The following is a 115343-nucleotide window of genomic DNA, read 5'->3' as shown; positions in this document are numbered from 1 at the left end:
CACGAGCGCGTTCGAGCCCTTGACGATCTGGTTCGACGAGCTGTCCACCAGCGTGGTGAAGACGATCGGACGGCGGCCGTCCTGCTCGGTCGCTTCATTGATCTTTTCGAGCGTCGCGTAGGCTTTATCCGTCGAGTCTACGAAGGGTACGCGAACCAGGCGGAATTTCTGGTCGAACTGGGAGAGGATCGAATGCGCGAAGGTTTCGGCAGTGATCCCGGTACCGTCGGAGACGATGAATACGGTGGGCGGCATCAGTGGAGCTGGGGAAGGTGAGTGGCAAAAACGTTCGAATCAAACATCGCGGCATCGGACTCGCTGCCCGGTGGCTGGCCGGAAAGCGCAGCGGCGTCGATGCGGCGCGCCGTGGCGTCACAACCGCGACCGGATCGCTATGGAGCCTCGCAAAGGCCCGTTGAGCGGTCTGGGGCGCAATTCTCGTCCGACTGCCACATTTCGGGAGTCGGCACGGTAGAATAGCGGCAACCTGTTGGATAAGCAATTGCGGGCGATCGGCGCCTAACTTACTGCGAACCGTCGGCCAACCCCGCGCTTTCGGCCGTCAACTCGAGGCTAACAGGGCGGATCGACCGGTAATTCGGGCCATTCGCCCGGTTTGCCGCGCAACTGGCGCGGCACGCCCGGTCGGCTGCAACGGCGTAGCGATTGCTTCTCCAACAGGTTGTGCAAGACACGAGTTAACGCTTCCAACGAGCGTCTCGTGATCGAGCCCACTTGCACAGCCGTGAATTTCTTTCACACTTAGGGGCTTGTATGACTAACGCAGTTACCGTCGCAAAGGACAAGGCGTATGTAGTTCCGTTCGAGCAGTTGCGGATGACCGATGTGGAGATTGTCGGTGGCAAGAACGCGTCGCTTGGCGAGATGATCAGTCAGCTCGCCGAAGCCGGCGTGCGAGTGCCGACCGGTTTCGCCACCACGGCGCTGGCTTTCCGCGACTTCCTGCAGCACAACAATCTGACCGAACGCATCGCCAAACGTCTCGAAACGCTCGACGTCGACGACGTGAAGGCGCTTGCCGAAGCGGGCAAGGAAATCCGTCAATGGATCATCGACGCGCCGCTGCAGCCGCAGCTCGAGGCCGACATCCGCGCAGGCTTCGACACGCTGCAAAAGAGCTCGCCTGAAGAGCTGTCGTTTGCCGTGCGTTCGTCGGCAACGGCGGAAGACTTGCCGGACGCTTCGTTCGCCGGCCAGCAGGAAAGCTACCTGAACGTGGTCGGCATCGACGATGTGCTCGATCGCATGAAGCACGTGTTCGCGTCGCTGTACAACGACCGCGCTATCTCCTATCGCGTCCACAAGGGCTTCACTCACGCTGAAGTCGCGTTGTCGGCGGGCGTGCAGCGCATGGTGCGCTCGGACGTTGGTGCCGCCGGCGTGATGTTTACGCTCGACACCGAATCGGGCTTCAAGGACGCGGTCTTCATCACGTCGAGCTATGGTCTCGGCGAAACCGTCGTGCAAGGCGCGGTGAATCCGGACGAGTTCTACGTCTTCAAGACCACGCTCGCGCAGGGCAAGTACCCGATCATCCGTCGCTCGATCGGCTCGAAGCTGATCAAGATGGAATTCACCAAGGCGGGCGAGCAAGGCCGCGTGAAGACCGTCGACGTCGCGCACGAGCAGCGCAACCGCTTCTCGATCACCGACCAGGACGTGATCGAACTGGCGAAGTACGCGGTCATCATCGAGAAGCACTACCAGCGTCCGATGGACATCGAGTGGGGCAAGGACGGCCGCGACGGCAAGATCTTCATCCTGCAGGCACGTCCCGAAACGGTGAAGAGCCAGGCCGGCGGCAAGGCCGAGCAGCGCTTCAAGCTGAAGGGCCAGTCGAACGTGCTGGCCTCTGGCCGCGCGATCGGTCAGAAGATCGGCGCGGGTCCGGTTCGCGTGATCCACGATCCGTCGGAAATGGACCGTGTGCAGCCGGGCGACGTGCTGGTCGCGGACATGACCGACCCGAACTGGGAACCGGTGATGAAGCGCGCGTCGGCGATCGTCACGAACCGCGGCGGCCGGACCTGTCATGCGGCCATCATCGCGCGTGAGCTGGGCGTGCCGGCGGTGGTCGGCTGCGGCGACGCGACCGACGTGCTGAAGGACGGCGCGCTGGTCACCGTGTCGTGCGCGGAAGGCGACGAAGGCAAGATCTACGACGGTCTGCTCGAAACCGAAATCACCGAAGTGCAGCGCGGCGAATTGCCGCCGATTCCGGTGAAGATCATGATGAACGTCGGCAACCCGCAACTGGCTTTCGACTTCTCGCAACTGCCGAACGCGGGCGTGGGTCTCGCGCGGCTTGAATTCATCATCAACAACAACATCGGCGTTCACCCGAAGGCGATTCTCGAGTACCCGAACGTCGATCCGGACCTGAAGAAGGCAGTGGAAAGCGTCGCTCGCGGTCACGCATCGCCGCGTGCGTTCTACGTCGACAAGCTGACCGAAGGTATCGCGACGATCGCCGCGGCGTTCTATCCGAAGCCCGTGATCGTGCGTATGTCGGACTTCAAGTCGAACGAGTACAAGAAGCTGATCGGCGGCTCGCGCTACGAGCCGGACGAGGAAAACCCGATGCTGGGCTTCCGCGGCGCATCGCGCTACATCGCCGAAGACTTCGCCGAAGCGTTCCAGATGGAATGCGTCGCGCTGAAGAAGGTGCGTGAAGAGATGGGCCTCGATAACGTCGAGATCATGGTGCCGTTCGTGCGTACGCTGAAGCAGGCGGAGCGCGTGGTGGGGCTGCTCGGGAAGTTCGGCCTGAAGCGCGGCGAAAAGGGCCTGCGCCTGATCATGATGTGCGAAGTGCCGTCGAACGCGATTCTCGCCGAAGAGTTCCTGCAATTCTTCGACGGTTTCTCGATCGGCTCGAACGACCTCACGCAGCTCACGCTGGGACTCGACCGCGACTCGGGCATGGAACTGCTGGCCGTCGATTTCGACGAACGCGATCCGGCGGTCAAGTTCATGCTCAAGCGCGCGATCGAAACCTGCCTGCGCCTGAACAAGTACGTCGGCATCTGCGGGCAGGGGCCGTCCGATCATCCGGACTTCGCGCAATGGCTGACGGACGAAGGCATTGCGTCGATCTCGCTGAACCCGGACACGATCATCGACACGTGGCAGCAGTTGGCGAAATCGAAGCAGTAACGCGTGCAGCATGCCGCTTTCGCGGCGGCATGCGCAATGTGAGGTGCGGCATGTCGGCGGCGAGCCAAATGCGCGTGAAAGCGCGCCGCATCCTCCCATAATCGCACCCGCTTCGTGCTATAAACACCCCGGTAGATCTGGGGTGTTCTGCTTTGTGGAGGTCGACGTGGCGCCAGGTGGATTGTTCTGGTGGGTCGGGGCGGGTGTGCTTATCGTGCTGGAGCTGATCAGCGGCACCTTCTATCTGTTGATGGTCGCGGTGGGCTTCGTGGCGGCCGCGCTTGCGCACGTTGCCGGTGCCGCCACCGACGTGCAGTTCGCGGTGGCCGCCGTGGTGGCGTTGGGGGCGGTCGTGCTGCTCAGGCGGTCGCGCTTTGGCCGCCGCAAGCGCGAGCGGGCGTCGCGTAATCCGGACGTCAATCTCGACATCGGCCAGACGCTGAGCGTGCCGGCATGGCACGAGCGCCGCGCGCGCGTCAATTATCGCGGCGCGGCGTGGGATGTCGAACTGGCCGCGGGCGAGCCCGAAGACGCGCGAGTCTACGAAATCACGGAACTGCGCGGCAGCTGCCTCGTCGTCGTCGCGAGCCGGCAGCCGAAGAGCGGCGCGCGCACCGCGTGAGCAAGGCCCAGGCACCCGCGTCATACGTACAACGAATCGAAAACCAGGGACCGGAGCGCAGATATGGATTCAACCATCGTCGGGGCGGTGCTGCTGATCATTGTGATCGTGCTGGCGTCACAGACCATCAAGATCGTGCCGCAGCAGCACGCGTGGGTGCTGGAGCGGCTCGGCCGTTATCACAGTACGCTGACGCCCGGCCTGAGCTTCGCGTTTCCGTTCGTCGACCGGATCGCATACAAGCACATCCTCAAGGAAATTCCGCTCGAAGTGCCGAGTCAGGTCTGTATCACGCGCGACAACACGCAGTTGCAGGTGGATGGCGTGCTGTACTTTCAGGTCACCGATCCGATGAAGGCGTCGTACGGGTCGAGCAACTTCGTGTTCGCGATCACGCAGTTGTCGCAAACCACGCTGCGTTCGGTGATCGGCAAGCTGGAACTCGACAAGACCTTCGAGGAGCGCGATTTCATCAACCACAGCATCGTGTCGTCGCTCGACGAGGCGGCGGCTAACTGGGGCGTGAAAGTGCTGCGCTACGAGATCAAGGACCTGACGCCGCCCAAGGAGATCCTGCACGCCATGCAGGCGCAGATCACCGCCGAGCGCGAAAAGCGCGCGCTGATCGCCGCGTCGGAAGGGCGCAAGCAGGAGCAGATCAATATCGCGTCCGGTGGTCGTGAGGCCGCGATCCAGAAGTCCGAAGGCGAGCGGCAGGCGGCGATCAATCAGGCGCAGGGTCAGGCGGCGGCGATCCTGGCGGTGGCCGAAGCCAACTCCCAGGCGATCCAGAAGATTGCCGCCGCGATCCAGTCGAACGGCGGAATGGAGGCGGTGAATCTTAAGGTGGCCGAACAATATGTGAACGCGTTCGGCAACCTGGCGAAGCAGGGCACCACGCTGATCGTGCCCGGCGACCTCGCGAACATGAGCTCGATGATCGCATCGGCGCTGACCATCGTGAACAAAGGCAAGGGCGCGACCGAGGCGCGATGAGCGCGTTGGCCCGTTGAAAAAAACCAATGGCCCGCGAACTACGCGGGCCATTTTCATTGAGCGCTGGTGACTGACGGGGAGCGTGCGGCCTTGTGCAACGTGGGCTCCGCGGCACGAGTTGCGCGGTCCGACTTACGCGGTCCGACTTACACGGGCCGACTTACCCGGGCCGACTTACGCGGTCCGACTTATGCGGTCCAACTTACACGGGCTGACTTGCACCGCCCCCACCAACGCGGCCCGACCTATCAGCATGCCACCGCGCAGTCCCGTCAAACCCGGCCAGACCCCTATGCCCTGGATCAGGTCGGCGAGCGCATCAGGCGCGCTTTCTCGCGTTCCCAATCGCGCTTCTTCTCGGTCTCGCGCTTGTCGTGCAGCTTCTTGCCCTTGGCGAGGCCGATCTCGCATTTGACGCGGCCGCCCTTGTAGTGGAAGTTCAGTGGCACGAGCGTGTAGCCGCGCTGCTCGACCTTGCCGATCAGCTTGCTGATCTGTTCGCTATGCAGCAGCAGCTTGCGCGTGCGGACCGGGTCGGGGTTGATGTGGGTCGAGGCTTCGGGCAGCGGGCTGATGTGCGTGCCGATCAGGAACAGTTCGTTATTGCGGATCACCACATAACCTTCCTTGATCTCGCCGCGCCCGGCGCGCAGCGCCTTGACCTCCCATCCTTCGAGCACGAGCCCCGCTTCATAGCGCTCTTCGATCGAGTAGTCGTAGAAGGCCTTTCTGTTGTCGATGATGCTCATGAATGGAAAGCGCCCAACTCGTTTAAAATCACGATTTTAGCAAAGCGGGGCAAGGAAAGCCCGCGGCGCTTGCCCACCCTTGCCGCGCGTTGTTCAATTTATGGCAGATGTCCAGAAAACCGTGTTGATCCGTCATTCGGCGGAACAGATGTTCGACCTCGTCACCGATGTCGCCGATTACCCCAATTTCCTGCCCTGGTGCGGCGGAGTCGAAATCCGCCGCCAGGACGAGACTGGCATGGAGGCGAAGATCGACATCAATTTCAAGGGCATCAAGCAGCATTTCGCGACACATAACAGCATGGAGCGGCCCACGCGCATCGACATGGAATTCGCGGACGGCCCGTTTCGCAAGTTCACCGGTTACTGGCGGTTCACGCCGCTGCGCGCGGATGCCTGCAAGATCGAATTCGCGTTGCACTATGAGTTCACCAACGTCATTCTCGAAAAGATCATTGGGCCGGTGTTCACTCACATCGCCAATACGTTCGTCGAATCGTTCGTCAAGCGCGCCGATCAGCGCTACGGTAAACCATGAGCGCACGCCTGTCGATTCAAGTGTGCTACGCGTCGCCTGACGGACAGACGCTGATTGCACTCGATTTGCCCGAGGGCACCACATTGCAGCAGGCGCTCGACGCGAGCGGCATCCTGCAGCGTCATCCGGACATCGATCTGGGCACCCAGAAGGTGGGCGTGTTCGGCAAGCTCAAGCCGCTCGATACGGTGCTCGCCGACCATGATCGTGTCGAGATTTACCGGCCGCTACTGGTGGACCCGAAGGTCTCGCGTCAACGCCGCGTCGAGAAGAGCCGCAAGGCGGGTTCGATCGAAGGGCGCCGCTGGCAGAATCGGGATTCGCGGTAGGCGAGTCGGGCGCGGGCGGGGCGTCGCTCGCGAGCCTTTGTGCGCAACGCGGCGTGTCACGCCTCCCTTCGCTTCGCCTCCCTTCGCTTCGCCTCCCTTCGCTTCGCCTCGTTTCGCTTCGCCTTGCCTCAAGGCGCCGAAACCTGCGGCTTATCCTTGATGCGCGTCGGGACCTCCGACGAATCATCGTCCGCATGCTGGCGCACCGACCAGCACACCCCCGCCACCAGCAGCAGGATCGCCGTCAGCTCCAGCGGCCGCGGCAGGCGCTGGTCGTAAATGAACGCGTAGAGCAGCGCGAACAGCGTCTCGAATACGATCATCTGGCCGGACAGCGTCAGCGGCAGCCGTTTCGAAGCGGCATTCCACAGCCCGTTGCCGAGCCACGACGCGCCGATCGCGAGGACGAGATTGAGCATCCAGAACGTGTGCCAGCGCGAGGCAGCCAGTTCCCCCTGCGGGCCGCCCGACGGCAACACTGCGATCACCAGCCACAGAGCCGCGCCGAGCGCGCCTGTCACCACGCCCCATAGCACCGACCACTCATTGCCGCTGAAATGCGTTTGCCGCTGCAGGTAGCGGGCGTTCTCGACCGCGAACCACGTCCAGCAGCCCAGCGCGCCGAGCGCGCAGGCGAGCCCGACGAGCTTGGTGGCGACGCTCACTGGCGTGCTGCCGGTCGCCGTGAACACGTCGATATTGATGCAGACGATGCCGGCCATCACCACTGCCAGCGGCCACGCGAGGCGGGCAAGCGGTACTGCGCCGCGGTCGCGGCGGCCGAGCAGCGTCACCGTGACCGGCAACACGCCGACGATCAGCGAGGCCGGCGCGATGCCGATCAGATGGACGGCTGCCGTCAGCAGCAGGTAATAGAGGAGGTTGCCCGCCAGCGCCAGCTTCACCAGCGCGCCGAGATCCTCGCGGGTCAGGCGTTTGGCGAGCGAGCGCGCGATCGGCAGCGCGGCGGCCAGCGAGACAATGCCGTACATGGTGTAGCGGCCGGCGCTGAGCAGCAGCGGCGAAAAGTCGGGCAGCACGCGCGGCACCAGAAAAACCATGCCCCACAAGGCCCCGGCCATTACTCCATATGCCACACCGCGCTGCATCGACTGCCCCTGCAAGAAAACTGGAATGGTGCGCAGGTTAGCCGTTCGGCGACGCTGGCGTCTTGTTCGATTCTGCATTCGGGCGGATTGCGGGTGATTTTTGCGGCTGGTCCGTGTTTGCCGGTTGGGCCAGCGCCGCATTGCCCCCGAACGCGCAAACGAAACCCGATCGAACCCGACGCGAACAGCCAAGCGAAATCGCGCGGCCAGAAGTCACGAAAAAAATCGCCGGAAATTCGCTAAGCTGCTGTTCGCGCAGTGAAAACCGGGGGTGTATCGCGTATAATTCGCTTTTGCGCCTATAGGATTTGCCATGCGTCTGATCCAAACAGCACTCACGTTCGATGACGTGCTCCTCGTCCCGGCCTTCTCCGATGTTCTGCCGCGCGACACCAGCCTCAAGACCCGGCTGACCCGCAACATCTCCCTGAATATGCCGCTCGTGTCCGCCGCCATGGACACCGTCACCGAAGCACGCCTCGCGATCGCGATGGCGCAAATGGGTGGCGTCGGCATCATCCACAAGAACCTCACGGCGGCCGAACAGGCGCGTGAAGTGGCCAAGGTCAAGCGTTTCGAGTCGGGCGTCGTGCGCGATCCGATCACGGTGCCGCCGCAGATGAAAGTGCGCGACGTGATCGCACTGTCGCAGCAACATGGCATTTCGGGCTTTCCGGTCGTCGAGGGCGCGCAGCTGATCGGTATCGTCACGAACCGCGACCTGCGCTTCGAAGAGCGTCTGGACGAGCCGGTGCGCACCATCATGACGCCGCGTGAGCGCCTCGTCACCGTCAAGGAAGGTACTCCGCTCGCCGAAGCCAAGGCGCTGATGCATAGCCACCGCCTCGAGCGCGTGCTGGTCACCAACGACGCATTCGAACTGCGCGGCCTGATGACCGTCAAGGACATCACCAAGCAGACCGAACACCCGGACGCCTGTAAAGACGAACACGGCAAGCTGCGCGCGGGTGCGGCGGTCGGCGTCGGCGCGGACAACGAGGAGCGCGTCGAGCTGCTGGTGCAGGCGGGCGTCGACGTGATCGTCGTCGATACCGCGCACGGCCACAGCATGGGCGTGCTCGAGCGCGTCAGGTGGGTCAAGCAGAACTTCCCGCATGTCGAGGTGATCGGCGGCAACATCGCTACCGCGGCGGCCGCCAGGGCGCTCGTCGAGTACGGCGCGGACGGCGTGAAAGTCGGTATCGGCCCGGGCTCGATCTGCACGACGCGGATCGTCGCCGGCGTGGGCGTGCCGCAGGTCACCGCGATCTCGAACGTGTCCGAAGCGCTCAAGGGCACTGGCGTGCCGGTGATCGCGGACGGCGGCGTGCGCTTCTCGGGCGACGTCAGCAAGGCGCTCGCGGCAGGTGCGAGCGCGGTGATGATGGGCAGCATGTTCGCCGGCACCGAGGAATCGCCGGGCGAGGTGTTCCTGTACCAGGGCCGCCAGTACAAGTCCTACCGCGGCATGGGTTCGGTCGGCGCGATGAAGGACGGCGCGGCGGACCGCTACTTCCAGGACAACTCCGCGAACATCGACAAGCTCGTGCCGGAAGGCATCGAAGGCCGCGTCGCCTACAAGGGTTCGGTCAACGCGATCCTGTTCCAGCTGATCGGCGGCGTGCGCGCCAGCATGGGCTACTGCGGCTGCCGCACGATCGCGGAGATGAACGACAAGGCCGAATTCGTGCAGATCACCGGCGCGGGCTTGCGCGAGTCGCACGTGCATGACGTGCAGATCACCAAGGAAGCGCCCAACTACCACGTGGACTAAACGCCCATGAAGCCATTGCTGCGCGTTGTACTGATGCTCGACGCCCTGGTGTTGCTGGCGTTCGGCCTGCTGTTCCTGCTGACGCCCTGGACTTCGTTGTACGACGCGCTGCAGTTGGCGCAAACCGAGCCGGCACTGGTCGGCCAGGTGTTTGGCGTGGCGCTCGTCGGGCTCGCGTGGCTGGCGTTGCACGCATCGTTCGATGGCGCGTTGACCACGAAGGTCGCCAAGGTCGTCGGTCACGTGCATTGGCTGACTGGCGTGCTGATGCTGGTCTGGCTGATCGGCCTGCGAACGCCGTTGCTTACCGGTTTCGGCCAGGTTGTCGCGGTGTCGACCGCGGTGGCGCTGGTGGTGATCGGTCTCGGCGGGGTGCGTTTGTCGGGGGCGGTGCGGCGGCGCGAGAAGGGGATCGTGGACAAGACTGCGGTCACGCGTGCCGACAGGCGGGCCGCCAAAGCGGCTGGGAAAGAGGCTGAGAAAGAGGCCGCCAGGCGGCGCGAGCTGGAGCGCGAGCCGCGCGTCACGGCGGGCTTTCCGGCCTATCACGCAGAGCCGGCGGTCGAACCCGTCATGCCGGCCGCACCGGCCACACGGCCTGTCAATCCCGCGAGCCCGGTCAGTCCCACGAGTCCCGTCACGCCCGCTGCAGCGGCGCCGCTTCGTCCGGCCGTCGACGAAGCCGGTCTGACGGAGTCCGAACGCGCTGCCCGCAACGCCGCCGCCGAAGCTGCCGGCGCGCCTCGGCCGCCGCTGCATGGCTGACGCGCCTCACGCCACGCCGTTTGTCGACCCGGGTTGTCGACACCGCTTATTGACGCCGCTTATTGACGTCGCTTACCGGCGTTGTTTGTCGACGTTGTTTGCCGGCGCTACCGGAGGTGGTTCGCGCATACAGCAGCCAGCTGCCCGCGGCGGCGCCCGCGCCAGCGCGCTGCATTGCTACGTTTCATGCTCGACCGTTCCCACGTGGACCGTTTTGAATTCAACGCCGTGCTTCGTGCGCGGCATTCCGTATCCGCTCACTTTTGATTCCGTCCGCTGCCATGCATGACAAGATCCTGATCCTCGACTTCGGTTCGCAAGTTACCCAACTGATTGCACGTCGCGTTCGCGAAGCCAACGTGTATTCGGAAATTCATCCATACGACGTCGATGCGTCGTTCATTCGCGACTTCGCGCCGAAGGGCGTGATTCTTTCCGGCGGCCCGAGCTCGGTCACCGAAACGGATACGCCGCGTGTGCCGCAAGCGGTGTTCGAACTCGGCGTGCCGGTGCTCGGCATCTGCTACGGCATGCAGGCGATGGCCGAGCAGATGGGCGGCAAGGTCGATATCGGCCATCTGCGCGAGTTCGGCTATGCCGAAGTGCGGGCGCGCAACCACACGAGCCTGCTCGAAGGCATCAGCGATTTCACCACGCCGGAAGGTCACGGCATGCTGAAGGTCTGGATGAGCCATGGCGACAAGGTCCTCGAAATGCCGCCGGGCTTCGCGCTGATGGCATCGACTGAATCGTGCCCGATTGCGGCGATGGCCGACGAAAAGCGCCATTTCTACGGTCTGCAATGGCATCCGGAAGTCACGCACACCGTGCAGGGCCGCGCGATGCTCGAGCGCTTCGTCCTGCAGATTTGCGGCGCGCGGCCCGACTGGGAAATGGGCCACTACATCGACGAAGCGGTTGCGAAAATTCGCGAGCAGGTCGGTAACGAGCACGTGATCCTGGGGCTGTCGGGCGGCGTGGATTCGTCGGTGGCGGCGGCGCTGCTGCATCGCGCGATCGGCGATCAGCTGACCTGCGTGTTCGTCGATCATGGCCTGTTGCGCCTGAACGAAGCCGAGCAGGTGATGGCGACCTTCGCGGATCACCTCGGCGTGAAAGTGATTCATGTCGACGCAAGCGACGTGTTCCTGCGCAAGCTGGCCGGCGTGACCGATCCTGAAGCGAAGCGCAAGATCATCGGCGCGGAATTCGTCGAGGTGTTCCAGACCGAAGCCGGCAAGCTGACCGATGCGAAGTGGCTCGCGCAAGGCACGATCTATCCGGACGTGATCGAATCGGCCGGCAAGGGCAAGAAAGCGACGCAGACCATCAAGAGCCATCACAACGTGGGCGGCCTGCCGGAGACGTTGAATCTGAAGTTGCTCGAACCGCTGCGCGAACTGTTCAAGGACGAAGTGCGCGAACTCGGCGTGAAGCTCGGTTTGCCGCCGGCGATGGTGTATCGCCATCCGTTCCCGGGGCCGGGCCTGGGCGTGCGGATTCTCGGTGAAGTCAGACGCGATTTCGCGGACCTGCTGCGTCGCGCGGACGCGATTTTCATCGAGACGCTGCGTACCTTTATCGACAAGGAAACCGGCAAGTCCTGGTACGACCTGACGAGCCAGGCGTTCGCGGTGTTCCTGCCGGTCAAGAGCGTCGGCGTGATGGGTGATGGCCGCACTTACGAGTACGTCGTCGCGCTGCGTGCGGTACAGACGCTGGACTTCATGACCGCGCACTGGGCGCACCTGCCGCACGAGCTGCTCGGGCATGTGTCGAACCGGATCATCAACGAAGTGCGCGGGATCAACCGGGTGGTGTATGACATCTCGGGGAAGCCGCCTGCGACGATCGAGTGGGAGTAATTCAGGATGCTCTGCAGCAGTCTGCAGAAATCTGGATTCTCTCGCTTTTTCCCACAAAATCAAGGGTTTATTGCCTAGTGCGGTCTAATGGGGACTGACAACAGCTGGGCGCTACCGACGGTATGTTTGACGGTATAGCATCTTGCTCTGCGGACGATCCAACGCGATACCGTCACGACGCGTGACGGTATCAGGTGACGGTATCAGTTCACGGAGCATTGCATGCTTACCGACCTCGAATTGCGGGCGCTCAAGCCGGCTGGCAGGATCTACAAGGTGGCCGACCAGCGCGGCCTGTGCGTTGCGGTCACGCTGTCGGGCGTGGCCAGCTTCCGCTTTGACTATCGCCTGAACGGCCGGCGCGAGACGCTGGTCATAGGCCGCTATGATCCCAGGCTCCCCGCGAAGGGCGTACGCGAGATGCACGAATTGAGCTTCGGTATGTCGCTCAGTCTCGCTGAAGCGAGGCTCCTTCTCGAACGGGCGCGCCGGGAGGTCGAGCGCACAACGTGTACCTCAGTCAGCAGGCCCTGGATATCCTCGTCGCCTTCAAGACGTGTTTCGGCGCAAGCTCGTACCTGCATCCTGGTCGTTACGAGACGGAATTGCCTATAAGTGCAGCCACCCTGAATCGCGTGATAGACAGCGCCGTGAAGCTTATTCGCGAGAACGAACCGGACTTCGAATCTTTCTCGGTGCATGACCTTCGGAGAACGGCTAGCACGCAGTTGCATGAAGCCGGGTTCAACAGCGACTGGATTGAAAAACGTCTGGCACACGAGCAACGCGGGGTGCGCGCGGTGTACAACAAGGCCGAATATGCTGAGCAGAGGCGGTCGATGCTACAGGCCTGGGCGGACATGCTTGAGGGGTGGATCGGAACGGATCCCGCGGCGGATGGCGCCGCTCACGTACGATCTGCCGCAGGTGGCCTCAGTCTAATTGCGTAGATGCCTTCGAGTGTTTTGGGGGTGGCTTCGCGGTGTCTTCGTCGTAACAGAGCGGAGACAAGATCGTCGGTCGCCGAATGATCGCGGAGAGTGCAGGACGAGAACAGTACTTTTATAGACGCTGCAAAGACCTCTATCGATTCGATTGCGCGGGTCTGGGCGCTGGCCCGGGTACGTGCAGGGAATACTTTGGCGAGGAGAAGAACTGACGGCAAGACTCGGGCAACGAAGGAACGACGGGCCGCGACGCGTAAACTTGCAACCCGGTATGCGTTAGTCTCGCGCCTATCGATACGGTGGCAACGCAACCTCAATATGCTCCGAGAGAATAAAGTCAGTCACGTTACTCGCTCCCTGACAAACACGAGAGGGACGGAACGTAGTGACCTCGCCGAACTGTTTGCTTCCGACGTCGAGGACGCTTTGCGCGGGCAAGTGGCTGAACTGGCACCCATGTTCGCGAGCGATGAGCGCGGCGGACGCGCCTGGCTTGAGCGTCGCCTCGACGACCTGCCGCTTGAACTCGACCAGGAAGTTTGGCCGCTTGGGTCGTTTACTATCCACTATTGTGTCCGCTATTTTTTGGCGGGCACTATAGTAGCCAAACTCAACGCCGAACTCGACACGGCGTTGAGGAGTTGAGGACTCGCCTACGATGAAGTGAAACCGGTGTTCAGATCATCGGCGAGCCCGAAGGCGAAGCGAGAATTGTTCGCGGTTTGCGGAATTCAGGCCAATTCTCAGATCGCAGGGACTGAGGCTGGATTGATGGTATTTGGTCCCCGGCAGGTTGGAACGGGCGATGCTCGACGAGCAGCCTTCGGCGTTGAAGTCGATGGGCTTGTCGATAGTACGCGCAGAATCGAGAACAAGTCGTGTAATTGATAGATGGGACATTCAGGATTTCGCTGTTGACAGCGTGACTGAAGTCTCTCCAGATGTTGACGGGACAGTGTGCCCGGCGAAGTCGATCACGCGTCGAGCACGAATCTGGCAGCGTTGGTCAGTTCGTATTGCTCGGCGGTCACAATGTACTCGGACAGCCGTGTATGCACGCTGATGTCGAGCGGTCGCACAAGCGCGCCGTCGCGCAGCAGTTCCGTCACGCCATATGACCATGCGAGCGCGACGCCTTTGCCGGCGCAGGCGGCTCGATAGGCGAGGTCGAAGTTGTTCACGCGGATCGAGCTGCGGTGCGGCTGCGGCGCGACGCCCGCGAGCGCGAACCAGTCGTCCCACGTGCTGCAGACGGACAGTCCCGCTTCGACGTCGATCAGCACTTCGTCGAGCAGATCATCGGCGCATGAAATTGGACGCGATTCGAGGTATTCGGGGCTGCAGACCGGAAAGATTTCTTCGTCGAACAGCTTGTACTTGATGAGCCCTGGCCAGTGGCCGTCGCCATAGCGGATCGCGAGGTCCACCGCTTCGCGGCGCGGGTCGAGCGGCTGGTCGCTCGCCAGCACGCGGATTTCGATGTCGGGGTGCAGTTCGCGAAAACCGATCATCGCCGGCATCAGCCAGAAGCTCGACATCGCGACGCTCGCCGCGATCGTCACGCTGGACGATTCGAGATTTTCGATCAATGCGACGGCGCGCCGGATCGACATCAGGCTCTGCGCGATCGCCTGCTGGAAGATCACGCCCGCCCTGGTCAGGTCGATCTCGCGATGGCGCCGGTTGAAGAGCGGCACACCGATACGCTCTTCCAGCACCTGGATCTGCCGGCTCACCGCGCCCTGCGACAGATGCAGCTCCTCTGCGGCCTTCGTGAAGCTCATGAGGCGCGCCGACGCTTCGAAGGCCGCGATCGTGTTGAGCGGCGGCAGGCGCTTCTTCGACTTTTGCACGGCCATGACGCCCCCACTCGCGATGGTTGACCTCGACGGTCTGCTGGTGTGATGTCCCGCGCACGGCCCGTCCGTTCGATTGCAAAAATGCTAGCCAAAAAGAAATGCTGGACCACTAGGGGATAGCCCGTAGTTATTCATCTCGCCTTGCCACGCCCCGCTGTGCTGGACCTCGGCGAAAGCCTTGCCAGACGGGCGCGTGCGGCGACAGGACCGGTTTGCATGCGAATTCGGATGCAATGCCGCAGAAATTGTGTCTTGTCGCGCCCTTTATGTCGGCATGAAATCCATCCCAGCGGTCCGCCGGTACCGCTGCGCCGCGCGAAGCGGCGGTGCGCCACGACAGATGGACGGAACCTTCCATGTTCGACGACACGAAGCTCAACGCATTGCTCGCCGCCTGTGTGCCAGGCCGCCCGTTGCCGCAGGCCTTTTACAAGGACGAAGACCTGTTCGCCGCGGACATGGCGCTGATCTGGGAGCAGCAGTGGCTGTTCGCCGGGCTGTCCTGCGAGATCAAGGGGCCGGGCGACTGGTTCACGGTGGCGATCGGCGAGACCTCGGTCGTCGTGATCCGCGACCGCGACGACACGATCCGCGCGTTCTTCAATACCTGTCGCCATCGCGGCTCGCGAATCTGCGCGGGCGAGCGCGGCACCGCGCGCCGGCTGACCTGCCCGTATCACCAGTGGACTTATGGCCTCGACGGCAAGCTGATGTTCGCGCGCAATATGGGCGAGACCTTCGATCCGTCGAAATACGGGTTGAAGCGCGTCGCGTGCGAAGTCGTCGCCGGCTACATCTTCATCAGCCTCGCGCAGGAGCCGCCGGACTTCTCCGCGTTCAGCGCGCGGGTCACGCCGTATCTCGCGCCGCACGGGCTCGAACATGCGAAGATCGCGTTCGAATCGACGATCGTCGAGAAGGGCAACTGGAAGCTCGTGCTCGAAAACAACCGCGAGTGCTACCACTGCACAGCCAACCATCCCGAACTGCTGCGCACGATTTTCGAGTACGACGGCCCGACCGATCCGCGCTACGGCAGCGATGGCGTCGTGTTCGCCGCGAAGACCGCGAGCGACGAAGCGCGCTGGGCGGCCGCCGGCCTGCCTTATGCACCCGTCGAGGAGGCGCCCGAATACCGCCTCGTGCGGGCCGCGATGGAACGGGGCGTGTCGTTCACGATGTCGGGCGAAGCGGCCAGCCGGCGCGTGATGGGGGCGCTGCCAGAGCAGGACGTCGGTTCGCTGCGTCTGCTGCGCTTTCCGAACACGTGGAATCACGCGCTCGGCGACCACGCCGTCGCGTTCCGTCTGCTGCCGCTCGGCCCACGCAAGACCCAGGTCACGACGCGCTGGCTCGTCCACGAAGAAGCGGTGGAAGGCGTCGACTACGACCTCGACACGCTGACCGAAGTGTGGAAAGCGACCAACGCGCAGGATCAGCGGCTCGTCGAAACCAACCAGCTCGGCATCAATTCGCTCGGCTACGAGCCGGGCGAGTATTCGCCGCTCGTCGAAAGCGGCGTGATGGCGTTCATCGCGTGGTACCTCGATGCGATGCGCGACGGTCTCGCCGCCACGCGCCGCACGCTGCCGATCCGGGTTGCGTGATGGCGGCCGCCGACCGCGAATTCGCGCCAGTGCGGTGCGTGTCGGTCGTGCGCGAAACGCACGACGTGAAGACCTTTACGTGGTGCTTCGAAGACGGACGGCGCTTCGAGCACGCCGCGGGTCAGCACGTGACGTTCGAGGTGCCGTTCGACGACGGTCCGCAGTTTCGCTGCTACACCGTGTCTTCGGTGCCGGGCGCCGACCGCGCGTCGTTTTCGATCACGGCCAGGCAGGCGCCTGAAGGACCGGTGTCCACGTGGCTGCATCGGCGTGCGACACCCGGCGCCGTGCTGCGCGCGGCGGGACCGTCGGGCACCTTCATCGCGCCGTCGGGACGCGAGCCGGTGCTACTGATCGCGGGCGGCGTTGGCATCACGCCGCTGATCGCGATGGCACGTCACTGGCGCGCGACGCTGCCCGACGTCGGACCGGACGCCGTGTTCGTGCAGTGCGTGCGCACGCCGGGCGACGTGCTGTTCCATGACGAACTGATCGGCTTCACGCGCGACTGGCCAGGCTTTCGCGTGCACGAAGTGATCTCCCGTGCGCCCGGCAGCGGGCGCCTCACTGCCGCGATGCTCGCGCGCCTCGCGCCGGATGTCGTGCAGCGCGATGTCTATTGCTGCGGGCCCGAGCCGTTCATGCGCGAAGTGAAGGCGCTGCTGCTGTCGATGGGACTCGCGCCCGACAAATATCACGAAGAAAGCTTCACGCTGCCGCTGCCCGCCGAACGGCCGCCGGCGGCCAGCGATGCAACGTTCCGCGTGCGCTATGCGCGCGCGGCGCGCGAAGGTCCCTGCGCGGCGGACGCCACGCTGCTCGATGCGGCGAAAGGCGCGGGTCTCGTGATACCAAGCGCGTGCCGGGCAGGCGTGTGCGGCACCTGCTGCGTGCGTCTGCTCGCGGGCACGGTCGACATGAGCGACGCCGGCGGCATCGACGAAGACGAGATCGCGGCGGGCTACGTGCTCGCGTGCTGCTCGCGGCCGACGTCGGATGTCGAGCTCGACGTTTGAGATTTCATTCGGCGCACGAACGCTGCATGAGAAATTGCATGACAGCCATTGCCGAAATTCGTTTGTGACGGTTTTTTGTGCTTCCCAGGATGCAGATAGTGCGGAGTGCAAACGAGCTTGGCGCTGCTAAAGGCGCACCAGGCAAACCCTGAACCACCGGCGTTGCATGCATCCATGAATGAACCTGTGAAGGAAACGAGATCGATGAAGAGTCATTGCCAGGTAGCGGTCATTGGCGGCGGCGTGGTCGGCGCCTCGGTGCTGTACCACCTGACCCGGTTCGGCTGGAAAGACGTCGTGCTGCTCGAGCGCAAGGTGCTCACCGCCGGGTCGACCTGGCATGCGGCCGCGGGCTTCCACGCGTTCAACGGCGATCCGAATATCGTGCGGCTGCAGGAATACACGATCTCGCTCTACAAGGAGATCCAGGAAATCGGCGATCAGGACGTGGGGCTGCACGTGCCAGGCGGCATCACGATCGCCGCGACGCCGGAGCGCTGGGAGTTCCTGCGCACGGAGGCCTCGCGGCACCGCTTCATGGGCCTCGAAACCGAACTGATCACGCCGGCGGAGATCGCCGCGAAGTGCCCGCTCGTCGACGTGAGCGACGTGAAGGGCGGCCTGTGGGCGCCGAACGAAGGCCACCTCGATCCGTACGGCTGCACGCAGGCTTATGCCCGCGCGGCACGCCGCCAGGGCGCCGAGATCTATCAGCACACCTGTGTCGAAGCGTTGCGGCAGTGCCCGGACGGCAGCTGGATCGTGACGACGGACAAGGGAGAAATCCACGCGGAGCACGTGGTCAACGCGGCTGGCCTGTGGGCGCGCGAAGTGGGTGCAATGGCCGGTGTGAAGCTGCCGCTGATTCCGATGGAGCACCACTACCTCGTGACGGAGGACATCCCCGAACTGGTCCAGCTCGGCCGGCAGATTCCGGTGATGGTCGATCTGGACGGCGAAATCTACCTGCGTCAGGAGCATCACGGCGTACTGTTCGGCGTGTACGAGCGCAGCTCGACGCCGTGGGCGCTCGGCGGCACGCCTTGGGAATACGGCGAGACCGATCTGCTGCCGCCGCGTCTCGAACGCATCGAGGAAGAGTTGATGCATGGTTTTCAGCGCTTCCCGAGCGTCGGCAACGCGGGCATCAAGCGGGTGGTCAACGGACCGTTCACGTTCACGCCCGACGGCAATCCGCTCGTCGGGCCGGTGCGCGGGCTGCGCAACTACTGGGCGGCGTGCGGCTGCATGGCGGGCTTCAGCCAGGGCGGCGGCGTGGGTCTCGCGCTCGCGCAATGGATGATCGAAGGGGAGCCGCACGACAACGTGTTCGGTATGGACGTCGCGCGCTTCCCGGATCTGACGCAGACCTACGTGACGGCGAAAGCGCAGGAGTTCTACGAACATCGCTTCTATCTCGCGCGGCCAAACGAGCAATGGCCCGCGGGCCGGCCGATGAAGACCACGCCGCTGTACGACCTCCAGAAAGAAGCTAACGCGGTATTCGGCGTGATGTATGGACTCGAATCGCCGATGTGGTTCGCGCCGCCCGGCACGCCAGCCGAAGAAACGCCGAGCTTTAGACGCTCGAACGCGTTCGAAACGGTCGCGCGGGAATGCCGCGCGGTGCGCGAGGCGGTGGGCGTGTTCGACGCGTGCGGCTATGCGAAGTACGAAGTGAGCGGGTCGGGTGCGGCCGCGTGGCTCGACCGCGTGTTCGCGAGCCGGCTGCCGGAGCTCGGACGGGCGCGTCTCGCGCCGCTGCTGTCGGAGAGCGGCCGCCTGAAGGGCGACCTGACACTGCTGCGCCTCGCGGAGGACCGCTTCCTGATTACCGGGTCGGGTTATCTGCAGGAATGGCATCAGCGCTGGTTCGGCGGCTTGCTGCCGGCGGACGGTTCGGTGCGCATCGACAATCGCAGCGATTCGCTCGCGATGCTGGTGGTCGCCGGTCCGCGCTCGCGCGAGTTGATGCGCGACCTGTTCGGCGCGGACAGCGCGGTGTCGACGCAGCGCTTCATGCAGGTCGTGCAGGGCGACGCGGACGTGGCGCCGGCGTGGGTCGCGCGGCTGTCGCTGTCGGGCGAGCTCGCCTATGAAATCTATGTCGACGCGCCGTATGTCCGCAGCGTGTACGCGAAGCTGCTGTCGTTGGGTGAAGCCTACGGCCTGCGTCCGTATGGCGTCTGGGCACTGCTGTCGCTGCGCATTGAGAAGGGCTTCGGCATCTGGTCGCGCGAGTTCGGGCCCGAGTACACGCCTTCGATGGCGGACCTCGAGCGCTTCATCGCGTACGACAAGGGTGACTTCATCGGCCGCGACGCGGCGCTCGCGCAACGCGGTGTGACGCCCGAGCAGTGTCTCGTGACCTTCGATGTCGACGCGCTCGATGCGGATGCGGCAGGCTTCGAACCGGTCTGGGTCGGCGATCAGGTCGCGGGCTACACGACCTCGGGCGCGTACGGACACAGCACCGGCAAGAGCCTCGCGATGGCCTACGTGAAATCGGCATGGCTGGAAGGCGGCGCGGACCATCCGTTCGAAATCCAGATTCTCGGCGAACGCCGCGCGGCGCGGCTGCTGCGCGAGCCGGCCTACGATCCAGCGGGCGCGCGGATGCGCATGTGAGGGACGAACTCATGAAGATACTGGTGGCAGTCAAGCGCGTCGTCGACGCGAACGTGAAGGTGCGGGTGAAAGCGGACGGCGGCGGCGTCGATGTCGCGAACGAGATCGCGGTGGAGGCTGCAGTACGTTTGAACGTTCGAGCGACCGATGTACGCCGGCAACGTGATCGCGACGGTGCGCGTCAATGACGGCGTGGTGGTCGGTACCGTGCGCACGTCGGCCTTCCCGGCGGTGCAGCAGACACAAGCCGCGGCCGAACGTGTGGCAGTCGAATGTGCCGTGCGCGCCGACACGACTACCGCGCGCTTCGTGCGCCGCGACACGACCGCGAGCGAGCGGCCGGATCTCGCGACGGCGCGGGTCGTCGTATCGGGCGGACGGGGCCTCGGTTCGGGAGACAACTACCAGCGCGTGCTGACTCCGCTGGCCGACCGGCTCGACGCAGCGCTCGGCGCATCGCGGGCGGCCGTCGACGCGGGCTTCGTGCCGAACGACTATCAGGTCGGCCAGACCGGCAAGATCGTCGCGCCCGATGTGTATGTCGCGGTTGGCATCTCCGGCGCGATCCAGCATCTCGCGGGCATGAAGGACGCACGCACGATCGTCGCGATCAATCAGGACCCGGAGGCGCCGATCTTCGGCGTCGCCGATGTCGGGCTCGTCGCCGATCTGTTCGACGCGGTGCCCGCGGTGGTGGCGGCACTTTGAACACGAAGGAACGCGCGTGCTTGCGCTACAGGGAGCAGGCGACGCGTGCACAGGATTCACGAAGCAGGCGGTACAGCAGCAGTTGCGCGAATCGGGGTATTGGAGCCAATCAACGAACGGAGTGGAGACATGTTCAAACGGTTTTTCCCGCACGCGCTGGCGCGTGCGCTCGTCGTGTGCGCGGTCGGTGCGCTGGGTGCGAACGCGCAGGCCGCGGATCTCGCACAGTCGTCGTGGTGCGCGGCCGGCAAGCCGGTGAAGTTTGCGGAGATGGGATGGGACAGCGCGAAGTTCATGACCGAGGTCATCCGCTACGTGCTCGAAAAGGGCTACGGCTGCAAGACCGAGCTGACGCCCGCCACCAACGCGATCGCACTGCAGGCGGTGTCGACGGGCGACCTCAACGTGATGGTCGAGTACTGGTCGGGCCGCACGCCGGCGTTCGAAACCGCGGCGCATGACGGCCGCGTGAAGATCGTTGGTTCGCTGGTGAACGGCGGCAGCGTCGAGGGCTATTACGTGCCCGACTACGTGATCAAGGGCGACCCCACGCGCGGCATCAAGCCGATCGCGCCGGACCTGAAGAGCGTGACGGACTTGCCGCACTACAAGGCGCTGTTCGCGGATCCGGAAGACCCGTCGCACGGCCGCCTGTACAACTGCCCGATCGGCTGGCAGTGCGAATCCGATACCGGGCAGAAGATGAAGGCCTACAAGCTCGACGCGTCCTACACCGATTTCCATCCGGGCTCCGGGCCCGCGCTCGACGCGGCGATCGAATCGGCCTTCACGCGCGGCAAGCCGATCCTGTTCTACTACTGGGAACCGTCGACGATTCTCGGCCGCTTTCACGCGGTCAAGCTCGACGAGCCGGCGTACAACGCGGCGTGCTGGAAGACCATCAACGGCAGCAAGGATGCGAACCCGTGCGGCTCGGCGTCGCCGCCCACCACGCTGCGCGTCGTCGTGTCGAACTCGGTGGCCGATAGCGACCCCGCGGTGCTGTCGCTGTTCGACAAGGTCCAGTTCCCGATCGGCGCGATCAACGCGACCCTCGCGCAGATGGCGAGCACGAAGCTTGCCTCGCGCGACGCGGCGGTCGATTATCTGAAGGCGCATCCGGCCATCGTCGCCGGCTGGGTACCGGATGCGGTCGCGCAGAAGGTGAAGGCCAGCCTGAAGTAACCAACGGATCGACGGCGCCGTCCGGCTACACCGGCGGCGCCGTCCACTGGAAAGGGTAGTGCAATGAACGGCATCTTCTATCCGCTGCACCTGGGTGACCCGATCAACCAGTTCTTCACGGGCGTGGTATCGCGTTACGGCGACGTGTTTCATCACGTCAGCGTGGTACTGCTGATGTACGCGCTGAATCCGGTCGAAGCGATGCTGAAAGCGGCGCCGCCGCTTGTCGTGATCGCGTTGATCGGCGCGATCGCATGGCTCGGCGGACGGCGCATCGGGCGCGCGTTGGTGCTGATGGCGCTCACCTATGTGATCGGTTGCCTCGGCCTGTGGGACAAGCTGATCTCGACCTGCGCGATCATGCTGACCGCGCTCGTGCTGACCACGGTCATCGGCGTACCGGTCGGCATCACGGTGTCGCGCAGCGCGTGGCTCGCGCGGGTCTGCAATCCGGTGCTCGACATGATGCAGACGCTGCCTTCGTTCGTCTATCTGATTCCGGTCGTGATGCTGTTCGGGCTCGGCCGCGTGCCGGCGATCTTCGCGACGATGATCTACGCGCTGCCGCCGCTCGTCAGGCTCACCGATCTCGGGCTGCGGCAGGTGCCGGCGGATGTCGTCGAGGCGTCGAAATCGTTCGGCGCGACGTCGTGGCAGCAGCTGATCGCGGTCGAACTGCCGCTTGCGCTGCCGTCGATCATGGCCGGCGTCAATCAGGCGGTGATGATGTCGCTCGCGATGGTCGTGATCGCGTCGATGATCGGCGCACGCGGCCTTGGCGAGGACGTGCTGTCCGGCATCAACAATCTCGACATGGGCCAGGGCGTCGTCGCAGGTGTCGCCATCGTCATTCTCGCGATCGTGTTCGATCGCATCACGCAGTCGTTCGGCGTGAGCCGGCGGCTGCGCCGACAAGCCCGGAGCGCATCGGTATGACACTCTCCATTCTGCGCGGCCTGCGCGGCCTGCGCGGCCTGCGCGCTTCGCTCGACGCCGGCGCGCGTGATCCGGCGGCCCGGCCGGCCTCCGATGCATCGCCCGTGGCGGGCGCCCGGCAGGACACCGGTGCCGGTTCCGCTGCTCCCGGCGCGCCGATTCTCGAACTGCGCCATCTGTACAAGGTGTTCGGCGGACATCGGCGTCAGGTCGAGTCGGCGCTGTCGCTCGCGAAACAAGGCGTGACGAAGGACGACATCCTGCAGCGCACCGGCTGCAACGTCGCGGTGCGCGACGTGTCGCTGTCGATCCGCGAGGGCGAGATCTTCGTCATCATGGGCCTGTCGGGCTCGGGCAAGTCGACGCTCGTGCGGCACTTCAACCGGCTGATCGAGCCGAACAGCGGCGAACTGCTGTTCCGCGGCACCGACGTGCTGCGTCTCGGCTCGCGGGCGCTGCGCGACATGCGGCGCAATCACATCGGCATGGTGTTCCAGAGCTTCGCGCTGCTGCCGCACAAGACCGTGCTCGAAAACGTCGTGTTCGGCCGCTGGGTGCGCGGCGATCCGAAAGCGGAATCCGATCGCGTGGCGCGCGAATGGATCAACGGGCGGCTCGGCCTGAAAGGCTACGAACAGCGCTATCCGGACGAGCTCTCGGGCGGCATGCGGCAACGCGTCGGGCTGGCACGCGCGCTGGTGTCGGACCCGGACGTCCTGCTGATGGACGAGGCGTTCAGCGCGCTCGATCCGCTGATCCGCGGCGAGATGCAGGACATCCTGCTGGAAATGCAGGCGGTGCTGCGCCGGACCATCGTGTTCATCACGCACGATCTCGACGAAGCGATGAAGATCGGCTCGCGCATCGCGATCATGAAGGACGGCGCCGTGATCCAGATCGGCACGCCGGACGAGATCCGCCGCGCGCCCGCCAACGATTACGTGCGGCGTTTCGTCGACGCGCGCTGAACGGCGGCAGGGCGATAGTTGGCTAGACAGACGGAGATTACGCATTCGCGCGGCTCCGTTGCATCACCTGTTAGTTATCCTGATAGACGGTTGGTTAAAGGCAAAGGACGTATTGCATACCATGGACAACACCTCAGTCGACTGGCTGTTCACCTTCCAGTGTCCCGACCGGCTCGGCATCCTCGCGAACGTTTCCGACCTGCTGTACAAGCGCGGCGCGTTCGTGACGGCGTCGTTCCACTACGGCGACCCGGGCACGCAGACCTTCTTTTGCCGGATGATTTTCGACGATCACGTGATGAACGTGCCGCTCGAAGCGATGCGCGACGATCTGGACACGCTCGCGTCCGAGCTCGACATGCGCTACGTGCTGCGCCGCGCGGACTATCGCCCGAAGGTGCTGATCGCGGTCAGCCGCTACGACCATTGCCTGACGCTGCTGCTGACTAAGTGGCGCGCGGGCGCGCTCGCGGTGGATATCGTCGGCGTGGTGTCGAACCATGAAGACTGCCGCGCGCTGGTCGAATGGCACGGCATTGCGTTCCATCACTTCCCGATCACGCCGCAGACGAAGCCCGAGCAGGAAGCGCGCATTCTCGCGCTGTTCGACCGGACCGGCGCCGAACTGCTGGTGCTCGCGCGCTACATGCAGATTCTGTCCGACGATATGAGCCGGCGGCTGGAAGGCCGGGTCATCAATATCCACCACTCGTTTCTGCCGGGCTTCAAGGGCGCGCGGCCGTATCACCAGGCGCACGAGCGCGGCGTCAAGGTGATCGGCGCGACCGCGCACTTCGTCACGAGCGATCTGGACGAAGGGCCGATCATCGTGCAGGAAGTGAAGCCGGTCGACCACACGCAGCGCGCCGAAGACATGGCGCTGATCGGCCACGACACCGAAGCCGTCGCGCTCGCGAGCGCCGTGCGCCTGTTCAGCGAAGGCCGCGTGTTCCTGAACGGCCAGCGCACCGTGGTTCTTTAAACGCTCATTCGTCCGGCGAGGGCAGCAGGTGGAAAAGTACTCGTTTCTGAACATCGTGCGGCACGGCTTGCGCGGGCACCGTCACTGGCAGCCGGTGTGGCGCAACCCGCGGCTGAAGACGCGCTACGATGTGGTGATCATCGGCGGCGGCGGGCAGGGGCTGGCCACCGCCTACTATCTCGCGAAGCGGCACGGCATCACGAACGTCGCCGTGCTCGAAAAGGGTTGGCTCGGCGGCGGCAACACGGGCCGCAACACGACCGCGATCCGCTCGAACTACTTCTACCCGGAGAGCACGAATTTCTTCGAGCACTCGCTGAAGCTCTACGAAGGGCTGAGCCACGAGCTGAACTACAACGTGATGCTGAGCCAGCGCGGCGTGCTGACGCTCGCGCACAACCCGCATCAGATGGACATGCTCGAGCGCTGGTCGAATTCGATCCTGCTGCAGGGCATCGACGCCGAAATGCTCGACGTCGGGCAGGTGCGCAGCTTCCTGCCGCTGCTCGACACGCGGCGCAGCGCGCGCTTTCCGATCTATGGCGGCTTCATCCAGCGGCGCGGCGGCGTGGCGCGTCACGATGCGGTCGCGTGGGGTTACGCGCGTGCGGCGGATGCGCTCGGCGTCGACATCGTGCAGAACTGCGAGGTGACGGATATTGAGGTCAGCGGCCGGCGCGTGCTCGGCGTGCGGACGCGCGACGGGCTGGTGCGCGCCGACAAGGTCGCGATCGCGGTGGCCGGCAATTCGTCGGTAGTCGCGCAGATGGCGGGGTTGTCGCTGCCGATCGTGAGCGGCGCGTTGCAGGCGATGGTCAGCGAACCGGTGAAGCCGGCGCTCGACGGCCTCGTCGTGTCACCCACCGTGCACGCGTACATCAGCCAGTCGGATCGCGGCGAGATCCTGATCGGCGGGCGGGCGGACGGCTATCCGTCGTACGGTCAGCGCGGTGCGCTGCCGGCGCTCGAAGACACGCTGAGCGCCGCGCTGAATCTGTTCCCGAGTTTCAGCCGCCTGAAGCTGATGCGCCAGTGGGCGGGCATCGTCGATATCTCGCCAGATTCGAGTCCGATCGTCGGCAGAACGCCGGTGACGGGCCTGTATCTGAGCACGGGCTGGGGCACCGGCGGCTTCAAGGCGATTCCGGCAGGCGGCGACACGCTCGCGCACACGATCGCGCACGACCGGCCGCATCCGCTGATCGAGCCGTTCGGGCTCGATCGCTTCACGACCGGCCGCTTCGTCAACGAAGCCGCGGCGGCCGGCGTCGATCACTGATTCCATCTCCGACCATGCTCCGTCTCCACTGTCCGTACTGCGCGAGCCTGCGCGACGAAGAAGAGTTCACCTACGGCGGCCCGCTCGAACGCGTGCGTCCCGCCGATCCGTCCCAGCTCGACGACGCGGCCTGGGCCGCGTGGCTGTTCGAGCGCGACAACCCGCGCGGCCTCGCGCACGAGCGCTGGCGCCATACGTTCGGCTGCCGCAGATGGTTCGGCGTCGAGCGCGACACGGTCACGCATGTCGTGTGCCGCACCGCTCCGCTCGAAGCGTACGCGCGTCATCCGGAAGCCTTGTTCGCGACTCACACGCGAGGTGCCGATGAAGCCGCTTGAACGTGTGACGCCGTTCGGCCGTAAGGACGCATGCGACGCCGCGCAGATTCCGTTCACGTTTGACGGAAAGCGCTACACCGGCCGCGCCGGCGATACGCTCGCGGCCGCGCTGCTCGCGAACGGCGTCGATATCGTGGGACGCAGCTTCAAGCTGCATCGGCCGCGCGGCGTGTTTGCGGCTGGCATCGACGAATGCAACGCGCTCGTGCAGCTCGAAGCCGGAGGCTTCGACGAGCCGAACGCGCGTGCTACGCTGATCGCGCTGTACCCGGAGCTGCGCGCGCGCGGGCAGAACGCGTGGCCGAACGCCCGCTTCGATCTGTTCAACGTGCTGGACCGGTTTCAGCGCTGGTTGCCGGCGTCGTTCTACTACAAGTCGATGATCTGGCCGAACTGGCACTTCTACGAGCGCTTCGTGCGGCCGATCGCAGGGCTGGGCCGCGCGCCGGAAGCCGACGATGCGCAACGCTACCAGCGCCGCAACGCGCATTGCGACGTGCTCGTCTGCGGCGCGGGTCCCGCAGGGCTCGCGGCGGCGTTGGCGGCCGCGCGCGCGGGCTTGAGCGTGATCGTCGCGGACCAGGCGCGCACGTTCGGCGGCGCGTTGAACGACACGCGCGAACTGCTGGATGGCGCACCGGCGATGCGCTGGGTCGAATCCGCGACGGCGACGCTGCGCGCGATGCCGCTTGTGCGTCTGCTGTCCGACACCACGGTTTCAGGCTACTACGAGAACAACTTTCTGGTGGCGGCTGAGCGCGTCGCGAACGCGCAGGGACCGGCGGCAGGTACGGGCAGCCTGCGCGAGCGGCTGTGGCGGATCCGAGCGCGCGAGGTCGTAGTCGCGACGGGCGCGCTCGAACGGCCACTCGTTTTTGCGGACAACGACAGGCCGGGCGTGATGCTCGCGGGCGCCGTGCGAAGCTATCTGAATCGCTTCGGCGTGGTGGCGGGCCAGCGCATCGTCGTCGCAGCCAATCATGATGATGCGTACCGGACCGCGTTCGATTACCACGCCGCGGGGCTGCGCGAGATCGTGATGGTGGATACGCGAGCCAATGTGCCGGCGCGCTTGCGTGTGGCGCTCTCGGAACACGGCATTGCGCTGCACGCCGGCTACGGTATCCAGCGCGTACGCGGCAAGCGCCGTGTGCGGGCGGTCGAGATCGCGCGTCACACCGGCGGTGGCCGGCTCGAAGGCGTAACCGTGACGCTCGCGTGCGATCTCGTCGCGATGTCGAGTGGCTGGACGCCGACGATTCATCTGTTCAGCCAGGCGGGCGGCAGCCTGCGCTACGACGACACCCAGTTCTGCCTCGTGCCGGATCGATGCGCTCAGGCGGTGCAGGTGGCGGGCGCGGCGAACGGCGTGTTTTCGCTCGCGGCGTGCTTGCGCGAGGGCGATGCGGCGGGACGCGAAGCCGCACGGCGGCTCGGCGCGGACGTGGACGCCGACGCCACCGCCGCTGCGATGGCTGCACGGTTGCCGCACGCCGAAGAAGAACCCGCAACACTCGGCATCGAACCCTTCTGGTTCACGCGCACCGCGCGCACCGACAAACAATGGCTCGATTTCCAGTACGACGTGAAGGTGTCCGACGTGGCGCTCGCGATGCGCGAAAACTTCCAGTCCGTCGAGCACGTAAAGCGCTACACGACGGGCGGCATGAGCGTCGATCAGGGCAAGTCGAGCAACTTCAACATCCTCGCCGTGATGGCCGAATTGAGCGGCCGCCCGATCGTAGACGTCGGCACGACGCGCTTCCGCCCGCCGTACGCGCCGGTCACGCTCGGCACGTTCGCGGGGCCGACCGTTGGCGAGCGCTACGCACCGTGGCGCACGCTGCCGGCGCACGCGTGGCACGTCGCGCAGCGCGCAAGCTTCGACGACTACGGCTGGCGCCGGCCGGGCTGCTATCCGTTCGACGGTGAAGATATCGCCGCTGCCACGACGCGCGAGGTGCTCGCGGTCCGCTATGGCGTAGGGCTATTCGACGGCTCGCCGCTCGGCAAGATCGACGTGCGAGGGCCCGATGCGGCGGCGTTTCTGAACCGCGTGTACGTGAACAATCTGGCGAGCCTGAAGCCCGGCTTCGCGCGCTACGCGATGCTGACCAACGAGAACGGCGTGCTGATCGACGACGGCGTCGTCGCGCGTGTGAGCGAAACGCACTTCATCGTGCATGCGACGAGCGGTGCGGTCGATCGCGTGTTCGTGCTGCTCGACGAATATCTGCAATGCGAGTGGCCCGACTTGCGTGTGTTCGTGAACAATGTGACGACGCAATGGGCCAACGTGACAGTATCCGGGCCGCGCGCCCGTGCGCTGGTGAGCAGCATCGAATCGGACATCGACTGGAATCCTGACGTGTTCGGCCACATGCAGTTCCGCCAGGGCACGTTCGCCGGTGCGCCTGCACGCGTGCTGCGCGCGAGCTTCACGGGAGAAGTGACCTACGAGATCTCGGTGCCGGCGCGTTACGCCGCGTCGCTCTGGGAGACCGTGCAGCGTGCCGGTGCGCCGCTCGGCGCGACGCCGTACGGCATCGAGGCGCTCGAGGTGATGCGCACAGAGAAAGGCTATCTGCACATCGGCGCGGATACGGACGGCGTGTCGAACCCGCACGACATCGGCTGGGAGAAGATCATCGCGAAGAAGGAGGGCGATTTCATCGGGCGCCGTTCGTTGCAGCGTCCGGCGGATCGGGATTCGCGACGGCTCGCGTTCGTCGGGATCGAAGCGCTCGATCCGCGCGAGCGGCTGCCGGTCGGCGGCCACTTTATCGAAGCGGGGCCGCTCATGCTGCCCACACGGTCGCAGGGCTATGTAACGGCCGCCTGTCTTTCGCCGATGCTCGGGAAATCGATCGGGCTCGGCATCCTCAGCAACGGCGCTGCACGCGTCGGCGAGACCGTGCAGATCTACGCGAAAGGCAAGGTCTGCGCGGCACGCATCGTCCCGCCCGCTCATTTCGATCCGCACGGAGAACGTCTGCATGCCTGAGCTCACTGCACGCACGCTGACGGCAACCCAATGGGCGCCGCCCGGACGGTTCCCGGTCGGCGCGCCGAATCTGTCGATAGAAGAGTTGCCGCTCGCCGGGATCGTTCGTCTGCAAAGCCGTATCGACGAACCCGGATGGATGGCGAGACTCGCTGCCGCGGCTGGAGTCGCCGTGCTGCCGGCAACGGGGTGCTGCACGGTCGATGCGCAGGCCGAGCGCTTCATCGCATGGAGCGGGCCGCGTGAATGGCTGGCTTTTTGCCCGCTCGCTGAAGAAGCCCAACGGCGCGAAGCATTCGAAAACCTCTGCGACGGCAGCCTCGCGGTCGCAACGTTGATCTCCGACAGTCGCGTCGGCTTTCGCGTAACTGGCACCGATGCATCCGCGCTCCTTGCGAAGGGCACAGCGCTGAATCTGGAGACGGACGCTTTTCCTCCGGGCAGCGCGGCTACCACACGCTTCGCTGGACTCGCCGCGATGATCGTTCATCGGCTGGCCGGTGAGTATCTGATCTACTTCGACGTTGCATACAGCGAGTTCCTGACGCGCTGGTGGCTCGACGCGGCGGACGAATTTCTCGCTACGACTCGCTGACACCAGCTCGAGCACCAGCACCAGCATTAACGCCAACGCCAACGCCAACGCCAACGCCAACGCCAACGCCAACGCCAACACGTGCAGCGTGCCCATCGATCGATGCGCACGCGCCAACTTCCTCGACCCGACCCATGATCATTGACGGAAAAGCCATCGCCGCGGAGCTCAACGCGGCCACGCGTCGCGCCGTAACGCGACTCCAGCAGGAAAGCCACGTGACGCCGACGCTAGCCGTCGTGCTCGTGGGCGAAGATCCGGCGAGCCAGATCTATGTGCGCAACAAGGTGCTGCAGGCCGAAGCGGCGGGTTTGCGCAGCATCCGCCACGTGCTGCCGGCCGACACGCCGGCGGACGAGCTACTCGCGCTGATCGTCAGGTTGAACGCGGCACCGGACGTGCACGGCATTCTGGTTCAGCTGCCGCTGCCAGCACACATCGACGAAGGCCGCGTGATCGAAGCGATAGCGCCGCACAAGGACGTCGATGGTTTTCACCCGCTCAATGGCGGCGCGTTGCTGAACGGAGATGCAGATGCGCTCGTGCCGTGCACGCCGCAAGGCTGCATGCTGCTCGCGCGACGCGCATTCGACGGCGCGCTGGCCGGCAATCGCGCCGTCGTGATCGGCCGCTCGAACATTGTCGGCAAGCCGCTCGCGATGCTGCTGGTGCAAGCGGACTGCACCGTGACGATCGCGCACTCGCGCACGCGGGATCTGACTGCGGCGTGCCGCGAAGCCGATCTGCTGTGCGTGGCGGTCGGGCGGGCGGAGCTGGTCAAGGCGAACTGGGTGAAACCGGGCGCCGTGGTGATCGACGTCGGGATCAATCGCGTGGGGGACGCGGAGCGCGGCTATCGCGTAGTGGGAGACGTCGATTTTGCCGCGGTGCGCGAGGTGGCCGGGGCCATCACACCGGTGCCGGGCGGTGTCGGCCCGATGACGATTGCCTGTCTGCTGCGCAATACCGTGCTGGCGGCAAGCCGTGTTGCGGGCGTGGACGTGTTGATGTGAGTGATGTTGCCGGCGCGGCTGCGCTCGCGTGACGTGCGTCGCGGAAACGGAGGACCATGCGTCGCGCGCCAAACGCCCAAGCATCAAACGGCAAACGTCAAAAAAAAAGAAAGGCGGGGGTGTCCGGCGCCATGCGCCGCCACCCCCGCCTTATGCGATCAGAACACGTGCAGAATGCCGAGCCGCACGACGCCCTGCTTGCTGGTGGACGACGAGTTGTCCGTACCGGTGATGAACGCGTCGTCGAGGAAGGTGCCGGTAGAGCCGGAAACCTTCTGATAGACCGCATGCGCATACACCATCGTGCGCTTCGAAATGTTGTAGTCCACCACGAGGCCGAACTGGTTCCACTTCGGTTTCGAGTCGCCGTTGCTGCCGTCATAGCGGCCGCTCGTGTATGTGTACATCGCGCCGGCGGACAGCGCGGGCGTGAAGCGGTAGAGCGCGTTGAGTTCGAAATTATCGAACGTCAGCGAATTCACCGTGATGCCTGCCGGAAACGACGACGGCGTCAGATAGCCGTTGCCGGTCGGCTGGTCGAGCCGCGTGTGCGTATAGACGAAGCCGAGCGTCGCCGAACCCAGGTTGTAGTTGGCGCCCGCGCCGAACTCGCGCTGATGGCCGGCGAAGAAGCTGGCATCGTTCGCGGCGACGGCGCCCGTCGAGCCGATCCCGACGTTGTTCAGGTTCATGTAGGCGGCGCCGAGCGTCAGGTCGCCGATCACGTAGCTCGCGCCGAGGCTCATCGCGCGGTTGTTCGCGAACTGGCCGGCCGCATTGCTGAAGCCGTACACGCCGCCAAATTTCAGGCCGCCGTAGTTGTTGCTCGTGTACTTGACCGAGTTCGAGACGCGAAACGAGTTGTCGGTGTTGTCGTTGTCGTACGGGTGCGCGAACAGGTAGCCTGCCCAGTTGCCGTTCGCCGTGAGCGGCGCGACGTAGTCCACCATCGAGTCGTATTGCCGGCCGGCCGTGAGTGTGCCGAACTTGTCGCTTGAGAGTCCGACGAACGCCTGGCGGCCGAACATGCGGCCGCCCTGGTTCAGCCGGCCGGAGCTCAGGTCGAAGCCGTTTTCGAGCGTGAAAATGGTTTTCCAGCCGCCGCCCAGATCTTCAGCGCCTTTGAGGCCGAACCGGTTGCCGGCGCCGTAGCCCGCCGCCATTTCGATGTTGTGCTTGCCACCGGTATTGGTGGTGTAGTTCAGGCCTTCGTCGAGAATGCCGTACAGCGTAACGCTCGACTGCGCGAACGCGGGCGAGGTCAGCGTGGCGGCCAGCGCGACGATGATCGACTTCTTCTTCATTGACAGGCTCCAGACGTGGACTTCACTTATTAATATTTGATTGCCAGTCCGTAGCGGCGCATTGCGCGATCCGGTTACTGGTGTCTGAGCGTATGAAGACGAAAATTCGCTGACAAACCAAAGAAACGCATGGCATGCATCAAAATCCGAATCCATAGATGGGCCAAATATCTGCAGTTCATCGCGTTGGTGCAGGTAATACATCGTGCGGCGCCGTACCTCGAACCAGCGGCACAACTTCGGGATAAGGACGGTCATGAACCGCGCCGGGAATCGTGGAGGCCGGTTGGTTTAAGTTAATGCAGGCACGTCAGCGGCATTTCTGAGTTGCCGGTAGTAGTTTTCCTCAGCCTCAGCGGGCGGGATATAGCCGAGCGGTTCCATCAGCCGATGATGGTTGTACCAGGCCACCCATTCCAGGGTTGCCAGTTCGACGGATTCCCTCGTTTTCCACGAGGCGCGCCGATGAATCAGTTCCGTTTGGTACAGACCGTTGATCGTTTCAGCCAGCGCATTGTCGTAGCTGTCACCACGGCTGCCGACGGACGGCTCGATATTCGCCTCGGCCAAACGTTCGCTGTACTGAATGCTGACGTATTGCGCCCCCCTATCGGAGTGATGTATCAAAGTCGAGACCTAGCTGAAATCCGACACCCAAAGCTGATTCGGTCGGTTGGCCTTGAACTGCCGGTTGACCCGGTCCAGTGGGCGCGGCGCACTCGAATCGGGAGTCGTCGTGCGAACTCGCTTGCCGCGAACTGCGCCACGCAAACCCTGCAGCTTCATCAACCGTCCGACCGTGCAGCGTGACACTGCAATGCCTTCCCGGTTCATCTGTTTCCAGACCTTCGGTACACCGTAGACCGGCATGTTGGCTTGCCAGACACGCCTGATCTCCGGTTGCAAAAGCTCATCGCGTTTCGCGCGCACAGCGTTTCTACGGATCGCGAAGTTGTGCCGCATGGCGTCGGTAGCCCGACGGGGCAATCCGCAAGACCTTGCAGATCGGCTCGACCCCGAAGGTGTCGCGATGCTGCGGTTGCCTGCGCTCGTCGCGGCGTTGCAGTCCGAAGATGCCCACGAAGGCGTGCGCACGTTCCAGGAAAAGCGCAAACCTCGCTGGAGCGGACGCTAATGGCTTATGTGATCACGTCGCCATGCATCGACATCAAGGACGGCGCCTGCGTGCAATGCTGTCCTGTCGACTGCATCTACGAAGGCGAGCGCAACGATGCGAATGTCAATGCGCTTACCGTTGGCGTCATCGCGCCGAATCAACGCGCGCTGGCTCACGTGACGCTTCAGTTCGTCGACCGCATTGTGAGGCGGCTGAAGCACGTTGAACTGTCGTTGCGCGAAGTCTGATGGATCAATTAGAGGAAGCCTGTGGGGGGACGCTGAAAAATACACAACCCTGACCTGCAGTCCTGCAGCTGCTGCAGAAGGCGCACAGGGCCGAAGGGCTTGGAGGGCGCGTGGACCACGGCAGCCGCGCACCTCATAGCAGCAGAAGCAGGTTTCCAACTTGATTGACTAGATATTCAATAATGATTATTATATCAATTATGCGCGTCGCCCATGTGTCGACAATTCACAGCGCCCAGGCAGAAAGATCGGGACGACAAGTGGTGTCCGCGAAATGACGATAGGGGCATCCGCCGCGCTTCTTGTGCAACGATGGCCATCTGACGTAACACCATCAGATCCGTCCCGGCGTGAGGTCAAATAGGTGACGTTTCAGACAGCCGGGTTTGCCCGGTACACATGTAGCCTGACGACGGGTCGCCTGGTTGCGCCGATTGGCTGCCATGGGTCATGCGATGTCCCGTTTTGTCACGACGATGCGCAGTGATGCGCGGACACAATCCATGACTCGCGCCGGTAGCGACCTGAACAAACGCATACGTTCCAACGCCGCAAGGGCACACCTATGACTAGCTATCACCGTCAATCGTTGTTCTGGGGCGCTGTAGCTTTGTCGGCCGGCGTTCTGCTCTGGAGCCTGCGTCCCGTTCTAACACCGTTTCTTCTCGGCGCGATGATCGCGTACGTTCTGCAGCCAGGCGTGGAGTGGCTGGTACGTCACCGCGTGGCACGGAGTCTCGCCGCGCTCACCATGATCTCTCTGTTCGCGTTGCTTATCGCGCTGCTCATTTTGCTGATAATCGTGGTCATCCAGAAGGAAGGGCCTGAGCTCACAAGACAAATTCCTTCGCTGGCGGCCAGGCTCGATACCACGGTGAAGCCGTGGCTGGCTGTCGTAGGAGTCAGCTACTCGCTCGATCTGGCGAATATCCGTGACACATTGGCAGCGCGTCTAATGGCAGGCGAACACGGCGCTGTCCTTGCCATCTGGCGGTACCTGTGCACAAGCGGCAATGCGATGATCAGCGTCGCAGGAAATGTGGTGCTCGTGCCGCTGGTGCTCTTCTATCTGCTCTATGACAGGCACGAGGCGTTCGAGCGCATGGAGAGCTTTGTGCCGCGGCGTTGGCTCGAAAGAACGCGGGACTTCGTTGCAGAGATAGATCACATGATGTCGCAGTATCTGCGTGGGCAACTGCTCGTCGTCGCACTACTCGCAGTGTTTTACCCCGCCGCGCTGATGATCGCTGGATTGGACGTCGCGCTGCCCGTCGGTCTTCTCACCGCGCTTGCCGTGTTCATCCCTTATATCGGATTCGCGACCGCGCTCGCATCTGCGCTTCTCGCTGCGTTCCTGCAATTCGGGAACTGGTACGGCTTTGGTGCGGTGATCGTCGTGTATGGAATCGGGCAGATTCTCGAAAGCGTTGTTCTTACGCCCAGGCTCGTCGGCGAGCGAATCGGCCTGCATCCGCTCGCGGTCATTTTCTCGTTGCTGGCTTTTGGCAAGCTGTTCGGTTTCTTCGGCGTTCTGCTTGCGCTGCCTGCCAGCGCCATCTTTGCGTCGGCGTTGCGGGAATTGCGTCGCCGCTATCTGACGAGTGCACTTTACCGGAGCTGATCACGCAGAGCTCGGCCGCCTGCTGGCAATGCACTGTCGCATTGACGGCGACACGCGTCTCGTCGGACGGTCTCTATAGGCGTACGGCCGACGAAGAGTCTGCAGGCATCAAGCCTGCGCAGACGGATAGCTGGATCTGCTTCACGGTCTCTACAACCATCGTCGGCGCGCTGTGCGGCACGCCGACGATTCTGTTCAGACGGTTGCACCCTGGGGGGCTGCAGGCAGAGGGCGCCGCGCGATCTTCTCCGCTTCCACGCGTTTGAGGCCGAACGCCTGCAACACGATGGCCGCGGTACTCTCGGCGAACTTTTCTTCTCGGCATCGAAGGACCTTTCGCGTGCGAACTGTCCGCTTCGAAGACGCAGAGAAGTGAAGCTCAGCAGCTATTCCTGCGATGACAGTGCCGATCACGGAGATGACACACATCAGCTCGTCCGCGACGGTGAAGCGTCGCTCCGAAATCCCTCTCCCGGTATCCCGCAGCAGACGCTGACCAAGACCCCTGCTGAGCGCACGCGTAGATAGCCCTTCGCGTATCAGCAGTTGTCCCCACACCGGCTCGCGGCAGGCGCGCAAAAGCGTATGACGCACCGATACAGCGATCACTTCGGCCGTATCAGACAAGCCGCTTGCGAGACGATCAAGTGTGTTGGCGAATTCCTCGAATAGCCATTCGACGAGCGCGGCGAAAATCCCCTCCTTCGAATCGAAGTGGTTGTAGAAAGACCCGAACCCCACGTCTGCGGCATCCGTAATCTCGTTGATCGTGACGCCATCCATTCCTTTTTCCGCCACCAGTCCGAACGCAGCATCGAGCAAGCGGATGCGCGTCTCGCGCTTGCGTCGGGTGAGGCGCGGTGACGGTGATCGCCCTGCGACGGACTCACGGCTTGTGACCGACGTTGCGACCGTTTGCCGACGACTCGCACGGGAATTAGGGAGATTTGACACGTTGCCTCCTGAGTCACTGTTTCATCATATTTTAGATCTAAACATCATAGTTGACAATGATATCAGAAATGGGTCTAATCTCACCCATGCGGAGAGCCCAGCACAAATGTGCGAACCGGCAGGACTGAAGCACCACGTGGATACAGCGAAACGCCTCCGAGGCGCTGGTCGACACCGGGCCTCAATCCACAGACACCGTGTAGAAGAGCGCGTGGGCATCAGAGCGCGCTGATCGGATGCCGCTGATCCGCACCGAGGCACGTGCACCGTGCTGCATGCGATGACCCGCCACAACGTCCGGGCCGTCGCTCCGTCGAGTTGTTAAAGAGGACTATTAACGGATCAGTAACGGATCAGTAACGCATCAGATTGCTTTCCTGTTTTCGCGTCGATGGAAAAGCGTGCTTCCCGCAGGCACGGCCGGTTTCCACCAGCGCGGATGACTTTTCTTCCTGGACTCATCACTGCCTTGTGAACATCGTGAAACATTCCGGTCCTGTCGCGCTGAAACGGGCGCGTTCCCTGTTGCCGTTCTTCGTCCGGTCGACGCGCCGGGCACCCATCGTCATCGCAGCGTGCAGCGCGATCCTCCTTTGCGCGTGCCACCAGCGCGAAGCTGTTGTGCCCGAGGCCAAGCCCGTGGTTGCCCGTGCCGTTCGCCCGGACGCACGCATGGCGAGCACCTCGCTACCCGCCCAGGTACAGGCGCGCTATTCCACACCGCTTTCGTTCCGCGTGGGAGGCAAAATCACCGAGCGGCGAGTGCGCATCGGCGATACGGTCAAGGCGGGCCAAACGGTTGCATTGCTCGACCCAACCGATCTGCAGAACAACCTCGTCAACGCACGAGCGCAACTGGACGCAGCCGAACACCGCCTTGTTTTCGCGAAACAGCAGCTCGACCGCGACGAAGCGCAGGCGCACGCCAACCTGATTGCGCCCGCCCAACTCGAACAGACGCAGGACGCCTATGCGACTGCGCTGGCGCAGCGCAATTCCGCGCTTGCCCAGATGGCGCTCGCGTCGGATCACCTGCGCTACGCATCGCTCACGGCGGATCACGACGGCGTAATCACCTCGGAAGATGCCGACACCGGGCAGAACGTTCAGGCAACCCAGGCCGTCTATCACATCGACTGGACGGGCGACGTCGATATCGTCTGCGACGCGCCGGAGCGTGTGCTGAACTCCCTCACGGTGGGCAGCAAGGCGCGTGTGACGTTGCCCGCTCTGCCGGGCAAGTCTTTCGAGGCGAGCGTGCGCGAGGTGTCGCCTGCCGCTGACCAGGAAAGCCGCACGTGGCGCGTCAAGCTGACGCTCGCGGCCCCGAGTCCCGAAGTGCGTCTTGGCATGACGGCCAATGTTGCGTTCGATGTTGCAGGCGATGGCTCAGTCGGCCAGGCATTTACGCTGCCCGTGACTGCGCTCTTTCACCAGGGTGAGAAGCCCGCCGTGTGGGTGATTCGTGGCGGCAGCGACACGCTCGAGCTTCGTTCTGTCACGATCGAGCGATACGACGAACGTACGGTGTCGATCAGTTCGGGCCTGCATGATGGCGACCGCGTCATCCTGCAAGGGGTGCATGCCGTGAGTTCAGGGCAACATGTGCAGGTTGTGCCTCCGCTGCATGCCGAGGATTTCCCGACATGAACGCTCGCGACCATGAAAACGCCCGCGACAGCGCGCCCGTGAACGCTTCTAACGAGGAAACCGCCAGCGGCACTGGATTCAATCTCTCTGCGTGGGCGCTGCGACACCAGCAGCTCGTGATCTTTCTGATCGGGCTGGCAACGCTTTTTGGCGTGATCGGCTATACGCAACTCGCGCAATCGGAAGATCCGCCGTTCACATTCCGGACGATGGTGATCAAGACTTACTGGCCGGGCGCGACCGCCCGTGAGGTGCAGGACCAGGTCACGGACCGGATCGGCCGACAGCTGCAGGCGGCGCCGTATATCGACAACATCAAGAGCTACTCGCGGCCCGGCGAGTCGATGATCTTCTTCGCGATGAAGGACTCGGCGCCCGTCAAGGACGTGCCCGAGACGTGGTATCAGGTCCGCAAGAAGGTCGGCGACATCGCGGCGACGCTTCCGAAGGGGACGGTCGGACCATTCTTCAACGACGAGTTTGGTGACGTCTACACGAACATCTACGCGCTCGAAGGCGACGGCTTTTCCCCTGCGCAGCTGCACGACTATGCGGACAAGCTGCGCACGGTCCTGCTGCGCGTGCCCGGTGTCGCAAAAGTTGACTACCTGGGCGATCCCGATCAGCACATCTTCGTCGAGATATCCAATGCGCAACTGACGCGGCTTTCGATCACGCCCCAGCAGCTGGCACAGGCCATCGACGCGCAGAACACCGTCGCACCCGTCGGCACCATCACGACGGCGGACGACCGCGTGTTCGTGCGGCCGAGCGGCGCGTTCAAGGACGAACAGGCGCTCGCCGACACACTCGTCACCGTCAACAAGCGCACGTTTCGCCTCGGCGACATCGCGACGATCAAGCGCGGCTATGACGATCCGCCCGTGACGCAGATGCGCGTCGGCGGCCAGGCGGTGCTCGGCATTGGCGTGACGATGCAAAAGGGTGGCGACGTAATCGACCTCGGCAAGGCGCTCGACGCAAGAGCGGCTGAGCTGCAGGCAACGCTGCCTGCGGGCCTCAAGCTGGCGCCCGTCTCGAGCATGCCGCATGCGGTCAAGCACTCGGTCGATGAGTTCGTGCGCTCGGTTGGCGAAGCAGTGGCGATCGTGCTCGTCGTGAGCCTCGTTTCGCTCGGTTTTCGCACGGGTATGGTGGTCGTGATCACGATTCCAATCGTGCTCGCCGTGACGGCGCTGTGCATGCATCTGTTCGGTATCGGACTGGACAAGGTGTCGCTCGGCACGCTCGTGCTCGCGCTGGGACTGCTCGTCGACGACGCGATCATCGCCGTCGAAATGATGGCCGTGAAGCTGGAGCAGGGCTGGAGCCGCATGCGCGCGGCGGCGTTTGCCTATACGAGCACGGCGTTCCCGATGCTGACGGGTACGCTCGTGACGGTCTCGGGCTTCCTGCCGATCGCGCTCGCCAGATCGAGCACGGGTGAGTACACGCGCTCGATCTTCGAAGTGTCGGCCATTTCGCTCGTCGTTTCGTGGTTCGCGGCCGTCGTGCTGGTGCCGTTGCTGGGCTTTCATATGCTGCCGGAGCGCAAGGTCCATGCGAATGGCGGGCACCACGATGAGCACGAGGTCTACAACACGGGCTTCTACCGGCGCCTGTCAGGCTGGGTCACGTGCTGTATCGACCGACGCTGGCTGGTGCTGGGTGTTACCGCCGTGCTCTTTGTTATTGCAATGGCTGCATTCACGCGCGTGCCACGACAGTTCTTCCCGAACTCCGAGCGGCCGGAACTGCTCGTCGACCTCAGGCTGCCGGAAGGCGCTTCGTTCGAGGCGACGCTGCGCGAAGCGAAGCGCGTCGAGAAAGTCCTGGATGGCAAGCGGGGGATCGAGCATTTTGTCGACTTCGTCGGCACGGGCGCGCCGCGCTTCTATCTGCCGCTCGACCAGCAGCTTCAGCAGCCCAACTTCGCGCAGTTCGTGATTACGGCCAAAGACGTCGAGACGCGCGAGGAGCTGATGCACTGGCTGGACGCGAAACTGGAGAAGGACTTCTCTGGCGTTCGCACGCGCGTGGCACGACTCGAGAATGGTCCGCCCGTGGGGTTCCCGATCAAGTTTCGCGTAAGCGGCGACGATATCGCGACTGTGCGCTCGCTCGCGGATACGGTTGCTCAGAAGGTCCGTGCCGACCCGCGCACGCGCAACGTCCAGTTCGACTGGGACGAGCCGGCCGAACGTTCAATTTCGTTCGAAGTCGACCAGAACAGGGCGCGCCAGCTTGGCGTAACGTCGGAGGACGTGTCCAGCTTCCTCGCCATGACGCTGTCCGGCTACACGGTGACGCAGTACCGCGAGCGCGACAAGCTGATCAACGTCGACCTGCGTGCGCCGAAGAGCGAGCGCGTCGACCCTGCGAAGCTCACGAGCCTGGCCATTCCGACACCCAACGGCCCGGTGCCGCTCGGCTCGCTCGGACATGTGCGCGATACGCTCGAGTACGGTGTGATCTGGGAGCGCGACCGGCAGCCCGCCATCACCGTGCAGGCCGACGTGCGCGGCGACGCGCAGGGCATTGACGTGACGCACGAGATTGACCACGCGCTTGCCGCTGAGCGCGCCAAACTGCCTGTCGGTTATCGGATCGAGGTCGGCGGCGCCGTGGAAGAGAGCGTCAAAGGCCAGACTTCGATCAACGCGGAAATGCCGCTGATGATCATCGCAGTGCTGACGCTGCTGATGATCCAGCTGAAGAACTTCGCGCGCACGTTCATCGTCGTGCTGACGGCGCCGCTGGGTCTGATTGGCGTGGTGGCCGCGCTGCTGCTGTTCGGCAAACCGTTTGGCTTCGTCGCGTTGCTTGGCGTGATCGCGATGTTCGGCATCATCATGCGCAACTCGGTGATTCTGGTCGACCAGATTGATCAGGACATCGCGGCAGGGCACGCGCGCTTCGACGCCATTATCGGCGCAACGGTGCGGCGCTTCAGGCCAATCATGCTGACGGCCGCCGCTGCCGTGCTCGCGTTGATTCCGCTGCTTCGCTCGGGCTTCTTCGGACCGATGGCGACTGCGCTGATGGGCGGTATCACCATCGCCACGGTGCTAACGGTGTTCTTCCTGCCAGCGCTTTACGCGACCTGCTTCAGGGTGCATCGCGACGAGAGCGGCGCGCAACAGGTCCTCGTCGAGCATACGGAGGTTTGATCATGAGTTTTACCTACAAGACATCCGTGCTGGCCGTGGCCGCGACACTCGCTGTAACGGCGTGCTCGTTCGGGCCGAGCGGCGAGCCGCCGGCCATGCCGTCGCCCGGGCATTACGGTGCCCAGGCGCAGCCGTCGAAGACCGTGGCCGCGGGTGGCATTGCACAGACATTCGATGTCGGCGTGACTGCCGTTGGGCAATGGTGGCGGCTGTACCGCTCCGACGCGCTGGATGCCCTCGTCGACGAAGGCTTGCGCAACAGCCCGACGCTCGCGGCGACGCAGCGCACACTCGCGGCGGCGCAAGAGGAACTGCGCGCGCAGGTCGGCGCATCGACGCTGCCGTCCATCGACGGCGCCGTGCAGGTCGAGCGCGCTCGTTCACCCGTCGTGCCGGGGCTTGGCCCTGAGCAGGTGCAGTACAACTTCTTTGCCGGGCAACTGCTCGCGCATTACACGTTCGACCTGTTCGGCCAGACACGTTATATGAATTCGGCGAGCGCTGCCCGTGTGAACGTACAGGCGTTTGAACTGGAGGCGTCGCGTCGCGCGCTCGCAGCGAACATTGTCGGCACTGCGATCAGTGTCGCGGCACTCGATCGGCAGATCGCGCTCACCGAACGGCTCGTAGCTGTCGCCAACGACGCCGCAAACGAGGATCAGCAGCGCTACGCGCTGGGTTCGGTCTCGCGCGCCCAGGCGCTCGCGTCGAAACAGGACGCTGCTTCCATCGCGGCGACGTTGCCGACGCTGCGTCAGCAACGCACGTCGGCGGTCCATGCGTTAGCGGTGCTGATGGGCCGCACGCCGGACAACGCTCCGGGCGTGCCAGATCTCGACAGCCTCTCGCTGCCCGAGCACGTGCCCGTGGCCGTGCCGTCGGACCTGCTGCGCTCGCGCCCGGACATCCAGGCAGCCGACGCCGCCGTCAAGGCCGCGGCCGCCGATGTGGGCGCTGCAACGGCGCAACTCTTCCCGGGCTTGTCGCTGACGGGCTCGATGGGTCGCGGCGGCTTCAGCTGGCCAATGGTGCTTTCGGGCGCGGGCGGGCTTTGGGCTGTCGGCGCCAGCCTGTCGCAGCCGATCTTTCATGGCGGCGCATTGTTCGCGCAGCGCCGCGCATCGATCGATGCCTACGACGCCGCGGTGCTGCACTACAAGTCGACGGTGCTCTGCGCGTTCCAGGATGTCGCGAATTCGCTCGCTGCGCTGGATAACGACGCGCAGACGCTCGCGTCGACGGATGTGGCCGCGGAGGCCGCGCACGCTGCATTCGACGACACGGCGTCGCGCCACCGCATGGGCTCACTGCCTTCGACGGCAACGCACGCCAGCGAGTCGCGGTATCTCAACGCGCAGATCGGTGCCGCTCGCGCAGCGGGCCAGCGCATGAGCGATACAGCCGCATTGTTCCAGGCGATGGGAGAGCTGCCCGCGGCCCAGCAGACGGCAGCGTCAACGCAATGAGCGGGCGCTTTACCCCGCGAGCAGTACTGTTAGCCCATCATTTCGCGTCGACATACGTCCGGTGAAGATGCCGGCCGCCGTTGCAAGAAGCCAGCTTGCGGTACAGGTCAACCCACCACAGATGAAGGTGCTGGAGGGGCGTCGTCCCTTCCAGCCGGGATTCGCTATGCGTTGATTGCTGGCGTGGGCCAACGGGTCGGCGCGCCCGGCGCAAAGCCGGTCGCCCGTGGTGACGCCAGAAGGCAAGCGGCGGCCACGAAAGAGAGCGGTAAACGCGTCGTCTTTCCGGTGAGGAAGGGCAAGATGATTACCCCGTTTTCACCGGCCTCAATTTTCCTCGACGGCTTCCTCAACGACGGGCAGTGCACGCGTAGCAATCTTTTCCGCCTCCGCGCGTTTTAGCCCGAGCGTCTGCAGCAACATCGCTGCCGTGCGCTCTGGAAAGTGCTCACCGCTGAAGCCGAGTTCTTTCAGCACGCCCGCCGCGCTCGCGCCAGGCACAACAAAGTTCAGCTCCGCCGCAATGGCACAGAGGACGGTGCCGCCCACTGCAAGAAATCCGATAAACGGGTCCGCGACAACGAACCGCTTCGCGGCAATGCCGTTGCCGATGTCGCGCAGAAGCCGTTGCCCCAGCCCGCGGCTCATCGCGCGCGCGGAAAACCCTTCACGTATCAGAAAACGTCCCCACACGGGATCACGCCGCGCACGCAGGACAGTGTGGCGCACGGAGACGGCGACCACTTCTGCGGGGTCGGAAATGCCGCCCGCAAGGCGATCAAGCATGTTCGCGAATTCTTCAAACACGTTATCGACGAGCGTCGCGTAGATCGCCTCCTTCGACTCGAAGTGATTGTAGAACGAGCCAAAGCCCACGTCGGCGGCCTCGGTGATTTCATTGATCGCCACGCCCTCCATGCCCTTTTCGGCCATCAGTCTGAGGGCGGCGTCGAGCAGACGGCCACGCGTCTCACGTTTGCGGCGCGCACCGCGCGGCTCTCGCTCCTCGACAACGGGCTCAGGGGCGGCGGGCGCCGCAACCGTGGAACGCTTGACTGCCCGGCGATTTGTCGTGGTTGCCATGATGGATCCTGATTTGGTCATATCTCACAGTATAGATTCGAACGTCTATATTGACAAAACTATCAGCGATGAGTTTAATGTCATTAACGGCACCGAGGGCCGCTCTAACCAAAACACATGGAGTGACTGTGGAGACAGCAACCAGAAACGGTGCCGCGCCCAGCGGCCGCCGGCATCACCTTATTCGTCCGCCCACCCGGGCATCAGGACCCGCCATCCGTATCGCGCCGGCGTATTGTCCCGCGGGGGAAACAGCGAGCGTTCATCTCGTCGCATGGTGTGGCGTGAGAGGCGTCCGGCGGGTCCGCGCAACTGCCCACGATCTTCACAGTACCGTCGGGAACCGCCTCATTGGGCGCGAGCATCTTCTGCCGCTGGATCACCCCGCCAGCGCGCCAGCGCTCGAAGCCGCATCAGCCATCGCAACCGCCTGATTACCTTCCGCCATGAAACTGACTACTGCACAGCCGGCTCGTCATCCTCATCCAACGGCGAAAGCGACTGCATTGGCCTATCTGATATTTGACCGGCCAGACCTCGAGCAAGCCGAACATTTTCTCAATGACTTTGGACTCCAAACCGTCTCGCGCGGCGACGCGCTGCTGCTTCTTCGTGGTACCGGGCCTTCGCACTATTGTTATGTCGTGCGCAAGGCGTCGAAAGCACGGTTTGTCGGGTTTGGCTTGCAGGTTGCCAGCAGGGGGGAGCTCGACGCACTTGCGAAGCTGCCTGGCGCGTCGGAGGTCGAACGGTCGGTGCTGGCGGGCGGCGGCTACGTGGTGCGACTGATAGACCCTTCCGGGTTTCGTGTCGACGCGATCTGGGGCCAGGCGCCAGCATCTACCTTGCCGCATCGGCTGCCGTTGCCATTCAATTCCGTCGACGCCACCGTCCGCATCAACGGTACGCAGCGGCCGCCCGAGCGCGCGCCAGAGATCATCCGGCTGGGGCACGTCGTACTCGAACTCGCTGACTATCAGGAAACCTGTGCGTGGTACACGCGCCATTTTGGTTTTATCCCGAGCGACGTGCAGGTGCTTCCCGATGGCTCGCCTGTTGTCGCGTTCATGCGTCTCGATCTCGGCGACAAGCCGGCCGATCACCACACGCTTGCACTTGCACAGGGCTTTGTCGCGACCTACAGCCACAGCGCCTACGAACTCGTTGACGCGGACGCGGTCGGTATGGGCCAGCGCGTGCTGCGCGATAACGGATGGACCCACGCGTGGGGCATCGGCCGGCATATCCTGGGCAGCCAGATCTTCGATTACTGGCAGGACCCGTGGGGTGACAAGCACGAACACTACTGCGACGGCGATCTGTTCACGTCCGACGAGCCGACGGGGATTCATGCCGTGAGCCGCGAGGCGATGGCGCAGTGGGGACCGACGATGCCGCGCAGTTTCACCAAGCCCAGATTGACGCCTGCAAGCATCGCCGCGCTGATCGCCAATCTGCGCCGCAGCCCCGACCTCACGCTGACCAAGCTGAGGACGCTGGCGAAGATTTTTGCCTGAAGCAACCCCTCTTCATCGAATCCGGAGATCGACAAATGGCAGTTCACGTTCTGCATTACCTGCACCAAGGTCGCCCCCAGTGGGGCGTGATCGCTGATGGCGCTATCACACCGGTTCCCGGCGAGTTCAGATCGACTGCCGGGTTTATCGAGGCCAATCCGGTCGAGCGGCTGCTCGTGCTGGACGGACCGAGGATTCCCGAGCCGGACGTGCAGTGGCTGTCGCCTGTGACCGCCAACCAGCAGTTCATCTGTCAGGGCGCGAACTATCGCCAGCATATGATCGAATCCGGCATGGACCCGGACGTGAAGAAGTTCAACATGATCTTCACGAAGGCAACGAGCTGCATCGTTCCAGCCAACTCCCACGTCGTGAAACCAGACGCGGTGCGGTTCCTTGACTATGAGATCGAACTCGGTCTCGTGCTCAAACGCGATATCACGTCCCGTGAAACGGTCACCGACGAAAACCTGCATGAATACATTGCTGGCGCTGTGATCGTCAACGACTATTCCGCACGCGATATCCAGATTCCGCAGATGCAGTTCTACAAGGGCAAGAGCTACCGGACTTTTGGCCCTGTCGGTCCTTACCTTTGCCTGCTCGAGAAGCATGACATTCCGAAGTTGAAGGAGCTGGTGCTGACGCTCACGGTGAACGGTACCGTCCGCCAGAATGACACCACTGCTGGCCTCGTCTATGGCCCGGCAGAGACCTTGACGGAGCTTTCAGGTGTACAGAACCTGCACACCGGTGACCTGCTCGCAACGGGCACGCCGTCGGGTTGTGCACTGAGCATTCCGTCACCCCTGAAGCAGCGCGCCGCAGCGATGCTGCCAGAAGCGGAGAAATGGCGGCTTTTCCTGAAGATGCAGGAGGAGAGGCCACAGTACCTCCAGGTAGGGGATGTCGTGGAGGCACAGATCGTCAGCCACGACCGCTCCATCAATCTGGGCGTCCAGCATAACGTCGTTGTCGAAGAGGCAGCATGAAAGGCGTGGCAAACGTAGACGATATTCGGGCCATCGAAACGCAAGGACAACTGGCGAATCTACCTTCGAGTACCTACGAGATGATCTGCCGGGGCGCCGCCATTAATCCATCGGCACCGGCGCTTTCGTTCTTCGTAACAGCCGACGATTACGCGAGCCCGCAGCGCTGGACGTACAGCGAACTGGTGCGCGACATCACGCGCACTGCAAACATGCTCTCGCGACTGGGCGTGGAACGGGACACTGTCGTCGCCTATGTGCTGCCGAATCTGCCAGAAACGCACTTCGTTATCTGGGGAGGCGAAGCGGCGGGGATTGTCTGCGCGATCAACCTAATGCTCGAAGCGGAAGCCATCGGTGAGCTGCTCAATGCCTCAGGCGCCAGCGTACTCATAACACTCGCGCCGTTTCCTGGGACTGACCTTTGGCAAAAAGTGCAATCGGTGTTGCCCAAGGTCTCCGCCTTGCGGGATCTGGTGCTCGTCAATCTGGCCGACCGGATTCCGGGAGAAAAGGGATTTGCAGCCCGGATGCTGCAGCGTGGCGAGAGTGCGAGGCTGCATGGCGAGGGCGGTGTGCAAAGCGCGGTTCCAGCGCAGATTCGAATCCACGACTTCAGCGCCGCAATCGCGAGCGAGTCCGGCGTCGCGCTCAACGGCCCGCGTCGGATGAGCATCGATGATCTTTCGTCGTGCTTCTGCACGGGCGGCACCACGGGACTGCCGAAGATTGCGATGCGCCGGCATGGCAATGAGGTGGCCAATGCGTGGAACGCGGCTCAATTCTTCGGCGAAAGCATTGGTCCGGGGAAAACGATGTTTTGCGGATTGCCGCTTTTTCACGTCAACGCCGTGATGGTGACAGGTCTGTTGGCATTCTCGCGTGGTGCCCACGTCGTCCTTGGCACACCGCAAGGGTATCGGGGTGAGGGCGTTGTAAAGCGCTTCTGGGAAATCGTCGAGCATTACCGCATCAACTTCTTCAGCGGTGTTCCAACGCTCTACGGGTCACTGCTGGACGTTCCGGTTGGCGAGCACGATATCAGCTCGCTCGAGTATGGTCTGTGCGGCGCCGCGCCGATGCCGGTCGAACTGCTTCGCACTTTCCAGCATCGTACAGGGATAAGCATCCTTGAAGGCTACGGTCTCACCGAAGGTACCTGCGTTAGCAGCGCTAATCCACCGCTTGGGGAGCGCAGGGCCGGTTCGATTGGCCTTCGTCTGCCTGGACAGGCGATGAAGGCAGTGGTGGTCGATGAAACCGGCCGTTATGTACGGGATTGCGTTGCGGACGAGGTGGGCCAACTGGTGATCTCCGGCCCGAACGTGTTCATTGGCTATTCCAGGCCCGAGCAGGACAGTGGGATCTGGGTGGAGCTGTGTGATGGCGAGCGCTGGCTCAATACCGGCGATCTCGGGCGCTGCGATGCCGACGGCTACTTCTGGCTCACCGGCCGGAAGAAGGAGCTGATTATCCGGGGCGGACACAACATCGACCCGGCTGGAATCGAAGAAGCACTGCATCGCCATCCTGCGGTCCAGATCGCCGCAGCAGTAGGGCGTCCCGATATGCACGCGGGCGAACTGCCGGTCGCTTATGTCCAGCTAAAGCCAAGCGTGACAGCAACCGAAGCAGAATTGGCCGAGTTTCTGCGTGCCGAGATCAGCGAGCGCGCCGCGTTTCCGAAGGCCATACGGGTCGTCGATGCGATGCCCCTGACGGGCGTCGGCAAGATCTTCAAGCCAGCGCTGAAACGGCGAGAAACGGCGGACGCGCTACGGTCGGCGCTCGTGGAAGCTGGCGTCAAAGATGCGATCGTTAGCATTATTGAAGACACCTCACGCGGGATTTCAGCTCACGTCGAACTCCTCAGCGCTGAGGCCGAGGAATTGGCGGGTTCCACGCTTGGGCGCTTTCCGTTCGCCTTTTCGCTCTCCGTCCCGGCGACTCCACAAAGCAACCGTGAGAGCGCCACAGCGATTGAGACGCCCAGCGGGCGGGAGTGACGTGACTCCCGGGTCGACGGCACGTTCAGTCGCGCGTACGTGCCCCGATGTCGCGCCAATACGGCTTATGTCATCGGTTAGCAGCTAGAGCAATGGTTTTGGTTGGGGAAGAAGATGGATATTGGATCAGAAAGGACCTTGCGTTCGCTTGTTGCAAAATGGCTTGCACCAACTTCTGAGACGCCGGTGCGGGTTACCCGATTTGGTCGCGGCCAGTCGAATCAGGCGACCTATGTACACATCGAGCTACTTTTGCCGAAAGGGCCGGTTGGGCTGTTTTTCTTCCGGCACCGCGACGGTTCGTGGCGCGTGTTCCCGCCTGAGGGTGAGCGGCCGGTGATGCGCGTTCACTAACGTGCCGGGCAATTGAGGAACACTGGCAACTGCACCAAAGGCAAAGGGACGTGTAACTGGACTGCTTTAGTTCAGGGAACGATGTGGCAGGGAGGACAGAAAGCACTGCAAGGATGGGAGCGAATCGTGTCTGAACATTCAGTATAACTACTTAAAAAGTCGGCTAAGTAATTGTGGGGCGCGGTCTGAACATATGAGGGCCGACACAACGATCCGGAGCGAAGTGAGCGGATCGTTACAGCTGTGTACACGAAAAAAATAGTTAGCCAACGAGACAGGAGAAGACACTTGAGGAATTACAGAAGAACGGTTCGCTCTGCCGGTATGGCAGTTTGTATCTGCTCGGCCGCGCTTGCTGATAGTGCGAATTCTCAGACGGCTGGAAGCTTTACTCTGGCGACAGGGTGGCTTCACGTCGCGCCACAGAGTAGTGCAACACCGCTCACCGTGGAAAGCGTTGGTGGAATCACGGTGAATCAGCAACTACCCGGTACCGGGGCGCACGCGAGCTCCACGGACACGATGGGAATTACCACCGAGTACTACGTCACCGACCACATCGGCGTCGCCACACTCATTGGCCTCCCACTGACAGTGAATCTGGTTGGTGATGGCACGCTCGCGAAGTATGGAACCCTCGGGTCGACGCGACCGATACCGCCCGCTATCGTCCTTCGATATCACCTGTTTGAGGCACAGTCGAAATTCCGTCCTTTCGTCGGATTGGGCGTGAACTACACGTGGTTCACACAGGTTCGCACAACTAATAGTCAGTTTGTCACTGATAACCTTGGCCCAGGCGGGTCGGCGCAGGGATCACTAAGCTCATCCTGGAATCCGGTATTTGAGATCGGGGCATATTACGCGGTCACAAAACATTGGTCAGTCGGAGCCGCTGTCGGTTACGTTCCCGTAAAAACTCACCTTACGCTGGACGGCACGACGGCTAATGGCACGCATATCGTTTCCCGATCGACGATCCGGATCAATCCCGTTAACGTTTTCCTGAACATCGCCTACACGTTTTAGCCCGTGCGAATAGCGTTCGCCGGGACCCGACATGGCGGCAGACGTTCAACCAAGCAAGAGATACCAATGCACAACAAAGAGGTCGAAAGCGGCTCTTCGAGCCACGCTGATCACGCACGCTCCGATGTAACAACGCGTTGCACGGGTCCGTTCAATCGCGCGGGAGTAACGGTCGAGCATGCCTCTATGCCATCTCTTTACAGCAACGTCTCATTTCGGGTGGAACGATGAAACGACAGGTGCTCAAATCCATTCTGTTTGCGTTGCCCAAAGTGCTCGAGCTGACGGCGCGTCGTTTCCCTGAATATCGAGAGCGCCTCAAGGAGCGCGATCTGGTCGCCTGGATCGGGCTGATGGATCGAAGCCTCGGTCGCGTCATTGAGATCAGGGACGGCCGCATCCGGTCGTGTGCGTGCAAGCATCCGCAAGCCGACGTCTGCATGCTATTCAAGGATGTCGCCACCGCCCTGAAATTCCTTTCGCCGAGTCCGGATCAGGCCGAAATCATCCATGCCGCGAAAAATTTCAAGGTGGTCACAGAGGGCGACGATGAGCTGCTGGTCTGGTTCATGCAAACGCTGAGCATGATGCAAACCGTCAGCCTGCCGATGGGCACGCCCGTGCGGGACGGCACGCGCCGCTATACCACCTGCACGAACGGTGGCCCTTTGTTCGTCTACGTGAAGGATGAACGCATCGTTCGCGTGACGCCTATCGATCTGGATAGCAAGGATGCTCCGAGCTGGGAGATCGAGGCGCGCGGACGCCGTTTCAGCCCGCCACGGCGCGGCCTGGTCGCGCCGCACGCGTTGGCGATCAAGTCGCTCGTCTACTCGGACAAGCGCATTCTTCATCCGATGAAGCGGGTCGATTTCGATCCTGATGGGGAACGCAATCCGCAGAACCGTGGCAAGTCCGGCTATGTGCCGATCAGCTGGGACGAGGCGCTGGACATCGTCGCGAAAGAAATCAACCGGCAAAAGCGCGTTCACGGTCCCGGTTCCATTACATTCCCGATGTCGTCGCACCACCAGTGGGGCAATATCGGCTACTACCTCAGCGCGCTCACGCGCTTTGCCAATCTGATTGGCTTTACGCGGGTCGCCGCGAATCCGGACAGCTGGGAAGGATGGTACTGGGGCGCCATGCATCACTTCGGCAACTCGATGCGCGTTGGCGTGCCGTCCGGCTATGGTGGTATCGAGGATTGCCTGAAGGAAGCCGACATGATCGTTTTCTGGTCCTGCGACCCGGAAAGCACCAACGGCGCCTATGGCGGGTTTGAAGGTACGCCGCGGCGTCTGTGGGCGAGAGAACTGGGCATCGAGTTCGTCCATATCGATCCGCACTGCAATCCGACCGCGCAGTTGCTGGGCGGCCGCTGGGTTCCCATCCGGCCGCAAACGGATGCGGCCCTCGCCACCGCGATCATGTATGTGTGGCTCGTGGAGGGGCTATACGACAAGGACTACGTCGCTAGCCGGACGACCGGATTCGATGAGTGGGGGGCCTATCTGACAGGCAAAACGGATGGCGTACCCAAAACTCCCGAGTGGCAGGAACTGGAAACTGGCGTGCCCGCCAAGGACGTTCGCGCCCTCGCGCGCCTGTGGGGGAACAAGAAGGTCTATCTTGCCGTCGGGATGACGGGCGCGGGATTCGGTGGGGCGGGACGCGGTGCGACGGGAGCCCAATGGGCGCGCTGCATGATCATGCTGATGGCGATGCAGGGCTGGGGTAAGCCGGGCGTGAATTTCGGCTGTCTCGAGATCGGCGTTCCGCACGATCTGCACTTCTATTTTCCCGGCTACGCGGACGGCGGCATGTCGGGCGATCTCGCGTGGACCGCGAATGCGGTGAACAACTATCAGCGCATGCCGCACATCCTGACCATGAATCCCGTCAAGCAGATGGTCCCGCGGCAGCAGCTACCGGATGCGATCATCAACGGCCACGCAACGGGCTACCTCTGGGACGGCATGTCCCAGGAAGCCCAGTTCGCGCCGTTCAGCTACCCGATGCCGGGCTATTCACCGATCCACATGATCTATCGCTATGGCGGGTCTGCGTTCAGCACGGTCACGAAATCCGGACGCTGGGCCGACGCCTACCGGCACCCGAGCATCGAGTTCGTGGTCAATCAGTCGATCTGGATGGAGGGCGAGGCGCAGTTCGCCGACATCATTCTGCCGGCGTGCACGTCGCTGGAACGATGGGACATCGGCGAATGGTCGAATTCCGGCGGCTACGCGCATCATGGCTATAGCACAGTCAATCATCGCATGATGACGCTGCAGCACAAATGCATCGAGCCTCTGGGCGAGTCTCGCTCCGATTACGACATCTTCACCGCGATTCTGACGCGTCTCGGCCTTGGCGGCGTGTTCACCGAGGGATGCGGCGAACTCGATTGGGTCAAACGGGTGTTCGACTCGTCCGATCTGCCGGATCACATTTCGTGGCGTGAGTTTTGCCGCAAAGGCTATTTCGTCGTGCCGCCCGAAAAGCCGGAATTGCGACATCCAGTGGACATGCGGTGGTTCGCGGAAGGCCGGCGCAAGGACTTGCAGGAACCGCATCCGCTGCCGTCGCAGTACGCCGAGAAGTTCGGCATGGGGCTGCAGACGCCCAGCGGCAAGCTCGAGTTCGTGCCGGAATTGCTGAAGCGGCACACCGCCGACAACCCGGAGCGGCCGCCGCTGAACCGATACATCCCGTCCTGGGAGGGGCTGCGCTCAGAACTGGCTCAGCGCTATCCGTTGCAACTAATCGCTACTCACAGCCGGTACAGTTTCCACACGCATTGCGACGGCAAGAACTCGTCGGTCAACAGCGTCGAAGATCATCGCGCGTTGATTGGCGGGCATCGCTTCTGGCTGCTGCGGCTCGGCCCCGCCGACGCGGCGGCCCGGGGCATTGCCCAGCGCGATCTCGTCAAGGTCTACAACGACCGGGGCGCCGTCATCTGTGCGGCTGACGTATCGCCTCTGGTCACCGCCGGTGTGGTCAAGTCATACGAGGCGAGCGCCGAATTCCAGCTGATCGAAGTAGACGGCGAGCGCGTTGAAATCGGCGGATGCATGAACATGCTCACCCCTGATCGGCCCCAGACGGCGGGCACGAGCAGCATGAGCCCGAATTCATGCCTCGTGCAGATTGAAAAGTGGAAAGGCGCCGATGCGTTCATGCTCGGTCGCGCAGCGTGAGGAGCACACAATGAGCAAGTGGAATCTGGTTATCAAGGTTGGGCAATGCGAGAACTGCCAGAACTGCGTCATCGCCTCGCGAGACGAGCACGTTGGCAATGATTTCCCCGGTTACTCCGCAACTGCCGCGGCCAGTGCCGAAAGCCCCATTCGCATCTTGCGTCGCGTGCAGGGCCATTCCCACATGGTCGAAACAACGTACTTGCCGGTGATGTGCAATCACTGCGATGAAGCGCCATGCATGCGAGTGGGCGGCGACGCAATCCGCAAGCGCGCCGACGGCATCGTCATTATTGATCCGGACAAGGCACGAGGCCGGAAGGACATCGTGAAGTCCTGTCCGTACAAGGCGATAGTGTGGAACGAGGAACTGCAACTGCCGCAGACCTGGATCTTCGATGCGCATCTGCTCGACCAGGGTTGGCGGCATCCGCGATGCGAACAGGTTTGCCCCACTGGCGTCTTCGAGACCGTCAGGCTCGAAGACGCAGCGATGGCGGAAAAGGCCCGGCGCGAAGGGCTCAAGGTTTTGCGGCCCAATCTGGGCACGAAGCCTCGCGTGTGGTACGGCGGTCTCGAACGCTGGGAAAGCTGCTTCGTAGGCGGAAGCGTCAGTGCCCGGGTGGGAGGCGTCGTTGAGTGCGTCGCTGGTGCCGCGGTTGTCCTGTATTCGGGCGATCAAAGGGTTGCGGAAACTGTCTCTGACGCGTTCGGCGATTTCCGGTTCGGCGGTCTCGCGAAAGGTAGCGGCATCTACCGGATCGGAATTCGTCATGCGCTGGGCAACGCGTCGCGCGAATGCGAGGTGGGAGAAAGCGTGTACCTGGGCGAAATCAGCCTCGTGCAGTCGACCAGCGCGGTCGAGGCCGCCTGACGCCGCAATCAGTTGTGTTTGCCTGAGACGGCAGACCGCTGGTGCGGTCGCTGGCTTCAGGCAGGCACTGAGTTGAGAAACCGCCATCTGACAGGCTCGCCTTCTTCGGCGAACGCAGACGGTGACTTCACCACCAAGCTACGCCATGAAGCCCGAACGCCTGACACACGCGCGCAGAAAAGAGCAGACGCGGGAGCGCCTGTTTGACGCCGCACGAACCATTTTCCTTGAGAAGGGTGTGGCCGCGACGAGCGTGGAAGACATCGTTGAGGCGGCCGGTTACACGCGTGGCGCGTTCTACTCCAATTTCCGCGGCAAACAGGAACTGCTGACTGAACTGTTGCGGCGCGATGCCGATGAGGCGCGGGCGAATCTGCAGGCCATCATGGAAGAGGGCGGCACGCCCGAAGAAACGAGAGCGCGCATGATCGCCTACTACAGCAGCGACTACCTTGAAAGTGATTGTTTCCCGCTTTGGGTCGAGGCCCAACTCCTCGCGTGCCGCGACAGCGCGTTTGGGGAGCGTGTTGATGCGTTCCGGCGCGAGAAGCTTCTACAGGTCAGTGCCTGCATACGAACGCTGCTGGTGGATAGCGACAGCGCGTTGCCCCTGCAGGTGGACGCGCTCGCGCTTGGCCTGGTGAGCCTGTGCGATGGCATGCAGTTCTTCAGGATGTGCAATTCGCAGACGGAAACCGACCAGGCGATTCAATCCGTGCTTGTGGAATTCGTTTCGTGGGTACTGTGGCGACAGCGGGGAAAGACACGCGTCGAAGGGCATCCTGCGAGCGCGACAGCGTCGTGCATCTGAACCGTTGAATGAGGTGGCAATGAATCGCGATAGCAACACGTCCCGCAACACCCATATTGAGCGCGGCATTAACCACGGCATGAAAGCGGCATCCCGCGGCCCCCGACATCGCAGTCGGTATAATCGGTTACCCAAATCGCGACCGGATTCCGATGTCAAGCATCGCAAAACTACTGTCCATACTCGAATTGTTTTCAGAGTCGCGACCGTTTCTGTCCGCCGAGCAGGTTGCGACTGAACTGGATTGTTCAGTGCCAAGCGCCTATCGCTATTTGCGGGAACTGGTTGAATCCGGGATGTTGTTGCGCTTTGTTGGCGGCGAGTACGGTCTGGGTCCGCGCATCATCAGGCTTGACTATCAACTACGCGTGTCCGATCCGCTGCTCAAGGCGGGGCAGCCCATCATGCGCGAACTCGCCGGACATTCCGGCTTCGACGTTGTGATGTCCCGATGGTATGGCAACGAGCTGGTCGACACGCATCGGGAAACCCACGACACGAGTCTCGATCTGCGCTATGGACGTGGACGGCCGCGGCCGTTGTTCCTGGGCGCGGCTCCGAAAGCCATACTCTCCACGTTCCCGAAAGCGAGGCTGGCCATCTTGTTCGAGCAGCACGCTGCAGAGATCACCTCGAGCGGACTCGGCAACTCGCTGGAAGCCTTCCGGTCCAAACTGCTTAAAATACGGCGCGCGGGATTCTATCTGTCGAATGGAGAACTGGAAGAGGGTATATCGGCAGTTGCCTCCCCGCTCTTCACTGACGACTCGGGTGAAGCAGTGGGTGCGCTGGCGCTGGTTGTGCCCAGTCACCGCCTACAGCTTCTGAACCTTGATCGGCTTGTCGAAAGTGTCAAGGAGGCTGCAGCGCGCACCTCCTCGCGCGCACGGGCTATCATCGAACGCTAAGGCGGGTTGGCGCAGCAGCCCCTACGTTTTGTTGCGGACATCGGCATTATGCAATGCCCATGCGCTTCGCCATTTCGGCTACCCATTCCGCTCGTGGACGGAACCCGGGCAGGCCTCGCGCGTGGCGTTCGACTGACGCCATCAGTTCTTCGTCTGGCATCGCGAAATCAACGGGAACTCTCATTGGCTGGTCGACATACCAAGGGGTGTCGATAAAGATTTCCAGCCGATTGCCTTCCGGATCCCGCGCATAGAAAGAGATTGCATTGCCGTGCGTAACGGGCAGGATCTCTTTCATTTCCTCTTCTACAAAGCGTTGATGAAAGCGCTTCAGCGTGGCAAGGCTGTCCGCCTCGAGAGAGATCTGGTTGATCGGATTGAAGGACAGATCTTTGGGCCGTCCGCTTGCGAGCACTATCTGATGATGGATCGCAGGGTCGCGGCTCAGGAAGACGAGGCTCACCTTGCCATGTGGCGTATCGAGACTACCCCGATCCGTTACGGTGAACTCGAGTACGCGCGTATAGAAATCCTCCACCCTGACCATGTCGTTGACGTAGAAACCCATGTGGCTGAGCGAAAGCCCGGTTCGCCCGGTGTTCGACGGTGTCATGACGCCTCCAGTAGTAGTGATAAACTCTGATAGAAAATGCCTTGTTGGCCGCATTTATCTCAGTATATTATCAATATACGATAAATACAGTAGAAACTATGCGCAGACGATCGCGTAAAAGCCAACCTTTTATCAGCGGAGCATCATGAAACTCATCAGCTTTTCCACGTACGAAGGCCGGTCGTTCGGCGTGGTCCACGATCAGTCCGGGTCGGTTTTCGACCTTCGTAAGCGCCTTGACGGGCGCTTCACCGACCTGAAGTCCCTCATCGCAGCGGATGCATTGCTCGAAGCACAAGGTGTTATCGGCGAAGGCAAGAAGGGTGACTATCCGCTGGCCGAGGTGACGTTTGAGCCTGTGATTCCGAACCCTGACCAGATCTTCTGTGTGGGGCTGAACTACGCGGAGCACGTCACGGAGACAGGTCGCGAGACGACCGAAAACCCGGTTATCTTCATGCGCCTGCCTGCCTCGCAGGTTGGTGCCGGTCAGCCGATGCTGCGACCGCCGGAGTCCACTCAGTTCGACTACGAGGGGGAGATCGCCGTCATCATCGGTCGCGGTGGCCGCCGCATCACAGAAGCCGATGCATGGAAACACATCGCCGGCTACAGCTGTTACAACGACGGCTCGGTGCGCGACTGGCAGCGTCACACAGGGCAGTGGGGTCCCGGGAAGAACTTCTACCGCACCGGTGCCTTCGGCCCCTGGATGGTCACAAGCGACGAAATCGAACCCGACGCGACCATGACCCTCGTCACCCGTCTGAATGGCCAGGAAGTGCAACGGGCCACGACCGACATGCTGATCCACGGTATCGCAAAACAGATTGCCTATCTGTCCACCTTCACACCCCTTTTCCCGGGCGATGTCATTGTGACGGGCACACCCGGCGGTGTCGGCGCAAAGCGCAATCCGCCGCTGTTCATGAAGGCGGGTGATGTCGTCGAAGTCGAAGTCGACCGCGTCGGCATTCTCCGCAATCCGGTAGCCGACGAGTCTTAAAGCCTGTCCATCTGGGGCGCGAGGCGCCCCGGTCATTGAGGATCAACATGGCACAACCAACAGATCGCACCCGCTCGTGCGAATACGACGTCGCAGTGGTCGGCCTGGGCCCGACGGGTGCAACGCTCGCGAATCTGCTCGCCCTGGAGGGCATGAAGGTTCTGATACTCGAGCGGGACGCCGATATCTTCGCCCTGCCTCGCGCCGTCCATTTCGACGCTGAGTGCATGCGTGTCTTTCAGACGATGGGATTGTCCGATGCACTGCTGCCCAAGCTTTTCGTCGGGCCGGGCATGAAATTCATCAATGCGGATGGCAAGCTGCTGATCGACTGGCAGCGCCCGACCTGCATTGGTCCACTCGGCTGGTGTGCCAGCTACAAGTTCCATCAGCCGGATCTCGAGCGCGCGTTGCGCGCACGACTCGCAGAGCACGCCAATGTCGACATCCGGCTGCGTCACGAAGCGTTTGCGCTTGAGGAGACGGTCGACGGTGTGTCGATCCGATTCGAAGACACGAGCTGCGCAAAGCTACGACATACGACCGCACGTTATGTCGTAGGGTGCGACGGCGCCCGGTCGATTGTCCGACGTTTTATGGGCACCGAACTGGACGACCTGAAGTCGCATGAGCGGTGGGTCGTTGTGGACGTCTTGCTGAAGACATCGCGTCCGGATCTCGGGGACTACTCAATCCAGTATTGCGACCCGCGCCGGCCTGGAACGTATACGCGCGGGCCGGGCAACCGGCGACGGTGGGAGCTGATGGTCATGCCTGACGACGACACAGCCAGCTTGCAATCGCCAGAATGGTTGTGGGACAAGCTCTCCCGCTGGATTACCCCTGACAACGCGACGATCGAACGCTCTGCCGTCTATACGTTCCATTCTGTGGTTGCAAAAGGTTGGCGCAACGCTCGGTTGTTGCTGGCTGGGGATGCCGCTCATCAAACGCCCCCATTCATGGGGCAGGGAATGGCGGCAGGCATCCGGGACGCCAGCAATCTGGCGTGGAAGCTGTCGACCGTGATACGCGGTGACGCCGAGGACAATCTTCTCGACACGTACGAGGCAGAGCGCTCACCGCATGTGCGCGAATTCATCGAGACAGCGGTCGAACTGGGCGCGGTGATCCAGTCGCGTCCGTGCGGTCAGACGCCGTCGGACGAGGAGGCCACGACAGCGATACGCAACTTCGTCACACCGCAACCGAAGTTAGGCGAGGGCGCGCACCTTGGTCGGCACGATCCTCTCGCGGGCAACATCGCACGACAACCGCGCATGAGCGATGGCCGGCTGCTAGACGATAGCGTCGGCTACCGGTATGCGCTCATCGTCACCTCTGAAACTCGTAAAGAACACCCGGAACTCGACGATCTGTCGGCACTCGCGGATGTCGTCGTTGTGGACGATGATGCGCCTGCAATTCGCGAGTGGCTCTCCGAGGTCGACGCTGCGGCCATCCTTGTGAGGCCGGACCGTTACATCTACGGTATCGCCCGTGGCGCCGGTGCCGAGCTGCACGCACTGCTGTCTCATGCATTTCCTCAACTGCTGCCTGTGAACACATGATTCACACACGCTCATAGACCTCAACCCATCAATTTGGCCGGAGAAGCCAAATACATATCTGGAGGAGTCGGTGAAAACTGTTCACGTTGCCGCGTCGCCCAATCATGAAACGGCGCACAGAATGTCCCGTGCGCAATGGAAGATGATTCTGATCGCGAGCCTTGGGGGCTCGCTCGAGTTCTACGATTTCATCGTGTATGGCTTTTTTGCCCACTATATCGCCGAGCAGTTCTTCCCGAACACCTCGTCGATGGTGAGTTTGCTGTTCTCATTCTCAGTGCTGGCAATCGGATACGTTGTCCGCCCACTGGGAGGCATAGTCCTGAGTAGCTGGGGCGATCGTTATGGACGTCGCCCGGTCTTCCTGGCGTCCATTGTCGTCGTGACGGCTGCAACGATCTGTCTGGGTTTGCTGCCCAACTATCAGAGCTGGGGCGTAGCGGCATCAATCACCCTCATTTTTCTTCGCACCGTGCAGGGCTTCTGTGTGGGGGGAGAAATGCCGGGCGCAATTACCTATGCCGTTGAAGCTGCGCCAAAACGAGCAGGGCTGGCAGCAGGCGTCATTATCTGTGCGGTAAACGTTGGCGTGCTGCTCGCAACGCTGGTCAATCTCGCCATCCAGTCCTTTCTGTCGAGCGCGGATGCTGCTGCATACGGTTGGCGTATCGCATTCCTGTTCGGCGGACTCTGCGGAATCGTGTCGTACTGGATGCGAAGGAACCTGGATGAGTCCCCTGAGTTCGAAGGCATGCGCGGTGCAGTAGTGAAACAGCCGTTTCGCGAGACACTGCGACACCATGGCCGACAGGTTTTAGCGGGCGTGATGGCAATCGCCGTGATGGCTGGCGTCAACGGGATCCTCTACGGGCACATGCCAGCTTTCCTTGTGCAGCAACTGCACTATGCGCCGCGTACCGCTGCGCTGGCCCAAAATGCTTACCTCATCGTCAGTTCCGTCGGGCTGTTGTTTGCGGGCTGGCTTGGCGACAAGATTCCACGCCGCTATGTCCTTCGTGCGTCGGCCGCTCTGCTGCTTTTACTGAGCTACCCGTTCTATGTTGCCTTGAGCACGCATAGTGCCAATCTTGTGCTGCTGTTCATCGGCGCTGCGCTCGTGTTTTCGCTGGCGAGCGGCACCTGGGCAGCCGTTCTGGCAGACCACTTCCCGGTGCAGATCCGGTATAGCGGCATTGCACTTTCCTACAACGTCGCGGTCGTGGCGTTCAGCGGTTTTGCCCCGCTGCTGGCGACCATGCTTATCCGCGAGACCGGTTCCCTGGCGGCACCCGCGCTCTATGTAATCGCGGCTTCTGCAGTGACGTTGCTTGCGGGAGCTTTCGCGCCGGCGCTCACCAGGATATCTCACGTGGCCCAGCAGGCGAACTGAGTACTCATAACGCGCGCTAACCGGGCCGTGCTCGAAGGCTTTTCCATTGTTCGCGCCCGCCCACCTACCACGGAAAAAACATGGCGACGGCCGCGATAGCCATCACGGCTGTTGCGAGCCAGCCCCCGATTCGCAACAGCCCCGCTACTGCAAATTTTCCCATCAGGCGACGACTTGTTCCCATCAGCATGACGACGATCATGACCGGTACGGCAGCCAGCCCGTTGATGACAGCGCTCCAGTAAAGCGCCTTGACAGGGTCCAGGTTGAAGAAGGTTATCGCCACCCCGCCGATGGTCGCCGCAGCGATGACCGAGTAAAACTGGCGGGCGAGCCTCAAGCGCAGCGCAAGACTGCTGCGCCATTGGAACGCACCCGCCGCGCCGTACGCCGCGGATCCGGCCAGAACCGGCAGCGCAAGCAACCCCGTTCCCACGATGCCGGCCGCAAACACGAGCGAAGCCAGCTGGCCCGCGATGGGCGCGAGCGCCTTTGCCGCGTCGGCGGAAGTATGGATCGCGGTGTGCTGTGCATGCAGCGTCGCGGCAGCCGTTAGCATGATAAAAAACCCCACGCCATTCGAAACCCCCATCCCGATCCACGTGTCGGCGGTAATCCTGTCGATTTGCCGGTACGCCCTCAAGGACGAGAGCCACTTGAGCGGGCGCTCGCCGGGCTTCGACCGAAGTTCCTCGACTTCCTGCGAAGCTTGCCAGAAGAACAGATACGGGCTGATTGTCGTGCCGAAAACAGCGACGACCATGGTGAGATAGTCGCCCGACAGCTGCGGGCGCGGCCGGATCACGGAAAGTCCGACCTGGGCCCAGTCAACCGGCACCACAAAGGCTACCGCGACGTACGCAAATAGCACGAGGGTCAGCCATCTGAGAAAGCGCGCATAGCTGTCGTAGGGCACGCATATCTGGAAGATCGTCGAAAGCACGCCGAAGGCGACGACATACAGCTTTTGCGGGCCCCGCACGAGGAGATGGATCGCCGCGCCCATCGCGGCGAGGTCTGCTGCAATGTTGATGGTGTTCGCAACGGCAAGGAGCAGGACCAGTACGATGACCAGCCATCTCGGTCCGAACATGCGCATGTTGGAGCCGAGGCCTTTACCCGTGACGCGTCCGATGCGCGCGCTGATCATCTGGATGGCGACCATCAGGGGATACGTTAGCAGCAGCGTCCACAAAAGCGTGAAGCCGAATTGCGCGCCAGCCTGCGAATAAGTGCCGATGCCGCTCGGGTCGTCGTCTGCGGCGCCTGTAACCAGCCCGGGTCCAAGCCGGGACAGCCACGAGCGCTCATTGCGATCGGTGACTGCGAGTTCGGGATCGAGCTTTTCGTTGTCGGACACGTGGCCACTCCTTTCCCATATCAACGGCAATCAGTCATCGAAGCCCCAGCAGATTTCGCTGGAAGGCTCCTGCTAGTCACGCGGGACCACGACCGCTGGTCGCTTACCGGCGAAATCGTCAGGCGCAACGAAGCGCCCTGACGAGCACGACCGGAACCGACTTGATATTCGCGTGCCAGAGCGCGGCGGCCACGTGATGATGATCGATTGCAAAGTGGGTGTCGTCGGGACCGTAGACGATGGGTATTGGCTTCTCAACGATAGCCATCTCCAGGTCGTGACCACTCAGTGCGGTGTAATGCTCGGTCTTCGCGCGCACCTCCCGCGCACCGTGGGTCATCTGGGTGGGACGCAGCTGTTCGATTTTTAGCGTGATCATGCCTGTCTCCTGTGTCGACCAGAGTTGGCGCTTTAGCGCCTACTCTGGTCCCATGCAAGATGGTTGCTGCTCGCGGACGTCGTTATTGCGTCGCGCGGAAGGCCGCGTCGACGATGTCTTGCCGTTCGTACGACGCCTTGGTCCTTCGCAACTTGCGTGCCTGGGAGTCAGCGGTGAGCAGGTCCAAAGGAGGTCGAGCCAGACGGCAGGAACAATCCGTCCGAGCGATGGTACGGATGGTGTGCGGGCATTCGCACACGCGCGGGTCAACTGACATTGCGGCCATATCGCGGTATTGGGTTCGCGGCCGCGACTTCGCTGCTTTTCGGCGCCGCGCAAGGCGACGTGGTAACTTCTGCGCCACGCTCGCAAGCTTCGAGGAGGTCTCATGCCCACCCACAGCGAAACATCCGCAGCCGACATCCCGGCCCAGACAGTCAGAAGCGGCCATGTCTTTTCCTTCAGCCAGGAGGGCGCCAGCTTCCTGCTCGACGGCGAGCCTTTCCAGATTCGCAGCGGGGAGATGCATCCCTGCCGCATCCCCGCCGAGTACTGGCAGCATCGCATCCTGATGGCCAAAGCGATGGGGATGAATTGCATCGCCCTCTACGTCATGTGGAATTACCACGAAACGAGTCCAGGCACTTTCGATTTCCGCACGGGAAACCGCGACATCGAAGCATTCATTCGACTCTGCCAGCGGGAGGCGATGTGGGTCTTGCTGCGGCCGGGCCCCTATATCTGCGGTGAATGGGACCTGGGCGGCATTCCGGCGTACCTGTTGAGCTATCCGGACATCCAGCTCAGGACCGACTCCGCTACCGATCCTCGCTACATGTCGGCGGTCGCTCGTTACATCGGGGAACTGAGCCCACGCATCGAACCACTGCTGGCGAATAACGGTGGGCCGATCCTGATGATCCAGATCGAGAATGAATTCGGCTCGTACGCCAGCAACCCGCCTTACCTCGAAGAGATACGGCAGCTCTGGCTTCACGCAGGGATACAGGGGCCGTTCTATACCGAAGATGGCATCAGGCAGCTTGAACAGAATCGCACGAACGTCACTGGTGGAGCGATTGCGTTGAGCAACGGCGATGCAGAGCAAATCGCGGCCGTCCGGCGCGAATTTCCGGCGGTACCGGCGATGGCGGGTGAAGTGTACCCCGGGTGGCTCACCCATTGGGGCGACGAAACCTTCAAAGGGTCGTCAGTTGATCTCTCCATCACGCTGGACGCGCTCATGCAACAGAAGCTGTCCTTCAACCTCTATGTCATTCACGGCGGCACGAGCTTTGGCTTCTATGCGGGCGCCAACGTGGATGCCGCTTCAGGCGAATATCAGCCCGACATTACCAGCTACGATTACGCGGCGCCCATCAGCGAGCAGGGCGTGGCGACGTCGAGATACATGCAGTACCGCCGCGTCATTGCGCGCTATCTCTCGACGCGGTTGCCGGATATACCCGACCCCGTCCCGACGATCAGTCGCGAAGGAGGGCAGGCCTTGATGCCTGAACGCTACGCATCCATCTGGGATAACCTGCCTGCCGCGCTCCCGATCGCGCAGACCGTCGACCCGCTGCCGTTCGAACGGTACGGCCAGGCGTTCGGTTTCGCGCTGTATCGCACGAAACTGCACGGCTATCGCGGTGGTGTGCTGGATCTCAGGAACGTCCACGATTACGCGACCGTTTTCGTCGGCGAGCAATACGTGGGAGGCGTATCGCGAGCGTTGGTGCCGGAGCACTGCGCGCGGCCGCTGAATGTCACGCACCACGCGCCGTTGACCGTTCCGCCTGTGTCGTCGTCGACGCATAGTGAGGTGTTGTTGGATATCCTTGTCGAGGGCATGGGGCGTGTCAATTATGGCTACCCGATGATCGACCGCAAAGGCATTGTCGAACCGGTCACGCTGCAGGATGCGCAAGGTTCGAGCAACACGCTCACCAATTGGGAAGTCTTCCCGCTGCCGATGGATACCGCGTTCATCGCGAACTTGCGCGCCGTCTGCACGAATCCCCGCAAGGCCGGACTGTTCTTCAAGGCAATTTTGCCGCTCGATACGATCGGCGATACCTATCTCGACATGAGTAACTGGACCAAAGGCGTGGTCTGGGTCAACGGACATAACCTGGGCCGCTACTGGAATATCGGTCCGCAAAAGCGCCTGTATTGTCCTGCTCCGTGGCTGAGGCCGGGTGACAATGAGGTCATCATCTTCGATCTGCATCAGTTGGAAGCGGGACCGGTCGAACTGGCGCGCACGCTATCGTAGAGAGTGCACCGAGGCCCACGCCGGACATCCACGAGCAGCCCGTTTTACGCCGCGTCACCGGCCGGGATCAGTTCCAAGGTAAGGACTTCGAACGGTGCGAGTGCAATAGTGTGTGGCCGGTCCGCCTCCAGCAACGGCGGAAAATGCGAGGCATGGCCGGGCCATGAACTGCGCGTCTGGAACCGCCGCGCCGCGCCGGCCGGCAACTCCAGTTGCCGCCGCAAATCGAGCACGAAGTGCTTCGTGCGGCTGTCGGGGTTGCGCAGCGTGATGATCGCCTTGACCGGCGACCATGCTGCCCAGCCGTATACATCGAGTTCATCCGGCGCACCGCCAATCCAGTGGCTGTCGCGCAGCACGTCGGCGTTCGCGCGGGCCCATCTGGCAGACTCGGCGAGAACATCCCAGTCGCCGGCGCTCAGCAGCGGCGGCGTGATGTACAGCTCCTGCAGTTGTGCGCCACTGCCGAAATACGAGTGCACTTCATGTGCAAAGTCCTGACCCTGGGCGGTGTTCAACCGATCGTTGTGCCGTGCGTAAATGATCCCGTGAAGCATCAGCGAGTTAAGCGGAAACAATGGACTCCTGACTACTACGTTGCGGTAGGTCTGTGCGTCGCGGTAGGTGATCCAGCGTTCCCGGTTGCTGCCGACGCCGTCCAGATCATCATCCTTGCCGCCGCGCCAGATCGAGTCGGCGTGGCGCAGCCAGAATGGCGATGGATAGGTGCCGACGGTGAGGTTGATGAAGATATCGGGCCTCGCCTCGCGGATGTCCTCGATCAGCTGGATCGCGGCGTCCCAGTCGCTGCTGAAACGGCTGTCCGGAACCACCTTGTCGGCGTTGCCCAAACCATCGAATTTGAACTGATTGATGCCGTGCTGCGTGAGCAGTTCCATCACGGCCTCATGAAAGCGTCGATAGTAGTTCGGCCCGCACAGCGCGAAGCAATCGTCGATGGTCTCGTATCCAGCGGCGCGGCCCCGCGTCACGCGTTCCTGCCGCGTCAGGCCATAGCCGCCCCACGGCGATAGCCAGACGCCCGGCGATGCACCGTATCGCGCGGCGGCGTCGCGCAGCGGCACGAATCCATGCGCAAATTCGTTGCCGAAATGCCAACTGCCGCTGTAGTCGTCCCAACCATCGTCGAACAGGAAGGAGTCGAGTTGTACGCCGCGCCTGTCGTGCAACTCGCGGCCGATCTCCTCGATGCGTTCGAGCGCTTGCTGCTGCGTGTACGGCGTGAGGTAGCCGATGTCGTACCAGCAGTTGTAGTGCAGAAACGGGCGGTACGGATGGGCTCGTTCGCGTTCGAGATAGGCCGCGAAATCGCGGCGTAGCTGGCTGTCGCGCGCTACACCCGCCACTGCCGACACGACACTGGTCTTGCCCTTTTCCAATGGCAAGGCCCGCGACAGATTGAACCTGACGGCGTCGCCGCGTACCTGGCTTTCCGACAGCGGAGACTCGAAACCGAGGTAGACATTGCCAGCGATCACGGGCGTTCCCTTGAAATCGCCGCAGGTTTGCGCACCCGACGCCCGCGTTTGCAGCAGCGAAACGGTGGCGATGTGCAGGTCCTCGCTGAGCGCCGTCATTGTCACTTGCAAGCGCAAGTACTGCGAGCCTTCGCGTTGTTCGACGCTCCACTCCACCCGCAGGCGACCCTGTTCGTCGCCGAGAATCGCACGTACGCGTCTGCCAGCGATCCGCTCGGCCAGTCGGGACGCCTTGGGATTGGCCGTCAGGACTTCTTCGTGCAGCGGCGCGAGCAGCTTCAGATCGGCAATGCCGAGTGTGCGACCGTCGGCCAGCGATAGCGCAAACGGCGCGGTGACCGGCAGCGTGCGCGCATGCACGCGGTCGGTCAAGGTGAAATCGGCCAGATGCTGATGCCTGACGGTCCAGTTCAAAGCGATCGCCGCGTTGCCGAAAGAGTGCCCGTCACAGTTCGTCTGGAACACGGGCATACCCGGATGCGTGGACACGATTTCGTTGGCGTGCATGGAATACGCCCAGGCCCAGGATGTATTGCGAGCCGATAACAGTCGATCCTGGCGCTGCTACCGGCATGCGGCTCATCACGCCGAGTCATCGCCCTGTTTTTTGTGTTGCGAAGCCATCCGCTCCTGCTGCGCGGGGGGCACCGGATCATAGTGGCTGACCTGGATGCTATAGCTGCCGTGTCCGCCAGCAAGGGCGTTCAGACGCGACTGATAGTCGTTGAGTTCGGACAATGGCACCTGCCCCACGACGACCACGGCGTTGCCGGCAGCTGTGCGTGTGCCATGCACCTGGCCGCGCTTGGCCGACAGGTCGCCGATGATGTCACCCATCGCGGCTTCCGGCGCGATCACCTCGATGTCCACGACAGGCTCGAGCAGGATGGGCTGGGCTTTCAGCACCGCGTCGATGAAGGCCTTGCGCCCGGCGGAGACGAATGCCACTTCTTTGGAGTCGACTGAATGGCTCTTGCCGTCGAAGACGGTCACGCGCACGTCCTGCATCGGGAAGCCGGCAAGCGGTCCGCTGTCGATCACCTGGCGCACGCCCTTTTCCACAGCGGGCATGAACTGGCCGGGAATGGCGCCGCCCTTGACCGCGTCGACGAACTCGAAACCCGTGCCGCGCGGCAGTGGCTCGACGCGCAGCATCACTTCGCCGAATTGCCCGGCGCCTCCGGTTTGCTTCTTGTGGCGATGATGCCCGTCGGCTCTCGCGTCGATGGTTTCCCGATAGGCGATCTTCGGCGGCCGTGTCACGACCTCGAGCTTGTACTGCTCGGCTAGCCGCTCGAGCATGAGGCGCAGATGCAATTCGCCCAGGCCTCGTACCACCGTCTCATTGGTGCCGACCGGATGTTCGATACGCAGGCACGGGTCTTCCGCGCTCAGCTTTTGCAGAATCTCCCAGAGCCGCTGCTCGTTGCCGCGGCGAGCGGGCTCGATCGCGAGACCATAGATCGGTGTGGGGAATTCGAGCGGGGTGAGATGGATGTCGCCGTCTTCGGGGGCGTCATGCAGCACGGCATCGAAGGCGATCTCGTCGACCTTGGCGGTGGCGCAGATATCGCCTGGCCCGGCTTGCTGGATGTCCACGTGCTCTTTGCCCTGCAGCATCAGCAGATGGGAGACCTTGAACGGTTGGCGCCCGTCGCCGATATACAGCAGGCCATCGCGCCTGACCGTGCCTTGATGGATACGAAACACCGCCATCCTGCCGATGTAAGGGTCCATGACGATCTTGAAAGCATGGGCCAATACGTGCTTGTCGGCATCCGGTTCGGCGCGCACGACTTCCTGGCGGCCGCCGGCATCGCGGTAGAAGAGCGGCGGGTTGCCCTCCATCGGATTGGGCAGGAGCCGGACGAACACATCGAGCAATTGCTGGATGCCGGCCCCGTTGAGCGCCGATGTGAAGCAGACCGGCACCAGATGACCCTCGCGCAACGCCCGTTCGAAAGGCTCGTGCAACTGCTCCGGGCCGATGGCCTCGCCTTGCTCGAGGTAAAGCTCCATCAAGGCGGCATCGATCTCGATCACCTGATCGACCAGCGCATTGTGCGCAGCCGCAACCGACAGGAAATCGGCGTCGCCGGCCGGTTCGAAAAAGCAATCGACGACCTCGCGGCCGCCCTGCGCCGGCAGATTGATGGGGAGGCATCGCTTGCCGAAGGTCTCCTGGATTTGCGCGAGAAGCCCGGGAAGGTCGACTTTTTCGCCGTCGATACCGTTCACGATGATCATTCTGCACAGCTTGCGTTGCTCCGCCCACGCCATCATGCGGCGAGTGGTCATTTCAATGCCGGTCTGCGCATTGATGACGATAGCGGCGGTCTCGACGGCGGGCAGGGCGCTGACCGACAGGCCCGCAAAGTCCGGATAGCCGGGCGTGTCCAGCAGATAGATGCGCGTATCGCGGTAGTGCAGGTGGACCACGGCGGAATTCAGCGAGTGATGATATTTGCGCTCGAGCGGGTCGAAATCGCACGCCGTGGTGCCGCGCTCCACGCTGCCGGGCGCGTGTAACACGCCGCCCTGGTGCAGCAGGGCTTCGGCAAGCGATGTCTTGCCGCATCCGGCATGCCCGACCAGGGCGATGGTGCGGATGGCGTCGGGGTTGTAACGCATGGCCGCCCTCGTCCAGTAGTGGATGTGGGCTCATTATTGGCGAAAACCGCCTGACATGCCAAACACCAGCAGGCCGCAGGTCTTTCACGCGCCGGCGAAAGCGACCTATTCTTAAAGGGTTCTGCGTAACGATGTTCCGTTTCCTTCGATAGGAGGTGCGTCATGTCGATGTCTGCCACTCTCCAGGACTGCCTGCGCAGCAAGGGCTCGCAGTACGAAATCGTGCGTCATCCGCTCAGCCATTCCAGCGTCGAAACCGCGGCGGCAGCCCATATTCCCGGCGACCGCCTCGCCAAGACGGTTCTTCTCGAAGATGAGAAAGGCTACGTGGCGGCGGTGCTGCCATCCACCTACGCGGTACGGCTGTCGTCGCTGTGGGCGCAGACCGGACGTCAGCTTTGGCTCGCCAAAGAGGTCGATTTGCGGGAACTGTTCAAGGACTGCAACGTGGGTGCGCTTCCGCCCGTATGCACGGCCTATGGCATGCAAACCTATCTCGACGAAAGCCTCACGCGCCAGCCGGACGTCTATTTCGAGGCCGGCGACCATGAGGAACTGATCCACATGGGCACGGATCAATTCCTCGATCTGATGGACCGGGCCGAGCGGGCCCGCTTCGCGCGTCGCATGCAGGGTATGCCGTCTTCCTGATGGGCGCCCGCCTGATGCGGCAAAAGTTGCGCAGCGCGGCATAAACCGCGCTGCGTCACCCAAGCTTTGCGCGAGGCAAATCATGCAACGCAGCGATACGGTCTTCAAGCGGGTCATGGCGGCGTTCGAGCGCGAATCACACCTGAAACTCCATAATCATCCCATTCATATGAGTTTTGACGGCGACGCGTTGACCGTCGCGGGCGAGGTGCCGGATGTCGCCTCCAAGAAACGCCTTCTTCACCTGACCCAGACGCACAGCGAGGGGCGGCGTGTGGTCGATCAGTTGCGTGTCACCGCCAACCCGCCAGTCGGTGATGGCGAGTTGCGCACGCGTATCTGCGAACGGCTCACGCAGGCGGTGGAGTTCCGCCACTGCGTGATCTGTGCGCGCGTCAAGGGCCAGCTCGAAGTACTGCGCGGCACGATGGACGCGGCGGGCAACGACGGCAGCGGCGTCGTCGAAGTGACGGTCGACAATGGTGTGGCGACCTTGACCGGGCAAGTGACGAGCCTCTCTCACCGGCGCCTCGCGAGTGTGATCGCGTGGTGGGTCGGCGGCTGCCGCGACGTGGTGAACCTGCTGGAGCTGGTGCCCGCCGAAGCGGACGGCGACGACGAGATTTCCGATGCCCTGCACCTGGTGCTCGAAAGCGATCTGCGCGTGCGTGCCGAACAGATCACGATTAATGTGGAAAACCATCGGATCACGCTGGCGGGGTGGGTGGCGACCGAAGCCGAACGACGGCTGGTGGAGCAGGACGCCTGGTGTCTGGATGCGATCGATGGCGTCGTCAATCGCATCCACGTGCGGGCCTGATCTGATCGCCGGTCGGTGTGCAGTACTTTTGCCGCTGGAAACTGGAAAGGCGTCTGCCGCGCAGCCGGGCAGGCCGGCACGCGGCGAGCGTGACGGGAAATGAGTGGGCGCAAGTTTCTGTCGGCCGTGGCGATGGCCGTGTTCTCCGCAGGATGTCCGGGTGCGAATGCGACGGCAGCGACGGATGCGACGGATGCGACAGGCTCCTGTTTTCCGGCGTTCTCGGAGGTCGATGTCAAAGACGGCCTCAGAGTGCAGGCCGATTGTGGCGGCCACGGTGGCGTCCACGTGCGGGCTCTGAACCGCATGGTGATCGGACTGAACCGTTCAGTGAAGGACGCAGGACTCTCCGATGTCCAGATGGTCTCGCTCGCACGAGCGGCCAACCTGATACTGGCCGCTGTACAGGCGCGCTCGGGCCACATTGGCCACACTGGCCGCGAGACCGATACCGCGTTCGCCAGCCTTGAACAGCTCATTGAACGTCTTGCCGCGCAAATCAGGGCGCAACCCGACGCGGACCTGGTAGCCGCCGCGAGGCAATGGGGCGCGCGTTACGACGATCTGCTGCGCAGGTCGTCGATCGCACGGAGTTCCGATCCGCTTGAACTGCAAATCGGCGAGGCGCTCGCGCGCTTCGATCTGGAGGGTGCGTCTGAGCGGCTCACGAAGCTGCTCGAAGAAAAACAGGCCACCGCGCAGGTGCTCGCGGCGCGCTGTCATGAGGCCGGCGAAATCGAGTTGCTGCGCTTTTCGCCACAGAGCGCACTGCCTTATCTGGAAAGGGCCTATTCGCTGCAGCCTGAAGACATCGACACTGCGACTGCGTTTGCGGACACGTTGGCTGAACAACGCGAGGTTGAACGTGCGGAACCGATTTATCGCGCGCTGCTGTCGCGCTATCAGGCGCTTGCGCAGGAGAAGCCCGCCGCCTACCAACCCCTCGTTGCGCGCACGCTCGACAAGCTGGGTAACGTCTACGTCGGGCTGCAACGGCCGAAGGAAGCGGAGGCCGCCTACCTGCGGGCGCTGGAGATCTACTGGCTGCTCGCGCGGGAGAACCCGCGGGCCTATGGCTCTGCGGTCGCGGAGACCTTCGACAACCTCGGTGCACTGTATCGCGATACCCAGCGCCTGACGGACTCAGCGCAGGCGTACCGCGAAGCGTTAACCATCGATCGCGCATTGGCCGATCGCGACCCCGCGACCTACACGCCTGAAATCGCGACGAAGCTCAACGACCTCGGCATCCTGTACGACGCGACACAACACCTGAGCGACGCGGAGCAGGCCTACCACGAGGCACTGGAAATCCAGCGGACTCTCGCGCGTGGCAATCCCGCGGCCTATCGACCAGCGCTCGCGCGTACGCTCAACAATCTCGGCAACCTGTATAGCGCCACGCAGCGACTCCACGAAGCAGAGCATGCCTACAAGGAAGCGCTCGCGATCCGCCAGCAGCTCGCGCGCAAGAGTCCAGCACTCTACCGGCCCGACGTGGCGCGCACGCTCAGCAATCTTGGTGCGCTCTATCGCGCCACGCAACGGCCGAAGGAGGCTCAGCAAGCCTATCAGGAAGCCTTGCAGATCTACGGTTCGCTCGCGCGGGACAACCCCGCGGTCTACGAGGCAGATGAAGCACGGACGCTGAACAATTTAGGCGTCCTGTTCTATCGCAGCGGGCGAGCGCATGAAGCAGAAGACGCCTACCGCAGAGCGCTGGACCTTTACCGGACGCTGTCGCGAGATGATCCCGCGACCTACCGTCGGGATGAAGCGCGGACCCTCGGCAATCTTGGCGAGCTCCTCAGCCAGACCGAACGACCGCGCGAGGCCGAAGAGACCCGCCGCGAAGCAGCCCGTCTTCTCGATACCACAGAAGCACCGTAGATCGCACGGTGCCCCTCGTTTGCGTCACGTGCTCACGTGCGTCGCCGGGGACGAAAGTCCGCGCGCCACGTCAGCACCATCAGAGCCCGTGCGGCAAGATACGACGCCCGCACAAGGAACAGATCGGAATCGGCGGACTCTCTAAAGCCCGCCGCATGTCGATACACATTCACGCCGGAGCATCGCTGAGCTGTGTGATCACCAGCGTCCTGAGCCAGCGGTTCGCGTCGTGAGTGTCGAAGTCCGCGTGCCAGTGCACGGTGACTGTCACCCCGGCAATATCGACCGGCAGGTCGTACACGGCAAACTCGTCGGCTGGATTGAGCAGCCGAACGGTGCGCCGCGGTAACGTCACGATCCAGTCCGTGTGCGCGAGGATATGAGGTACCACCGTAAAATGCGGCACCCGAAGCGCAATTTGCCTGTGGATGTTCCTTTTGCGGAAGCTTTCCTCGATCTGGTAGTGCGCACTTTCCAGCGACCCCACCAGCACGTGCGGGAAGGCCAGGTATTGCTCGAGCGTCAGCGTGCGTCTGGGCAGACCGCGGCGCCGGCGGGTCATGCACACGTAGTCCTCATGGAACAGTCGCTGGTGGCGGGTTCGCTCCACCAGCGCCGGCAGATTGCCAATGGCCAGGTCGAGCCGGCCGACCCGCAAGGCGTCTTCTATCTGGTCGACCGGGATCGACTGGATGTCAAGCCGCACATGAGGAGCGCATTCCGCCAACGCCGCGCATAGCGTTGGCAGGAATGCGAGCTCTCCGATATCCGACATCGAAAGCCGAAACACGCGCGTGCTGGTCGCCGCCGCGAAAGGGACCATCAACTGCAGCGCATGCTCTGCCGCTGCCATGGCTTCGCGCAGCGGTTCGCGCATTTCCAGCGCGGCCGACGTCGGCTGCATCTCATTGCCGTTGCGCACGAACAGCGGATCATCGAGGATCGCGCGCAGCCTGCCAAGCGAATAGCTGACCGCCGGCTGCGATAATCCGAGCCGGTTCGCGGCAAGTGTCAAATTGTGTTCTTCCAGAATCGCGTGAAAGACACGCAGCAGGTTCAAATCGATGCGGTTGGTGTCCACGGCATGGGGCTCATTGACCGGCAATGCCGGAGGCCGTCATTCCGGCGCTGAGCTTCCAGTCCGACAGCGGGGTTCAAATAAATAAACTTATGCTGCTTCCAGAATTTGATCGATTCGGCGAAGCCGTACTTTATTCCTATACTCGCGTAACCTCAAACAGGACCGTGCGCGATGGCCGAGCGATCATTCATCGAAGAAGTGAAGAAGCTGGGCCTCGGAGACGGCGAGCTCTTCAGCGGCGAGCGCAGCCCGGCCGTCGCCAGGGCGCTGCTCGTGCATCCGGTTTTCCGGGTGTCCGTCGCTGTCGATACGTCCCAATCCCGATTTGCTGCGCCGCGATCCCGTTGCGACGGTCGACGACCACTGCTTCGGTTCCGAGTTGTGCGGCGCGGTATCGCATGCTGCGGTGCTGTGCCCGTCTTTCTTTCGCGCGCAGATGGTGAGCAATCCGAATCGTCTGGATCGCCTGCGCCAGCGCGTGCGCGATCTCGTGATCGGCAGGCTGCAACGCGGCGAAGCCCGCTGCTACCGCGCGCAATACGCGTTGTGACTCCAACCTGCTGGGTAACGTACCGAGGTATTTTGCGCCATGTCCTCCATTCCCAATGAACGCGCTTCCTTGCGCCAGACATCCCGTGTGACTGGCCGCGTGCTGTTGATTTGCTGGCTCGCGATTCTTTTCGAGGGTTACGACGTTGGCGTCATGGGGGCGGTCTTGCCGGCGTTGGCCGATGACAAAGCCTGGAACCTGAGCCCGCTGCAGTTGGGCGCGCTAGGCAGCTACGGACTGCTGGGCATGTTCTTTGGCGCTTTTCTGATCGGCACGCTGAGCGATCTGCTCGGCCGGCGCCGCATGCTGCTCATGTGCGCAACGCTCTTCTCGCTCACCATGGCTGGCGCGGCATGGGCGCCGACTCCCGGCTGGTTCGCCTTGTTCCGGTTTGTCGGTGGGCTGGGGTTGGGCGGCGTCATTCCTGTGGCGGCTGCACTGACGATCGAGTACTCCGCGCCACATCGCCGTAACTTCAATTACGGACTGATGTATTCGGGGTACTCGCTGGGCATCCTGTGTGCAGCCGCTGTGGCGATCCAGCTGCTGCCCGGACTGGGTTGGCGCGGCGTGATTGGGTGCGGCGCAGTGCCTCTCGTGCTGCTCTGGCCCATGGCCCGCGCATTGCCCGAGTCCCTCGAATATCTGGTCGGTCAGGGGCACCACCAACAGGCTGCCGAACTGGCGGCGCGCCTGGGCGTTGACGTTCCGGTGTTGCCAGCGCGTGGGGCCGCTGCTGATCACGATGGCGGCTGGCGAGGGGTGCTGGGCGAAGTGTTCGCGAGGCGGCATCTGAGAGCCACGTTGTGCTTCTGGGTGGCGTTGTTCTGCGGCCTGTTGCTGATCTACGGTCTCAACACCTGGCTGCCGACGATCATGCGCAAGAGCGGCTACGACCTGGGCTCCAGCCTGAGCTTCCTGATCGTCTTCAGTCTCGCGTCAGCGGTGGGCGGGCTCGTTCTTGGCAAGGTCGCCGACCGTATCGGCGTGCGTATGACGGTCGGCGTGTTCTATCTGCTCGGTGCGCTCGCCGTGCTCGCGCTGATGTTCAGACATGAGATGGCATTGAACTATCTGCTGGTCGCGCTGGCAGGCGTCGGCAGCATTTCGGCGTCACTGATCCTGACCGGTCATCTGGCCGACTACTATCCCGCGCCTGTGCGCGCTGCGGCCACCGGCTGGGCGTTGAGCTTCTCGCGGGTCGGTGCGATGAGCGGGCCGCTGCTCGGCGGTTACGTGGCCGCTCGCGGTCTTGGTATGGGGTCGAATTTTCTCGCTTTTGCGTTAGTCGGTCTGTTGGCTGCCTGTGCCGTCTTTCTTCTGCCGTCCAGGCGTTCGAAGTCGTCGTGAATCCGTTTACCCCCATCAACCTGCCACGGACCACTGTCATGGTTGCCGAGCCGATCAGGATTGAGATCCTTTATGGGCGGGGAAGGGGGCGGCGTGCCTGGCAATCAGGCGTGCTCGATGCGCTGTTCGATCTTGCCGAACCGCACCACGGTCACGCCGGGCCGCAGTTGCCGCAGTGACGGCATCACCAGCACGCAATCGTCATAGGGCGTGACGACCGCCTGGCCGTCCGACCAGCCGATCACCGTGCCCGCCTTCCCGACTACTTCGAGCCCCGTGTAGGGGCCTGCAAAGCGAAAATCCATGCTTGTCGCGACGACCGGTTCGGTGACGCGCACCACCTGCATCGTCGATGGCAATGGCATCAGCCAGCCGTCCGGCAGATCGGTTTCGTCGACCACGCCGGCGAGCAGCAGGAAGCGCGCCGTGGTGTCGCGTGCGACCGTGACGGCGCTCTGTTCCCAATGCTGGCCGCACTCGATCAACAGCGCGTTTTTCGGGCTCACGTCGCGGCCGAAGTCTGCGTAGTCGCGCATTCTGCGTCCTTCCGGATGGCCTTCGTCGCAGATCACGGTGGCCGGCGTGCCGAGTTGCACCGCCAGCGCGATCCCTTTATCCAGCGGACCGGCGACGATCAGCGGCGCGCTTTTCTCGTGCATCGAATGCAGGTCGAGCAATGCATCGACGCTGTCGATCACCGGGCGCATCTGGCGCGCTCGCTCGAGTTCGCTCGAAGTGCGCGACAGGTCGTCGAGCAGCGCCGCGGTCCACACGCGATTGAAGTCCTGATCGACGAAGCGCGCCGCGTCGGGACGTGCGCGATCGAACCGCGCGTACGCAGCGACGTTCGCGAACGACAGCGTCAGCGTGCCGCGCCGTGGCCGCAACCCGGCGCGCAACAACGCATCCACGACGATTGCGCCGCACACTTCATTGCCGTGTGTCAGCGCGTTGATCATCACGTGCGGGCCGGGCACGCCGGAGTCGAACGTGTGAACGTAGGCGATGCCGGTGTTGCCTTCGGCATGCGCGGAAATGTCGGGGAATTCGATTTCGATCGGATACGCGCGGTTGTTATCATTGCTCATTCCAGTCCTCCCTGGCAAAGGTACTTGATCGACAGATAGTCGTCGAGGCCGTATTTCGAGCCTTCGCGGCCGTAGCCCGATTCCTTCACGCCGCCAAACGGCGCGGCTTCCGACGACAAGGCGCCTTCGTTGATCCCGACAATGCCCGCTTCCAGCGCCCGCGATACCCGTTCGATACGGCGCGGATTCTCGCTGTAGAAATACGCGGCCAGACCGAACGGCGTGTCGTTCGCGGCATCGACAGGCCTGCTGTTCCGTGTCGAAGCGGAACAGCGGCACGACAGGCCCGAAGGTCTCCTCGCTGAAGAGCGCCATGTCCGGCGACGCGTCGCCGAGCACGGTCGGCGCGTAGTAGTTCGGGCCCAGTTCGGTCAGACGGCGGCCGCCGGTCAGCACCGTCGCGCCGTGCGCGAGGGCGTCCCCGACGTGGCGCGCGATCTTGTCGACCGCGCGCAGGTTGATCATCGGGCCGATTTGCGATGCCTCGTGCGTCGCCGGCCCGACGCGCAGCGCGCCGACCCGCTCACGCAAACGCGCGGCGAAGCGCTCGTAGACACCGTCCTGCACGTACACGCGGTTCGGGCATACGCAGGTTTGTCCGCCGTTGCGGAATTTCGCGGCCAGCAGACCTTCGACGGCGGCGTCGAGGTCGGCATCGTCGAACACGATGAAGGGCGCGTTGCCGCCCAGTTCCAGCGACAGCTTCTTGAGTGTCCCCGCCGATTCGCGCGCCAGATATTTGCCGACCGGCGTCGATCCGGTGAACGTGATCTTGCGCACGCGGCTGTCTGCAAGCCAGTCGGCGACCGTTGCCACCGCCGACTCGCGCGACGCCACGATCAGGTTCAGCACGCCGGCTGGCACTCCCGCTTCGTGCGCGAGCTGGGCCAGTGCAAGCGCGGTCAGCGGCGTATCTTCAGCCGGCTTGCCGACCACCGTGCAGCCCGCCGCGAGCGCAGGCGCGATCTTGCGCGCGATCATCGCAAGCGGGAAATTCCACGGCGTGATCGCGGCGACGATGCCGACCGGCTCCTTCACGGCGCTCATCTTCTTGCCGCGCTGCTGTGGCGGGATCAGGTCGCCGTAGATGCGCGTCGCTTCTTCGGCGAACCACGCGACATACGACGCGCCATAGGCGACTTCGCCACGTCCTTCGGCAAGCGGCTTGCCCTGTTCGAGCGAGATCAGCGCGGCGAGCGCGTCCTGATTGGCGAGGATCAGCGCATGCCAGCGATGCAGCACGGCGGCGCGTTCTTTCGGCAGCCGTGCGCGCCATTGCGGCAGCGCGTGCGCGGCGGCGTCAGTGGCGGCGCGTGCGTCTTGCGGGCCGCTGTCGGCGACCGCGGTGATGGGCTCGCCAGTAGCGGGGTCGGTGACGGCGAAGCGCTTGCCGCTTTGCGCGGCAACCCAGCGTCCGTCGATGAAGTTGTCCGCGCGGATCAGCGGACGCGCTTGCTGTTCAAGTGACATAGGCGGCCTGTTGTTGGCTGGTGAGATGCGCGTGGAGTACGCGCGGTGTACGTGACCTCTGCGCGATCAGCGCGGCCCGGCTTCGGCGATCCTTGCGGCGAGCGCCTTGCCGGCTTGCGTCGTGTTCGCGTTGCCGCCGAGGTCGCCGGTGCGCGGGCCATGCTTGAGCACATGCTGGATCGCATCGAGCATCGCATCGTGGGCTTCGCGTTCGATGCCCGCACCGTTGCCGAGGAAGTCGAGCATCATCGCCGCCGACCACACCATTGCAACCGGATTGGCGATGTTCTGGCCGGCGATGTCCGGTGCCGAGCCATGCACCGGTTCGAACAACGAAGGAAACTTGCGCTCGGGATTCAGGTTGCCCGACGGTGCAATGCCGATCGTGCCGGTGCATGCCGGGCCGAGGTCCGACAGGATATCGCCGAACAGGTTGGATGCAACCACGACATCGAAGCGGTCCGGATTCAGCACGAAGCGCGCGCAGAGAATGTCGATGTGCTGCTTGTCCCACGTGACCTCGGGATAGCGTGCGGCCATTTCGGCGGCGCGGGCGTCCCACCACGGCATGCTGATCGAGATGCCGTTGCTCTTGGTCGCAACGGTGATTGTCTTCTCGCGACGCTGCGCGAGATCGAACGCGAACTTCAATACGCGCTCGGTGCCGTGGCGCGTGAAGACGGATTGCTGCATCACCGTTTCGCGCTCGGTGCCTTCGAACATCACACCGCCCACCGACGAATACTCGCCTTCGGTGTTCTCGCGCACGATCATGAAATCGATGTCGCCGGCCTGACGTCCCGCCAACGGCGCAGGCACGCCTTCGAAAAGGCGCGCGGGACGCAGGTTGATGTACTGATCGAACTCGCGTCGAAACTTCAGCAGCGAACCCCACAGCGAGATGTGGTCCGGGACTGTGTCCGGCCAGCCGACCGCGCCGAACAGGATCGCATCGCAGTCTTGCAGTTGCGCTTTCCAGTCGTCCGGCATCATCTGGCCGTGTTTCGCGTAGTAGTCGCAACTCGCCCACTCGATGTGCCTGAACTCGAACCGGATGCCGAAGCGTTGCGTGACTGCTTCGAGCGCGCGCAAGCCTTCGGGCATGACTTCGACGCCGATGCCGTCGCCGGGAATCACGGCAATGCGATAACTGCGGGTCATACGGGTCTCTCCTGATGAGCGCGAGTCGACGCGCAAACCTGTAACGATGGGCTTCATTCTATGCGGGCGAGCGCAGCATAAAAATCTGCATTTGACGTGCGGACGCGGCACGCATTCCGAAAAAAACGCGGCAACGCAATACACCGCGTATTGAATGCGGCGCGCGGTATTGAAGAAGGCAAGCGGCTTGACGGAACGAAACAAAGACGCGGTCGGCGGGACCCGCGTCTATCGTTCAGTGATGGTTCTGCGAAAACAGCGTTTCGAGCGGGTAGTGCGTCTTGATGAACGGCGTCTTGATGATGACGTAGCTGAAATACTTTTCAATGCCGATATCGCGTTCAAGCAGTCTTTCGATGATGCTCTGATAGTGGCTCACGCTGCGCGTGACGAACTTGAGCAGATAGTCGTAGCCGCCACTCGCGAGATGGCATTCGACGATCTCATCCACGTCGCGAACCGCCGCGACGAACTTGATGAAGTCTTCGCGGCGATGATCGGCGAGCGTCACCTCGGTGAACACGACCTGCACGTCGCCGAGCTTCTCAAGCTGGATCTGTGCGCCATAGCCGACGATGTAGCCGGCTTTCTCCAGACGCTTCACGCGGATCAGGCAGGGGCTGGGCGAGAGCCCCACGGCATCGGCAAGCTCGACATTCGTAATGCGGCCCCTCTTCTGCAGTTGCGAAAGAATGCGCAGGTCAATCCGGTCCAGTTTGCAGTCGCTACTCATGTCTTGGTTCGGTCTGACGATCGAAGGTTATTCCTGAAAGCCTGCCGATGTTATCACGCCGTTATGCGGCGGCGCGGTTCGGTCCGGGCGAGCGGACAGCGGAGCAACCCTTGAGCGCGGCGCGCACGTCGGCCTCGTCGAGCACGTCGTCGAGCGTGCGTTGCAGGCGCGTGAACAGCAGGTCGAATTCGGCGCCGGTATAGCACAGCGCGGGCGCAAAACCGAGAATGTTGTCGCCGAACGCGCGAAACACCAGCTGGTTGCGATACGCCGCCGCGGCGATCCGGTCCGACAGCTTCAGCGACGGATCGAAGCCCTGCTTGCTGTCCTTGTCCGACACGAGTTCGAGTGCGCCGAGCAAGCCGCGATGCCGCGCATCGCCGACCAGCGGATGCGCGAGCAATGCATCGAGACCCGCAGCGAAGCGCGGCGCCTGCGCCTGACCATTCGCGAGCAAACCGCCTTCGTGATAAAGGCGCAGCACTTCGAGGCCGATCGCCGCGCTGACCGGATGCGCCGAATACGTATGGCCGTGTCCGACGATCGCCGTGTCGTTCGCTTCGCCGGCAATCCCCTGATAAATCGCATCCGACATCAGCACGGCGCCCATCGGCGCGTAGCCCGCGGTCAAGCCCTTGGCGACCGTCATCAGATCCGGCTCGACCTGTTCGGCTTCGCACGCAAACAGCGGACCGGTTCGGCCGAAGCCCGTAATCACTTCATCGGCGACGAACAGGATGTCCAGACGGCGGCATGCGTCGCACATCGCCTTCAGCCAGCCGGCTGGCGGAACCACGACGCCGCCCGAGCCCTGGATCGGTTCGCAGAAAAACGCCGCGACATTCTCCGCGCCAAGTTCGGCGACCTTCGCTTCGAGCGCCGCCACGGACTGCGCGATCAACGCCTTCGCATCGACCCCGGCCGGCTGGCGATAAAGATACGGCGACGGCAGATGATGCTGGCCCGGCAGCGGTAGATCGAAGTGGCGATGAAACGCGGGCAAGGCCGTGAGCCCCGCGCCGATCGACGACGAGCCGTGATAGCCGCGCTCCAGCGCGATCATGTGCTTCTTCGACGGCCGGCCGGTTGCGTTGTAGTAGTGCGTGATGAAGCGAATTGCGGAATCGACGGCGTCCGACCCGCCGAGCGTGAAGTACACATGTTGCAGCGACGCCGGTGCATACGACACCAGCTTCTGCGCCAGCTCGATCGCAGGCTCCGAGCCGAAGTGGAAATAGCCGGTCGCATAGGGCAGGCGCGCCATCTGTTCGGCTGCGACCTTGACGATGCTCTCCTGGCCATAGCCGACGTTCACGCACCACAAGCCCGAGAATGCGTCGAGCAGTTCGTTGCCGTCGCGGTCGCGCAGGTAGGCGCCGTGGCCCGATTCGAGCACGGTGACGCCGCGTGCTTCATGCGCGCGGTAATTGATGACGGGATGGATCAGATGTTTGCGGTCGGCTTCGATAAGCGATTGGTTCGGCATGTTGGGTTCTCGTCGCAGGGTGGAGCGGAAGGGACTGTTGACCGGTCCATACTAACGATTGCCCGCTACCCGACGTGCCGCCAAAAAAAATCCGAAAGAGCGCAGTTGCTGCGTTTTGCACCCTGGGCACAGCATATTCTGCCGCGCCCGTTTAAACGCGCTCCGAGGATGCATCGGGCGTTCAATAGCCGCGCTCGCGGTCGATCTGTCCGAGCATCGGCTCACCATTGCGATGACGGCGCAGGTTGTCGAGCACCGCATCGACCGCGCCCTCGGGACGCGTGGCACTGGCGATATGCGGCGTGATGCGCACACGCGGCTGCGTCCATAGTGGATGACCGGCAGGCAGCGGCTCGGGATCGCTGACGTCGAGCACCGCGTTGCGCAAACGTCCGCGCGTCAGCGCTTCGAGCAGATCGGCAGTGTTCAGTTGCGGGCCGCGTCCCACATGAATCAGCGATGCACCGTCGGGCAACGCATCGAATACGCGCCGCGACAGCAGCCCGCGCGTCGCATCGGTCAGCGGCAACAGACACACGAGCACATCGGTGCGGGCGAGAAACGCGTCGAGCGATGCGTCTGTCGCATAGCAGTCCACGCCATCCATGAGTCGCGGCGAACGGCTCCAGCCCGCGCACGCAAAGCCGAACAGCTTCAGGCGTTCGAGCACCGCCGTTCCCAGCATGCCAAGGCCCAGCACGCCCACGCGACGCGTCGCTGCGGCTCTTACCGGCAGCGCTTGCCATACGCGCGCCTGCTGCTGCAACGCGTAGTCGAACAGATCGCGATGCACGGCGAGCACAGCTTCGGTGACGTATTCGACCATGCCTTCGACGATACCCGGCTCGATCATCCGCACCACCGGCACATGCTGCGGCACGCGCGTCAGATCGAACTGATCGACGCCCGCGCCGACTGAAAATATCACTTCGAGATTCGGCAGCGTCTCGGCGAGATCGCCAGGCGACCACGCGGCGAGATAGCGGATCGCGGCGGGGTCGCCGAGATCGGGCCACACCCGGAACGGCAACTGCGGCGCACGCTGCGCGAAGCGTTCGGCCCATTGCGCACCACGGAGCGGATCGGCCTTATACAGAAAGGTCACGGCTCGGCACTCGCGTTACAGCATCGCCTGATTGATGATGCCGAACTGGCGGAACAGCGTATCGGGCGGCCCTTCGACACGCGCCGGCTCCGCGTTGCGGACCATCTTCACGACCTTGTCGACGCGTGGCAGACCGAGGCCGATCAGCCAGTCGGTCAGACCGCTGCCGGTCGGCACGTCGATCCGCACGAACGCCCCTTCGTTGAGCGCGAGCCAATGGTGGATCAGCGCCTTCGCGCGGCTGCAGTCGGGCGAATCGGCGGCCACCACCGGACCGATTGCATAGCCGCGTCCAAAACGGCGAAACAGCGCAAAGCCGAGCAGTTCGCCGTCGCGGTCCAGCGCGATACCGTCGGCGGCTTGCAGCAGCGCGGGCAGCACGGCGCAGCGATCCAGCCCGCACGCACGCGATGCGAGGTCGATCAGTTGCGGCGTATCGTTGACGCCGAGTGGCCGCAGACGCTCGCCCGCCGGCAACGATTCGAGCGGCGGTTGAAACACCGCACCCTGATGCTGTTCGAGCGAACCACAGGCGCGAAAACCCAGCTTCTCGTAGAGCGGTTGGCCGGCCGTGGTCGCGTGCAGGAAGGTGACGCGATTGCCGGTCTCGCCGAGCACGAGCGACATCAGCTTGCCGCCGATCCCGCGCCCCTGGTGGTCCGGCGACACGATCACCATGCCGAGCGTCGCGCGATTGGCGCCGAACTCCCAGTAGAGCGCCGTGCCGATCACGACGCCGGCCTCTTCGGCGACGAAGCCGCTTCCGGCATCGGCGGCAAAGCGCCAGTCCTCGGCGCGATGCGGCCAGCCGACCGCCATCGACAGGCCATGCGCGGCCGCAATGTCGTTGGGGGTGAAGCGTCGATAGACAAGCGTTTCTTGTTCTGTGGATCCGGACACGGCTTACTCCTTGAAAGGCGGCACACTTGCCTGCGACTGTCGCATTTTGGCTGCGTCGTTAATAGGACGATCCTTTTATCTTGCCTCGCCAAAACATCCTGCGACGCAACTCGCTACAAAACACACCGTCAGGCGGGCCGGAACGCGTTGATTGTGCTGAATCGGCTTTTTTGTCGGCGGCATATATCACGCGTGTGACTTTACGATTTCAGTCAACCGCGGCGTCGTGCGCCGCTGCCATCGCGATGCGGCCGCCGCCCTGGCGCGGCAAGGCATGCAGCGACAGCAGCGCCGGCGCCACGGCAAATCGTGCTGCGCAGGGCACCCAAAACGGTCGATTCGAATGGTCGGGACGCCCCGATCGCGACAACCGGCACTTTTTTGGGATGCTTAAATCGTCTCAGGCCGGACAAGCGCAATCCAACCTTCTCATAGTCAGGAGCAGTTCGCATGAACGACGACGAAATCAAACATGGTGGTTTCAGCCGCCGCGACATGATGCGTGTGATGGCTGCGGGCAGCATGCTGGCGACCGGCGCAGGTGGACTGCTGGCGGGCGCGAGGTCGGCATTCGCCGCACCGGCGCCGAAGCGGGGCGGCAAGATCCGGGTCGCCTACGACGTCGGTTCGACGGCCGATACGTTGGACCCGGCGAAGGGTTCGGCGGGCAGCGACTACATCCGCTTCTTCATGTTCTACAGCGGTCTGACGCAACTCGACGCGAGCCTCACGCCGCAGCCGAACCTCGCCGAAGCGCTCGATACGGCCGACGCGAAGACCTGGGTCATCAAGTTGCGCAAGGGCGTCACCTTCCACGACGGCAAGGCGCTGGCGCCGGCCGATGTGGTGTATTCGCTGATGCGCCACAAGAACCCGGCCACCGCGTCGAAAGTGAAGTCGCTCGCCGACCAGTTCGCCGACGCGAAGGCCACCGGCCCGAACGAAGTGACGCTCACGCTCGCGTCGGCCAACGCCGACCTGCCGGTGATTCTCGCGACGCCGCAATTCGTGATCGTCAAGGACGGCACGACCGATTTCAATGCGGGCATCGGCACCGGACCGTACAAGGTCAAGTCGTTCAAGCCAGGCGTGAGCACGGTCGGCGTGCGCAACGATAGCTACTGGAAGCCGGGCCAGCCGTATCTCGACCAGATCGAACTGATCAGCATCAGCGACAACGCCGCACGCGTGAACGCGCTGCTCTCGGGCGACGTGCACCTGATCAATTCGGTGGATCCCCGTTCGACACAGCGCATCGCCTCGACGCCGGGCTATGCGGTCAAGGAAACCAGGTCGGGTCTGTATTCGGACCTCATCATGCGCTGCGACAACACGATGACGGGCAATCCGGATTTCGTGAACGGCATGAAGTATCTGTTCGATCGCGACCAGATCCGCACGGCGGTGTTTCGCGGCTATGCGGTGATCGGCAACGACCAGCCGATCCCGCCGGGGCACCGTTACTTCAATGCAGCGCTGCCGCAGCGCAAGGTCGATCTGGACAAGGCGAAGTACTACTTCCAGAAAGCCGGTGCGATCGGCACGCCGCTGCCGCCGATCTATGCGACGTCCGACGCGAACGGCTCGGTCGAAATGGCGGAGCTGATGCAGCAGACTGGCGCGAAGATCGGCATGAACATCACGGTCAATCGCGTACCGGCCGACGGTTACTGGTCGAATCACTGGATGAAGCATCCGCTCGGTTTCGGCAGCGTGAATCCGCGCTCGAGCGCTGACGTGCTGTTCACGCAGTTTTTCAAGTCGGATGCCGCGTGGAACGAGTCGGGCTGGAAGAACCCGAAGTTCGACCAGTTGCTGCTGGCGGCCCGCTCCGAAACCGACGATGCGAAGCGCAAGCAGATGTACGGCGATATGCAGGTGATCGTCGCGGAGCAGGGCGGTATCGGCATTCCGGCGTTCATCAGCCTGCTCGATGCGAACGACCAGCGTCTGCAAGGACTGGGTTCGATTCCAACCGGCGCGATGATGGGCTTCTCGTTTGCCGAGCACGTGTGGTGGAACGCGTGACGCACGCGAGTTGAAGCGGTACGCGCAAACCGGCGTGCGTCCTCACGCGCCGGTTTGCGCCGCTGTCATTCGATGATGTCACTCGCGGGTGTCACACGCTGATGTCACTCTCAGGAGATCTGGAGCATGAACCAGAACATAGCTGGCCTGATCGGCCGGCGCGTTGCCGTCACCGCGCTCACGCTGCTGATCGTGTCGATCATCATATTCACGATCACCAACCTGCTGCCTGGCGACGCCGCGCAGGCCGCGCTCGGCCAATCGGCGACGCCCGAAACGGTGGCCGCGCTGCGGCTGCAGTTCGGTCTCGATCAACCGGCTTACCTGCGGTATCTGCACTGGCTCGCCGGTCTGGTGCATGGCAACTTCGGGCTTTCGCTGTCGAACAACATGCCGGTGTCGGAGCTGATCGAAGGGCGTCTGCCGAACTCGCTCACGCTCGCTGCGATCACGACCGCGGTCTCGGTGCCGATTGCGCTGTCGGCCGGCATTCTGGCGGCGGTCAGGCGCGATACGCTGATCGACCGGATCGTCAGTCTCGGCACGCTGTCGCTGGTCGCCACGCCCGAATTCCTGATTGCGACGGTGGCGGTGCTGGTGCTGGCCGTCAAGCTGCACTGGCTGTCCGCGCTGTCGTATAGCGGCGAGATCGATAACTTCAACCAGTTCCTGCGCGCGTATGCGATGCCGGTGCTCACGCTGTGCGCGGTCGTGATTGCGCAGATGGCGCGCATGACGCGCGCCGCGGTGATCGAGCAGCTTGGTTCGTCGTACGTCGAGATGGCGATGCTAAAGGGTGCCAGCCCGGCGCGCGTCGTGTTGCGCCACGCGTTGCCGAATGCGATCGGTCCGATTGCCAATGCGATTGCGTTGAGTCTGTCGTACCTGTTGGGCGGCGTGATCGTCGTCGAGACGATTTTCAATTATCCGGGACTCGCGCGGCTGATGGTCGACGCCGTCGCGAACCGCGATTTTCCGCTGGTTCAGGCGTGCACGTTGCTGTTCTGCATCGGCTATCTGGTGCTCGTCTTTCTGGCCGATCTGTGCGCGATCATCTCGAACCCGAGACTGCGCACATGAACGCCGGCCATCCGTATCCACAGCATTCGCAGGAGCCGCCCATGAGCGTTTCCGATCTGGTCCAGCGCAGCAGCGCGATGCCGCCCGGCGCGGATCATCCTCTGCCTGCGCAACCTTCGCAGCCTTCGTTCGGCGGCGCGCCGGCGGCGCCGTCGGGCGCACCGCGCCGCAAACGCCGTTCGCTCATCGCGCGCATGGGTCTGTCCAAAGGCGGCTGGCTCGGCTTCTGCATGGTCTCTTTCACGCTCGTGGTCGCCGTGCTCGCGCCGTGGCTCGCGCCGCATCAGGTCGGCACGATCCTGACGCCGGACGTGTTCGCGCCATTTAGCGCGAAGCTGCCGTTCGGCTCCGACTACCTCGGCCGCGACATGCTGAGCCGGATCATCTACGGCACGCGCCTGACCGTGCTGCTGGCGTTGGCGGCGGCGCTGCTGGCAGCCGTCACCGGCACGATGCTCGGCTTGCTCGCCGCCGTCGCGGGCCGCGTCGTCGATGAAACGATGAGCCGTCTGCTCGATGCGCTGACCTCGATCCCGTCGAAGATGTTCGCGCTGATGGTGGTCGCCGCGTTCGGTTCGTCGCTCACGCTGCTTGTCCTGACGGCGGCGATCAGCTACATGCCCGGCTCGTACCGGATCGCGCGCTCGCTGGCGGTCAATATCAGCCAGCTCGAATACGTTCAGGTGGCGCGGGTGCGCGGCGAAAGCGCACTGTATATCGCGTGCGTCGAAATGCTGCCGAACATGCTGCATCCGATGCTCACCGATACCGGCCTGCGCTTCACCTTCGTCGTGCTGCTGCTGAGCGGGCTGAGCTTCCTCGGGCTCGGCGTGCAACCGCCGTATGCCGATCTTGGCTCGCTCGTGCGCGAGAACATCGCCGGTCTCGGCGACGGCGCGCCGGTCGTCATCATGCCGGCGCTGGCCATCGCGATCCTGACGGTCGGCGTGAACCTGCTGATCGACGGGCTGCCGCACCGCAGCCGCCGCGCAGTCGCGGCGCGCAACGCTGGAGGTCATTAAATGAGCAGTCCTACGGCACACAATCTGGTCGAAGTGCGCGGCCTGCGCGTGGTCGGCAGCCGTCCGGGCGAACCGGATACGACCATCGTGCACGGCGTCGATTTCGACGTGGCATGCGGCGAAGTGCTCGCGCTGATCGGCGAATCCGGCTCGGGCAAGACGACCATTGCGCTTTCGCTGATGGGCCATGCGCGTAGCGGTTGCCGGATTTCCGGCGGCACGATCCGCGTCGGCGACACGGATGTGCGGTCGCTGTCCGCCAAAGGGCTTGCCGCGTTGCGTGGCCGCAAGGTCGCGTATATCGCGCAGAGCGCGGCGGCGGCGTTCAATCCGTCGCGGGCGATACTCGATCAGGTGATCGAAAGCGCGCTGATTCACGGCACGCTGTCGAAGCCGGCCGCGCAGGCGAAGGCGATCGAACTGTTCCGCGCGCTGGCCTTGCCGGAGCCGGAGAAAATCGGCAAGCGTTATCCGCATCAGGTGTCGGGCGGTCAGCTGCAGCGTCTGATGGCGGCCATGGCGATGATCACGGACCCCGAGCTGGTGATTCTCGACGAGCCGACTACCGCGCTCGACGTCACGACGCAGATCGACGTGTTGCAGGCGTTCAAGCGCGTGATCAAGGAGTTCGGCATGACCGCCGTCTACGTGTCGCACGATCTGGCGGTCGTCGCGCAGATGGCGGACCGGATTCTCGTGCTGAGCGACGGTCAGATCCGCGAGGCGGGTGCAACGGGACAGATTCTGCACGCGCCGGCACACCCCTACACGCAAAGCCTGATTGCCGCGGTGACGCCGCAGCGCGCCGTGTGCACGTCCGGTGAGCCCGCGCCGCTGTCGGGCGAGGCGCTGCAAGCGCGCCGCGCATCGGACGCGCCGTTGCTCGAAGTGCGTCGCGTGATGGCCGGTTACGGTCGCAAGGACGCGCAGGGCTTGCCTGCGAAAGTGATCCTGAACGACGTCGATTTGCGGATCGGGCGCGCGCAGACGGTTGGCGTGATCGGTGAGTCGGGCTCGGGCAAGACCACGCTCGCGAAGGTGATTGCCGGTCTGGTGCCGGCCTCGGGCGGCAGTCTGCTGCTCGACGGCGAACCGCTCCCGGCCGATCTGAACCGGCGCACGAGGGAGCAGTTCCGGCGCATCCAGATCGTGTTCCAGAACGCCGATACGGCGCTGAACCCGGTGCATACGGTCGAGCGCACACTCGCGCGTCCGCTCGCGTTCTATCACGGCATCAAAGGCGCCAAGGCGAAGGCGCGCGTCGCCGAACTGCTGGAACTGGTGAGACTGCCCGCAGCGCTCGCGTCGCGCTCGACGTCCGAGCTCTCCGGCGGCCAGAAGCAGCGCGTCAATCTTGCTCGCGCGCTCGCGGCCGAGCCCGATCTGATCCTGTGCGATGAGGTGACGTCGGCGCTCGATACCGTGGTCGGCGCGGCGATTCTCGATCTGCTGCGCGACCTGCAACGCAAGCTCGGCGTGTCGTACGTGTTCATCACGCACGACATCGCGAAAGTGCGCGCGATCAGTGACGACATCGTCGTGCTGTATGCGGGCCATCGCGTCGAAACGGGCAGCCGCGAAGCCTTGTGCGCGCCCCCATTCCATCCGTATTCGCATCTGCTGGTGTCGTCCGCGCCCGAGTTGCGCGCGGGCTGGCTCGACGAGGCGAGCCAGCGTTGTCACCAGCCACTCGCACCGATCGGGCCGTCCACCGACAACCCCGAGTTGTGCACGTTTCTCGACCGTTGCTCGCTGCGCGTCGACGGTGTATGCAACCACGCAGCGCCGTCGGTCCGCACGCTGGAAAACGGCGCGCAGGTGCTGTGTCATCGCAGCGAAGCCGATTTGCTGAGCTTTCAGACACCGCATGAAGCATTCGCGTATGCGCAGGTAGAGCGCGCCTAGCGAAACAGCTGAAAACGCTATTTGCAGATTCGTTTTGAAACAGATCCCGGGGCGCGGACCCGGGACGTGATTCCGGTCGTCCGGCGGAAGGCCCTCGTCCAGGCTTTCGGGACCAACGTAAAAGGATCGCTCATGGGCATGAGAATCGGAGTGGACATCGGCGGATCGTTTGCCGATTTTGCAGTACTGAATGACGCGACAGGCGAGCTGAACACGCTGAAGGTGTTTTCGCGACCCGACAGTCCCGGCAGCGAAGTGCTGCGCGGCATGGAACAGCTTGCCGAGCGTTACGGGCTTGCGCCGCAAGACGTCGACTACTTCACGCACGGCACCACCGTCGGCGTCAACGCGGTCGTGCAGCGCAAGGGCTTGCGGCTCGGCCTGATCACGACACGCAACTTCGAGGACGTGCTCGATATCGCGCGGCTCAAAGGCCCGGACATGTACAACCTGCTGTCGAAGCGGCCCGCGCCGCTGGTGCCGCGCGAGCGCGTGTTCGGCGTGGTCGAGCGGCTGACGGCGCACGGCAGCGTCGAGACGCCGGTCGATCAGGCGAGCGTGCTCGACGCGTGCGACAAGCTGCGTCGCGCGGGATGCGAAGGGGTGGTCGTCTCGCTGCTGCACGCGTACCGGAACCCGGCGCACGAGCACGCCGTGAAAGCGATCATCGAAGCCGCCATGCCCGGCTTTTTCGTATCGTGCTCGAGCGATGTGTGGCCGATCATCCGCGAATACGAACGGACCTCGACGGCGGTGATCGGCGGTTACGTGCAGCCGAAGGTATCGCACTATCTGACATCGCTGCAACGCGCGCTGGTCGAAACCGGCATCACCGCCGACATGAAAGTCACCAAGTCGAACGGCGGCGTGATGAGCGCGCAAGCCGGCAAGACCAACTGCGTGCAGATGATTCTCTCGGGCACGGCGTCGGGCGTGATCGGCGCGGCGTATGTCGCGCGGCAGAGCGGCTTGAAGCAGTGCATGAGCCTCGACATCGGCGGCACGACCGCCGATGTCGCGCTGATCGTCGACGGCGAACCGCAATACGCGAGCGGCGAATATATCGGCGACTTCCAGATTCATATTCCGTCGGTGTCGGTGTCGTCGATTGGCGACGGCGGCGGCTCGATCGCATGGGTCGACGACTTCGGAGTACTGAAGGTTGGTCCAGAAAGCGCCGGATCGAACCCTGGCCCAGTCTGCTACGGACGCGGCGGCACGCGTGCCACCATTACCGACGCGTTCGTCGTGCTCGGCGTGATCGGCAATGCGAGCCTGGGCTATAACTCGGTGAAAGTCGATCACGACGCCGCGCATCGTGCGGTGGAAGTGCTCGCGCACCGGCTCGGCTCGGACGTGTACAAGACCGCCGAGGCGATCGTCGACGTCGCCGTGTCGGGCATGTATGCAGGCGTGAGCCGGATCGTGTCGCGCTTCGGCATCGACCCGCGCACGTTCTCGCTGCTGCCGTTCGGCGGCGCTGGTCCGATGCTGGCCTGCTACTTCGCGCGTGCGATCGGCATGCAGGAGATTCTGGTACCGATGGCGCCCGGCGTGCTGAGCGCGCTCGGCGGTCTGATTGCGGATACCCGCAACGACTTCGTCAAGACCACCTATTACGACCTCGACGCGGCGTCGCTGGCGCAGCTCGGCGACGACGTGCGCGGCCTCGATCAGGCGGCGCGCGAGTGGATGAGCGGCCAGATCGGCGGCGCATCGTATGCGCAGGTCACGATCTCCGCGGACATGCGCTACAAGGGCCAGTCGTTTGAAATCGACACGCCGCTGCAAATGGACTGGCTCACCGGCGACGACCTCGCGCCGCTTCATGAAGCGTTCCATCGCGAGCATGAGCGGCTGTACGGACATCGCGACACGTCCGCGAGGATGCAGGTCGTCGCGCTGCGTCTGGTCATCACCGCGGCCACGCCAAAGCCCATGCTGCAACCGATCGAAACCAGCACGCAGGCGCCGAAGCCGGCCGGCACGATTCGCGTCTTCATGGACGGCGCCTTCCACGACGCGGGCCTGTATCACCGCAAAGACCTGAAGGCGGGCCAGCACATCGACGGCCCTGCGGTGATCGCGCAGGACGATTGTACGACCAGCGTGCTGCCCGGTTATCGCGGCCGGGTCGATACGTACGGCAACCTCGTGTTTACGCACGTCAACTGATTTCGCACGGAGCATCGCAATGCAATTCGACAAGGCAGTGCTGCAGATCTTCGCGAACTATTGCGTGGCCGCGGCCGAGAGCATGGCGTACACGCTGGTGCGCACCGCGCACTCGACGTTCGTCAAGGAGACCGAAGATTTCTCCTGCGCGATCATGACGCCGGACGGACTCACGTTCGCGTCGCCGAAGACGTTGGGCGCGACCTGGTACGTCGGGCTCGACTACAGCTCCGTGATCGCGATGATCGATCACTACGAGCCGGGCGACGTCTGCATGACCAACGACGCGTACAGCGGTTTCGTCGCCACCCATACGCCGGATATCGTGATCTGGAAGCCGGTGTTTTACGACGGCGAGATCGCGTGCTTCGTCGGCGGCCATATTCACAATACCGACATGGGCGGCGCCGTGCCCGCGTCGCTGTCGCGCACGCTGACTGAAATCGAACAGGAAGGGATTCGTTTCCCGCCGTGCAAGATCGTCAATGCGGGCGTGCTCGATGAATCGATCCTGCGGATCATGGCGGCCAATGTGCGCGTCCCCGAGCAGAACATCGGCGACTTCCACGCGCAACTTGCGTCGCTGCATACCGGCGAGCGGCGCGTGCTGGAGATCATCGAGCGCTTCGGCATCGACGGCTTCAAGGCCGGCATGGGCGCGCTGCTGGACTACTCGGAAGAGCAGGCGCGCACGGTGTTGCGCAGCATTGCCGATGGCGACTATTTCTTTGCGGAATACGCGGACGAAGATTCGGTGCGCGGCAAGCCGATGCGCGTCGCGCTGACGGCGCGCATCAGGGATGGCTCGGTCGAGATGGATTACACCGGTAGCGATCCGCAATTGCAGTCGTCGCTGAACATGCCCACCGGCGGCCGCGAGCGGCACGCGCTGGCGCTGGTCGGGCTCGTGTACGTGCTGTACACGCTGAATCCGGACATTTTGCTGAACACCGGCATGTTGCGTGTCGCGCGCTGTGTCTTGCCGGAAGGCTCGGTTGTCAACGCAGTGAAACCGGCCGCTGTCGGCATGCGCAGTCTGACGTGCAAGCTGTTGCATCTGCTGACCTTCGGCGCGTTTGCGCAAGCCGTGCCGGATCGTCTCGCCGCGTGTCCAGCGGGCGGGCTGTCGATTCTCAGCGTCAAGACGATGAACCCGCAGGGCGCGACGGTGATGGCGTCGATCGGGCCGATCGGGGGCGGTGCGGGCGGCAGTCCATCGGACGACGGCGAGGACGGCTCCGGCGCGAACAATGCATTCCTGCGCAACACGCCGGTCGAAATCAACGAGGCCGAAGTGCCGATCCGCATTACGCGCTACGGCGTCGCGCCGGGCTCGGGCGGGGCCGGACAGTATCGGGGCGGACAAGGTCTGGTGATGGAGTTCAAGGTGTTCTCGCCGAACACGCTGGTGACTGCGCGCAACCGTGACCGGGCGCGCTTCGCGTCGTGGGGTGTGCGCGGCGGCCATGCGGGCGCGAACGCGCGCTTCACGCGCAATCCAGGCATGCCGAATGCCGAGGAACTCGACAACAACGACCTGGTGGTCTGCATGCCGGGCGACGTGATCCGGCTGGTCGGCGCAGGCGCTGGCGGTTATGGCCGTCCGGTCGATCGCGATGCGCAGAAAGTCCGCGAAGACGTACTGCGCGGCTACGTGACACCCGACGAAGCGCGGCACGTGTACGGCGTCGCGCTGACCGGCGAGCAACTGGAACTCGACGTCACGCACACTGCACTTCTGCGTGACGAAGCAAGCGCGCGGCTCGCGGGCCAAAGCGCACCGGCGTTCTCGTTTGGCCCGTGGCGCGACGCCTTCGAAGCGAAGTGGACCCGCGCACGCTACGCCGCACTGACGACGCTGGTGGCCGGTGTGCCGGTGCAGTGGCGCTACTTCATCAAGCACCGGATTTTCGAGGCGCTCGATGCGCGCATCGCGGCGGACCCCGAGCAGTGCGCGGACGGTGGTGCGGCTGTCATCCACGCGTTATTCGCGGAGCTCGTCGCGGCGTATCCGCAACTGTCGGCGCCGGCTTGATGAGCGTCCTGGTACGCATGTAAGCGGGGCGGCTTCTGCTGCGCAAATCGCGCTGGCGACGCGCGGCCCTTGTTATCGGTTTGACTTTTGGAACGACCACGATGAACAGCTTCGATCCCTCTCGCGTCACCGTGCGCAGCGCGCATTTCATTGGCGGACAGTATCTGGATGGCGCAGACGCCATCGACGTCGCGCGGCCATCGGACGGCGTGAACTACGCCGCGCTGCCCGTCGCGGACGCCACGCTCGTCGATCATGCGGTGCAAGACGCGTGGCGCGCATTCAGGACCAGCGACTGGGCGCGTCGCGCGCCGCGCGAACGGGCGCGCGTGATGCGTCGCTGGGCGGAGCTGATCGAAGCCGACGTCGCCACGCTCGCGCCGCTGGAAGCGCTCGGTTCGACCCGTCCGGTTGCCGATGCCGCGCGCTGGGACGTGCCGTTCACCGCCGAAGGCATCCGTTTCTACAGCGAATACGCGGACCGCATCGGCGGCGAAGTGGCCGCGACCCGGCCCGATCATCTGGGCATGACGATCGCCGAGCCGTATGGCGTAATCGCGGCGATCGCACCGTGGAATTTTCCACTGGTGATGGCCTCGTGGAAGGTTGCCCCGGCGTTGGCGGCGGGCAATGCGGTGGTGCTCAAGCCATCGGAGCTGACGCCGTTCTCCGTGCTGCGGCTGGCCGAACTCGCGATCGAAGCGGGTATTCCGCCGGGCATCTTCAACATCGTGCAAGGCGACGGACGCACGACCGGCGACGCGCTGTGCCGTCATCCGAAGATTTCGAAGGTCACGTTCACCGGCTCCAGTCAGACCGGCGCGGCGATCATGACCGCGTGCGCGCAGACCGGCACCAAGCCGGTCACCTTGGAGTTGGGAGGGAAAAGCCCGCAGCTCGTATTCGCCGACGCGCCGGATCTCGATCGCGTCGCGCGTCGCGTGGCGGCGGCGATCACCGGCAACGCGGGGCAGGTGTGCGTGGCCGGCTCGCGGCTGATTGTCGAGCGTAGCGCTGCCGGGCGCCTGATCGACGGTGTCGCCTCGGCGTTCGCCGCGCTCAAGCCAGGCGCGACCTGGGCTGCGGGCACGACGCTGCCGCCGATCATTTCGTCGCCGCAGTTGCAGCGCATCGATGGAATCGTCAAGCGCACGCTGGCAAGCGGCGCACAGGCGGCCACCGGCGGCGCGCGCATGGCGCTGCCCGGTTGCGGCGACGGCGCGTTCTATGCGCCGACCATCCTGACCGGCGTGAGCGCAGATTCGGAAGCCGTGCGCGAAGAAATCTTCGGGCCGGTACTGACGGTCCAGACCTTCGACGACGAAGACGAAGCACTCGCGCTCGCCTCGCATGAAAAATACGGGCTGGCCGCGGGCGTCCATACGTCGAACCTGAGCCGTGCGTTGCGGATGATGCGCGGTATCGAAGCCGGCACCGTGTGGATCAACCGCTATGGCCGCACCGCCGATTTCGTGATCCCGACCGGCGGCTACAAAAGCTCGGGCATCGGCAAGGATCTCGGCCGCCAGGCTTATGAAGCGAATCTGCGCTTCAAGAGCGTGCTGATCGACATCACCGACGGCGCGTAACGCGCGCTGTCCCATGCTGCATGGGGCCGCCAAAGTCGCCTGGGTTCTCACGGCCGCGTCATGACAGACGCGGCCGTATGCATTTCAAGGCCCGCGGATTCGGGCCGAAAACACGCCGCATGTTCTGCTGCGCAAGCTGCGAAAAACGGTGGAATCTGTGCCACGAGGCCGCCAATACAAGGCACCCCGGCTTTTTTGCGGTGATTTAATTTGTCTCAGCAGACGGCATCACGCAACACCAGGCAACACCAGGCAACACCAGGCAGCACGCAACACCACGACGTTCTGCTGGTGCATCGTTCAGACGGTGCTCCGCGACACCCGATTGCATTGGCGCGGCACAGGTGTGATCGCGCTGGATTTCCCAACCCGGCCCCGGCTCACGCCTCGCTGACACAGGACTACGACATGACCCGCTTCAAGCCCAAATACATCACTTTCGACTGCTATGGCACGCTGACGCGCTTCCGCATGGGCGACATGGCGCGCGAACTGTTCTCGGACCGCGTGCCGGCCGGGCAGATGGAGCAGTTCGTCAAGGACTTCGCCGCGTATCGACTGGATGAAGTGCTTGGCGCATGGAAGCCGTATCAGGACGTCGTCAAGAATGCGGTACGCCGCACGCTCAAGCGCTGGAACATCGAATACAACGACGCCGAAGCCCAGAAGTTCTACGACGCCGTGCCGACCTGGGGGCCGCATGCAGACGTGCCCGCGGGGCTCTCGAAGGTTGCGAAGGAATTCCCGCTGGTGATCCTCTCGAACGCATCGGACGATCAGATCCAGAGCAACGTCGACATGCTTGGCGCGCCGTTTCACAAGGTCTTCACCGCGCAGATGGCGCAGGCGTACAAGCCGCGTCTGCAAGCGTTCGAATACATGCTGGACAACCTCGGTTGCGGCCCGCAAGACATCCTGCACGTGTCGTCGAGCTTGCGCTATGACCTGATGTCGGCGAACGATATCGGCATCAGGAACAAGGTGTTCGTCTCGCGCGGTCACGAACCGTCCACGCCGTACTATGAGTACACCGAGATCAAGGACATTGGCGGCCTTGCTGGTGTCGTCGGTCTTTGAACGGCTTCAGGCGCCACAGGGCAGCATAGGGCAACACACGACGGCATAGGGCAACACACGACGGCATAGGGCAACACACGACGGCATAGGGCAACACTCGACGGCATAGTGCAACACTCGACGGCATAGTGCGGCATCGGGCAACCGAAGCCGCCGCCCGATGCGCCGTGCGTCCCGCGCAACACGTGAACCTCGCTGAAAGGATCTGATGAAGCTCGAATCGTACTGGCTGGATACGCGTCCTGCCTTTCGCCAAGGCTGTGAAGGGCCGGTGCAAGGGCGCGCCGATGTGGTCGTGATCGGTGGCGGTTTCACGGGCTTGTCGGCGGCGCTCGAACTGGCGTCGCGCGGCGTCCAGGTGGTCGTGCTCGAGGCCGGGCAGATTGCCGGCGAAGCGTCGGGACGCAACGGCGGTCAATGCAACACCGGTCTCGCGCACGACTACGCGTCGCTCGCCGAAAAGATCGGCGCGCCGCAGGCGAAGGCGTTCTATCGCGCGTACGAAAGCGCGGTGGCGACCGTCGATTCGATTGTCGCGACGCATCACATCGACTGCGATTTCGTGCGGACCGGCAAGCTGAAACTCGCCGCAAAGCCTCAGCATTTCGCGGGCCTCGCGAAGACCTACGAGGTGTTGCGGCGCGAAGTGGACCAAAACATCGAACTGATCACGCCGGAGCGGATTCGCGACGAAGTCGGTTCGGACGGTTTCTTCGGCGGTCTGGTGCAGCGTAACGGCGCGCAGATGCATATGGGCAAGTTCGGTGTCGGTCTTGCGCTCGCGGCCGTGCGCAACGGCGCACGGATTTTCGAACACGCCGCTGTCACCGGAATGAAGCGACTCGGCGGCGAGCGCTACGAGGTCACGTCGGCGCGCGGCACGATTCGCGCGGATCGTGTGCTGGTCGCGACCGGCGCATCGCAACTCGGACCGTTTCAATGGTTCCGCCGGCGGATCGCGCCGGTCGGCAGCTTCATCGTCGTCACCGAGCCTTTGCCGAAAGAGCAGCTGGATCGTCTGTTCCCAACACGCCGCGCGTATGTGACGACGCGGCATATCGGCAATTATTTTCGGGTCACGCCGGACGACCGTCTGCTGTTCGGCGGACGCGCACGGTTCGCGATGTCGAGCCCGAAGTCCGATAGCAAGAGCGGCGAGATTCTGCGCGCGGGCATGGCGAGCTACTTCCCGGAACTGGCCAACGTGCGCCTCGATTACTGCTGGGGCGGCCTGGTCGACATCACGGCTGACCGCCTGCCGCGCGCAGGCCAGCACGAAGGGCTGTTCTATTCGATGGGATACAGCGGGCACGGCGTGCAGATGTCGGTCCATATGGGCCGCGTGATGGCCGACGTGCTGTACGGCTCGGCTGCGATGAATCCGTGGCGTGAACTCGAATGGCCGGCCATGCCGGGGCATTTCGGACATGCGTGGTTTCTGCCGCTCGTCGGCGCCTATTACCGCATGCAGGACATACTGCATTGATGAAGCCGTTCTTGACAGACACGCGGACGAGGCTTGCCGCCGTTGCCACTTTCGATCGACGCCGCGTTGGCGGCGTGCTACAGGAGTCCTGCACATGAAGTCGAGATTCGTTCGGCTTGCCGAGACTGGGCGCCGCGCGGTGTCGTTCAGGATCGACGGCGAGGTGGTCGCCGGCCTGGAAGGCGATACGCTGCTGGTCGCGATGCTGTGCAATACCGATCACGTTCGCCATTCGGAGTTCGGTGCGGAAGTGCGCGCCGGTTTCTGCATGATGGGCGCGTGCCAGGACTGCTGGGTCTGGACCACCGACGGCCAGCGCGTGCGCGCGTGTACCACGATGGTCAGCGCGGACCTCGATATCGTTACCCGCCAGCCGGAGGTGTCATGGCCCAACCTCGTGTGATCGTGGTCGGCGCGGGACCGGCCGGCGTGCGCTGCGCGCAAACGCTGGTCGCGGCGGGCATCCGCCCATTGATCGTCGACGAAGGACGGCGCGACGGCGGACAGATCTATCGCCGTCAGCCGGAACAGTTTTCGCGTTCGTATAGCAAGCTCTACGGCACCGAAGCGGCGCGTGCGAAGAACCTGCACGACAGCTTCAAAGCGTTGCGCGCCACGGTCGATTACCTGCCCGAAACGCTGGCCTGGAATGTCGCTGGCGGCAAGCTGTACACGGCGCGTGAAGGCGTCGCGAGCAATCATGCTTATGACGCGTTGATTCTTTGCCCTGGCGCGACCGACCGTCTGATGCCGGTCAAAGGCTGGCAATTCGCCGGCACCTATAGCCTCGGCGCGTCGCAGATCGCGCTGAAGGCGCAGGCATGCGCGATCGGCGGCAACGTGGTGTTCATGGGTTCCGGACCACTGCTGTATCTGGTCGCGAACCAGTACGTGCAAGCGGGCGCGAAGGTCGCGGCAGTGCTCGATACGTCGCCGTTCAGCAAGCGCGTGCGCGCCTTGCCGAAGCTGCTCGCGCGGCCGGATGTGCTGCGCAAGGGCGCGGCGCTCGTCAGAGCGCTGAAGAAAAGCGGCGTCAGGATGGTGAGCGGCATCGAGCCGCTGGAGATCCACGGCGACGACCGGCGCGGTGTCGAAGGCGTGAGCTATCGTGATTCGAGCGGCAACGTGCAGCGTATTGCATGCGATGCGCTCGCGCTCGGCTATCACCTGCGTCCCGAGACGCAGCTTGCGGACCTGGCCGGTTGCGCGTTCACGTTCGATGGGTCGACGCATCAGTGGTTGCCGCAGCTCGACGAGATGGGGCGCAGTTCGGTCAAGACGGTTTATCTCGCCGGCGACGGTGTGCGCGTGCTCGGCGCCGATGGCGCGGAAGCCGCCGGCGCGCTGGCAGCGCTGGCGGTTCTGCAGGACCTGGGACGACCCGTCGATGCCGCACGCGTCGACGCATTGACGCGCGAGCGCGCGAAGATGGACCGCTTTCGCGCCGGTCTCGCCGCGGCGTTTCCGTGGCCTGCGCAACAGGCCGCGCGGCTGTCCGACGACACCATCGTGTGCCGCTGCGAGGGGATCAGTGCGGGCGAGTTGCGCCGCGTGACGCGCGACGAAGGCGCATGCGAGGCGAACCGCGCGAAGGCGTTCAGCCGCGTCGGTATGGGACGGTGCCAGGGGCGCTACTGCGCTCACGCGGCAGCGGAAATCATCGCCGCCGCAGGCGGTGTGCCGCTCGACAAGGTGGGCCGGTTGCGTGGCCAGGCGCCGGTCAAGCCGTTTGCGATCTCGACTATTGCGGTGAGCGTCGTGGCGCCTGAATCCACTCAGGTAGCGGAGGAAAAATGAGCCGGATCGATGCGGATGTGGTGATTGTCGGCGGTGGGTTCATGGGTGTTGCCGCAGCGTTTTTTTTGCGCCAGCGAGGTCGCTCGGTGGTGCTGCTCGAACGCGGTCTCGTCGGTCAGCAGGCGAGCGGGACGAACTTCGGCAACGTGCGCCGTCAGGGACGTTTTCTGCCGCAGTTGCCGCTGGCGAACCGTTCACGCGAGATCTGGGGCAAGCTTCCCGAGCTGATCGGACACAGCGCGGAGTTTCTGATGTCCGGTCACATTCGCGTGTGCTACCGGCAGGAGCAGGACGACGCATTCGAAATCTATGCGCGCGAAGCGGCGCAATACGGGCTCAAGCTCGATCTGTATCGCGGCGCGCAGATGCGCGCGAAGTTTCCGTTTCTCGGTGACGAAGTGCTGTGTGCGTCGCATTCGGTGATGGACGGTCACGCGAATCCGCGTCTGGCCGCGCCCGCTTTCGGACGCGCCGCGGCGCGTGCGGGCGCGCGCATCGAAGAGAACACCGAAATCGCCGCCGTCGAAAAAGACGGCGATCTGTTTCGCGCGACCAGCACCGATGGCCGCACGTTCTGCGCGCCGAACCTGCTGATTACCGCTGGCGCATGGGGCAGTCAGTTGAGCGAGCAATTCGGCGAGGCGGTGCCGATTGCGGTCCACGGTCCGCAAATGGCCGTCACCGAGCCGGTGCCTTACGCGATCCGTCCGGTGGTCGGCGTGTCGTCGCCGCTCATCGAGGAAGTGCTGTATTTCCGCCAGGTGGAGCGTGGCAACATCGTGATCGGCGGATGTGCACGCGGTCCTGCCTATCTCGACGAACGGCGCGCCAAAGTGTTGCCGGAAAGCACGTTGCTGCAATTCAGACAGATGGCGCGGCTCGCACCCGCGCTGACGCGGCTGAACATCATCCGCGTGTGGAGCGGCGTCGAAGGGTATATGCCCGACGATCGGCCGATCATGGGACGCAGTGGCAAGGTCGACGGGCTGTATTACGCGTTTGGCTTTTGCGGTCACGGCTTCCAGTTGGGGCCGGGCGTCGGCGACGTGATGGCCGAGCTGATCGACACGGGCGCGACCAGCACGCCGATCGATCCGTTCGCGATCCAGCGTTTCGCCACCACGCCGAACTCCGTCCCGGTTGCGGCGTAGCGGGTCCGTCCATGGGGAAGAAGCTCGACTATGCGGCGCGAGAAATGCCAGTCGCCGTACCCTCCAGTGCGCCGTGCGGGCTGCCACCGGCGCCAGCGGCTGCGCCCGATGCGCGCCGCTCGACCTCACGCGCAGTCGAGCGCGCGGTCGCGTTTATCGAAACATATTTTGCGCAACCCGTCAGCCTCGCTACGCTCGCCGCGATCGCCGGGCTGAGCGTGTCTCGCTTCGCTACGCTGTTTCGCCAGGAAGTCGGCATTTCACCGCATCGCTATGTGTGCCTCGTGCGCATCCGGCACGCGCAGACACTGCTGCGTCACGGGATACCGCCTTCGGTGGTGGCGACCGAAGTCGGCTTCTTCGATCAGAGTCATCTGGGCCGCCATTTCAGACGGACCGTCGGCGTGACGCCCGGCGATTACGTCGTGCATCCTTCGGTTCCGTAAGCGCCCGGTTGCCGAACAGCTCGCGCATGTGGACCGCTTGCGCCGAGCCGCAGCAATTTATGCTGAAGATCGCCGCCAAAACGACTCGCGCCGTCTGTATCCGCCGCCTTATCGGCATTCTGGTTAATTTGGCGATGCTTAAATGCATTGAGCCCGCGCCCTTCCTGCTTGATGTGCGCGTCGCTTTCACCGGGTCTCGACGAGTTTGGCGGCCTCGAAGTGCACGACGCCACGCATCGACGCAGCCCGGCCATCCCAGCGAAGAACTGGACGTGTTCCACTTTGGACGAAGGAGCAGGCACCGTGAGCGACGAAAACAAACCCGGCGGCTTTAGCCGCCGTGACATGATGCGTGTATTGGCAGCGGGCGGCATCCTCGCGACCGGTGCGGGCGGGATGCTGGCGGGGGCGTCGAAGGCCTTGGCCGACACCCCGAAGAAGGGCGGCAAGATTCGCGCCGCGTACGACGCAAGTTCGACCGCCGACACGCTCGATCCTGCGAAGGGATCGACGGGCACCGACTACATCCGCTTCTTCATGTTCTATAGCGGGCTCACGCAGTTCGATGCCAGCCTGACGCCGCAACCCGCGCTCGCCGAGTCGTTCGCGAGCAGCGATGCGAAGGTCTGGATCGTCAAATTGCGCAAGGGTGTGACGTTCCACGACGGCAAGTCGCTCGATACTGCCGACGTCGTGTATTCGTTGTTGCGACACAAGAATCCGGCGACGGGGTCGAAAGTGAAGTCGGTCGCCGATCAGTTCGACGACATCAAGGCGACCGGCCCCAACGAAATCCAGATCACGCTCACGCAGCCCAACGCCGACCTTCCGTCGATCCTCGCGACGCCGCAACTCGTGATCGTCAAGAACGGCGTCAGCGACTTTTCCACCGCGGTGGGCACCGGGCCATTCAAGGTGAAGACCTTCAAGCCGGGCGTCACGACCGTCGGCGTGCGCAACGCGAATTACTGGCGACCAGGCAAGCCCTATCTGGATGAAGTGGAGTTGATCGGCATCGGCGACGACGCTGCGCGCGTCAATGCGTTGCTGTCCGGCGATGTGCATCTGATCGCCGCGGTCGATCCGCGCGCCACGCAGCGCATTGCGTCGACACCCGGCTATGCGATCCAGGAGACCAAGTCCGGTCTCTATACCGATCTGATCATGCGTCGCGACAATCCGCTCACCGGTAATCCGGATTTCGTGCAGGGCATGAAGTATCTGTTCGACCGCGAGCAGATCAGGAATTCAGTGTTTCGCGGCTATGCCGTGGTGGGCAACGATCAGCCGATTCCACCCTCGCACCGATACTTCTTCGCAGGCCTGCCGCAGCGGCCGTACGACCTGGATCGCGCAAAGTTCCATCTGCAGAAGGCAGGTGCCGTGGGCGCCACGGTGCCGCCGATCTTCGCCACCACGGCGGCTAACGGTTCGATCGAAATGGCCGTGCTGATGCAGCAGAGCGCGCAGAAGATCGGCGTGAACCTGACGGTGAACCGGGTCCCGACCGATGGTTACTGGTCGAACCATTGGATGAAGCATCCGCTTGGCTTTGGCAGCATCAATCCGCGTCCGAGTGCCGATGTATTGTTCACGCAGTTTTTCAAGTCCGATGCGCCGTGGAACGAGTCGGGCTGGAAGAATGCGCAATTCGACCAACTGCTGCTCGCCGCGCGTGCGGAGACCGACGATGCCAAACGCAAGCAGATCTATGCGGATATGCAGACCATCGTCAGCAACGAAGGCGGGATCGGCATTCCGGCGTTCCTGAGTTTGCTCGATGGTTACGACGTGAAGCTGAAGGGACTTGGCGCAATTCCGACGGGCGGCATGATGGGGTTTTCGTTCGCGGAAAATGTGTGGTTGAGCGCGTAGCGCTGCTGTCGGCAGATTCACTCTGCCAGCTTCTGCGCTTCATCAAGACCTTGCCGAACGGATCTTCGGCAGCGGCTGGGCGGCGATTGAACTGCGCTATTTTTGCGAATGAGCCACTAACTACGCGAAGCAGACATGAAAATCTCCCGCACCATCTCGACTGTCGAAGTCCACACCGGCGGTGAAGCTTTCCGCATCGTCACCAGCGGTCTGCCGAGGCTGCCGGGCGAAACGATCGTCAAGCGACGCGCATGGCTGAAAGAGAACGCCGACGATATCCGCCGCGCGCTGATGTTCGAACCGCGCGGCCATGCTGACATGTACGGTGGTTATTTGACGGAACCGGTGAGTCCGAACGCCGATTTCGGCATCATCTTCGTTCATAACGAAGGCTACAGCGACCACTGCGGCCACGGTGTCATTGCCCTCTCCACCGCAGCGGTCGAGTTGGGCTGGGTGCAGCGTCGGATTCCCGAGACGCGTGTCGGGATCGACGCGCCATGCGGGTTCATTGAAGCATTCGTGCAATGGGATGGCGAGCATGCTGGCAACGTACGCTTCGTCAATGTTCCCTCGTTCATCTGGAGGAAGGACGTCACGGTTCAAACGCCGTCGTTCGGAAAGGTGACTGGCGACATCGCGTTCGGTGGCGCGTTTTACTTCTACACCGATGGCAAACCACACGGGCTCGAAGTTCGCGAGTCGTCGGTGGAAGAGCTGGTCCGCTTCGGCGCGCAGGTGAAGACGGCCGCCAACAAGGCGTTTGCCGTGGAGCATCCGCAGATCCCGGAGATCAACCATATCTACGGGACTATTATCGCCAATGCGCCGCGCCACACCGGTTCGACGCAGGCGAATTGCTGCGTCTTTGCCGACCGGGAGGTGGACCGCTCGCCGACCGGTTCCGGTACGGCTGGGCGTGTTGCGCAGCTCTATCTGCGTGGACAGTTGGCAAAGGACGAAACGCTGGTGAACGAATCGATCATCGGTACGGTGTTCAAAGGGCGTGTGCTGAGCGAGACGACGGTGGGCGAATTCAAGGCCGTTATTCCTGAAGTCGAAGGTAAGGCCTTCGTGTGTGGCTTTGCGAACTGGATCATCGATGAGCGGGATCCCTTGACGTACGGGTTCCTCGTTCGATAGACCGATTGCAGCGGAGGTCCAAGGTTGGCGCGCGACGCTGAGCAATCAGCCACGCGCGCTTTTTTTTGCGCCGGCTCGGCTGCGCCCAGGCGACCAAGCATTGCTCTTTGTTCCAGGCAATGGAATGCCACGGGCGGCCGGGCGTTACTCCGGCTGCTATGTCCGCGCCACTGTGTCGGGCGATTGTTCCGACCGTACGCTGGCGAGTGGTGCGCACCTTCACACCTGCGTTGCAGGCTCCCGTGGGTTAATCATTGTGCATCGATCCGGGCCAGCATGCCGGAGCGCATTCGCGCGATAAAAAGAATAGAAGGGGGACGATGGCATTTGCGATAACTGTGCTTGCCACCCGTATGGCAAAATCGCCGCGCGCAAGCCTTTGCGGCGAGCGTTGCGTACAGCAAAAATCAAGGGAGACAGAGGCCTGCTGGAGCGACGCGTTCCGTGATGACCTCGCTTACGGGGCGTCTCCCGCAACAGAAGAATATGCACGCCAGCGACGTGCTGTCGGGTTGCATTCCCATGCTCCTGGCAAGCGACCGAAGACAAAAGCCAAAAATACGGTGGGGAGAATATTCATGTCGAGCTATACAGAGACACCGCGCGTGAGCGCCGGCCTGTCCCACGCACAATCCTCCTCTCTGCCGCTCAGGTATGCGTTGCGACGGTGGAGCCTGCGGGTCCAGTGGACCATTGCCGCGCTTAGCGCCATCGGCGCCGTCGCGGCGGCGTGCTGGTACGGCGTTTATGGCGCCGTGTTGGGATTGGCGCAGTTCCTCGCGATTTTCGGCCTGTTCGGGGCTGGGCTGATCCATGCGAGCTCGACCTTGCGGGCCCAGTTGAGCGCGCTGTGCGACGGCGATCTGGTACGCGACGTATCGTTGCCGGGGCGCGACGAACTGGCGGCGCTGGGCGAACAGGGCCGCCTGCTCGCCTATCAGTTGTCCCAGATGGTGGCGCGCATCCGCAGCGAAGCCGAGCTGATCGCGATGGGCGGAGCCCAGGCGACCCAGCATGCCACCTTGCTGTCGCGGCGAACCGAATCGCAGGCTGCCAGCCTGGAGCAGACCCGTGCCTCGCTCGACGCGTTGCTGGAAGCCGTGCGCTACAACACCGATCAGACGCAGCAAGCCGATGAGCGGTCCGCCCGCGCGCATTCCGATGCGGTCGCGGGGCAGGCGGCGGTGCGCGCTTCGGTCGAAAGCATCGAGCGCATCGAGCAACGTTCACGCGAGATGGGGGAGATACTCGGCGTGATCGACGGCATCGCCTTCCAGACCAACATCCTCGCGCTCAACGCCGCCGTGGAGGCCGCCCGGGCCGGCGATTCCGGCCGCGGTTTCGCCGTGGTTGCCGCCGAAGTGCGTGCCTTGGCGCAGCGTAGCGCGCAAGCGGCAGGGGAAATCAAGAAACTCATCCAGCACTCTCGCGACGAGGTGACCGACGGGGTGCAAGCCATCGAAGGCAGCAGGAATCTGTTGGCGCGTGCGGTTGACGCGGTCAGCCAGGTGGCGACTTTGCTGGGCGACGTCGCGCGCTCGAGCAGCGAGCAGACCACTGGGTTGCAGGAGATCGCTCAGGCGGTCGAGGTGCTGGACGACATCACCCAGCGCAATGGCCAGATGGTCGGCGGATCGGTGGAAACGGCGAGTCTGATGCAGGCCCGCGCCGATCGGCTGAGCGACGGGGTCAAATATATCCGGCTACGCCAGGGCTGTGCCGGGGAGGCTCGGGCCATGGCGGAGCGTGCGGCTCGACTGGTCGATACCGAGGGGCCGGAAAACGCTGTACGGCGCTTTCACGACCCGAAGGGCGGCTTTTTCGATCGCGACCTCTACATCGTAGTGGCGGACCGGGATGACTATTTCCGTGCCTTCGGCTCCGACCCGGGCAAGGCCGGCAAGCTGCGCGAAGAGGCGCTGCCGGGCGACGATCAATCCGCGATCCGTGAAGCCAGCTGGCGCGCGGTCGATCAGGGTGGTGGCTGGATCGAATTCAGCGGACGACACCCCGTCACCAAACAACCGGTGGAAAAGATCGGCTACATTGCGCCAGCGCTCGGGAGCCGCTGGGCGGTGCAGTGCAGCGTCAACCGCGGCGACGGCCTGGTGCCAGCGAGGCGCACTTGAGCGAGGCGTCGGTAGTCAAACCGGCCAGGCGATCGGCGCGGGCGAGCGCGTGGTACGCGAGCGCTTCGGCGTGAATCCGGATACCTGCACGGGTGATCGCTCGTGGGTCCGGCTTTCCGGGTGCACGCTTGCGCAACCGTTGTGAATCCGCGCTGGCGCATACCTGCACGGGCGATCGCTCGTGGGTCCGGTTTTCCGGGCGCACGCTTGCACAACCGTCGTGAATCCGCGCCGGCGAAAATCGTGATAGACAGGTGATATCTGTCTATCGCGGTCAAGGTGGCAAATGCGTGGCGATTGCGTCAGTCCGGACGTTGCGCACGCAGAGCGTTCGCTCGCGCCCGCCGCCGGGTCCTTTATCACGCTGTGCTCCAGGCGCATCGGCAAGCACGACGCAGCGTAGTAAGCCGCTTGCGGACGCCATCTATCATACTGTATGAATATACAGTATCATGGCAACGCAGACCGCGTGCACAGGCGGTTCTGGACCGGAAAAAGGAACACGGCAAGATGCCTGAACAACTCTGGCTGCCCGGGCTCGAGGCGCCGCCAACGCCCACAGACGGTCTGTTTTTTGCCGTCTTCCCCGACGCCAACACGGCGGCCAGCATCGCGAAGTTCGCGCAACAGCTCTGCGGGCAGGCGGGCGTGCGCCGCAAACCGCTCGCGGCTGGCCGTTTGCACGTCACATTGCATCACCTGGGCAATTTCGCGGGGGGCTTGCCGCAGGCTCGCGTCGACGGGGCGATACGGGCGGCCGCGTCGATCAGCATGGCGCCGTTTAGCGTCGAATTCGGTTCGGTCGTCAGCTTTGCGTCGAAACCGCGCTTGGGGCCGATGGTACTGGGCGGAGGCGACGTCGTCGGGCTGCATGCGCTTCACGACGCACTCGGCGAGGCGTTGCACGACGTTGGTTTCGGGGAGCGCGCCGGTGCGTCAGCCACGCCCTATATGCCGCACGTCACGCTGGCTTACGGCATGCCCTGGGCGGCGATGCGTCCCGTCGAACCGGTGTGCTGGAACGTGCGGGAGTTCGCGCTGATACACAGTCTGCTTGGACGCAGCCGGCATCTCGTGCTGGCACGCTGGCCGCTCACTGGGGGCGCGTCATAAGCAAAGGCACGCGAAGTGGTGGCGCGCGTGGGGGCGTGCGACGTTCGAGTCAGAATGCGCCGGATCAGAACCGCATGCTGGTGCCGCAACCGCCGGCGAAGGCGCCGCCGCTTGCGGCTGCGCCGCCGCAAAACACGCCACAGCCGGACAGCGCGACCGAGACGGCCATGGCCGCCAGAGCCGTGCGCAGGCTTACCCGGAATGCACGCCTGCCGGGCTGCGCAGGACGCGCGCCAAACCACCGACGGCCAATCGAAACGACATGACCAGGCTGTGGGTCTTTCATTCTGAATCGCATAACGTCACAGACTTTGATGAGTGAGAACCAGCAGCGCGAGCAAAATCAGCAATACGAGCGGAGCCTCGCAACGCACATCGCGCATCCGGATGCCACACTCTAGCCCAGCCTCATGTCTCGTTAAATACGCAAAATCAGAAAGCCAGTGGTTTTTTTGTCGGCTGGCCACGGGGAACCGTCACGCGCTCCCTGATAGAATGCTTGGGCCGCAACGTAGTGGATTGCAGATGAAATTGCTTGATGCGCTTGTCGAACAGCGTATTGCCGCCGCAGCAGCGCGCGGTGAGTTCGACGACTTGCCGGGCGCGGGCGCGCCGCTGTCGCTGGAAGATGATGCATTGGTTCCGCAAGAGGTGCGGGTCGCCAACCGGATTTTGAAGAACGCGGGTTTCGTGCCGCCCGCTGTCGAGCAGTTGCGCGCGTTGCGCGATCTGCAAACGGAGCTGAATGCCGTGAGCGACCAGGCCACCCGTTGCCGTCTGCAGGCGCGTATGCTGGCGCTGGATATGGCGCTCGAATCGCTGCGTGGCGGTCCGCTGGTGATGCCGCGCGAGTATTGCCGGCGCATCGCCGAGCGGCTTTCCGAGCGCGTCGGCAGCCCCGATACCGCAGACGTGGGTTCGCAGTGAGCGAGCCGCTTGTTCGCACCACGGCGCCTGGCCTCGCGTCGACCGAATCCGGCGAAGCGCTGAACGCGCCGGTTGCGCCCGTTTCGCCAGCCGGATCGGAAGCGGCTTGCGCCGACGTTGCGGGGGTGTCGGTGGCGGATTGCAGCGCTGCCGACAACACGTCGACTAGCGCGGCGACTGACGCGGCGACCGGCGCAACGACTGACGCGGCGACCGGCACGACGACTAGCGAGGCGACCGGCACGACGACCGACGCCAGCTTGCCGGCGGACCCGCACAGGCTCCCCACCATTTCCGAACGCGATCGCCGCTTCATGGCGCTGGCTTTGGCCGCCGCCGAAGATGCGCGCGCTGCCGGCGAAGTGCCGGTCGGTGCTGTGCTCGTGCGCGGCGACGAGGTCATCGCCCGGGGTTTCAATCATCCGATCGGCGCGCACGACCCCTCCGCGCATGCGGAAATGGCCGCGTTGCGCGCCGCCGCGCAAGCCGTCGAGAACTACCGTCTGCCGGGCTGCGAGCTCTATGTGACGCTCGAGCCGTGTCTGATGTGCTCCGGCGCGATCATGCACGCGCGTATTGCCCGCGTCGTGTTTGGCGCTCGCGATCCGAAAACCGGCGCGTGCGGCAGCGTCGTCGATGCATTCGCGAATCCGCAACTGAATCATCACACGGCGGTGAGCGGCGGCGTGCTCGAAGCCGAATGCGGTGACGCGCTCAAGTCGTTCTTTGCCGAGCGGCGGCGCGCGAGCCGCGCAGCACGCGCGGCGGCACGTGCCGAAGCGGGCGGCCTGCCGCCTCCGGCCGAGCCGCTCTAAAACAACCTCGTCACGATCCCCACAGGTCTTGCCAATGACCGCTCATCGCACCATCGAACTGATTGCGCCGTCCGGCTATCCGCATGACCCCGAGGTACTGCAGCGCGCGTTGCATCGATTGCATGCGCAGGGGCATCGCGTGCAGGACGAGGTGGCGACGAAGCGCCGTTATCAACGCTTCGCCGGCACCGACGATGAGCGCGCGGCCGATCTGAACCGGCTCGCCGACCCGTCGCGCGAGCTGCCCGACGTCGTGCTGACCGTGCGCGGCGGCTACGGCGCGGTGCGTATCCTGCACGCGCTCGATTACGAAGGGCTGCAACGACGGCTTGCCGATCAACCGGTCGCGCTGGTCGGGCACAGCGACTTCACCGCGATCCAGCTTGCGCTGCTGGCGCGTGCCGGCGTGAAAACATTCGGCGGCCCGATGCTGATGAGCGACTTCGGCGCGCAGGAGCTCAGTGAGTTCACCATGCATCACTTCTGGTCGGCGTTGACGAAGCCGACCATCACGGTGACGAGCGACGTGCCGCAAGCGCAGCCGGTCGACGTGTCGGGCACGTTGTGGGGTGGCAACCTGGCGATGGTGGCGTCGCTGATTGGCACGCCGTATATGCCGCAGGTGCGGGGCGGCATTCTGTTTGTCGAGGACGTCAACGAACAGCCGTTCCGGGTCGAGCGGATGATCTATCAACTGCATCTCGCCGGCATTCTCGCGCAGCAGCAGGCGCTCGTGCTCGGCGATTTCTCGGGCGCCAAAGCGTACGACTACGACAACGGCTACGACATGCACACAGTGATCGAGCAGATGAGGTCGGTGATCGGTATCCCGGTCGTCACGGGTCTGCAGTTCGGACATATGCGCGACATGCTGACCTTGCCGGTGGGCGCGCACGCACACCTCGTCGCCGACGCGGGCGGATTCAGGCTGATGTTGTCGGGCTATCCGTGTATCGGCTGAGCTGACGAGGCGAAGCGGGTGGTTGCCCGCTTTCTTTTTGTGGCTATGAACGCAACTAACGGTCATAAATTGACGGCCGCCCGCACGCAGAGCGGCCCATGAAGGCCCCGCACTTTGTTGACAAAAACCGCCGCCAATAGACGACCTTCGCATCACCTAGTTAAACTGCTATTGAAGTGGCACGCTGTCTACAGCGCGTGCCGCTTGCCCAGCAGGCTTGCCTCATCGAAGAGATTGTCGAAATTCAGGATAAAAATTGTTGACAATCTTTATGTCCATCCTATGATGACCTACATACCGAGACGCACATCATGTCCGACCCAGGTTCCGCCGCCGCGAACAGTTCGAAGCCCGAAGCGATTGCCGAGCGCATCCGCGCCGCGATCCTCGAACATCGGCTCGCGCCCGGCGCCAAGCTGACAGAAGCTCAGTTATGCGAAGTATTTGGCGTGAAGCGCGGCCCGATCCGGCAAGCGCTCGCGCAACTGGCGACCGATCATCTCGTCGAACTCGAACCGAATCGCGGTGCGTTCGTCGCGAGTCCGTCGCTGCAGGAAGTGCACGAGGTCTTCGAAATGCGCCGCATCATCGAACTCGCGGTGGTCGAAAAGATTTGCAGCGGTCATGGTATGCGGCGGTTGAAGAGCATCGGCAGCATGATCGGCCGGGAGCGCAAGGCGTTCGAAACGCGTGATTTTCCCGCGTGGATCCGCCTGTCGGGCGAGTTCCATACCGAGTTGGCAGGACTCACCGGCAACTCGGTGCTGTGCGACTGCCTGAACGGACTGGTGGCGCGCTCCACGCTGATTTCCGCGCTGTACGAATCGATCGGACGCAGCCCCTGTTCGTTCGAAGACCATGAAGCCATTCTCGCCGCGCTCGACGCCGGCGATGCAAAAGAGGCGGCGGCACTGATGTCGCGTCATCTGCAAAGCGTCGAGTTGAAGATGCTGGAGCGCCCTGCGCGTGGCGCGGCGGATCTGCATGAGGTGTTCGGCGCCCGCGGCGCGGCGCGGCTGGATGCATCGAAAGCCAGGTCCGCAGCAGACTGAGGCAAGCAGCAAGCGCTTGCCCACTGGCGGTGCGCGTCGCACTGAATTGAACTGAACCGGATTGGTGTTGCAAGGCGGCTCGGCCTGAGCGCTGCCGGCTTGCGCACGCGTGTCCGTCGCCTTGCGATGGATTTCGAGCAGCGACGCATCGCCGGGAATTCCGCGGCGGCTGGCGATGCGATAACCACAAGTACTTCAGTACGGAGACACCCGCGGCACGGCACGACAGATGGCGTCGACTTCTTTGGTCCCGGGCGAACGGGACGGACGCGACTGGCACGGCCGATGCAATGTCCTTCGACCCGTTATCGACGGTCCGACGGTCCATTCCCCAAGGAGGAATCATGGCTCAGTTCAGTGCAGCGCCAGGCAGTCCCACCATTTCCACTTACGCAGACGACGCGCACGCCGATCCGTCGATGCCGGCCGGCTACAGCGAGCGGCTCTACAACGAAGACCTTGCACCGCTGCGCAATCAAAGCTGGGGTGCGTACAACATCTTCGCATTCTGGATGTCGGACGTGCACAGCGTCGGCGGCTATGTGTTCGCGGGCAGTCTGTTCGCGCTCGGCCTGACGAGCTGGCAGGTGCTGGTCGCGCTGCTGGTCGGCATCTCGATCGTCAATCTGCTGTGCAACCTGATCGCCAAGCCGAGCCAGATGAACGGGGTGCCGTATCCGGTTGCGTGCCGTGCCACCTTCGGCGTGCTCGGCGCGAATATTCCGGCGGTGATTCGCGGCCTGATCGCAGTCGCGTGGTACGGCATTCAGACCTATCTGGCGTCGAGCGCGCTGGTGATCGTGGTACTGAAGTTCGTCCCATCCCTGTTGCCCTATGCCGACGTTCATCATCATGGCCTGATGGGTCTGTCGGCTCTCGGCTGGGCCGGGTTCATGCTGTTGTGGGTCTTGCAGGCGCTGGTGTTCTGGCACGGCATGGAAACCATCAAGAAGTTCATCGACTTCGCCGGTCCGGCTGTCTACGTGGTGATGTTCATTCTTGCGGGCTACATGGTGTATCGCGCGGGATGGCGCAATATCGGCATCAACCTGGGCGGCGTCAAATATCACGGCATGCAGGTGGTGCCGGTAATGATCACGGCGATTTCGCTGGTGGTGTCGTACTTCTCCGGACCGATGCTGAATTTCGGCGACTTCTCGCGCTACGGCAAAAGCTTTCGCAGCGTGCAGCGCGGCAACTTCTGGGGGCTGCCGGTCAACTTTCTCGCCTTCTCGCTGGTGACGGTGATTACGACCGCGGCGACGCTGCCGGTGTTCGGTGAACTGATCACGGACCCCGTCGAAACCGTCGGACGCATCGACTATCCGACGGCGGTGATCCTCGGCGCGTTGACCTTCACGATCGCGACGATCGGCATCAACATCGTCGCCAATTTCGTCTCGCCGGCGTTCGACTTCTCGAACGTTGCGCCGCGCCTGATCAGCTGGCGCGCGGGCGGGATGCTGGCGGCGGTGGCGTCGATTTTCATCACCCCGTGGAACCTGTTCAACAACCCGGCCGTGATCCACTACACGCTCGATGTGCTCGGCAGCTTCATCGGACCTTTGTACGGTGTCCTGATCGTCGACTACTACCTCGTGAAGCGCCAGAAGATCGTGCTCGACGATCTGTATACCGTCGAGCCGAGCGGCACCTACTGGTACCGCAACGGCGTCAACTACCGGGCCGTGGCCGCGCTATTGCCCGCCGCGCTGATCGCCGTGATCTGCGTGATGACGCCGGCGCTCGAAGCGATGGCGAACTTTTCGTGGTTCATCGGTGCAGGCCTCGGCGCGCTGTTCTATCGGGCTCTCGCACGTTGAATTTCGCAGTCCCCAAGGGGACTTCGTTCGGGGCGCTCCCCAAGGGGCCTTCCTTCCGGGCGCCCCAAGGGACTTCTTTTCGGGGCGTCCCCCCAGGAGTCGATATGCGCATCAAACTGATCAATCCGAATACGACCCACCGTATGACCGACGCGATGGGCCGCTGCGCGCGCAACGTCGCCGCGCCAGGCACCGAGGTGATCGCGGTGAATCCGACCATGGGACCGCCGTCGATCGAAGGCTACTACGACGAAGCGCTCGCCACGCCGGGCTTGCTGGCCGAAGTGCTCGCCGGCGAGCGCGACGGCTGCGACGGCTACGTGATCGCCTGCTTCGGCGATCCCGGTCTGTACGCGGCGCGCGAACTGGCGCGCGGACCGGTGATCGGCATCGCGGAGGCGGCGATGCACGCGGCGAGTGTGCTGGCGCCGGGCTTCTCGGTGGTGACGACGCTTGCACGCACGTGCGGGATGGCATGGCATCTCGCCGAACGCTACGGCATGAAGCGCTTCTGCCGCAACGTCCGCGCGACCGACGTCGCCGTACTCGAGCTGGACAAGCCCGGAACGGCCGCGCGCCGCATCATTGTCGACGAATGCCGGCGGGCGCTGGCCGAGGATGGTTCGGATGCCATCGTGCTGGGTTGCGCGGGCATGGCGGAACTGTGCGCGGAGATTGAAGACGCGCTCGGCGCGCCGGTGATCGAAGGCGTGACGGCGGCCGTGAAGTGGACCGAGGCGCTGGTCGCGCTGCGCTTGTCGACGGCCAAGCGTGGCGACTACGCGCGCCCGCTCGCCAAGCGCTACGACGGTGCGCTGGCGTCGTTCAGCCCGAGCGGGGCCGAACTGAATCCGCTGCCGCCGCGCGGCGCCGCTGCGGCTGGTGTCGCGCATGCGCGGGAAGCCGTCGACAGCACCGGTTTGCCGCGGGTAAACACCAGAGAGCCGGGCCAGCACATACATTCAGTCTGACATGCACTATCTGCCAGCGTGTATGGGCGCCCTCGGGTGTTTTCGCTACACTGGTCCAACTCGGCGCGGTGCCTGACGGATTCTTTTGCCTCCGATTGTGATGTGTTTTCTTTCGCGGCGGCGAAGGTGCCAGGCACATCGCGCGCAAGTTTGCGAGAGCCCTCACGTGCTATCACCTGCCATCACATGCAACCATGTGCCGTCACATGAGGTGCACGCGAATTTCAGGCGGATTTCACGCGCATTGAACGCGCCTTGAACCTATCGTCACCAGGTCTTCGTCATACCATGCCACTCGACCCGAACTACCCACGCGATCTGATCGGCTACGGCCGCCAACCGGTGCAGGCAAACTGGCCGGGGCGAGCGCGCGTCGCGGTGCAATTCGTCCTCAACTACGAAGAGGGCGGCGAAAATTGCGTGTTGCACGGCGATCCAGGCTCTGAGCAGTTCCTCTCGGAGATCGTTGGCGCGGCGGCGTATCCGGCTCGCCACATGAGCATGGAATCGATCTACGAATACGGTTCGCGCGCAGGCGTGTGGCGCATCCTGCGCGAATTCGAAAAACGCCGCCTGCCGCTCACGGTGTTCGGTGTCGGCATGGCGATAGAACGGCATCCGGAACTGGCGCGTGCGTTCGTCGAACTCGGTCATGAAATCGCCTGTCATGGCTATCGCTGGATCCACTACCAGGATGTATCGCCAGAGACCGAGGCCGAGCATATGCGCCTCGGCATGCAAGCGCTCGAGCGCGTGACGGGCGAGCGGCCGCTTGGCTGGTACACGGGCCGCGACAGCCCCAACACGCATCGGCTGGTCGCCGAATACGGCGGCTTCCTGTACGACTCCGATTACTACGGCGACGACCTGCCGTTCTGGATGGAGGTCGGCGTGACGGGCGGCGCGAGCGTGCCGCAACTGATCGTGCCGTACACGCTCGACACCAACGACATGCGCTTTGCGAGCCCGCAAGGCTTCAATACCGCGGACCACTTCTTCACCTATCTGCGCGACGCGTTCGACGTGCTCTACGAAGAAGGCGACGAAGCGCCGAAGATGATGTCGGTCGGCATGCACTGCCGGTTGCTCGGACGGCCAGGGCGGTTTCGCGCGCTGCAGCGTTTTCTCGACCATATCGAACAGCACGATCGCGTGTGGGTCACGCGGCGCGTCGATATCGCACGCCACTGGCGCGATGTTCATCCGTATCAACCAGACGACCGCGGGACAGCGGCATGAACGCGATGCAATACAGTCTGGACCAACTCAACAGCATCTCGACCGACGCGTTCGTCGCGGCGCTGTCGGGTATTTTCGAGCACTCGCCTTGGGTCGCCGAGGCCGCCGCGCCGCAACGTCCATTCGCGAGTATCGACGAGTTGCACCGCAAGATGTCGGCCATCGTCGAAACGGCTGGCGAAGCGAAGCAGCTCGCGTTGATCAACGCCCACCCGGAGCTCGCCGGCAAGGCCGCTGTGCGCGGCGAGCTGACCGCCGAATCGACGCGCGAGCAAAGTGGCGCGGGCCTCGCGCAGTGCACGCAGGCGGAGTTCGACAAGCTGCTCGCGCTCAATAGCGCGTATCGCGAGAAGTTCGGCTTTCCGTTCATTCTCGCGGTGCGTGGCTATGATCGTCACGGCATCATCGCGAACTTCGAGGCACGCGTGAACAACAGCCGCGCCGACGAATTGCGCGCGAGTCTCGAGCAGATCTACCGCATCGCACGTTTCAGACTCGACGACCTGATCGACGCGTAGGACTCGAGTCGCGCGTCGCGGAGCTCGAAGCTGAACGTTTTTCCAGTACTACCGACATTAAGGACGACAAAGATGGCACTCCCGATTCTCGATCCCAACGCACCGGAATTCACGCGCCGCTATGTGAATCTGGCGGACCCGCGTCTGGGCGCGCAGGCGCTCGAGGCGAGCGACGATTTCTTCGCACCGAAGGAACGCATGCTGAATCCTGAGCCGGCCGTCTTCGTTCCCGGCAAGTACGACGACCATGGCAAGTGGATGGACGGTTGGGAAACCCGCCGCAAGCGCGCCACCGGCTACGACTGGTGCGTCGTGAAGCTGGCGCGTCCCGGCGTGATCAAGGGTCTCGATCTCGACACCAGCCACTTCACGGGCAACTTCCCGCCGGCGGCGTCGGTGCAAGCCGCACGCGTGGTGGACGGCATGCCCGACCAGTCGACGCAGTGGACCGAGATCGTCCCGTCGACAACGTTGCAGGGCAATAGCCACCACTATCCCGCAGTCAGCGACGCGAACGCGTACACGCACGTGCGCGTGAACATCTATCCGGACGGCGGTATCGCGCGTCTGCGCGTGTATGCTCAGCCGCAGGTCGACTGGGCCGGCGCGAGCCGCACCGAGCAGTTCGATCTGGCCGCGATGGAAAACGGCGCCTATGGAAACGCTGATTAATGA

The 115343-nt window shown here is 63.4% G+C and carries 88 protein-coding genes and 8 pseudogenes (1 of these 96 running past the window's edge); 74 read left to right on the top strand and 22 right to left on the bottom strand.

Going from position 1 to position 115343, the window contains the following annotated elements; all coding sequences use genetic code 11:
* On the bottom strand, positions 1-255 hold the 5' portion of the coding sequence (gene ppsR, locus BN2475_RS06275) for a posphoenolpyruvate synthetase regulatory kinase/phosphorylase PpsR (protein ID WP_094778694.1). It extends 561 nt beyond the left edge of the window; only the first 255 of its 816 coding nucleotides appear in the window; it begins with the start codon at positions 253-255; its stop codon lies off the left edge, out of view.
* A gap of 519 nt (positions 256-774) precedes the next feature.
* On the opposite strand from ppsR, the gene ppsA reads away from it, so the two are divergent.
* From ppsA to BN2475_RS06260, 3 genes are all read left to right on the top strand, one after another.
* Positions 775-3177, top strand: a complete 2403-nt coding sequence (gene ppsA / locus BN2475_RS06270; protein WP_094778693.1) for a phosphoenolpyruvate synthase — start codon at positions 775-777, stop codon at positions 3175-3177.
* Positions 3178-3343: 166 nt separating this feature from the next.
* Positions 3344-3799 carry an NfeD family protein gene (locus BN2475_RS06265; protein WP_094778823.1) on the top strand — a complete coding sequence of 152 codons (456 nt, stop codon included), beginning with the start codon at positions 3344-3346 and terminating at the stop codon, positions 3797-3799.
* A gap of 63 nt (positions 3800-3862) precedes the next feature.
* Positions 3863-4795, top strand: a complete 933-nt coding sequence (locus BN2475_RS06260) for an SPFH domain-containing protein (protein WP_094778692.1) — start codon at positions 3863-3865, stop codon at positions 4793-4795.
* 302 nt (positions 4796-5097) lie between these two features.
* On the opposite strand, the gene smpB is transcribed toward BN2475_RS06260, so the two are convergent.
* On the bottom strand, positions 5098-5544 hold the full coding sequence (gene smpB, locus BN2475_RS06255) for an SsrA-binding protein SmpB (RefSeq protein WP_094778691.1): 447 nt from the start codon (positions 5542-5544) through the stop codon (positions 5098-5100).
* A 100-nt stretch (positions 5545-5644) separates the two neighbouring features.
* On the opposite strand from smpB, the gene BN2475_RS06250 reads away from it, so the two are divergent.
* Positions 5645-6082 carry a type II toxin-antitoxin system RatA family toxin gene (locus BN2475_RS06250; protein WP_094778690.1) on the top strand — a complete coding sequence of 146 codons (438 nt, stop codon included), beginning with the start codon at positions 5645-5647 and terminating at the stop codon, positions 6080-6082.
* Positions 6079-6411 carry an RnfH family protein gene (locus tag BN2475_RS06245; RefSeq protein WP_094778689.1) on the top strand — a complete coding sequence of 111 codons (333 nt, stop codon included), beginning with the start codon at positions 6079-6081 and terminating at the stop codon, positions 6409-6411. Before BN2475_RS06250 ends, BN2475_RS06245 begins: the two co-directional genes overlap by 4 nt.
* A 128-nt stretch (positions 6412-6539) precedes the next feature.
* On the opposite strand, the gene BN2475_RS06240 is transcribed toward BN2475_RS06245, so the two are convergent.
* Positions 6540-7520: a DMT family transporter gene (locus BN2475_RS06240; protein WP_094778688.1), complete on the bottom strand. Its 981-nt coding sequence runs from the start codon at positions 7518-7520 to the stop codon at positions 6540-6542.
* A gap of 313 nt (positions 7521-7833) precedes the next feature.
* Here BN2475_RS06240 and guaB point away from each other — a divergent pair, with 313 nt between their 5' ends.
* The 5 genes and pseudogenes from guaB (at position 7834) to BN2475_RS34180 (ending at position 13516) form a co-directional block, all read left to right on the top strand.
* Entirely contained in the window at positions 7834-9294 is a 1461-nt protein-coding gene (guaB, locus tag BN2475_RS06235) for an IMP dehydrogenase (RefSeq protein WP_094778687.1), read from the top strand.
* Positions 9295-9300: 6 nt separating this feature from the next.
* Entirely contained in the window at positions 9301-10059 is a 759-nt protein-coding gene (locus tag BN2475_RS06230; protein WP_094778686.1) for a hypothetical protein, read from the top strand.
* A 281-nt stretch (positions 10060-10340) separates the two neighbouring features.
* On the top strand, positions 10341-11924 hold the full coding sequence (guaA, locus tag BN2475_RS06225; RefSeq protein ID WP_094778685.1) for a glutamine-hydrolyzing GMP synthase: 1584 nt from the start codon (positions 10341-10343) through the stop codon (positions 11922-11924).
* Positions 11925-12146: 222 nt separating this feature from the next.
* Positions 12147-12874 (top strand): annotated as a pseudogene (locus BN2475_RS06220) (integrase arm-type DNA-binding domain-containing protein).
* Positions 12875-12964: 90 nt separating this feature from the next.
* Positions 12965-13516 (top strand): hypothetical protein, encoded by a 552-nt coding sequence (locus tag BN2475_RS34180; RefSeq protein WP_159444527.1) that lies wholly within the window; start codon positions 12965-12967, stop codon positions 13514-13516.
* A gap of 329 nt (positions 13517-13845) precedes the next feature.
* On the opposite strand, the gene BN2475_RS06210 is transcribed toward BN2475_RS34180, so the two are convergent.
* The gene (locus BN2475_RS06210; protein ID WP_094778683.1) at positions 13846-14730 is read right to left on the bottom strand and encodes a LysR substrate-binding domain-containing protein; all 885 of its coding nucleotides are present in this window, start codon (positions 14728-14730) and stop codon (positions 13846-13848) included.
* Positions 14731-15086: 356 nt separating this feature from the next.
* On the opposite strand from BN2475_RS06210, the gene BN2475_RS06205 reads away from it, so the two are divergent.
* From BN2475_RS06205 to BN2475_RS06145, 14 genes and pseudogenes are all read left to right on the top strand, one after another.
* Entirely contained in the window at positions 15087-16337 is a 1251-nt protein-coding gene (locus BN2475_RS06205) for an aromatic ring-hydroxylating oxygenase subunit alpha (RefSeq protein ID WP_094778682.1), read from the top strand.
* The gene (locus BN2475_RS06200; protein ID WP_094778681.1) at positions 16337-17353 is read left to right on the top strand and encodes a flavin reductase family protein; all 1017 of its coding nucleotides are present in this window, start codon (positions 16337-16339) and stop codon (positions 17351-17353) included. The genes BN2475_RS06205 and BN2475_RS06200 overlap by 1 nt, the downstream gene beginning before the upstream one ends.
* Before the next feature lie 204 nt (positions 17354-17557).
* Positions 17558-19981 carry a GcvT family protein gene (locus tag BN2475_RS06195; RefSeq protein ID WP_094778822.1) on the top strand — a complete coding sequence of 808 codons (2424 nt, stop codon included), beginning with the start codon at positions 17558-17560 and terminating at the stop codon, positions 19979-19981.
* An 11-nt stretch (positions 19982-19992) separates the two neighbouring features.
* Positions 19993-20112, top strand: a pseudogene (locus BN2475_RS36460) (electron transfer flavoprotein subunit beta/FixA family protein); the annotation flags it as partial.
* 1 nt (position 20113) lies between these two features.
* Positions 20114-20689 (top strand): annotated as a pseudogene (locus BN2475_RS06190) (electron transfer flavoprotein subunit alpha/FixB family protein); the annotation flags it as partial.
* A 129-nt stretch (positions 20690-20818) separates the two neighbouring features.
* A complete protein-coding gene (locus BN2475_RS06185; RefSeq protein WP_094778679.1) occupies positions 20819-21874 on the top strand; it encodes a glycine betaine ABC transporter substrate-binding protein in 1056 nt (351 codons plus the stop codon).
* A 63-nt stretch (positions 21875-21937) separates the two neighbouring features.
* The gene (locus BN2475_RS06180; RefSeq protein ID WP_094778678.1) at positions 21938-22810 is read left to right on the top strand and encodes an ABC transporter permease; all 873 of its coding nucleotides are present in this window, start codon (positions 21938-21940) and stop codon (positions 22808-22810) included.
* Positions 22807-23778, top strand: coding sequence for a quaternary amine ABC transporter ATP-binding protein (locus BN2475_RS06175; protein ID WP_094778677.1), 972 nt, complete (start codon positions 22807-22809; stop codon positions 23776-23778). Before BN2475_RS06180 ends, BN2475_RS06175 begins: the two co-directional genes overlap by 4 nt.
* A gap of 121 nt (positions 23779-23899) precedes the next feature.
* Positions 23900-24760 carry a formyltetrahydrofolate deformylase gene (gene purU, locus BN2475_RS06170; RefSeq protein WP_094778676.1) on the top strand — a complete coding sequence of 287 codons (861 nt, stop codon included), beginning with the start codon at positions 23900-23902 and terminating at the stop codon, positions 24758-24760.
* 28 nt (positions 24761-24788) lie between these two features.
* Complete coding sequence (locus BN2475_RS06165; RefSeq protein ID WP_094778675.1) at positions 24789-26039, top strand: sarcosine oxidase subunit beta family protein; 1251 nt, start codon at positions 24789-24791, stop codon at positions 26037-26039.
* 14 nt (positions 26040-26053) lie between these two features.
* On the top strand, positions 26054-26377 hold the full coding sequence (locus BN2475_RS06160) for a sarcosine oxidase subunit delta (RefSeq protein ID WP_094778674.1): 324 nt from the start codon (positions 26054-26056) through the stop codon (positions 26375-26377).
* Positions 26364-29381, top strand: coding sequence for a sarcosine oxidase subunit alpha family protein (locus BN2475_RS06155; protein ID WP_159444526.1), 3018 nt, complete (start codon positions 26364-26366; stop codon positions 29379-29381). The genes BN2475_RS06160 and BN2475_RS06155 overlap by 14 nt, the downstream gene beginning before the upstream one ends.
* Complete coding sequence (locus BN2475_RS06150; protein WP_094778672.1) at positions 29374-29976, top strand: sarcosine oxidase subunit gamma; 603 nt, start codon at positions 29374-29376, stop codon at positions 29974-29976. Before BN2475_RS06155 ends, BN2475_RS06150 begins: the two co-directional genes overlap by 8 nt.
* A 134-nt stretch (positions 29977-30110) precedes the next feature.
* Positions 30111-30989 (top strand): bifunctional 5,10-methylenetetrahydrofolate dehydrogenase/5,10-methenyltetrahydrofolate cyclohydrolase, encoded by an 879-nt coding sequence (locus tag BN2475_RS06145; protein ID WP_094778671.1) that lies wholly within the window; start codon positions 30111-30113, stop codon positions 30987-30989.
* Positions 30990-31147: 158 nt separating this feature from the next.
* Here BN2475_RS06145 and BN2475_RS06140 read toward each other — a convergent pair whose 3' ends face one another.
* Both BN2475_RS06140 and BN2475_RS06135 read right to left on the bottom strand, forming a co-directional pair.
* Positions 31148-32293 carry a porin gene (locus tag BN2475_RS06140; RefSeq protein ID WP_094778670.1) on the bottom strand — a complete coding sequence of 382 codons (1146 nt, stop codon included), beginning with the start codon at positions 32291-32293 and terminating at the stop codon, positions 31148-31150.
* Positions 32294-32584: 291 nt separating this feature from the next.
* Positions 32585-33329: pseudogene (locus BN2475_RS06135) on the bottom strand (IS3 family transposase); the annotation flags it as partial.
* Here BN2475_RS06135 and BN2475_RS35295 point away from each other — a divergent pair.
* From BN2475_RS35295 to BN2475_RS06120, 3 genes are all read left to right on the top strand, one after another.
* The gene (locus BN2475_RS35295) at positions 33255-33428 is read left to right on the top strand and encodes a hypothetical protein (RefSeq protein ID WP_245841165.1); all 174 of its coding nucleotides are present in this window, start codon (positions 33255-33257) and stop codon (positions 33426-33428) included. The pseudogene BN2475_RS06135 and the gene BN2475_RS35295 overlap by 75 nt on opposite strands.
* The gene (locus BN2475_RS36455; protein ID WP_094778669.1) at positions 33428-33658 is read left to right on the top strand and encodes a hypothetical protein; all 231 of its coding nucleotides are present in this window, start codon (positions 33428-33430) and stop codon (positions 33656-33658) included. Before BN2475_RS35295 ends, BN2475_RS36455 begins: the two co-directional genes overlap by 1 nt.
* Positions 33659-34223: 565 nt before the next feature.
* Positions 34224-35279 (top strand): AI-2E family transporter, encoded by a 1056-nt coding sequence (locus tag BN2475_RS06120; RefSeq protein WP_094778668.1) that lies wholly within the window; start codon positions 34224-34226, stop codon positions 35277-35279.
* 195 nt (positions 35280-35474) lie between these two features.
* Here the strand turns inward: BN2475_RS06120 and BN2475_RS06115 are convergent, their stop codons facing one another.
* Complete coding sequence (locus tag BN2475_RS06115; RefSeq protein ID WP_094778667.1) at positions 35475-36233, bottom strand: TetR/AcrR family transcriptional regulator; 759 nt, start codon at positions 36231-36233, stop codon at positions 35475-35477.
* A 522-nt stretch (positions 36234-36755) separates the two neighbouring features.
* Here BN2475_RS06115 and BN2475_RS06110 point away from each other — a divergent pair.
* The 3 genes from BN2475_RS06110 to BN2475_RS06100 are packed head-to-tail and all read left to right on the top strand — an operon-like array spanning position 36756 to position 42519.
* Entirely contained in the window at positions 36756-37883 is a 1128-nt protein-coding gene (locus BN2475_RS06110) for an efflux RND transporter periplasmic adaptor subunit (protein ID WP_245841164.1), read from the top strand.
* Positions 37880-41053 (top strand): efflux RND transporter permease subunit, encoded by a 3174-nt coding sequence (locus BN2475_RS06105; RefSeq protein ID WP_094778665.1) that lies wholly within the window; start codon positions 37880-37882, stop codon positions 41051-41053. The genes BN2475_RS06110 and BN2475_RS06105 overlap by 4 nt, the downstream gene beginning before the upstream one ends.
* Positions 41054-41055: 2 nt before the next feature.
* Complete coding sequence (locus tag BN2475_RS06100; RefSeq protein ID WP_094778664.1) at positions 41056-42519, top strand: efflux transporter outer membrane subunit; 1464 nt, start codon at positions 41056-41058, stop codon at positions 42517-42519.
* A gap of 327 nt (positions 42520-42846) precedes the next feature.
* Here BN2475_RS06100 and BN2475_RS06095 read toward each other — a convergent pair whose 3' ends face one another.
* Entirely contained in the window at positions 42847-43602 is a 756-nt protein-coding gene (locus BN2475_RS06095) for a TetR/AcrR family transcriptional regulator (protein ID WP_094778663.1), read from the bottom strand.
* A 446-nt stretch (positions 43603-44048) separates the two neighbouring features.
* Between BN2475_RS06095 and BN2475_RS06090 the strand changes: the two genes are divergently transcribed.
* The 9 genes from BN2475_RS06090 (at position 44049) to BN2475_RS06050 (ending at position 55299) form a co-directional block, all read left to right on the top strand.
* Positions 44049-45119, top strand: coding sequence for a VOC family protein (locus BN2475_RS06090; protein ID WP_094778662.1), 1071 nt, complete (start codon positions 44049-44051; stop codon positions 45117-45119).
* A 35-nt stretch (positions 45120-45154) separates the two neighbouring features.
* On the top strand, positions 45155-46111 hold the full coding sequence (locus BN2475_RS06085; RefSeq protein ID WP_094778661.1) for a fumarylacetoacetate hydrolase family protein: 957 nt from the start codon (positions 45155-45157) through the stop codon (positions 46109-46111).
* Positions 46108-48117 carry an acyl-CoA synthetase gene (locus tag BN2475_RS06080; RefSeq protein ID WP_094778660.1) on the top strand — a complete coding sequence of 670 codons (2010 nt, stop codon included), beginning with the start codon at positions 46108-46110 and terminating at the stop codon, positions 48115-48117. Before BN2475_RS06085 ends, BN2475_RS06080 begins: the two co-directional genes overlap by 4 nt.
* Before the next feature lie 114 nt (positions 48118-48231).
* On the top strand, positions 48232-48471 hold the full coding sequence (locus BN2475_RS06075; RefSeq protein WP_094778821.1) for a hypothetical protein: 240 nt from the start codon (positions 48232-48234) through the stop codon (positions 48469-48471).
* Positions 48472-48795: 324 nt separating this feature from the next.
* Entirely contained in the window at positions 48796-49500 is a 705-nt protein-coding gene (locus BN2475_RS06070) for an OmpW/AlkL family protein (RefSeq protein ID WP_094778659.1), read from the top strand.
* A 227-nt stretch (positions 49501-49727) separates the two neighbouring features.
* A complete protein-coding gene (locus BN2475_RS06065; RefSeq protein WP_094778658.1) occupies positions 49728-52706 on the top strand; it encodes a molybdopterin-dependent oxidoreductase in 2979 nt (992 codons plus the stop codon).
* A 10-nt stretch (positions 52707-52716) separates the two neighbouring features.
* Positions 52717-53580, top strand: coding sequence for a 4Fe-4S dicluster domain-containing protein (locus BN2475_RS06060; protein WP_094778820.1), 864 nt, complete (start codon positions 52717-52719; stop codon positions 53578-53580).
* 145 nt (positions 53581-53725) lie between these two features.
* A complete protein-coding gene (locus tag BN2475_RS06055) occupies positions 53726-54391 on the top strand; it encodes a TetR/AcrR family transcriptional regulator (protein WP_094778657.1) in 666 nt (221 codons plus the stop codon).
* Positions 54392-54543: 152 nt separating this feature from the next.
* On the top strand, positions 54544-55299 hold the full coding sequence (locus tag BN2475_RS06050; RefSeq protein WP_094778656.1) for an IclR family transcriptional regulator: 756 nt from the start codon (positions 54544-54546) through the stop codon (positions 55297-55299).
* Positions 55300-55345: 46 nt separating this feature from the next.
* On the opposite strand, the gene BN2475_RS06045 is transcribed toward BN2475_RS06050, so the two are convergent.
* Positions 55346-55912, bottom strand: coding sequence for a VOC family protein (locus BN2475_RS06045; protein WP_094778655.1), 567 nt, complete (start codon positions 55910-55912; stop codon positions 55346-55348).
* A 145-nt stretch (positions 55913-56057) separates the two neighbouring features.
* Between BN2475_RS06045 and BN2475_RS06040 the strand changes: the two genes are divergently transcribed.
* The 3 genes from BN2475_RS06040 (at position 56058) to BN2475_RS06030 (ending at position 59879) form a co-directional block, all read left to right on the top strand.
* Positions 56058-56918 (top strand): fumarylacetoacetate hydrolase family protein, encoded by an 861-nt coding sequence (locus BN2475_RS06040; protein WP_094778654.1) that lies wholly within the window; start codon positions 56058-56060, stop codon positions 56916-56918.
* Between the two features lie 47 nt (positions 56919-56965).
* Positions 56966-58489 (top strand): bifunctional 3-(3-hydroxy-phenyl)propionate/3-hydroxycinnamic acid hydroxylase MhpA, encoded by a 1524-nt coding sequence (gene mhpA, locus BN2475_RS06035; RefSeq protein ID WP_094778653.1) that lies wholly within the window; start codon positions 56966-56968, stop codon positions 58487-58489.
* Between the two features lie 121 nt (positions 58490-58610).
* Complete coding sequence (locus BN2475_RS06030) at positions 58611-59879, top strand: MFS transporter (protein ID WP_425435478.1); 1269 nt, start codon at positions 58611-58613, stop codon at positions 59877-59879.
* Positions 59880-59943: 64 nt separating this feature from the next.
* Here BN2475_RS06030 and BN2475_RS06025 read toward each other — a convergent pair whose 3' ends face one another.
* Positions 59944-61239, bottom strand: coding sequence for an NRAMP family divalent metal transporter (locus BN2475_RS06025; protein ID WP_094778652.1), 1296 nt, complete (start codon positions 61237-61239; stop codon positions 59944-59946).
* A 130-nt stretch (positions 61240-61369) separates the two neighbouring features.
* Positions 61370-61618, bottom strand: a pseudogene (locus BN2475_RS06020) (ParB/Srx family N-terminal domain-containing protein); the annotation flags it as partial.
* 388 nt (positions 61619-62006) lie between these two features.
* On the opposite strand from BN2475_RS06020, the gene BN2475_RS06015 reads away from it, so the two are divergent.
* The gene (locus BN2475_RS06015; protein ID WP_094778651.1) at positions 62007-63896 is read left to right on the top strand and encodes a beta-galactosidase; all 1890 of its coding nucleotides are present in this window, start codon (positions 62007-62009) and stop codon (positions 63894-63896) included.
* A 44-nt stretch (positions 63897-63940) separates the two neighbouring features.
* Here the strand turns inward: BN2475_RS06015 and BN2475_RS06010 are convergent, their stop codons facing one another.
* Together BN2475_RS06010 and fusA are read right to left on the bottom strand one after the other, a co-directional pair.
* On the bottom strand, positions 63941-65902 hold the full coding sequence (locus BN2475_RS06010) for an alpha-amylase family protein (protein ID WP_094778650.1): 1962 nt from the start codon (positions 65900-65902) through the stop codon (positions 63941-63943).
* Between the two features lie 75 nt (positions 65903-65977).
* Positions 65978-68026 carry an elongation factor G gene (gene fusA / locus BN2475_RS06005; RefSeq protein WP_094778649.1) on the bottom strand — a complete coding sequence of 683 codons (2049 nt, stop codon included), beginning with the start codon at positions 68024-68026 and terminating at the stop codon, positions 65978-65980.
* 162 nt (positions 68027-68188) lie between these two features.
* On the opposite strand from fusA, the gene BN2475_RS06000 reads away from it, so the two are divergent.
* The 3 genes from BN2475_RS06000 to BN2475_RS05990 all read left to right on the top strand — a co-directional run bounded on the left by BN2475_RS06000 (position 68189) and on the right by BN2475_RS05990 (position 71387).
* On the top strand, positions 68189-68677 hold the full coding sequence (locus BN2475_RS06000) for an aminoacyl-tRNA deacylase (RefSeq protein WP_094778648.1): 489 nt from the start codon (positions 68189-68191) through the stop codon (positions 68675-68677).
* A 115-nt stretch (positions 68678-68792) separates the two neighbouring features.
* Positions 68793-69497: a BON domain-containing protein gene (locus BN2475_RS05995; protein WP_245841160.1), complete on the top strand. Its 705-nt coding sequence runs from the start codon at positions 68793-68795 to the stop codon at positions 69495-69497.
* A gap of 99 nt (positions 69498-69596) precedes the next feature.
* The gene (locus tag BN2475_RS05990) at positions 69597-71387 is read left to right on the top strand and encodes a tetratricopeptide repeat protein (RefSeq protein WP_094778646.1); all 1791 of its coding nucleotides are present in this window, start codon (positions 69597-69599) and stop codon (positions 71385-71387) included.
* A 169-nt stretch (positions 71388-71556) separates the two neighbouring features.
* On the opposite strand, the gene BN2475_RS05985 is transcribed toward BN2475_RS05990, so the two are convergent.
* Together BN2475_RS05985 and BN2475_RS36185 are read right to left on the bottom strand one after the other, a co-directional pair.
* Positions 71557-72468 carry a LysR family transcriptional regulator gene (locus BN2475_RS05985; protein ID WP_094778645.1) on the bottom strand — a complete coding sequence of 304 codons (912 nt, stop codon included), beginning with the start codon at positions 72466-72468 and terminating at the stop codon, positions 71557-71559.
* A gap of 183 nt (positions 72469-72651) precedes the next feature.
* Positions 72652-72786, bottom strand: coding sequence for a hypothetical protein (locus BN2475_RS36185; protein WP_281254184.1), 135 nt, complete (start codon positions 72784-72786; stop codon positions 72652-72654).
* Between BN2475_RS36185 and BN2475_RS05980 the strand changes: the two are divergent.
* Together BN2475_RS05980 and BN2475_RS05975 are read left to right on the top strand one after the other, a co-directional pair.
* Positions 72731-73018, top strand: a pseudogene (locus tag BN2475_RS05980) (indolepyruvate ferredoxin oxidoreductase); the annotation flags it as partial. The gene BN2475_RS36185 and the pseudogene BN2475_RS05980 sit on opposite strands and share 56 nt — an antisense overlap.
* Before the next feature lie 39 nt (positions 73019-73057).
* Entirely contained in the window at positions 73058-74368 is a 1311-nt protein-coding gene (locus tag BN2475_RS05975) for an MFS transporter (protein ID WP_094778644.1), read from the top strand.
* A 104-nt stretch (positions 74369-74472) separates the two neighbouring features.
* Here BN2475_RS05975 and BN2475_RS05970 read toward each other — a convergent pair whose 3' ends face one another.
* The 7 genes and pseudogenes from BN2475_RS05970 to BN2475_RS05940 all read right to left on the bottom strand — a co-directional run bounded on the left by BN2475_RS05970 (position 74473) and on the right by BN2475_RS05940 (position 82311).
* Positions 74473-75456 carry a M14 family metallopeptidase gene (locus BN2475_RS05970; protein WP_094778643.1) on the bottom strand — a complete coding sequence of 328 codons (984 nt, stop codon included), beginning with the start codon at positions 75454-75456 and terminating at the stop codon, positions 74473-74475.
* Positions 75453-76926 (bottom strand): annotated as a pseudogene (locus tag BN2475_RS05965) (NAD-dependent succinate-semialdehyde dehydrogenase). Before BN2475_RS05965 ends, BN2475_RS05970 begins: the two are co-directional and overlap by 4 nt.
* Positions 76927-76992: 66 nt before the next feature.
* Positions 76993-78087 carry a tartrate dehydrogenase gene (locus tag BN2475_RS05960; RefSeq protein WP_094778642.1) on the bottom strand — a complete coding sequence of 365 codons (1095 nt, stop codon included), beginning with the start codon at positions 78085-78087 and terminating at the stop codon, positions 76993-76995.
* Between the two features lie 235 nt (positions 78088-78322).
* Positions 78323-78820 (bottom strand): Lrp/AsnC family transcriptional regulator, encoded by a 498-nt coding sequence (locus BN2475_RS05955; protein ID WP_094778641.1) that lies wholly within the window; start codon positions 78818-78820, stop codon positions 78323-78325.
* A 61-nt stretch (positions 78821-78881) separates the two neighbouring features.
* Complete coding sequence (locus BN2475_RS05950; protein ID WP_094778640.1) at positions 78882-80306, bottom strand: aspartate aminotransferase family protein; 1425 nt, start codon at positions 80304-80306, stop codon at positions 78882-78884.
* A 181-nt stretch (positions 80307-80487) separates the two neighbouring features.
* Positions 80488-81411: a 2-hydroxyacid dehydrogenase gene (locus tag BN2475_RS05945; protein ID WP_094778639.1), complete on the bottom strand. Its 924-nt coding sequence runs from the start codon at positions 81409-81411 to the stop codon at positions 80488-80490.
* A gap of 15 nt (positions 81412-81426) precedes the next feature.
* Complete coding sequence (locus tag BN2475_RS05940; RefSeq protein ID WP_245841159.1) at positions 81427-82311, bottom strand: GNAT family N-acetyltransferase; 885 nt, start codon at positions 82309-82311, stop codon at positions 81427-81429.
* 450 nt (positions 82312-82761) lie between these two features.
* Here BN2475_RS05940 and BN2475_RS05935 point away from each other — a divergent pair, with 450 nt between their 5' ends.
* From BN2475_RS05935 to BN2475_RS05805, 26 genes and pseudogenes are all read left to right on the top strand, one after another.
* On the top strand, positions 82762-84339 hold the full coding sequence (locus BN2475_RS05935) for an ABC transporter substrate-binding protein (RefSeq protein ID WP_094778638.1): 1578 nt from the start codon (positions 82762-82764) through the stop codon (positions 84337-84339).
* Between the two features lie 126 nt (positions 84340-84465).
* Entirely contained in the window at positions 84466-85419 is a 954-nt protein-coding gene (locus tag BN2475_RS05930; protein WP_094778637.1) for an ABC transporter permease, read from the top strand.
* A 41-nt stretch (positions 85420-85460) separates the two neighbouring features.
* Positions 85461-86441, top strand: a complete 981-nt coding sequence (locus tag BN2475_RS05925; RefSeq protein WP_094778817.1) for an ABC transporter permease — start codon at positions 85461-85463, stop codon at positions 86439-86441.
* Positions 86442-88346: an ABC transporter ATP-binding protein gene (locus BN2475_RS05920; RefSeq protein WP_094778636.1), complete on the top strand. Its 1905-nt coding sequence runs from the start codon at positions 86442-86444 to the stop codon at positions 88344-88346.
* A gap of 132 nt (positions 88347-88478) precedes the next feature.
* Entirely contained in the window at positions 88479-90521 is a 2043-nt protein-coding gene (locus BN2475_RS05915) for a hydantoinase/oxoprolinase family protein (protein ID WP_094778635.1), read from the top strand.
* A 19-nt stretch (positions 90522-90540) separates the two neighbouring features.
* Positions 90541-92556: a hydantoinase B/oxoprolinase family protein gene (locus tag BN2475_RS05910; RefSeq protein ID WP_094778634.1), complete on the top strand. Its 2016-nt coding sequence runs from the start codon at positions 90541-90543 to the stop codon at positions 92554-92556.
* Between the two features lie 101 nt (positions 92557-92657).
* On the top strand, positions 92658-94145 hold the full coding sequence (locus BN2475_RS05905) for an aldehyde dehydrogenase family protein (protein WP_094778633.1): 1488 nt from the start codon (positions 92658-92660) through the stop codon (positions 94143-94145).
* Positions 94146-94553: 408 nt separating this feature from the next.
* Positions 94554-95222, top strand: coding sequence for a haloacid dehalogenase type II (locus BN2475_RS05900; RefSeq protein WP_094778632.1), 669 nt, complete (start codon positions 94554-94556; stop codon positions 95220-95222).
* 208 nt (positions 95223-95430) lie between these two features.
* Entirely contained in the window at positions 95431-96708 is a 1278-nt protein-coding gene (locus BN2475_RS05895) for an NAD(P)/FAD-dependent oxidoreductase (RefSeq protein ID WP_094778631.1), read from the top strand.
* Positions 96709-96802: 94 nt separating this feature from the next.
* Positions 96803-97111, top strand: coding sequence for a (2Fe-2S)-binding protein (locus BN2475_RS05890; RefSeq protein ID WP_094778630.1), 309 nt, complete (start codon positions 96803-96805; stop codon positions 97109-97111).
* A complete protein-coding gene (locus tag BN2475_RS05885; RefSeq protein WP_094778629.1) occupies positions 97093-98505 on the top strand; it encodes an FAD/NAD(P)-dependent oxidoreductase in 1413 nt (470 codons plus the stop codon). Before BN2475_RS05890 ends, BN2475_RS05885 begins: the two co-directional genes overlap by 19 nt.
* A complete protein-coding gene (locus BN2475_RS05880; protein ID WP_094778628.1) occupies positions 98502-99656 on the top strand; it encodes an NAD(P)/FAD-dependent oxidoreductase in 1155 nt (384 codons plus the stop codon). The genes BN2475_RS05885 and BN2475_RS05880 overlap by 4 nt, the downstream gene beginning before the upstream one ends.
* A gap of 44 nt (positions 99657-99700) precedes the next feature.
* Positions 99701-100102 carry a helix-turn-helix domain-containing protein gene (locus BN2475_RS05875; protein WP_094778816.1) on the top strand — a complete coding sequence of 134 codons (402 nt, stop codon included), beginning with the start codon at positions 99701-99703 and terminating at the stop codon, positions 100100-100102.
* A gap of 345 nt (positions 100103-100447) precedes the next feature.
* The gene (locus BN2475_RS05870) at positions 100448-101977 is read left to right on the top strand and encodes an ABC transporter substrate-binding protein (RefSeq protein WP_094778815.1); all 1530 of its coding nucleotides are present in this window, start codon (positions 100448-100450) and stop codon (positions 101975-101977) included.
* 135 nt (positions 101978-102112) lie between these two features.
* Positions 102113-103120, top strand: a complete 1008-nt coding sequence (gene lhpH / locus BN2475_RS05865; protein WP_094778627.1) for a trans-3-hydroxy-L-proline dehydratase — start codon at positions 102113-102115, stop codon at positions 103118-103120.
* A gap of 578 nt (positions 103121-103698) precedes the next feature.
* The gene (locus BN2475_RS05860; RefSeq protein WP_159444525.1) at positions 103699-105249 is read left to right on the top strand and encodes a methyl-accepting chemotaxis protein; all 1551 of its coding nucleotides are present in this window, start codon (positions 103699-103701) and stop codon (positions 105247-105249) included.
* A gap of 510 nt (positions 105250-105759) precedes the next feature.
* Positions 105760-106362, top strand: a complete 603-nt coding sequence (locus BN2475_RS05850; protein WP_094778624.1) for a 2'-5' RNA ligase family protein — start codon at positions 105760-105762, stop codon at positions 106360-106362.
* A 525-nt stretch (positions 106363-106887) separates the two neighbouring features.
* Entirely contained in the window at positions 106888-107289 is a 402-nt protein-coding gene (locus BN2475_RS05845; protein ID WP_094778623.1) for a DnaJ family domain-containing protein, read from the top strand.
* Between the two features lie 260 nt (positions 107290-107549).
* Positions 107550-108104 (top strand): tRNA adenosine(34) deaminase TadA, encoded by a 555-nt coding sequence (gene tadA / locus BN2475_RS05840; protein WP_094778814.1) that lies wholly within the window; start codon positions 107550-107552, stop codon positions 108102-108104.
* 34 nt (positions 108105-108138) lie between these two features.
* Positions 108139-109065 (top strand): muramoyltetrapeptide carboxypeptidase, encoded by a 927-nt coding sequence (gene ldcA / locus BN2475_RS05835; protein WP_094778622.1) that lies wholly within the window; start codon positions 108139-108141, stop codon positions 109063-109065.
* Positions 109066-109376: 311 nt separating this feature from the next.
* Positions 109377-110117, top strand: coding sequence for a GntR family transcriptional regulator (locus BN2475_RS05830; protein ID WP_094778621.1), 741 nt, complete (start codon positions 109377-109379; stop codon positions 110115-110117).
* A gap of 344 nt (positions 110118-110461) precedes the next feature.
* Positions 110462-111940, top strand: a complete 1479-nt coding sequence (locus BN2475_RS05825; protein WP_094778620.1) for an NCS1 family nucleobase:cation symporter-1 — start codon at positions 110462-110464, stop codon at positions 111938-111940.
* A gap of 104 nt (positions 111941-112044) precedes the next feature.
* Positions 112045-112911 carry an aspartate/glutamate racemase family protein gene (locus BN2475_RS05820; RefSeq protein WP_094778619.1) on the top strand — a complete coding sequence of 289 codons (867 nt, stop codon included), beginning with the start codon at positions 112045-112047 and terminating at the stop codon, positions 112909-112911.
* A gap of 288 nt (positions 112912-113199) precedes the next feature.
* Positions 113200-114150, top strand: a complete 951-nt coding sequence (puuE, locus tag BN2475_RS05815) for an allantoinase PuuE (RefSeq protein WP_094778618.1) — start codon at positions 113200-113202, stop codon at positions 114148-114150.
* Complete coding sequence (uraD, locus tag BN2475_RS05810; RefSeq protein ID WP_094778617.1) at positions 114147-114668, top strand: 2-oxo-4-hydroxy-4-carboxy-5-ureidoimidazoline decarboxylase; 522 nt, start codon at positions 114147-114149, stop codon at positions 114666-114668. Before puuE ends, uraD begins: the two co-directional genes overlap by 4 nt.
* 72 nt (positions 114669-114740) lie before the next feature.
* Positions 114741-115325: pseudogene (locus BN2475_RS05805) on the top strand (allantoicase); the annotation flags it as partial.
* Between the last annotated feature and the right edge of the window lie 18 nt (positions 115326-115343).

The sequence above is a fragment of the Paraburkholderia ribeironis genome, assembly GCF_900019265.1.
In the GTDB taxonomy this organism is placed as follows: Bacteria; Pseudomonadota; Gammaproteobacteria; order Burkholderiales; family Burkholderiaceae; genus Paraburkholderia; species Paraburkholderia ribeironis.
Note: the sequence above shows the minus strand (reverse complement) of the source record. Positions and strands in the feature narration are given on the sequence as shown.

Bases quoted from the DNA above. Each gene is read 5' to 3' on its own strand.
- BN2475_RS06040 (WP_094778654.1), top strand. From the start codon at position 56,058: ATGAAACTCATCAGCTTTTCCACGTACGAAGGCCGGTCGTTCGGCGTG.
- BN2475_RS05880 (WP_094778628.1), top strand. From the start codon at position 98,502: ATGAGCCGGATCGATGCGGATGTGGTGATTGTCGGCGGTGGGTTCATG.
- BN2475_RS06180 (WP_094778678.1), top strand. From the start codon at position 21,938: ATGAACGGCATCTTCTATCCGCTGCACCTGGGTGACCCGATCAACCAG.
- ldcA (WP_094778622.1), top strand. From the start codon at position 108,139: ATGACCGCTCATCGCACCATCGAACTGATTGCGCCGTCCGGCTATCCG.
- BN2475_RS06175 (WP_094778677.1), top strand. From the start codon at position 22,807: ATGACACTCTCCATTCTGCGCGGCCTGCGCGGCCTGCGCGGCCTGCGC.
- guaB (WP_094778687.1), top strand. From the start codon at position 7,834: ATGCGTCTGATCCAAACAGCACTCACGTTCGATGACGTGCTCCTCGTC.
- BN2475_RS06090 (WP_094778662.1), top strand. From the start codon at position 44,049: ATGAAACTGACTACTGCACAGCCGGCTCGTCATCCTCATCCAACGGCG.
- BN2475_RS05930 (WP_094778637.1), top strand. From the start codon at position 84,466: ATGAACCAGAACATAGCTGGCCTGATCGGCCGGCGCGTTGCCGTCACC.
- BN2475_RS05910 (WP_094778634.1), top strand. From the start codon at position 90,541: ATGCAATTCGACAAGGCAGTGCTGCAGATCTTCGCGAACTATTGCGTG.
- lhpH (WP_094778627.1), top strand. From the start codon at position 102,113: ATGAAAATCTCCCGCACCATCTCGACTGTCGAAGTCCACACCGGCGGT.
- BN2475_RS05825 (WP_094778620.1), top strand. From the start codon at position 110,462: ATGGCTCAGTTCAGTGCAGCGCCAGGCAGTCCCACCATTTCCACTTAC.
- BN2475_RS06085 (WP_094778661.1), top strand. From the start codon at position 45,155: ATGGCAGTTCACGTTCTGCATTACCTGCACCAAGGTCGCCCCCAGTGG.
- BN2475_RS05850 (WP_094778624.1), top strand. From the start codon at position 105,760: ATGCCTGAACAACTCTGGCTGCCCGGGCTCGAGGCGCCGCCAACGCCC.
- BN2475_RS06240 (WP_094778688.1), bottom strand. From the start codon at position 7,520: ATGCAGCGCGGTGTGGCATATGGAGTAATGGCCGGGGCCTTGTGGGGC.
- BN2475_RS05870 (WP_094778815.1), top strand. From the start codon at position 100,448: ATGATGCGTGTATTGGCAGCGGGCGGCATCCTCGCGACCGGTGCGGGC.
- BN2475_RS06060 (WP_094778820.1), top strand. From the start codon at position 52,717: ATGAGCAAGTGGAATCTGGTTATCAAGGTTGGGCAATGCGAGAACTGC.
- BN2475_RS05960 (WP_094778642.1), bottom strand. From the start codon at position 78,087: ATGACCCGCAGTTATCGCATTGCCGTGATTCCCGGCGACGGCATCGGC.
- puuE (WP_094778618.1), top strand. From the start codon at position 113,200: ATGCCACTCGACCCGAACTACCCACGCGATCTGATCGGCTACGGCCGC.
- BN2475_RS05885 (WP_094778629.1), top strand. From the start codon at position 97,093: ATGGCCCAACCTCGTGTGATCGTGGTCGGCGCGGGACCGGCCGGCGTG.
- BN2475_RS05895 (WP_094778631.1), top strand. From the start codon at position 95,431: ATGAAGCTCGAATCGTACTGGCTGGATACGCGTCCTGCCTTTCGCCAA.
- BN2475_RS06140 (WP_094778670.1), bottom strand. From the start codon at position 32,293: ATGAAGAAGAAGTCGATCATCGTCGCGCTGGCCGCCACGCTGACCTCG.
- BN2475_RS06070 (WP_094778659.1), top strand. From the start codon at position 48,796: ATGGCAGTTTGTATCTGCTCGGCCGCGCTTGCTGATAGTGCGAATTCT.
- BN2475_RS05845 (WP_094778623.1), top strand. From the start codon at position 106,888: ATGAAATTGCTTGATGCGCTTGTCGAACAGCGTATTGCCGCCGCAGCA.
- BN2475_RS05905 (WP_094778633.1), top strand. From the start codon at position 92,658: ATGAACAGCTTCGATCCCTCTCGCGTCACCGTGCGCAGCGCGCATTTC.
- BN2475_RS06245 (WP_094778689.1), top strand. From the start codon at position 6,079: ATGAGCGCACGCCTGTCGATTCAAGTGTGCTACGCGTCGCCTGACGGA.
- BN2475_RS05890 (WP_094778630.1), top strand. From the start codon at position 96,803: ATGAAGTCGAGATTCGTTCGGCTTGCCGAGACTGGGCGCCGCGCGGTG.
- BN2475_RS05860 (WP_159444525.1), top strand. From the start codon at position 103,699: ATGTCGAGCTATACAGAGACACCGCGCGTGAGCGCCGGCCTGTCCCAC.
- BN2475_RS06185 (WP_094778679.1), top strand. From the start codon at position 20,819: ATGTTCAAACGGTTTTTCCCGCACGCGCTGGCGCGTGCGCTCGTCGTG.
- BN2475_RS36455 (WP_094778669.1), top strand. From the start codon at position 33,428: ATGGCTTATGTGATCACGTCGCCATGCATCGACATCAAGGACGGCGCC.
- BN2475_RS06160 (WP_094778674.1), top strand. From the start codon at position 26,054: ATGCTCCGTCTCCACTGTCCGTACTGCGCGAGCCTGCGCGACGAAGAA.
- BN2475_RS06145 (WP_094778671.1), top strand. From the start codon at position 30,111: ATGATCATTGACGGAAAAGCCATCGCCGCGGAGCTCAACGCGGCCACG.
- BN2475_RS06100 (WP_094778664.1), top strand. From the start codon at position 41,056: ATGAGTTTTACCTACAAGACATCCGTGCTGGCCGTGGCCGCGACACTC.
- mhpA (WP_094778653.1), top strand. From the start codon at position 56,966: ATGGCACAACCAACAGATCGCACCCGCTCGTGCGAATACGACGTCGCA.
- BN2475_RS06150 (WP_094778672.1), top strand. From the start codon at position 29,374: ATGCCTGAGCTCACTGCACGCACGCTGACGGCAACCCAATGGGCGCCG.
- purU (WP_094778676.1), top strand. From the start codon at position 23,900: ATGGACAACACCTCAGTCGACTGGCTGTTCACCTTCCAGTGTCCCGAC.
- BN2475_RS35295 (WP_245841165.1), top strand. From the start codon at position 33,255: ATGGCGTCGGTAGCCCGACGGGGCAATCCGCAAGACCTTGCAGATCGG.
- BN2475_RS05975 (WP_094778644.1), top strand. From the start codon at position 73,058: ATGTCCTCCATTCCCAATGAACGCGCTTCCTTGCGCCAGACATCCCGT.
- BN2475_RS05875 (WP_094778816.1), top strand. From the start codon at position 99,701: ATGCCAGTCGCCGTACCCTCCAGTGCGCCGTGCGGGCTGCCACCGGCG.
- BN2475_RS06105 (WP_094778665.1), top strand. From the start codon at position 37,880: ATGAACGCTCGCGACCATGAAAACGCCCGCGACAGCGCGCCCGTGAAC.
- BN2475_RS06000 (WP_094778648.1), top strand. From the start codon at position 68,189: ATGTCGATGTCTGCCACTCTCCAGGACTGCCTGCGCAGCAAGGGCTCG.
- BN2475_RS06030 (WP_425435478.1), top strand. From the start codon at position 58,611: ATGTCCCGTGCGCAATGGAAGATGATTCTGATCGCGAGCCTTGGGGGC.
- BN2475_RS06260 (WP_094778692.1), top strand. From the start codon at position 3,863: ATGGATTCAACCATCGTCGGGGCGGTGCTGCTGATCATTGTGATCGTG.
- uraD (WP_094778617.1), top strand. From the start codon at position 114,147: ATGAACGCGATGCAATACAGTCTGGACCAACTCAACAGCATCTCGACC.
- BN2475_RS06210 (WP_094778683.1), bottom strand. From the start codon at position 14,730: ATGGCCGTGCAAAAGTCGAAGAAGCGCCTGCCGCCGCTCAACACGATC.
- BN2475_RS06050 (WP_094778656.1), top strand. From the start codon at position 54,544: ATGTCAAGCATCGCAAAACTACTGTCCATACTCGAATTGTTTTCAGAG.
- BN2475_RS05830 (WP_094778621.1), top strand. From the start codon at position 109,377: ATGTCCGACCCAGGTTCCGCCGCCGCGAACAGTTCGAAGCCCGAAGCG.
- ppsA (WP_094778693.1), top strand. From the start codon at position 775: ATGACTAACGCAGTTACCGTCGCAAAGGACAAGGCGTATGTAGTTCCG.
- BN2475_RS05995 (WP_245841160.1), top strand. From the start codon at position 68,793: ATGGCGGCGTTCGAGCGCGAATCACACCTGAAACTCCATAATCATCCC.
- BN2475_RS06120 (WP_094778668.1), top strand. From the start codon at position 34,224: ATGACTAGCTATCACCGTCAATCGTTGTTCTGGGGCGCTGTAGCTTTG.
- BN2475_RS05900 (WP_094778632.1), top strand. From the start codon at position 94,554: ATGACCCGCTTCAAGCCCAAATACATCACTTTCGACTGCTATGGCACG.
- BN2475_RS06200 (WP_094778681.1), top strand. From the start codon at position 16,337: ATGGCGGCCGCCGACCGCGAATTCGCGCCAGTGCGGTGCGTGTCGGTC.
- BN2475_RS06010 (WP_094778650.1), bottom strand. From the start codon at position 65,902: ATGCACGCCAACGAAATCGTGTCCACGCATCCGGGTATGCCCGTGTTC.
- BN2475_RS06250 (WP_094778690.1), top strand. From the start codon at position 5,645: ATGGCAGATGTCCAGAAAACCGTGTTGATCCGTCATTCGGCGGAACAG.
- BN2475_RS06095 (WP_094778663.1), bottom strand. From the start codon at position 43,602: ATGGCAACCACGACAAATCGCCGGGCAGTCAAGCGTTCCACGGTTGCG.
- BN2475_RS05970 (WP_094778643.1), bottom strand. From the start codon at position 75,456: ATGAGCAATGATAACAACCGCGCGTATCCGATCGAAATCGAATTCCCC.
- BN2475_RS06075 (WP_094778821.1), top strand. From the start codon at position 48,232: ATGGATATTGGATCAGAAAGGACCTTGCGTTCGCTTGTTGCAAAATGG.
- BN2475_RS05935 (WP_094778638.1), top strand. From the start codon at position 82,762: ATGAACGACGACGAAATCAAACATGGTGGTTTCAGCCGCCGCGACATG.
- smpB (WP_094778691.1), bottom strand. From the start codon at position 5,544: ATGAGCATCATCGACAACAGAAAGGCCTTCTACGACTACTCGATCGAA.
- BN2475_RS05915 (WP_094778635.1), top strand. From the start codon at position 88,479: ATGGGCATGAGAATCGGAGTGGACATCGGCGGATCGTTTGCCGATTTT.
- BN2475_RS06045 (WP_094778655.1), bottom strand. From the start codon at position 55,912: ATGACACCGTCGAACACCGGGCGAACCGGGCTTTCGCTCAGCCACATG.
- BN2475_RS06195 (WP_094778822.1), top strand. From the start codon at position 17,558: ATGAAGAGTCATTGCCAGGTAGCGGTCATTGGCGGCGGCGTGGTCGGC.
- BN2475_RS05950 (WP_094778640.1), bottom strand. From the start codon at position 80,306: ATGCCGAACCAATCGCTTATCGAAGCCGACCGCAAACATCTGATCCAT.
- BN2475_RS05955 (WP_094778641.1), bottom strand. From the start codon at position 78,820: ATGAGTAGCGACTGCAAACTGGACCGGATTGACCTGCGCATTCTTTCG.
- BN2475_RS05920 (WP_094778636.1), top strand. From the start codon at position 86,442: ATGAGCAGTCCTACGGCACACAATCTGGTCGAAGTGCGCGGCCTGCGC.
- BN2475_RS06055 (WP_094778657.1), top strand. From the start codon at position 53,726: ATGAAGCCCGAACGCCTGACACACGCGCGCAGAAAAGAGCAGACGCGG.
- BN2475_RS06155 (WP_159444526.1), top strand. From the start codon at position 26,364: ATGAAGCCGCTTGAACGTGTGACGCCGTTCGGCCGTAAGGACGCATGC.
- BN2475_RS06065 (WP_094778658.1), top strand. From the start codon at position 49,728: ATGAAACGACAGGTGCTCAAATCCATTCTGTTTGCGTTGCCCAAAGTG.
- BN2475_RS06230 (WP_094778686.1), top strand. From the start codon at position 9,301: ATGAAGCCATTGCTGCGCGTTGTACTGATGCTCGACGCCCTGGTGTTG.
- guaA (WP_094778685.1), top strand. From the start codon at position 10,341: ATGCATGACAAGATCCTGATCCTCGACTTCGGTTCGCAAGTTACCCAA.
- BN2475_RS05925 (WP_094778817.1), top strand. From the start codon at position 85,461: ATGAGCGTTTCCGATCTGGTCCAGCGCAGCAGCGCGATGCCGCCCGGC.
- BN2475_RS06080 (WP_094778660.1), top strand. From the start codon at position 46,108: ATGAAAGGCGTGGCAAACGTAGACGATATTCGGGCCATCGAAACGCAA.
- BN2475_RS05990 (WP_094778646.1), top strand. From the start codon at position 69,597: ATGAGTGGGCGCAAGTTTCTGTCGGCCGTGGCGATGGCCGTGTTCTCC.
- fusA (WP_094778649.1), bottom strand. From the start codon at position 68,026: ATGCGTTACAACCCCGACGCCATCCGCACCATCGCCCTGGTCGGGCAT.
- BN2475_RS05820 (WP_094778619.1), top strand. From the start codon at position 112,045: ATGCGCATCAAACTGATCAATCCGAATACGACCCACCGTATGACCGAC.
- BN2475_RS06015 (WP_094778651.1), top strand. From the start codon at position 62,007: ATGCCCACCCACAGCGAAACATCCGCAGCCGACATCCCGGCCCAGACA.
- BN2475_RS06205 (WP_094778682.1), top strand. From the start codon at position 15,087: ATGTTCGACGACACGAAGCTCAACGCATTGCTCGCCGCCTGTGTGCCA.